At 51.3% G+C, this 115,343-nt stretch carries 108 protein-coding genes, 1 tRNA gene and 1 pseudogene (2 of these 110 only partly in view); 60 read left to right on the plus strand and 50 right to left on the minus strand.

All coding sequences use genetic code 11. The annotated features are described in order from the left end of the window. From OGY67_RS22715 to araD, 5 genes are all read left to right on the plus strand, one after another. Positions 1 to 539: the 3' end of an MFS transporter gene (locus OGY67_RS22715; protein ID WP_128611254.1), read on the plus strand. 781 nt of this gene lie to the left of the window's left edge; the window shows 539 of its 1,320 coding nt (coding positions 782–1,320); the start codon falls outside the window, past its left edge; the stop codon is at positions 537 to 539. Positions 540 to 637: 98 nt separating this feature from the next. Beyond that, positions 638 to 2,140, plus strand: coding sequence for an FGGY-family carbohydrate kinase (locus OGY67_RS22720; RefSeq protein WP_286574555.1), 1,503 nt, complete (start codon positions 638 to 640; stop codon positions 2,138 to 2,140). After that, the gene (ulaD, locus tag OGY67_RS22725; RefSeq protein ID WP_048227376.1) at positions 2,140 to 2,802 is read left to right on the plus strand and encodes a 3-keto-L-gulonate-6-phosphate decarboxylase UlaD; all 663 of its coding nucleotides are present in this window, start codon (positions 2,140 to 2,142) and stop codon (positions 2,800 to 2,802) included. The genes OGY67_RS22720 and ulaD overlap by 1 nt, the downstream gene beginning before the upstream one ends. Beyond that, a complete protein-coding gene (locus tag OGY67_RS22730; protein WP_286574558.1) occupies positions 2,795 to 3,655 on the plus strand; it encodes an L-ribulose-5-phosphate 3-epimerase in 861 nt (286 codons plus the stop codon). Before ulaD ends, OGY67_RS22730 begins: the two co-directional genes overlap by 8 nt. Then, positions 3,649 to 4,347, plus strand: coding sequence for an L-ribulose-5-phosphate 4-epimerase (araD, locus tag OGY67_RS22735; RefSeq protein WP_103284584.1), 699 nt, complete (start codon positions 3,649 to 3,651; stop codon positions 4,345 to 4,347). The genes OGY67_RS22730 and araD overlap by 7 nt, the downstream gene beginning before the upstream one ends. Positions 4,348 to 4,424: 77 nt before the next feature. On the opposite strand, the gene OGY67_RS22740 is transcribed toward araD, so the two are convergent. Then, complete coding sequence (locus OGY67_RS22740) at positions 4,425 to 5,240, minus strand: helix-turn-helix domain-containing protein (RefSeq protein WP_003827350.1); 816 nt, start codon at positions 5,238 to 5,240, stop codon at positions 4,425 to 4,427. A gap of 253 nt (positions 5,241 to 5,493) precedes the next feature. Here OGY67_RS22740 and OGY67_RS22745 point away from each other — a divergent pair, with 253 nt between their 5' ends. Next, positions 5,494 to 6,894, plus strand: a complete 1,401-nt coding sequence (locus tag OGY67_RS22745; protein ID WP_048236996.1) for an MFS transporter — start codon at positions 5,494 to 5,496, stop codon at positions 6,892 to 6,894. 10 nt (positions 6,895 to 6,904) lie between these two features. Then, entirely contained in the window at positions 6,905 to 8,860 is a 1,956-nt protein-coding gene (locus OGY67_RS22750; protein ID WP_267452100.1) for a glycoside hydrolase family 127 protein, read from the plus strand. Between the two features lie 87 nt (positions 8,861 to 8,947). Here OGY67_RS22750 and OGY67_RS22755 read toward each other — a convergent pair whose 3' ends face one another. Further along, on the minus strand, positions 8,948 to 9,688 hold the full coding sequence (locus OGY67_RS22755) for a MipA/OmpV family protein (RefSeq protein ID WP_032945338.1): 741 nt from the start codon (positions 9,686 to 9,688) through the stop codon (positions 8,948 to 8,950). A 121-nt stretch (positions 9,689 to 9,809) separates the two neighbouring features. On the opposite strand from OGY67_RS22755, the gene OGY67_RS22760 reads away from it, so the two are divergent. Further along, positions 9,810 to 10,760 (plus strand): LysR family transcriptional regulator, encoded by a 951-nt coding sequence (locus OGY67_RS22760; protein ID WP_032945340.1) that lies wholly within the window; start codon positions 9,810 to 9,812, stop codon positions 10,758 to 10,760. Between the two features lie 15 nt (positions 10,761 to 10,775). Here the strand turns inward: OGY67_RS22760 and OGY67_RS22765 are convergent, their stop codons facing one another. The 9 genes from OGY67_RS22765 to OGY67_RS22805 form a co-directional block, all read right to left on the minus strand. Further along, complete coding sequence (locus OGY67_RS22765) at positions 10,776 to 11,912, minus strand: HlyD family secretion protein (RefSeq protein WP_003827345.1); 1,137 nt, start codon at positions 11,910 to 11,912, stop codon at positions 10,776 to 10,778. A 5-nt stretch (positions 11,913 to 11,917) separates the two neighbouring features. Beyond that, positions 11,918 to 12,241, minus strand: a complete 324-nt coding sequence (locus tag OGY67_RS22770; RefSeq protein ID WP_003024200.1) for a DUF3302 domain-containing protein — start codon at positions 12,239 to 12,241, stop codon at positions 11,918 to 11,920. A 250-nt stretch (positions 12,242 to 12,491) separates the two neighbouring features. Next, entirely contained in the window at positions 12,492 to 14,030 is a 1,539-nt protein-coding gene (aldB, locus tag OGY67_RS22775; protein WP_286574561.1) for an aldehyde dehydrogenase AldB, read from the minus strand. A 92-nt stretch (positions 14,031 to 14,122) separates the two neighbouring features. After that, positions 14,123 to 15,274 carry an L-threonine dehydrogenase gene (gene yiaY / locus OGY67_RS22780; protein ID WP_057066864.1) on the minus strand — a complete coding sequence of 384 codons (1,152 nt, stop codon included), beginning with the start codon at positions 15,272 to 15,274 and terminating at the stop codon, positions 14,123 to 14,125. A gap of 188 nt (positions 15,275 to 15,462) precedes the next feature. Next, positions 15,463 to 17,307, minus strand: a complete 1,845-nt coding sequence (gene selB / locus OGY67_RS22785) for a selenocysteine-specific translation elongation factor (RefSeq protein ID WP_057066866.1) — start codon at positions 17,305 to 17,307, stop codon at positions 15,463 to 15,465. Further along, on the minus strand, positions 17,304 to 18,695 hold the full coding sequence (selA, locus tag OGY67_RS22790) for an L-seryl-tRNA(Sec) selenium transferase (protein WP_100271769.1): 1,392 nt from the start codon (positions 18,693 to 18,695) through the stop codon (positions 17,304 to 17,306). Before selA ends, selB begins: the two co-directional genes overlap by 4 nt. A 98-nt stretch (positions 18,696 to 18,793) precedes the next feature. Beyond that, positions 18,794 to 19,402 (minus strand): glutathione S-transferase, encoded by a 609-nt coding sequence (locus tag OGY67_RS22795; RefSeq protein ID WP_008786453.1) that lies wholly within the window; start codon positions 19,400 to 19,402, stop codon positions 18,794 to 18,796. A 97-nt stretch (positions 19,403 to 19,499) separates the two neighbouring features. Continuing rightward, positions 19,500 to 20,636, minus strand: coding sequence for an HlyD family secretion protein (locus OGY67_RS22800; protein WP_003827339.1), 1,137 nt, complete (start codon positions 20,634 to 20,636; stop codon positions 19,500 to 19,502). Between the two features lie 2 nt (positions 20,637 to 20,638). Then, positions 20,639 to 21,001, minus strand: coding sequence for a DUF3302 domain-containing protein (locus tag OGY67_RS22805; protein WP_003827338.1), 363 nt, complete (start codon positions 20,999 to 21,001; stop codon positions 20,639 to 20,641). A 531-nt stretch (positions 21,002 to 21,532) separates the two neighbouring features. Between OGY67_RS22805 and mtlA the strand changes: the two genes are divergently transcribed. The 3 genes from mtlA to mtlR all read left to right on the plus strand — a co-directional run bounded on the left by mtlA (position 21,533) and on the right by mtlR (position 25,320). Beyond that, positions 21,533 to 23,446, plus strand: coding sequence for a PTS mannitol transporter subunit IICBA (gene mtlA / locus OGY67_RS22810; RefSeq protein WP_008786455.1), 1,914 nt, complete (start codon positions 21,533 to 21,535; stop codon positions 23,444 to 23,446). A 138-nt stretch (positions 23,447 to 23,584) separates the two neighbouring features. Then, positions 23,585 to 24,733, plus strand: coding sequence for a mannitol-1-phosphate 5-dehydrogenase (mtlD, locus tag OGY67_RS22815; RefSeq protein WP_048227314.1), 1,149 nt, complete (start codon positions 23,585 to 23,587; stop codon positions 24,731 to 24,733). Then, a complete protein-coding gene (gene mtlR / locus OGY67_RS22820; RefSeq protein WP_003024179.1) occupies positions 24,733 to 25,320 on the plus strand; it encodes a mannitol operon repressor MtlR in 588 nt (195 codons plus the stop codon). The genes mtlD and mtlR overlap by 1 nt, the downstream gene beginning before the upstream one ends. A gap of 12 nt (positions 25,321 to 25,332) precedes the next feature. On the opposite strand, the gene OGY67_RS22825 is transcribed toward mtlR, so the two are convergent. Continuing rightward, on the minus strand, positions 25,333 to 25,539 hold the full coding sequence (locus OGY67_RS22825; protein ID WP_032945348.1) for a hypothetical protein: 207 nt from the start codon (positions 25,537 to 25,539) through the stop codon (positions 25,333 to 25,335). Positions 25,540 to 25,831: 292 nt separating this feature from the next. On the opposite strand from OGY67_RS22825, the gene OGY67_RS22830 reads away from it, so the two are divergent. From OGY67_RS22830 to trmL, 7 genes are all read left to right on the plus strand, one after another. Continuing rightward, positions 25,832 to 26,194, plus strand: coding sequence for a YibL family ribosome-associated protein (locus OGY67_RS22830; RefSeq protein WP_048237001.1), 363 nt, complete (start codon positions 25,832 to 25,834; stop codon positions 26,192 to 26,194). 488 nt (positions 26,195 to 26,682) lie between these two features. Next, a complete protein-coding gene (locus OGY67_RS22835) occupies positions 26,683 to 27,324 on the plus strand; it encodes a SadB/YajI family lipoprotein (RefSeq protein ID WP_048237002.1) in 642 nt (213 codons plus the stop codon). A gap of 43 nt (positions 27,325 to 27,367) precedes the next feature. Continuing rightward, the gene (gene sadA, locus OGY67_RS22840; RefSeq protein ID WP_286574562.1) at positions 27,368 to 31,438 is read left to right on the plus strand and encodes a trimeric autotransporter adhesin SadA; all 4,071 of its coding nucleotides are present in this window, start codon (positions 27,368 to 27,370) and stop codon (positions 31,436 to 31,438) included. A 295-nt stretch (positions 31,439 to 31,733) separates the two neighbouring features. Continuing rightward, positions 31,734 to 33,389, plus strand: coding sequence for an L-lactate permease (lldP, locus tag OGY67_RS22845; RefSeq protein WP_048215310.1), 1,656 nt, complete (start codon positions 31,734 to 31,736; stop codon positions 33,387 to 33,389). Continuing rightward, positions 33,386 to 34,162: a transcriptional regulator LldR gene (gene lldR, locus OGY67_RS22850; RefSeq protein WP_003024170.1), complete on the plus strand. Its 777-nt coding sequence runs from the start codon at positions 33,386 to 33,388 to the stop codon at positions 34,160 to 34,162. The genes lldP and lldR overlap by 4 nt, the downstream gene beginning before the upstream one ends. Next, positions 34,159 to 35,349 carry an FMN-dependent L-lactate dehydrogenase LldD gene (gene lldD, locus OGY67_RS22855; RefSeq protein ID WP_286574563.1) on the plus strand — a complete coding sequence of 397 codons (1,191 nt, stop codon included), beginning with the start codon at positions 34,159 to 34,161 and terminating at the stop codon, positions 35,347 to 35,349. Before lldR ends, lldD begins: the two co-directional genes overlap by 4 nt. Before the next feature lie 40 nt (positions 35,350 to 35,389). Next, complete coding sequence (gene trmL, locus OGY67_RS22860) at positions 35,390 to 35,863, plus strand: tRNA (uridine(34)/cytosine(34)/5-carboxymethylaminomethyluridine(34)-2'-O)-methyltransferase TrmL (protein ID WP_048237006.1); 474 nt, start codon at positions 35,390 to 35,392, stop codon at positions 35,861 to 35,863. A gap of 182 nt (positions 35,864 to 36,045) precedes the next feature. Here the strand turns inward: trmL and cysE are convergent, their stop codons facing one another. The 5 genes from cysE to OGY67_RS22885 form a co-directional block, all read right to left on the minus strand. Beyond that, positions 36,046 to 36,867, minus strand: a complete 822-nt coding sequence (gene cysE / locus OGY67_RS22865) for a serine O-acetyltransferase (RefSeq protein WP_003024160.1) — start codon at positions 36,865 to 36,867, stop codon at positions 36,046 to 36,048. A 77-nt stretch (positions 36,868 to 36,944) separates the two neighbouring features. Then, entirely contained in the window at positions 36,945 to 37,964 is a 1,020-nt protein-coding gene (gene gpsA, locus OGY67_RS22870) for an NAD(P)H-dependent glycerol-3-phosphate dehydrogenase (RefSeq protein WP_008786462.1), read from the minus strand. Beyond that, positions 37,964 to 38,431 (minus strand): protein-export chaperone SecB, encoded by a 468-nt coding sequence (secB, locus tag OGY67_RS22875; RefSeq protein ID WP_003024155.1) that lies wholly within the window; start codon positions 38,429 to 38,431, stop codon positions 37,964 to 37,966. The genes gpsA and secB overlap by 1 nt, the downstream gene beginning before the upstream one ends. A gap of 46 nt (positions 38,432 to 38,477) precedes the next feature. Next, positions 38,478 to 38,729, minus strand: coding sequence for a glutaredoxin 3 (gene grxC, locus OGY67_RS22880; protein ID WP_003024152.1), 252 nt, complete (start codon positions 38,727 to 38,729; stop codon positions 38,478 to 38,480). 52 nt (positions 38,730 to 38,781) lie between these two features. Further along, positions 38,782 to 39,213: a rhodanese-like domain-containing protein gene (locus OGY67_RS22885; protein WP_003024148.1), complete on the minus strand. Its 432-nt coding sequence runs from the start codon at positions 39,211 to 39,213 to the stop codon at positions 38,782 to 38,784. Between the two features lie 248 nt (positions 39,214 to 39,461). Here OGY67_RS22885 and gpmM point away from each other — a divergent pair, with 248 nt between their 5' ends. From gpmM to OGY67_RS22900, 3 genes are read left to right on the plus strand one after another with little or no spacing between them, the layout of a single operon-like run. After that, complete coding sequence (gene gpmM, locus OGY67_RS22890) at positions 39,462 to 41,006, plus strand: 2,3-bisphosphoglycerate-independent phosphoglycerate mutase (protein ID WP_234692493.1); 1,545 nt, start codon at positions 39,462 to 39,464, stop codon at positions 41,004 to 41,006. Positions 41,007 to 41,039: 33 nt separating this feature from the next. Further along, on the plus strand, positions 41,040 to 42,299 hold the full coding sequence (envC, locus tag OGY67_RS22895) for a murein hydrolase activator EnvC (RefSeq protein WP_286574628.1): 1,260 nt from the start codon (positions 41,040 to 41,042) through the stop codon (positions 42,297 to 42,299). A gap of 3 nt (positions 42,300 to 42,302) precedes the next feature. Beyond that, complete coding sequence (locus OGY67_RS22900; protein ID WP_286574565.1) at positions 42,303 to 43,238, plus strand: divergent polysaccharide deacetylase family protein; 936 nt, start codon at positions 42,303 to 42,305, stop codon at positions 43,236 to 43,238. Here OGY67_RS22900 and OGY67_RS22905 read toward each other — a convergent pair whose 3' ends face one another. The 3 genes from OGY67_RS22905 to kbl form a co-directional block, all read right to left on the minus strand. Further along, positions 43,239 to 44,276 (minus strand): glycosyltransferase, encoded by a 1,038-nt coding sequence (locus OGY67_RS22905; protein WP_048215306.1) that lies wholly within the window; start codon positions 44,274 to 44,276, stop codon positions 43,239 to 43,241. A 182-nt stretch (positions 44,277 to 44,458) separates the two neighbouring features. Then, positions 44,459 to 45,484 (minus strand): L-threonine 3-dehydrogenase, encoded by a 1,026-nt coding sequence (tdh, locus tag OGY67_RS22910; RefSeq protein WP_003024132.1) that lies wholly within the window; start codon positions 45,482 to 45,484, stop codon positions 44,459 to 44,461. 9 nt (positions 45,485 to 45,493) lie between these two features. Continuing rightward, the gene (gene kbl / locus OGY67_RS22915; RefSeq protein ID WP_286574567.1) at positions 45,494 to 46,690 is read right to left on the minus strand and encodes a glycine C-acetyltransferase; all 1,197 of its coding nucleotides are present in this window, start codon (positions 46,688 to 46,690) and stop codon (positions 45,494 to 45,496) included. A 214-nt stretch (positions 46,691 to 46,904) separates the two neighbouring features. Here kbl and rfaD point away from each other — a divergent pair, with 214 nt between their 5' ends. From rfaD to OGY67_RS22950, 7 genes are read left to right on the plus strand one after another with little or no spacing between them, the layout of a single operon-like run. Further along, positions 46,905 to 47,837, plus strand: coding sequence for an ADP-glyceromanno-heptose 6-epimerase (gene rfaD / locus OGY67_RS22920; RefSeq protein ID WP_003827312.1), 933 nt, complete (start codon positions 46,905 to 46,907; stop codon positions 47,835 to 47,837). Positions 47,838 to 47,839: 2 nt separating this feature from the next. After that, complete coding sequence (gene rfaF, locus OGY67_RS22925; protein WP_071446339.1) at positions 47,840 to 48,886, plus strand: ADP-heptose--LPS heptosyltransferase RfaF; 1,047 nt, start codon at positions 47,840 to 47,842, stop codon at positions 48,884 to 48,886. Positions 48,887 to 48,889: 3 nt separating this feature from the next. Continuing rightward, positions 48,890 to 49,858: a lipopolysaccharide heptosyltransferase RfaC gene (gene rfaC, locus OGY67_RS22930; protein WP_103014674.1), complete on the plus strand. Its 969-nt coding sequence runs from the start codon at positions 48,890 to 48,892 to the stop codon at positions 49,856 to 49,858. 16 nt (positions 49,859 to 49,874) lie between these two features. Further along, a complete protein-coding gene (locus tag OGY67_RS22935; protein ID WP_286574569.1) occupies positions 49,875 to 51,158 on the plus strand; it encodes an O-antigen ligase family protein in 1,284 nt (427 codons plus the stop codon). After that, on the plus strand, positions 51,151 to 52,164 hold the full coding sequence (locus OGY67_RS22940) for a glycosyltransferase family 2 protein (RefSeq protein ID WP_079934344.1): 1,014 nt from the start codon (positions 51,151 to 51,153) through the stop codon (positions 52,162 to 52,164). The genes OGY67_RS22935 and OGY67_RS22940 overlap by 8 nt, the downstream gene beginning before the upstream one ends. 1 nt (position 52,165) lies before the next feature. Then, positions 52,166 to 53,221, plus strand: coding sequence for a lipopolysaccharide core heptosyltransferase RfaQ (gene rfaQ / locus OGY67_RS22945; protein WP_234692491.1), 1,056 nt, complete (start codon positions 52,166 to 52,168; stop codon positions 53,219 to 53,221). After that, positions 53,222 to 54,166, plus strand: coding sequence for a glycosyltransferase family 8 protein (locus OGY67_RS22950; protein WP_234692490.1), 945 nt, complete (start codon positions 53,222 to 53,224; stop codon positions 54,164 to 54,166). It begins immediately after the preceding gene. Between the two features lie 28 nt (positions 54,167 to 54,194). Here the strand turns inward: OGY67_RS22950 and OGY67_RS22955 are convergent, their stop codons facing one another. From OGY67_RS22955 to OGY67_RS22970, 4 genes and pseudogenes are all read right to left on the minus strand, one after another. Beyond that, positions 54,195 to 55,202 carry a glycosyltransferase family 8 protein gene (locus tag OGY67_RS22955; protein WP_136391361.1) on the minus strand — a complete coding sequence of 336 codons (1,008 nt, stop codon included), beginning with the start codon at positions 55,200 to 55,202 and terminating at the stop codon, positions 54,195 to 54,197. Between the two features lie 48 nt (positions 55,203 to 55,250). After that, a complete protein-coding gene (locus tag OGY67_RS22960) occupies positions 55,251 to 56,270 on the minus strand; it encodes a glycosyltransferase family 8 protein (protein WP_137377631.1) in 1,020 nt (339 codons plus the stop codon). Between the two features lie 30 nt (positions 56,271 to 56,300). Further along, the gene (gene rfaP, locus OGY67_RS22965) at positions 56,301 to 57,098 is read right to left on the minus strand and encodes a lipopolysaccharide core heptose(I) kinase RfaP (protein WP_048215298.1); all 798 of its coding nucleotides are present in this window, start codon (positions 57,096 to 57,098) and stop codon (positions 56,301 to 56,303) included. Then, positions 57,091 to 58,215 (minus strand): annotated as a pseudogene (locus tag OGY67_RS22970) (glycosyltransferase family 4 protein). Before OGY67_RS22970 ends, rfaP begins: the two are co-directional and overlap by 8 nt. A 424-nt stretch (positions 58,216 to 58,639) precedes the next feature. Between OGY67_RS22970 and waaA the strand changes: the two are divergent. After that, a complete protein-coding gene (waaA, locus tag OGY67_RS22975; protein ID WP_286574572.1) occupies positions 58,640 to 59,917 on the plus strand; it encodes a lipid IV(A) 3-deoxy-D-manno-octulosonic acid transferase in 1,278 nt (425 codons plus the stop codon). A gap of 8 nt (positions 59,918 to 59,925) precedes the next feature. Then, entirely contained in the window at positions 59,926 to 60,405 is a 480-nt protein-coding gene (gene coaD / locus OGY67_RS22980; RefSeq protein ID WP_003024099.1) for a pantetheine-phosphate adenylyltransferase, read from the plus strand. A 38-nt stretch (positions 60,406 to 60,443) separates the two neighbouring features. Here coaD and mutM read toward each other — a convergent pair whose 3' ends face one another. The 4 genes from mutM to radC form a co-directional block, all read right to left on the minus strand. Further along, on the minus strand, positions 60,444 to 61,253 hold the full coding sequence (gene mutM / locus OGY67_RS22985; RefSeq protein WP_286574574.1) for a bifunctional DNA-formamidopyrimidine glycosylase/DNA-(apurinic or apyrimidinic site) lyase: 810 nt from the start codon (positions 61,251 to 61,253) through the stop codon (positions 60,444 to 60,446). A gap of 98 nt (positions 61,254 to 61,351) precedes the next feature. Continuing rightward, positions 61,352 to 61,519, minus strand: coding sequence for a 50S ribosomal protein L33 (gene rpmG / locus OGY67_RS22990; protein WP_003024094.1), 168 nt, complete (start codon positions 61,517 to 61,519; stop codon positions 61,352 to 61,354). 20 nt (positions 61,520 to 61,539) lie between these two features. Continuing rightward, positions 61,540 to 61,776 (minus strand): 50S ribosomal protein L28, encoded by a 237-nt coding sequence (gene rpmB / locus OGY67_RS22995; protein WP_003024071.1) that lies wholly within the window; start codon positions 61,774 to 61,776, stop codon positions 61,540 to 61,542. A gap of 276 nt (positions 61,777 to 62,052) precedes the next feature. Beyond that, a complete protein-coding gene (gene radC, locus OGY67_RS23000; protein WP_032945377.1) occupies positions 62,053 to 62,718 on the minus strand; it encodes a RadC family protein in 666 nt (221 codons plus the stop codon). 171 nt (positions 62,719 to 62,889) lie between these two features. Between radC and coaBC the strand changes: the two genes are divergently transcribed. The 3 genes from coaBC to slmA all read left to right on the plus strand — a co-directional run bounded on the left by coaBC (position 62,890) and on the right by slmA (position 65,259). Further along, complete coding sequence (gene coaBC, locus OGY67_RS23005) at positions 62,890 to 64,110, plus strand: bifunctional phosphopantothenoylcysteine decarboxylase/phosphopantothenate--cysteine ligase CoaBC (RefSeq protein WP_267440138.1); 1,221 nt, start codon at positions 62,890 to 62,892, stop codon at positions 64,108 to 64,110. Beyond that, positions 64,088 to 64,546 carry a dUTP diphosphatase gene (dut, locus tag OGY67_RS23010; RefSeq protein ID WP_003827259.1) on the plus strand — a complete coding sequence of 153 codons (459 nt, stop codon included), beginning with the start codon at positions 64,088 to 64,090 and terminating at the stop codon, positions 64,544 to 64,546. The genes coaBC and dut overlap by 23 nt, the downstream gene beginning before the upstream one ends. 116 nt (positions 64,547 to 64,662) lie before the next feature. After that, on the plus strand, positions 64,663 to 65,259 hold the full coding sequence (slmA, locus tag OGY67_RS23015) for a nucleoid occlusion factor SlmA (protein ID WP_003827257.1): 597 nt from the start codon (positions 64,663 to 64,665) through the stop codon (positions 65,257 to 65,259). Between the two features lie 66 nt (positions 65,260 to 65,325). On the opposite strand, the gene pyrE is transcribed toward slmA, so the two are convergent. Further along, the gene (pyrE, locus tag OGY67_RS23020) at positions 65,326 to 65,967 is read right to left on the minus strand and encodes an orotate phosphoribosyltransferase (protein WP_003837602.1); all 642 of its coding nucleotides are present in this window, start codon (positions 65,965 to 65,967) and stop codon (positions 65,326 to 65,328) included. A gap of 65 nt (positions 65,968 to 66,032) precedes the next feature. Beyond that, entirely contained in the window at positions 66,033 to 66,749 is a 717-nt protein-coding gene (rph, locus tag OGY67_RS23025; RefSeq protein ID WP_003024054.1) for a ribonuclease PH, read from the minus strand. 125 nt (positions 66,750 to 66,874) lie between these two features. Between rph and OGY67_RS23030 the strand changes: the two genes are divergently transcribed. Both OGY67_RS23030 and OGY67_RS23035 read left to right on the plus strand, forming a co-directional pair. Then, positions 66,875 to 67,738 (plus strand): YicC/YloC family endoribonuclease, encoded by an 864-nt coding sequence (locus OGY67_RS23030; RefSeq protein WP_003024052.1) that lies wholly within the window; start codon positions 66,875 to 66,877, stop codon positions 67,736 to 67,738. Between the two features lie 258 nt (positions 67,739 to 67,996). Continuing rightward, a complete protein-coding gene (locus tag OGY67_RS23035) occupies positions 67,997 to 68,614 on the plus strand; it encodes a trimeric intracellular cation channel family protein (protein WP_003024049.1) in 618 nt (205 codons plus the stop codon). On the opposite strand, the gene ligB is transcribed toward OGY67_RS23035, so the two are convergent. After that, positions 68,611 to 70,290 (minus strand): NAD-dependent DNA ligase LigB, encoded by a 1,680-nt coding sequence (gene ligB, locus OGY67_RS23040; RefSeq protein ID WP_286574576.1) that lies wholly within the window; start codon positions 70,288 to 70,290, stop codon positions 68,611 to 68,613. The genes OGY67_RS23035 and ligB overlap by 4 nt on opposite strands. Before the next feature lie 261 nt (positions 70,291 to 70,551). Here ligB and gmk point away from each other — a divergent pair, with 261 nt between their 5' ends. From gmk to recG, 5 genes are read left to right on the plus strand one after another with little or no spacing between them, the layout of a single operon-like run. Beyond that, entirely contained in the window at positions 70,552 to 71,175 is a 624-nt protein-coding gene (gmk, locus tag OGY67_RS23045) for a guanylate kinase (protein WP_003024042.1), read from the plus strand. A gap of 54 nt (positions 71,176 to 71,229) precedes the next feature. Beyond that, complete coding sequence (gene rpoZ, locus OGY67_RS23050) at positions 71,230 to 71,505, plus strand: DNA-directed RNA polymerase subunit omega (protein WP_000135058.1); 276 nt, start codon at positions 71,230 to 71,232, stop codon at positions 71,503 to 71,505. An 18-nt stretch (positions 71,506 to 71,523) separates the two neighbouring features. Next, positions 71,524 to 73,638 (plus strand): bifunctional GTP diphosphokinase/guanosine-3',5'-bis pyrophosphate 3'-pyrophosphohydrolase, encoded by a 2,115-nt coding sequence (spoT, locus tag OGY67_RS23055; RefSeq protein WP_003024038.1) that lies wholly within the window; start codon positions 71,524 to 71,526, stop codon positions 73,636 to 73,638. Positions 73,639 to 73,642: 4 nt separating this feature from the next. After that, positions 73,643 to 74,332 (plus strand): tRNA (guanosine(18)-2'-O)-methyltransferase TrmH, encoded by a 690-nt coding sequence (gene trmH, locus OGY67_RS23060; RefSeq protein WP_048237018.1) that lies wholly within the window; start codon positions 73,643 to 73,645, stop codon positions 74,330 to 74,332. 5 nt (positions 74,333 to 74,337) lie between these two features. Further along, a complete protein-coding gene (gene recG / locus OGY67_RS23065) occupies positions 74,338 to 76,419 on the plus strand; it encodes an ATP-dependent DNA helicase RecG (protein ID WP_111464496.1) in 2,082 nt (693 codons plus the stop codon). A 42-nt stretch (positions 76,420 to 76,461) separates the two neighbouring features. Here recG and gltS read toward each other — a convergent pair whose 3' ends face one another. After that, entirely contained in the window at positions 76,462 to 77,667 is a 1,206-nt protein-coding gene (gene gltS / locus OGY67_RS23070; protein WP_003024029.1) for a sodium/glutamate symporter, read from the minus strand. A gap of 225 nt (positions 77,668 to 77,892) precedes the next feature. Between gltS and xanP the strand changes: the two genes are divergently transcribed. Next, a complete protein-coding gene (gene xanP, locus OGY67_RS23075) occupies positions 77,893 to 79,284 on the plus strand; it encodes a xanthine/proton symporter XanP (protein ID WP_003024026.1) in 1,392 nt (463 codons plus the stop codon). 121 nt (positions 79,285 to 79,405) lie between these two features. Continuing rightward, positions 79,406 to 81,115: an AsmA family protein gene (locus OGY67_RS23080; RefSeq protein ID WP_103284561.1), complete on the plus strand. Its 1,710-nt coding sequence runs from the start codon at positions 79,406 to 79,408 to the stop codon at positions 81,113 to 81,115. A gap of 42 nt (positions 81,116 to 81,157) precedes the next feature. On the opposite strand, the gene OGY67_RS23085 is transcribed toward OGY67_RS23080, so the two are convergent. The 9 genes from OGY67_RS23085 to OGY67_RS23125 all read right to left on the minus strand — a co-directional run bounded on the left by OGY67_RS23085 (position 81,158) and on the right by OGY67_RS23125 (position 91,365). Further along, entirely contained in the window at positions 81,158 to 81,835 is a 678-nt protein-coding gene (locus OGY67_RS23085) for a D-lyxose/D-mannose family sugar isomerase (protein ID WP_111464491.1), read from the minus strand. Positions 81,836 to 81,884: 49 nt separating this feature from the next. Beyond that, positions 81,885 to 82,745, minus strand: coding sequence for a ketose-bisphosphate aldolase (locus tag OGY67_RS23090; RefSeq protein WP_003024018.1), 861 nt, complete (start codon positions 82,743 to 82,745; stop codon positions 81,885 to 81,887). Positions 82,746 to 82,825: 80 nt separating this feature from the next. Next, on the minus strand, positions 82,826 to 83,677 hold the full coding sequence (locus OGY67_RS23095) for a class II fructose-bisphosphate aldolase (RefSeq protein WP_032945395.1): 852 nt from the start codon (positions 83,675 to 83,677) through the stop codon (positions 82,826 to 82,828). An 11-nt stretch (positions 83,678 to 83,688) separates the two neighbouring features. Then, positions 83,689 to 84,780 carry a PTS fructose transporter subunit IIC gene (locus OGY67_RS23100; RefSeq protein WP_003827232.1) on the minus strand — a complete coding sequence of 364 codons (1,092 nt, stop codon included), beginning with the start codon at positions 84,778 to 84,780 and terminating at the stop codon, positions 83,689 to 83,691. A gap of 26 nt (positions 84,781 to 84,806) precedes the next feature. Next, positions 84,807 to 85,127: a PTS fructose transporter subunit IIB gene (locus OGY67_RS23105; RefSeq protein WP_003827230.1), complete on the minus strand. Its 321-nt coding sequence runs from the start codon at positions 85,125 to 85,127 to the stop codon at positions 84,807 to 84,809. 19 nt (positions 85,128 to 85,146) lie between these two features. After that, positions 85,147 to 85,617, minus strand: a complete 471-nt coding sequence (locus OGY67_RS23110; protein WP_008786490.1) for a PTS sugar transporter subunit IIA — start codon at positions 85,615 to 85,617, stop codon at positions 85,147 to 85,149. Between the two features lie 26 nt (positions 85,618 to 85,643). Then, a complete protein-coding gene (locus OGY67_RS23115; RefSeq protein WP_286574580.1) occupies positions 85,644 to 87,197 on the minus strand; it encodes a BglG family transcription antiterminator in 1,554 nt (517 codons plus the stop codon). A gap of 456 nt (positions 87,198 to 87,653) precedes the next feature. Then, entirely contained in the window at positions 87,654 to 89,972 is a 2,319-nt protein-coding gene (yicI, locus tag OGY67_RS23120) for an alpha-xylosidase (RefSeq protein ID WP_071444567.1), read from the minus strand. Between the two features lie 10 nt (positions 89,973 to 89,982). Then, a complete protein-coding gene (locus tag OGY67_RS23125) occupies positions 89,983 to 91,365 on the minus strand; it encodes a glycoside-pentoside-hexuronide family transporter (protein WP_103014665.1) in 1,383 nt (460 codons plus the stop codon). Positions 91,366 to 91,655: 290 nt separating this feature from the next. Between OGY67_RS23125 and OGY67_RS23130 the strand changes: the two genes are divergently transcribed. Further along, a tRNA-Sec gene (locus tag OGY67_RS23130) sits at positions 91,656 to 91,750 on the plus strand. Between the two features lie 108 nt (positions 91,751 to 91,858). Then, positions 91,859 to 92,425 carry a DUF6680 family protein gene (locus tag OGY67_RS23135; protein WP_032945404.1) on the plus strand — a complete coding sequence of 189 codons (567 nt, stop codon included), beginning with the start codon at positions 91,859 to 91,861 and terminating at the stop codon, positions 92,423 to 92,425. A gap of 8 nt (positions 92,426 to 92,433) precedes the next feature. Here the strand turns inward: OGY67_RS23135 and OGY67_RS23140 are convergent, their stop codons facing one another. Then, positions 92,434 to 92,628, minus strand: a complete 195-nt coding sequence (locus tag OGY67_RS23140) for a toxin-antitoxin system HicB family antitoxin (RefSeq protein ID WP_008786495.1) — start codon at positions 92,626 to 92,628, stop codon at positions 92,434 to 92,436. Between the two features lie 135 nt (positions 92,629 to 92,763). Here OGY67_RS23140 and OGY67_RS23145 point away from each other — a divergent pair, with 135 nt between their 5' ends. From OGY67_RS23145 to OGY67_RS23155, 3 genes are all read left to right on the plus strand, one after another. Then, entirely contained in the window at positions 92,764 to 93,054 is a 291-nt protein-coding gene (locus OGY67_RS23145; RefSeq protein WP_286574583.1) for a SymE family type I addiction module toxin, read from the plus strand. Between the two features lie 175 nt (positions 93,055 to 93,229). Further along, a complete protein-coding gene (locus OGY67_RS23150; protein WP_008786497.1) occupies positions 93,230 to 93,490 on the plus strand; it encodes a type II toxin-antitoxin system Phd/YefM family antitoxin in 261 nt (86 codons plus the stop codon). A gap of 3 nt (positions 93,491 to 93,493) precedes the next feature. Further along, on the plus strand, positions 93,494 to 93,796 hold the full coding sequence (locus OGY67_RS23155) for a type II toxin-antitoxin system RelE/ParE family toxin (RefSeq protein ID WP_191226641.1): 303 nt from the start codon (positions 93,494 to 93,496) through the stop codon (positions 93,794 to 93,796). A 187-nt stretch (positions 93,797 to 93,983) separates the two neighbouring features. On the opposite strand, the gene misL is transcribed toward OGY67_RS23155, so the two are convergent. After that, positions 93,984 to 96,764 carry an intestinal colonization autotransporter adhesin MisL gene (gene misL, locus OGY67_RS23160; protein ID WP_286574587.1) on the minus strand — a complete coding sequence of 927 codons (2,781 nt, stop codon included), beginning with the start codon at positions 96,762 to 96,764 and terminating at the stop codon, positions 93,984 to 93,986. Positions 96,765 to 96,839: 75 nt separating this feature from the next. Further along, positions 96,840 to 97,457 (minus strand): helix-turn-helix transcriptional regulator, encoded by a 618-nt coding sequence (locus OGY67_RS23165; protein ID WP_032945410.1) that lies wholly within the window; start codon positions 97,455 to 97,457, stop codon positions 96,840 to 96,842. Between the two features lie 577 nt (positions 97,458 to 98,034). Here OGY67_RS23165 and OGY67_RS23170 point away from each other — a divergent pair. From OGY67_RS23170 to OGY67_RS23180, 3 genes are all read left to right on the plus strand, one after another. After that, positions 98,035 to 98,808 (plus strand): winged helix-turn-helix domain-containing protein, encoded by a 774-nt coding sequence (locus tag OGY67_RS23170; RefSeq protein ID WP_286574632.1) that lies wholly within the window; start codon positions 98,035 to 98,037, stop codon positions 98,806 to 98,808. Further along, positions 98,805 to 99,269 (plus strand): YqeJ family protein, encoded by a 465-nt coding sequence (locus OGY67_RS23175; protein ID WP_003827183.1) that lies wholly within the window; start codon positions 98,805 to 98,807, stop codon positions 99,267 to 99,269. The genes OGY67_RS23170 and OGY67_RS23175 overlap by 4 nt, the downstream gene beginning before the upstream one ends. Before the next feature lie 342 nt (positions 99,270 to 99,611). Beyond that, positions 99,612 to 101,108 (plus strand): C69 family dipeptidase, encoded by a 1,497-nt coding sequence (locus OGY67_RS23180; RefSeq protein ID WP_234692477.1) that lies wholly within the window; start codon positions 99,612 to 99,614, stop codon positions 101,106 to 101,108. Between the two features lie 36 nt (positions 101,109 to 101,144). On the opposite strand, the gene OGY67_RS23185 is transcribed toward OGY67_RS23180, so the two are convergent. Continuing rightward, on the minus strand, positions 101,145 to 102,047 hold the full coding sequence (locus OGY67_RS23185; protein WP_071444558.1) for a LysR family transcriptional regulator: 903 nt from the start codon (positions 102,045 to 102,047) through the stop codon (positions 101,145 to 101,147). A gap of 238 nt (positions 102,048 to 102,285) precedes the next feature. Between OGY67_RS23185 and OGY67_RS23190 the strand changes: the two genes are divergently transcribed. Further along, positions 102,286 to 103,293 (plus strand): zinc-binding alcohol dehydrogenase family protein, encoded by a 1,008-nt coding sequence (locus OGY67_RS23190; RefSeq protein WP_286574589.1) that lies wholly within the window; start codon positions 102,286 to 102,288, stop codon positions 103,291 to 103,293. 16 nt (positions 103,294 to 103,309) lie between these two features. Beyond that, a complete protein-coding gene (locus OGY67_RS23195) occupies positions 103,310 to 103,600 on the plus strand; it encodes a putative quinol monooxygenase (protein ID WP_162623446.1) in 291 nt (96 codons plus the stop codon). A gap of 39 nt (positions 103,601 to 103,639) precedes the next feature. On the opposite strand, the gene OGY67_RS23200 is transcribed toward OGY67_RS23195, so the two are convergent. Beyond that, positions 103,640 to 104,416 carry an SDR family NAD(P)-dependent oxidoreductase gene (locus OGY67_RS23200; protein ID WP_186412842.1) on the minus strand — a complete coding sequence of 259 codons (777 nt, stop codon included), beginning with the start codon at positions 104,414 to 104,416 and terminating at the stop codon, positions 103,640 to 103,642. A gap of 146 nt (positions 104,417 to 104,562) precedes the next feature. Here OGY67_RS23200 and OGY67_RS23205 point away from each other — a divergent pair, with 146 nt between their 5' ends. Together OGY67_RS23205 and OGY67_RS23210 are read left to right on the plus strand one after the other, a co-directional pair. Continuing rightward, positions 104,563 to 105,507 (plus strand): LysR substrate-binding domain-containing protein, encoded by a 945-nt coding sequence (locus OGY67_RS23205; RefSeq protein ID WP_286574592.1) that lies wholly within the window; start codon positions 104,563 to 104,565, stop codon positions 105,505 to 105,507. A gap of 25 nt (positions 105,508 to 105,532) precedes the next feature. Next, entirely contained in the window at positions 105,533 to 106,435 is a 903-nt protein-coding gene (locus OGY67_RS23210) for a carboxylate/amino acid/amine transporter (RefSeq protein ID WP_003827166.1), read from the plus strand. Between the two features lie 28 nt (positions 106,436 to 106,463). Here the strand turns inward: OGY67_RS23210 and nlpA are convergent, their stop codons facing one another. The 3 genes from nlpA to OGY67_RS23225 all read right to left on the minus strand — a co-directional run bounded on the left by nlpA (position 106,464) and on the right by OGY67_RS23225 (position 108,974). Beyond that, positions 106,464 to 107,282: a lipoprotein NlpA gene (nlpA, locus tag OGY67_RS23215; protein WP_212024641.1), complete on the minus strand. Its 819-nt coding sequence runs from the start codon at positions 107,280 to 107,282 to the stop codon at positions 106,464 to 106,466. A 123-nt stretch (positions 107,283 to 107,405) separates the two neighbouring features. Then, positions 107,406 to 108,332, minus strand: coding sequence for an Rpn family recombination-promoting nuclease/putative transposase (locus tag OGY67_RS23220; RefSeq protein ID WP_286574595.1), 927 nt, complete (start codon positions 108,330 to 108,332; stop codon positions 107,406 to 107,408). Between the two features lie 225 nt (positions 108,333 to 108,557). Then, positions 108,558 to 108,974, minus strand: a complete 417-nt coding sequence (locus OGY67_RS23225) for a GNAT family N-acetyltransferase (protein ID WP_079934369.1) — start codon at positions 108,972 to 108,974, stop codon at positions 108,558 to 108,560. Between the two features lie 130 nt (positions 108,975 to 109,104). Between OGY67_RS23225 and OGY67_RS23230 the strand changes: the two genes are divergently transcribed. After that, positions 109,105 to 109,398 carry a YicS family protein gene (locus OGY67_RS23230; protein ID WP_003827149.1) on the plus strand — a complete coding sequence of 98 codons (294 nt, stop codon included), beginning with the start codon at positions 109,105 to 109,107 and terminating at the stop codon, positions 109,396 to 109,398. Between the two features lie 37 nt (positions 109,399 to 109,435). Here OGY67_RS23230 and OGY67_RS23235 read toward each other — a convergent pair whose 3' ends face one another. Then, a complete protein-coding gene (locus tag OGY67_RS23235) occupies positions 109,436 to 110,383 on the minus strand; it encodes a LacI family DNA-binding transcriptional regulator (RefSeq protein WP_032941556.1) in 948 nt (315 codons plus the stop codon). Positions 110,384 to 110,675: 292 nt separating this feature from the next. Here OGY67_RS23235 and OGY67_RS23240 point away from each other — a divergent pair, with 292 nt between their 5' ends. The 5 genes from OGY67_RS23240 to OGY67_RS23260 form a co-directional block, all read left to right on the plus strand. Continuing rightward, positions 110,676 to 110,990, plus strand: coding sequence for a PTS sugar transporter subunit IIB (locus OGY67_RS23240; RefSeq protein WP_008786511.1), 315 nt, complete (start codon positions 110,676 to 110,678; stop codon positions 110,988 to 110,990). A 12-nt stretch (positions 110,991 to 111,002) separates the two neighbouring features. Next, positions 111,003 to 112,334, plus strand: coding sequence for a PTS cellobiose transporter subunit IIC (locus OGY67_RS23245; RefSeq protein ID WP_008786512.1), 1,332 nt, complete (start codon positions 111,003 to 111,005; stop codon positions 112,332 to 112,334). Positions 112,335 to 112,354: 20 nt separating this feature from the next. Continuing rightward, positions 112,355 to 113,737: a 6-phospho-beta-glucosidase GmuD gene (gene gmuD, locus OGY67_RS23250; RefSeq protein WP_125363069.1), complete on the plus strand. Its 1,383-nt coding sequence runs from the start codon at positions 112,355 to 112,357 to the stop codon at positions 113,735 to 113,737. A 12-nt stretch (positions 113,738 to 113,749) separates the two neighbouring features. Next, a complete protein-coding gene (locus OGY67_RS23255) occupies positions 113,750 to 114,052 on the plus strand; it encodes a PTS lactose/cellobiose transporter subunit IIA (RefSeq protein WP_008786514.1) in 303 nt (100 codons plus the stop codon). 205 nt (positions 114,053 to 114,257) lie between these two features. Next, on the plus strand, positions 114,258 to 115,343 hold the 5' portion of the coding sequence (locus OGY67_RS23260; protein WP_008786515.1) for a carbohydrate porin. 294 nt of this gene lie beyond the right edge of the window; only the first 1,086 of its 1,380 coding nucleotides appear in the window; the start codon lies at positions 114,258 to 114,260; its stop codon lies beyond the right edge, outside the window.

A 115,343-nucleotide genomic window follows, 5' to 3' on the forward strand; every position in this document is an offset into this window, starting at 1 on the left:
CCCTGTGGCTGCCGACCATCCTCAAAGAGTTGACTCACAGCAGCATGGGACAGGTCGGCATGCTCGCCATTCTGCCATACGTCGGCGCAATTGCCGGGATGTTCCTGTTCTCTTCACTCTCTGACCGCACCGGTAAACGCAAGTTGTTCGTCTGCCTGCCGCTGATTGGCTTTGCCCTGTGCATGTTCCTCTCTGTGGCGCTGAAAAATAACGTCTGGCTGGCTTATGCCGCGCTGGTCGGCTGCGGATTCTTCCTGCAATCGGCTGCGGGCGTGTTCTGGACTATTCCAGCGCGTTTGTTCAGTGCGGAAATGGCCGGTGGCGCACGTGGGGTCATCAACGCTCTCGGCAACCTCGGTGGTTTCTGTGGCCCTTACGCAGTCGGCGTTCTCATCACCCTGTACAGCAAAGATGCGGGCGTTTATTGCCTGGCAATTTCACTGGCTCTGGCCGCGCTGATGGCCCTGTTGCTGCCAGCGAAATGCGATGCAGGTGCCGCGCCGCTAAAGACGCTGAATCCACATAAACGTACAGCTTAAAACAATGCCCGGTGGCGCTTCGCTTACCGGGCCTACAGGTAACAACCGTCCCAGGCTGGATAAGCGCAGCGCCATCCGGCAAAAATGAGATAACAAAGATGAGTGAGAAAGCGACCTTCTGGCTGGGTATTGATTGTGGCGGTACATATCTGAAAGCGGGTTTGTATGATGCCAAAGGTCATGAGCAGGGAATTAACCGGCAATCGCTGCAGACAATATCGCCATTACCAGGTTACGCCGAACGCGATATGCACCAACTGTGGCAACAGTGCGTCGCGACCATCGCCGGGCTGTTAAAGCGCACAGGCGTGTGCGGTGAGCAAATCAAAGGCGTCGGTATATCCGCTCAGGGCAAAGGTCTGTTCCTTCTCGATAAACAAGATAAGCCACTAGGCAATGCCATTCTCTCTTCTGACCGACGCGCGATGGAAATCGTTCAGCGCTGGCAGCAGGATGGGATACCTGAGCAGCTCTACCCGATCACCCGCCAGACATTGTGGACCGGTCATCCGGCATCGCTCCTGCGCTGGGTGAAAGAGAACACCCCCCAGCGCTACGCGCAAATTGGTAGCGTCATGATGGGTCATGACTACCTGCGCTGGTGCTTAACCGGCACCAAAGGCTGTGAAGAGAGCAATATCTCCGAGTCGAACCTCTACAACATGACCACGGGTCAGTACGACCCGAGGCTGACTCAGTGGCTGGGCATCAGTGAAATCGACAATGCCCTGCCCCCCATCGTTGGTTCAGCAGAAATATGCGGGGAAATCACCGCTCAGACAGCCGCCATAACCGGTCTGGCGGCGGGTACCCCCGTCGTCGGCGGACTGTTTGATGTGGTTTCCACCGCACTCTGCGCCGGTATCGAAGATGAACGCACCCTCAACGCGGTGATGGGTACCTGGGCCGTCACCAGCGGGATCGCTCACGGCCTGCGCGACCACGAGCCCTATCCCTATGTCTATGGTCGCTATGTAAATGACGGGCAGTACATCGTTCATGAAGCCAGTCCGACCTCTTCAGGCAATCTGGAATGGTTTACCGCCCAGTGGGGCGAACTCTCTTTTGATGAGATTAATCAGGCCGTTGCCAGCTTACCGAAAGCCGGTAGCGAGCTTTTCTTTCTGCCCTTTTTATACGGCAGTAACGCCGGACTGGAGATGACCAGCGGCTTTTATGGCATGCAGGCTATACACACTCGTGCCCACTTATTACAGGCCATCTACGAAGGCGTGGTTTTCAGCCACATGACCCATCTGAACCGCATGCGCGAACGTTTTACGCAGGCACATACCCTGCGCGTCACCGGAGGTCCAGCGCACTCCGACATCTGGATGCAAATGCTGGCGGACGTCAGCGGTTTACGTATCGAATTGCCACAGATTGAAGAGACCGGCTGCTTTGGCGCTGCGCTCGCCGCCCGCGTAGGCACTGGCGTTTATCACAATTTCAGTGACGCGCAGCGCAGCTTACAGCACCCGGTTCGCACACTGCTGCCAGACGCTACGGCGCATGCGAGCTACCAGCGTAAATACCGCCAATACCAGAATTTAATTACCGCACTACAGGGCTATCACGCCCGCATTAAGGAGCACGAATGATGAGTCGACCATTACTGCAACTGGCGCTCGACCACACCAACCTGCAGGCGGCCCAACACGATGTCGCACTGCTACAAGAGAGCGTTGATATCGTTGAGGCAGGGACGATTCTCTGCTTAACCGAAGGCCTGGCTGCCGTGAAAGCGCTGCGTACCCAGTGTCCAAATAAAATCATCGTTGCCGACTGGAAGGTAGCCGATGCGGGCGAAACCCTCGCACAGCAAGCGTTTGGCGCTGGCGCAAACTGGATGACTATCATCTGCGCTGCCCCACTGGCGACGGTAGAGAAAGGCCATGGCGTCGCGCAGTCCTGCGGCGGCGAAATTCAGATGGAACTGTTCGGCAACTGGACGCTGGATGATGCCCGTGACTGGTATCGCGTTGGGGTTCGCCAGGCAATTTACCATCGTGGCCGCGATGCTCAGGCCAGCGGACAACAATGGGGAGAAGCTGATCTGGCGCGCATGAAAGCGCTTTCCGATATCGGTCTGGAGTTGTCGATTACCGGCGGGATTACGCCCGCCGACCTGCCGCTGTTTCGCGATATCAACGTCAAAGCCTTTATCGCCGGACGCGCGCTGGCTGGGGCGCAAAACCCAACGCAGGTTGCCGCTGAATTCCATACGCAAATCGATGCTATCTGGGGAGCACAGTATGCGTAATCATCCGTTAGGTATCTATGAAAAAGCGCTGGCGAAAGACCTCTCCTGGCCGGAGCGTCTGGTGCTGGCGAAAAGCTGTGGTTTTGATTTCGTCGAGATGTCGGTGGATGAAACCGATGAACGCCTGTCGCGTCTCGACTGGAGCCCTGCTCAGCGTGCATCGCTGGTGAGCGCAATGTTAGAAAACGGCGTGGCAATCCCCTCAATGTGCCTGTCCGCCCACCGCCGTTTTCCGTTTGGCAGCCGCGATGAATCAGTCCGTGTTCGGGCACGCGACATCATGACCAAAGCCATTCGTCTGGCGCGCGATCTCGGTATTCGCACTATTCAACTGGCAGGTTACGACGTCTATTACGAGGAACATGACGAAGGTACGCAGCAGCGCTTTGCCGAAGGGCTGGCATGGGCAGTCGAGCAAGCCGCCGCCGCGCAGGTCATGCTGGCGGTAGAAATCATGGATACCGCTTTTATGAACTCAATTAGCAAGTGGAAAAAGTGGGATGAAATGCTGTCATCACCGTGGTTCACCGTCTACCCGGATGTGGGCAACCTCAGCGCATGGGGAAATGACGTCACTGCCGAACTGACGCTGGGCATCGACCGTATCGCCGCTATCCATCTGAAAGACACACTGCCAGTAACCGAAACCCATCCGGGCCAGTTTCGCGATGTACCCTTTGGCGAAGGGTGCGTGGACTTTGTTGGTATCTTCAAAACGCTGCATGAGCTGAACTATCGCGGGTCGTTTCTGATTGAAATGTGGACTGAAAAAGCAAAAGAGCCGGTACTGGAAATTATCCAGGCACGACGCTGGATAGAAGCACGTATGCAGGAAGGAGGATTTTCATGTTAGAACAACTGAAAGCCGATGTGCTGGCGGCCAATCTGGCGCTTCCGGCTCATGGTTTAGTCACCTTTACCTGGGGTAACGTCAGCGCTGTGGATGAAACGCGTAAGCTGATGGTGATTAAGCCGTCCGGCGTGGAATATGACGTGATGACCGCCGACGATATGGTGGTGGTGGATATTGCCAGCGGCAACGTGGTTGAAGGCAGTAAAAAACCCTCCTCAGACACGCCAACCCATCTGGCGCTGTACCGCCGCTACCCTGAGATCGGTGGGATCGTCCATACTCACTCACGCCACGCGACGATCTGGTCGCAGGCGGGTCTTGATCTCCCGGCATGGGGCACCACGCATGCCGATTATTTCTATGGTTCTATTCCGTGTACCCGGCTGATGACCGTTGAGGAAATCAATGGTGAATATGAATATCAAACCGGTGAAGTGATCATTCAGACCTTTGAGCAACGCGATCTCAATCCGCTGCAGGTTCCGGCAGTGTTAGTGCATTCACACGGTCCGTTTGCCTGGGGTAAAGATGCCGCAGATGCCGTACATAACGCAGTGGTACTCGAAGAATGCGCCTACATGGGGCTTTTCTCGCGCCAGTTAGCTCCGCAGTTGCCGGATATGCAGCCTGAGTTGCTGGATAAACACTATCTGCGTAAACACGGTGTGAATGCGTATTACGGGCAAAATTAACGTCCGGCGGCGCTGTGCTTGCACTGGTCTGTCATTTTGTAGGCCGGGTAAGCATAGCGCCACCCGGCGATCCTCATTTACGCCGAATTAATATGCTCTTTGCAGTAGCGCCGTTTCCACGCCGCAGGCGTCAGGCTGGTATGTTTACGAAAGATTTTGCGAAAGTAACCCACATCATTAAACCCACATTTAATCGCCACTTCGGTAAGCGACAGCGAGTCACTGATCAACAGCTTTTCTGCCGCCCTTACCCGCTGGCGATGCAATGCTTCAGTTAGCGTTAGTCGGAAAGCGCTCCGGAATACGCGCCCCAGATAATCCGCATTGCAATGCAGCTCTTTCGCCAGAGTTGAGGCACTAATCGGCAGGTGGAACTGGGTGTGGATTATTTGTTGCGCTTTCCATGCCAGCGCATTACCGGGGCTATCTGCGGGTTGCTCGCTAGCCGCCGCGGAGATTTGCTGCAAAATCAGCAGTAGGATCAGTTCCAGCGCAACGCTGCGATGAATATTTTCCTGCTCGCGTAAGAACTGGCGAAACAGCGAAATAATATATTGTGGCTCGCTAACCCGGGCATGCTGAGGAATCGCAAGCAACGGTTCTGTAAGTGAAGCATCGTTTTCTGCTGTCACCTCAAAGTGTAGCCAGTAAAATTTCAAATCAGCCGGAAACTGTCCCACACCAATATGCGAACGCTGCGGCCATAACAGCAAACTTTCTCCAGCATTCACGCAAAAAACGGTCTGACCTTCGCGAATCGTTAATGTCCCTTTTTCGACAAAGATGATTTCCCAGGATTGCAATTGCCGCGCCGGATGGCTTCCCACACCTCGGGAAATAAATAGCCCACCATTTTGCACTTTAATCGGAAGAGACATGGATAATTCGAGCATATATATTCAAATTCCCGCTTTTTTGCATTATTTAAACTGCTCTTTATTATTGATTATTCACGATAAACTTGCTTTTCGCTGGATCGAAATCACATTTTTATAATGAAGTCGGAATTGTCATCTTTTTATACTTTTCTCTTCCCTTGTTGACCCAAACATTTCGTGCAGAATAAATAACGTACTTTGCAAATTACAAACAAATAACCCGCAACGTAGCGGGATACTTTCTGAACATCCTCTCCGGGAGTTATTTATGACTTCGGCTCCGATTACGACATCTGATTTGGCACAGCGTGCCCAGGACGACAAATTATCCCTGCGTGAAAAAATAGGTTATGGGTTAGGCGATGCAGGCGGGACGGTAATTACCTGTCTGATCATGAACTTCCTGACATTTTTCTACACCGATGTCTTCGGGTTAACGCCCGCGCTGGTCGGCACATTGTTTATTGCCCTGCGTGTATTTGATGCCATTTCCGATCCGATAATGGGCATACTTGCCGACCGCACGCAAAGCCGCTGGGGGCGTTTTCGCCCATGGCAGCTGTGGGTGGCAATTCCCATTGGCATCATTGGCGTACTCACGTTTACCGTCCCTGACGCCAGCATGAGCGTAAAAATCGCCTGGGCATTCGGCACCTATCTACTGCTCTCTGTCGGCTATACCGCCATCAACGTACCGTATTGTGCGCTGATCAACACCATGACGACCCGCCATAACGAGGTGATCGCCTGTCAGTCCTGGCGCTTTGTGCTGTGCGGCGTGGCGGGATTCCTTGTCTCCGTTGGTCTGCCGTGGATGGTGGATATTCTGGGTCAGGGCAATGTCGCGCAGGGTTATCAGTTCGGCGTGGGCATCCTGTGCGCCATCGCTGTGGTGATGTTCCTGTGCTGCTTCTTCTGGGTTCGCGAGCGTGTGCCGCTGGCGATGATGGGGAAATTTACCCTGCGTGAACACATTGGTGGGCTACGCAAAAATGACCAGTTGCTGCTAATGCTGGTGATGTCTTTCCTGCTGATTAACGTCTTCAATATTCGTGGCGGCGGGTACATGTATTTCATTACCTACGTGCTGGAAGGCAGTACCGCTTACACGTCGCTGTTTTTCACCATGGTGACCTTTGCGTCCATCATCGGTTCAGTGGTTGTCAGCCCGCTGACCCGCCGTATAGATACCGTCAAACTCTATTACTACACCAACCTGGTGCTGGCAGCCCTGGCAGTGATGATGTGGTTCCTGCCGACCGGCCCGGCTTATCAAACATTATGGCTGGCGGTTATTCTCGGCAACGGCATTATTCTGGGCTTTACGCTGCCTCTGCACTTCTCGCTGATGGCCTTTGCCGACGATTACGGCGAGTGGAAAACCGGCGTGCGTTCTTCCGGCATGAATTTCGCCTTCAACCTGTTTTTCATCAAGCTGGCCTGGGCCTCAAGCGCGGGGATCATCAGCCTGTTATTTATTTTTGTCGCCTATCAGCCAGGCGCTGGTAACCAAACCGCCAGTTCGCTGCAAGGAATTACCGCGATGGAGACGCTACTTCCCGCGCTGTTCCACCTGCTGTTGGCGCTGTCTATCCGCATCTGCAAACTCAATAATCCGATGATGTCGCGCATTGCCACCGATCTGCGTCAGCGTCATGTACAGCCTTAAGGAGCACGAAATGAACGTACTGGAAGTCGACCTGCATAAGCTCACCGTCAGCGATCCGTTCCTCGGACAATACCAACAGTTGGTCCGTGATGTAGTGATCCCCTACCAGTGGGATGCGCTGAATGACCGCATTGCAGAGGCGGAACCAAGTCATGCGATAGAGAACTTTCGTATCGCCGCAGGACTGCAGGATGGCGAATTTTACGGCATGGTTTTTCAGGATAGCGACGTAGCGAAATGGCTGGAGGCAGTCGCCTGGTCCCTGTGCCAGAAACCTGATGCGGAACTTGAGAAAACCGCAGATGAGGTCATCGAGTTGGTGGCCGCTGCGCAGTGTGAAGACGGCTATCTCAATACATACTTTACAGTGAAAGCCCCGGATGAACGCTGGACTAACCTCGCCGAGTGTCATGAGTTGTACTGTGCAGGTCATTTGATCGAAGCAGGCGTCGCGTTCTTTCAGGCGACGGGAAAACGTCGTCTTTTAGATGTAGTGTGCCGTCTGGCAGACCACATCGATAACGTTTTCGGGCTTGGTGATAATCAACTGCGCGGCTATCCGGGACACCCGGAAATTGAGCTGGCGTTAATGCGCTTATACGAAGTGACCCAACAACCACGCTATATGGCGCTGGTAAATTACTTTGTGGAACAGCGCGGCGCGCAACCCCATTTCTATGACGAAGAGTACGAAAAGCGCGGCCAAACCTCTTACTGGCATACTTACGGCCCGGCATGGATGGTGAAGGATAAACCCTATAGCCAGGCTCATCAGCCCATTTCAGAACAGCAAACGGCGATCGGTCATGCAGTACGTTTTGTTTATCTGATGACCGGCGTGGCGCATCTGGCACGCTTGAGTCAGGACGAAGGCAAGCGTCAGGATTGCCTGCGTCTGTGGAAAAACATGGCCCAGCGTCAGTTGTACATTACCGGCGGGATCGGTTCACAAAGCAGCGGCGAGGCGTTTAGCAGCGATTACGATCTGCCTAACGACTCCGTGTATGCGGAAAGCTGCGCCTCAATCGGTCTAATGATGTTCGCCCGCAGAATGCTGGAGATGGAGGCCGACAGCCAGTATGCCGACGTGATGGAGCGCGCCCTGTATAACACCGTATTGGGCGGGATGGCGCTCGATGGCAAGCACTTCTTCTATGTGAACCCGCTGGAAGTGCATCCTAACTCATTAAAATTCAATCATATTTATGACCACGTGAAACCCGTTCGTCAGCGCTGGTTTGGCTGCGCCTGTTGCCCGCCGAATATCGCCCGCGTACTCACCTCTATTGGTCATTACATCTACACACCACGTCAGGACGCGCTGTATATCAATATGTACGTGGGCAATAGCATGGAAGTCCCCGTGGCGGATGGCTCGCTCAAGCTGCGCATTAGCGGGGATTATCCATGGCATGAGCAGGTGAAAATCGCCATCGAATCACCGCAGTCGATATATCACACCCTGGCCCTGCGCCTGCCAGACTGGTGCACCGCACCGCAGGTTTTACTGAATGGTCAGCCAGTTGAGCAGGATATTCGTAAAGGATATTTGCACATCAGCCGAACCTGGCAGGAAGGCGATACGCTCAGTCTGACCCTGCCAATGCCGGTGCGTCGGGTATACGGAAATCCATTAGTGCGTCATGTCGCCGGTAAGGTCGCCATTCAGCGTGGACCGCTGGTGTATTGCCTGGAGCAGGCCGATAACGGTGAGGAATTGCATAACCTGTGGTTGCCAAAAGAGAGTGAGTTCAGAGTATTCGAGGGTAAGGGATTGTTCAGCCATAAAATGTTAATTCAGGCTGAAGGCGTGAAGCAAAGTACTGCCGATGCAGCACAACAATCGTTGTGGCACTACGATGTTTCCCCAGCTTCGCGCCAGGCGCATACGTTGACGTTTATTCCGTGGTTTAGCTGGGCGAACCGTGGTGAAGGCGAAATGCGTATCTGGATAAACGAGCAGTAATAATAAGGCGGATGGCGGCGGTTAGCCCCCATCCGTCAATGTCTCATGAAAAGATTGCCCTCCTCCCTGAGGACAAACGGGTGAGAATCAGAAACGCCAGGTCAGACCGGACATAAAGGTGAAGCTGTCATCACGATCAACCATCGGACTATTTTTAATGTCATCCGGCAGTGCGCTATAGTTGGCGCTTGCCAGCAGCGTCAGGTTAGTGGTTAATGCGTATTTAGCGGACAGGCCAACATACGGTGTCCAGCTATCGCCTGGGGAATAGCTTGATAAGCCACTACGACGGGACTCATTACCCGAAATGCCGTAGTAGTATTCATTGAATTTTTCGTCATAGTAGAGCACGCCAATTGATGGCGTCAGCGTCAGCTTGCCCATCGGCATTGGACGGAACAGTGAAACTTCCCCGACCCAGCCATTACTGTTGTCCAGCACATCCGCAGCAGCGGAGACTTTCACGCTACCCCATCTTTCATGGTGATACCACGCGGCACCCGCCATTGCAGTTGCGTCACGCTTATCCAGCGTTTTCATCGCGTGATCGTCATTGTCGCCGGGATCAAACTCAAGCGGCATATAAGAGGCAGTAATACTAAATTCATTACTTTCACTCTTAGACAAAATATAACCTAGCGTTGTTTGCCTAAAATAAAATGATTCACTTTCATAACTGACAAGCGGTACTGCGTGAACATTATCATTATACCCGCGATAAGGTGATTCATTATATACAGCGCCAGCGCCAATAGAAAATTCTGCGGCAGTTGCACTCGCCATAAAAGAAAAGGCGAGCAGCGCCACAATATTGTGTTTAATTAACATGCCAACATTCCATTTTAAAATAAGCTACAAAGCGGGTGCATAATAATGCTTACAATTTCATCGGTGCAAGGTTCATATTTATATAGTAATATATATAAAATTATATATATTGGGCTTGGCGATGAATAAATTACAACTTAAACACCGGGAACTGAAGATTATTTCGGTAATTGCTGCCAGTGAAAATATCAGCCATGCCGCTACTGTTCTCGGCATTGCTCAGGCCAATGTAAGTAAGTATCTTGCTGATTTTGAATCAAAAGTTGGGCTAAAGGTATTTGACCGCACCACCCGACAACTGACCCTCACGCCGTTTGGTATAGCGTTACTTCCTTACATCAATGACATGTTAGACAGAAATGATCAGTTAAATAATTTCATTGCTGATTATAAGCACGAGAAACGTGGAAAAGTAACGGTATATGCACCAACCGGAATTATTGCTTACTTATCGCAACATGTTATTGCAAAAATTATGGATATTGGCGATATCAGTCTGGTGCTAAAAACCTATAACCTGGATCGCAAAGCATTTTATGAAGGCGTCGACTTTCCTGACGATTGTGATATTTTACTTTCCTATGCTCATCCTAAAGATGAATCACTGGTCGCCAGTTTTATCACTAAATATGCGGTTATTGCTTTTGCCAGTCAGGAATATCTCACAAAGCATCCCATTAGCAGTCCTGATGAATTAGTCAACCACTCCTGTATTCTAATTGATTCTATGATGATTGATGATGCCAACATTTGGCGATTCAATTCCGCTGAAGACAAAAAGATGCGTGACTATCGCGTTACGGGAAATTACATCTGCGACAATACACAATCCGCACTGGCGCTGGCGCGTAACCATTTGGGGATTGTTTTTGCGCCAAATGAAAGTGTGCAAAAAGATTGTCGTTCCGAGATGCTGGTCCCGTGTTTCTCAGAACAACATGAATGGTGGCTGGATTTAGTGGCGATTTTCCGCAAGCGTGAATACCAGCCCTGGCGAGTGCAGTATATTCTCGATGCAATGCTCGCGGAGATACGTCAGCAACTTGCTCAGGCGATACGACAGCCTGAGTAAGCGAAATAGCCTGCGCTAGTGGTCGAGGTACAGGTAATGCACCCAACTGGTCATCCGCAGCAACACCTTGCGCATGACCGACACATGTTCGAAGTGGTCAGAGTAAACGGCGACCTGGGCGTAGATCCCATCAGGTAATGCGTTCACATCCGCATTATCGTTCAGCTCAATCGTGGCGATTACCCCTTCCGAACCAGGCGTAGAGTTTAAAGATTGCAGTGCCCCGTTCGACTGGTATGTACCACCCGGTACTGCCGGACTAATAGCTGCCAGTTTACCGCTAAACACCTTACCCGGCAGGGCATTAAACACCACTTCCGCTTCATCGCCTGGCTCCAGTCGCAACAACGAGTTTTGACGGAACTGGGCGATAATTTGTCGTTTCTGATCCGGGATGAATACCATGACCGGGCGCATCGGCAGTGCGGCGGCATAGGTTCCTGGGCGCATCAGCACCTGAGTGACGTAACCATCGCTGGGCGCGCGAACCACGGTCTGGTCCAGGTTGAACTCTGCTTCCGCTAGCTGTGCTTTCAGGCTGGCAATTTGCGAATTCTCACCTAGTACCAGGCTGTCCAACTGGCTCTGAATTTGCTGTTGTTCTGCAACGGAGGATTTCACCGAAGCTTCCTGCGCCAGGTAGTTTTGGCGCGCCGCGTCGATATCGCGTTCAGAAAAAGGATTCACCTTCGCCTGACTCCCCTGCGCATAGCGCTGGTAATCTTTTGCCAGTTTGTCACGCGTGGCCTTTGCCCGCTGCGTGTTGGCTTTCATTTCGTCTAACTGCGCAACCAGAGCCTGCTCTTTATGCTGTGCGGTAACAATATCAGCCTTCAGGCGATCGACCCGCGCCTGATAACGCCCTGGATTAAGCTTAAACAGAACCTCGCCTTTTTTGATTAGCGTATTCTTCTTATCCGTCACTTCTGTCACTACACCCGTTACCTGCGGCACCACGGGAATAGAAATTACCGCTTTTTGTGCCTTAAATGTATACGGATGGTTATAATTCATCAGTAATATAAGTCCGCAAACAATGAATATACCGCCTAATGCCGCGGTAGGAACTGTCCATTTATTTACAGGAATTTTAAAAATTTTAAATATTGACCATGCACACGCCACATAGGTCAGAACAATCAGTAAATCCATCGATATTACTCCGCCGGAGAGGTCTTGGCCTCACCCAGTTTCTTTTCCAGATCCGCAACCCTTGCCTGAAGCTGGATCAGGGAAGAATCCGCGCTCTGCATGCCCCACCCGCGTTCCGGGCGATAAAGCGTTGCCCAGATCCATAAAAAAGGCCAAATAACATGTAAGGTAAACAAACTAACCCAACCCGCAACATGTATTGCGTCGGCATGAGGATGGTTACGTTTCTTTGCAATTAGATAGGGAATATCATGCAGAATAATAATCCCGTAAAAAATGACCAGGAATACAAAAATAAGCACTCCTAATGCAAAATAATTAAGGAACATATTTGCCTCAGGGATTTAAATTAAGGAATTCGGATGCAATTTGATTTAAACAATAGAGTTGATAATAGTATTGGAATGACCAGATTGGATGCAATTATCTTATTTATATAACGATATATGGGTTTCTATATACCCGTCGTCTTTCGATCTGCTTCTTTGTTGGCTGCGTTCGTTCACCCCAGCCACTTACCTGAGGACATAACTTGATGCCCGGTACGCTAAACGCGACCGGGCAGTAGGTGACGTGAAATTAAAACAGCCCCAGTGGTTTATCAGAGTAGCTCACTAACAGGCATTTGGTTTGCTGATAATGCTCAAGCATCATCTTATGCGTCTCGCGCCCGATACCCGACTGCTTGTAGCCGCCGAACGCCGCATGTGCCGGGTAAGCATGGTAACAGTTGGTCCAAACTCGCCCCGCCTGAATCCCACGCCCCATTTTGTAAGCCAGATTTCCGTTACGACTCCAGACGCCAGCGCCAAGTCCATATTGAGTGTCATTAGCGATTTCCAGCGCTTCCTCCATAGTTTTGAAGGTCGTGACGGCCAGCACCGGTCCGAAGATCTCCTCCTGGAAAACCCGCATGTTGTTCTTACCAAACAGAATAGTCGGTTCGAGGTAGTACCCCTCTTTTAACTCGCCATCCAGCTGCTTGCGCCGCCCGCCGGTGAGAACATCTGCCCCTTCTTTTTTACCAATGTCGATGTAATTCAGAATGGTTTCCAGTTGACCATGCGACACCTGCGCGCCCATTTGCGTCACGCTGTCTAACGGGTTGCCGCTACGGATACTTTCCACCCGACGTATGGCTCTTTCCATAAAACGTTCGTAAATGGATTCTTGTACCAGCGCCCGACTCGGGCAGGTACATACTTCGCCCTGGTTGAAGGCAAACAATGCAAAACCTTCCAGCGCTTTGTCAAAGAACGCATCTTCTTCATCCATCACGTCCGCGAAGAAGATATTGGGGGATTTCCCGCCCAGCTCCAGCGTGACAGGGATAATGTTCTGCGTGGCGTACTGCATGATCTGCTGCCCAACTTCCGTTGAGCCGGTAAACGCCACTTTTGCAATGCGTTTTGACGTCGCCAGATACTCACCGATTTCCCCTCCCGCGCCGTTTACCACGTTCACCACGCCTGGCGGGAGCAGATCGCCGACAACTTCCATCAGCAACAACACGGACAGCGGCGTCAGGCGCGCAGGTTTAAGCACGACACAGTTACCGGCAGCCAGGGCGGGCGCCATCTTCCAACTGGCCATCAACAGCGGGAAGTTCCACGGGATAATTTGCCCCACCACGCCAAGAGGTTCATGGAAGTGATACGCCACGGTATCGCTATCAACTTCGCTTATTCCCCCTTCCTGTGCACGAATACAGGACGCGAAATAGCGGAAATGGTCAATCGCCAGCGGCACATCTGCCGCGCTGGTTTCACGGATGGGTTTACCGTTATCCCAGGTTTCAGCCGTCGCCAGCAGCTCCAGATTTTGCTCCATACGATCGGCAATTTTGAACAAAATCGCCGCCCTGTCCTGCACGGAAGTCTGCGCCCATTTATCTTTTGCTTTGTGTGCGGCATCCAGTGCCAAATCGATGTCCTTTTTGCCGGAAGAGGCCACTTCGCACAGTAATTGCCCGGTTACCGGCGTCAGGTTTTGGTAATACTCACCGTCCACCGGTGCGACCCAGTCACCGCCGATAAAGTTATCGTATTGGGCTTTTAACTTCAGAGGGTAACCATACTCGCCGGGATAAATACGCGTTGAAGGGGGGTTATTGGTCATGACCGTCTCCTTGCTGTAGGGGTACTACAAGGGTAGACGGGACTGGCGAATTATTCGCCAGCCTTTTACTGCTTTACGACAGGTATCACGAATTACATGGCAGCACGATAAATCGCCATGATTTCTTCATGTGTCGCCTGAATCGGGTTAGTGAAACCACAGGCATCTTTCAGGGCATTAGTCGCCAGAACGGCAAAATCTTCTTCTTTCACGTTCAGCTCACGCAGCCCAGCCGGAATATTCACTTTCTGCGCCAGTTCGCGGATCGCCGCGATGCAGGCTTCTGCCCCTTGCTCTTCGCTCAGACCAGCAACGTTCACACCCATTGCCGAGGCGCAATCGCGCAGGCGGGCGGCAGCAACTTTGCTATTAAATACCTGTACGTGCGGCAGCAGTACGGCATTACATACTCCGTGTGGCAGATCGTAGAAGCCACCCAGCTGGTGCGCCATCGCATGCACGTAGCCAAGAGAGGCATTATTAAAGGCCATGCCTGCGAGGAACTGCGCATAGGCCATGGCTTCACGCGCCTGAGCATTGCTGCCCTCTTCCACGGCGACCGGCAGGTTTTCCGCAATCATGGTGACAGCTTTAAGCGCGCACGCATCGGTAATGGGGGTCGCAGCAATAGAAACATAGGCTTCGATAGCGTGAGTCAGCGCATCCATACCGGTAGCCGCCGTCAGAGACTTCGGCATACCGACCATCAGCGAGGAGTCATTGACGGACAGCAGCGGTGTAACATGCTTATCCACAATCGCCATTTTAATGTGGCGTACTTCATCAGTGATGATGCAGAAGCGGGTCATTTCAGATGCCGTACCCGCCGTGGTGTTGATGGCGATCATCGGCAGCTGCGGTTTTGCAGAGCGGTCTACGCCTTCGTAGTCACGAATATCGCCACCATTAGCCGCCACCAGCGCAATGCCCTTCGCACAATCATGAGGAGAGCCGCCGCCGAGAGAAATAACGCTATCACAGTCATTTTCTTTCAGCATTTTCAGGCCAGCGGCAACGTTACTGGTCGTGGGGTTAGGATGCGTACCATCGTAAATTACGCTGGAAATATCATGTTCCTGTAGCGCTTTTTGAATATCGCCAGCCATACCTAATTTCGTCAGCATGGCATCCGTAACAATCAGCGTACGGCGAAAACCATATTCCGCCATTGTATTCATTGCGTCTTTTAATGCGTCAGCGCCGATTACATTCACGGAAGGAATAAAAAATGTTGAAGCAGCCATTGTACGATCCTTAATTACTCTAAAGAGGTAGGAAGCATACGAGTGAAATTTCCAACAAAATATGATCGTGGTTGTTATTTTAATAACACTTACAATTAAAAAGCACATTAGGTTCATAATCTAATGTGCTTATTTCAATCAACATCTATTTTGTATTAATTCATTTAATCCATGAATTAATTGTTTCATTATTTTTCAGGGAACAGCAACGCATCGCGTAATAAATGATCATTTCCCCGACGGCGAGTAAAACCAATGCGGTCAAAATATTCCAGAATTTGGATAGCCAATTTGCGCCCAACGTTAAGCCTGTCGCGAAAATCGGCGGCACATGTCGATCCCCTTTCCTGATCCAGTTCGCGGATCATATTGGCAAAGGCCACAATCCGATCGTTACGGTAATAACGATCTTTCACGATCGCGGTAATGATGCCTTGCTGTGCCGCTTGTCGTAACGCCACACGCATCATCTGTTCATCCGTTCCCGTCTGTTTTGCCAAATCGCGCACCCACCACGGCTCATCGCCAAAAAGCGGTTCTACTTTTTGCCAGATTGCCAACTGCTCATCGCTGAAACCCGCCTTATGTTCCGGCAAATGCAACCAGCCATGATGGCTATGGATCGCGCCACTCTCGCGCATCTTTTCAATTAGCAGCAATACCAGCGCTTCGTCTTCCATCGGCAAAGCCATACGGCGCAGGCGCTCGCGCCCGGGCCCTGGTTCATCACGGTGCTGCTCATGGTAGGTCGCCAGCGTATCGAGAACTTTCCGCTGCCAGCGCGCGGCAACGGGGGCATTCAACAGGCTGTATCCCGCCTGAATAAATCCATGTTGCTCAATCAACGGACGCATACCATTGCCATTGAGCTGACGCGCCCAGGCAAAGTCAGGAATATTCACCGCCCCACGCGCCAGGTGCAGCGCCAGAGCGTCACCGTCAGTCTGCGCGTTTTCCAGCGCCGACAGCCACTGTAAATATTCCGGCTTACGCTTTCCGCGTCGCGGCGGATTAAGCGTCACAACACGTGCACCTGCCAGCGTTGTCCGGGCAGAAATATCACGCAGCACCAGACGGTCGTTATCAGCAAGCCAGAGTGGTGTATCAAACACCAGTTCCGCCAGCGTTCCTTCAAGCAGAGAGATGCGCCCGGTGACATGGCTGGCCGCGTGGTGAATATGCAACGGTTGCCACTGCATCAGCGGCACGGCATGTTCTAAAGAAACAATCACGCGGGTAAAAGCCTCTGGCGGCGCATCGGAAAGCAGCCAGTCGCCGCGGTTTAGTTCTTCTTTTTGCGCATCGCCGGCAATATTCAGCGCAATACGTTGTCCCGCTTGCGCGCGGTCGGTGGCCTGGTTTTGTGCATGCAAGCTACGTACGCGCATCGGTTTGTTGACGCCCGTGAGCCACAGCGTGTCACCGACATTCACTTCACCGCTGAGCGCCGTCCCGGTTACCACCAGTCCTGCGCCTTTGACCGTAAAGGCGCGGTCAATCGCCAGGCGGAAGCTGTGATCGCGGGCATGCTCGCGCGACGTTAATTGCAACAAATGGTCACGCAGTTCCTCGATGCCACGGCCTTCACTGGCCGCAGTGACGAAAAGCACCGACTCCGCGAAACCATAATTCCCCAGCGTAGCCTGAATCTCCGCACGCACCTCTTCAATTCTTGCTTCGTCTACGCGGTCGGCTTTCGTGAGTGCCACGGTGATCTGCGGATTGCCCGTCAGCTGCAGAATTTGCAAATGCTCACGGGTTTGCGCCATTACGCCATCATCACACGCCACCACCAGTAACGCGTGATCGATGCCGCCGACCCCCGCCAACATGTTGGACAGAAACTTTTCGTGTCCAGGAACGTCGATAAACCCCAGCACCCGCCCATCCGGCTGCGGCCAGTAGGCATAGCCGAGATCGATGGTCATGCCGCGCTTTTTTTCTTCCGGCAGACGGTCGGCATTCACACCGGTAATCGCCTGTAATAACGTTGTTTTTCCGTGGTCAACGTGTCCGGCGGTTGCAATAATCATTTCAGCATCATCTCCATAAACCGGGTCTCGTCTTCAAGGCAGCGCAGATCCAGCCATAAGCGGCCATCATAAATTCGCCCAATAACCGGCACGGGCAGCGTACGCCAACGGGCTGCCAACGCTTCAAGGCGGCTCCCGCGCCCGTCATGTGGGGTAAAGGTTAGCGCCGCGCTGGGCAGCCTATCAACAGGTAGTGAGCCGCTGCCAATCTGCGACAGGCAAGGCATCACATTCAGGGCGAACTCATCACCATAATGCTCTGCAAGCTGTGCCTGTAATTGCTGTGCCTGCGCGTGGATCGCTTCTTGTGAGCGGGTGAGCTGGCGCAACGTCGGCAACTTCTCCGCCAGTGCTTCCGGGTGCAGATAGAGCCGTAGCGTCGCTTCCAGCGCAGCCAGTGTCATTTTATCTGCCCGTAATGCGCGTTTCAGCGGATGGCTCTGCAAACGAGCGATCATCTCTTTTTTACCGACAATTATCCCAGCCTGCGGCCCGCCCAGCAGTTTATCGCCGGAGAAACTCACCAGACTGACGCCAGCGGCAATCAGTTGCTGCGGCATCGGCTCCTGCGGCAAACCATACTGGCTGAGATCGACCAGCGAACCACTGCCCAGATCCGCCACCACCGGTACATCCAGCTCCTGGCCAATTACGGCCAGCTCCGCCTCATCCACCGACTTTGTGAAGCCTTCAATGCTGTAATTACTGGTATGCACTTTCATCAGCAGACCGGTGTTTTCATTCACCGCCTGGCGGTAATCTTTCGCATGGGTCCGGTTGGTGGTCCCCACCTCACGCAAAATGCATCCGGCCTGACACATGACGTCCGGAATACGAAACGCGCCGCCAATTTCCACCAGCTCGCCGCGAGAAACAACCACCTCTTTGCCGTTCGCCGTGGCGGCCAGCATCAGCAGAACAGCTGCCGCATTGTTATTGACGATACAGGCGTCTTCCGCCCCCGTCAGACGGCAGAGTAAATCCGCCAGGGCCCGATCCCGATGTCCCCGCCCGGCATCATCCAGACTATATTCCAGCGTCACCGGCGTGCGCATCGCCTGTACCACCGCTTCAATTGCTTCTTCGGCCTGCGACGCGCGCCCAAGGTTGGTATGCAGCACCGTTCCGGTCAGGTTAATCACCGGGCGTAGCGCGCTTTGCGATTCTCGTTCAAGCCGGGCGCTGGCTTCTTGCGCCCAGTCCTCACACCATTCCGGGAGCGCGTGCGTGTCGCGAATAGCTTCTCTGGCTTCATCGAGCATGTGACGCAGCAGGTCAACCACCCGGGTATGGCCGTGAGATTCACGTAAGGCTGGGAAGGCGCTATCGCGCAATAAACGATCGATAGCAGGAAGCTGGCTGTAGAGTGAACGCATGTCGGTTGTCATGAAAGGGCCTGGCTGTTGGTGGCCCTCTCCACCGTGGAGAGGGATATCGATATAGGAAGGATTGTACCGTGACTTTGCTCAGGCGGACATAATACGCATCAAGCCTTTGGCGGTTCTGTACGGGCAAAACTCTCGCGTTGAAAGAGCGTTTCCACCAGTTTGACCAGACGGGGTCGGTCAACACACCAGCCGGGCGCAACCCGACGGAAATTGAGATAACCGACGGCGCAGGCAATCGCAATGGTTGCCAGGTTAACCGTATCCGTTTTCAGCGTACCATCCGCCAGATAGCCTTCCAGCACATCCAGACTACGGGTGATCTTCTCACGCTGACGTAATAATTCAGTTTCTGACTGCTGCGCGGCAGGGCGAGCCTGTTCGCGCACCGAAACTAAACCGGCATCCATAATGCCGTCTGCCAACGCTTCCAACTGGCGTACCTTCAGCGCAGCCAGCGGATCACGCGGCAGCATGGCTGGTGCAATATCCAGTAGCTCTATATATTCCGCGATGATAGGAGAATCAAACCAATACTCGCCCGCATCGGTGACCAACGCGGGTACTTTACCTAACGGGTTATAGCGCGCCACGCCGCTATCCGCGTTATAGGGGAGTTCATTCACAAATTCGAAGGTGATGCCCTTTTCCAGTAACAGAATAGAAATTTTACGCACAAAAGGGCTGGTATAGCTGCCAATGAGTTTCATGCCGGGTCCTTTTTACCAACAAAAAAGCGGTGCCCAACGATAGTGGGACACCGCTTAGTATGGCTCAGGTCACTGAAAATGGCAGGTGATGGCAGTCTCAATGATCCAAATAAAGGTAATGCATCCAACTGGTCATGCGCAGCAGTACTTTACGCATTACCGACACGTGGGCGAAATGGTCGGAATAGACTGCAACCTGAGCATAGATACCGTCCGGCAGCGCATCCACATCGGCATTCGGATCCAGCTCAATCGTGGCCAGCACGCCATCGGTACCCGGCACCACCGTTAAGGACTGTAATGCGCCCTGCGCCTGATAAGAACCGCCCGGAACGACCGGAAGAATACTGGTCAGCTTGCCGGTGAAAACCTGTCCAGGCAGCGCATTAAACACCACTTCCGCTTCATCGCCCGGCTTAAGGCGCAGCAGCGAGTTCTGGCGGAATTGCGCCACGATTTGCCGTTTTTGTTCAGGAATAAACACCATTACCGGACGCAAAGGTAATGCTGCTGCGTAAGTCCCCGGACGAATTAAAATCTGCGTGGCATAACCGTTGCTGGGGGCACGAACTACCGTCTGTTCAAGATTGTATTTAGCCTCGGCAAGCTGGGCACGTAGGGACGCAACCTGAGATTGCTCACCGTTGACCATACTGTCTAATTGGCTCTGTATCTGCGTCTGTTCTGCAACAGAGCCTTTGACCAGCGCATCCTGTGCCAGATAGTTTTGCCGGGCGTTATCGATATCGCTTTCAGAGAACGGGTTAACCTTCGCCTGACTGCCTTTCAAATAGCGTTGATAATCTTTATACAGACGGTCACGTTCAGCAGATACACGGGTGGTATTGGCGACCGCTTCCGACAACTGTGCTTTCAGGTTGTCGATGTTGTGCGTAGCGGTAACCAGATCAGCCTGCAGCCTGTCGACACGCGCCTGATACCGTACCGGATCGAGCTTAAACAGCACATCGCCTTTTTTAATTAGCTGATTATTTTTATCCGTTACCTCACTAACAATTCCTGTGACTTGCGGAGTGACCGGAATTGAAATAACCGCTTTTTGCGCCGTAAAGGTATATGGGTGGTTATAGTTCATTAATAAAATCAATCCCGCAACAATGAACACCCCACCTAATGCAGCGGTAGCAAGCGTCCATTGGTTTACCGGAATACGGAATATTTTAAAGATGGCCCAGGCAAAGGCCACATAGGTCAGGACTATCAACAAATCCATGATTAAATCTCCGGAAAGGTGGAGTTATCGGTTTTTTTCTCCCCATCCAGTCTTTTTTCCAACTGGGTGATTCGCGCTGCCAGCGCGGCAATCTCAGGGTCTGACTCCTTTCCGGTCGGTGTGATGTGTGACTGCATTCCCCATCCCTTTTCAGGCTGGTAGAGCGTGGCCCAGATCCACAGGAACGGCCAAATAACATGAAGAGTGAACAAGCTCACCCATCCTGCAGTATGGATGGCATCGGCATGGGGATGGTTACGTTTTTTAGCCATGTTATAGGGAATATCGTGAATGGCGATGATTCCGTAAAACAGAACCAGAAAAACGAAGATCAGCACGCCCAACGCGAAATAATTTAGAAACATACCTGCCTCGAATTCACGCTAATTAGAGTTTTTTTATGCCGGCAGCCGTATGCACCCTGGCTGATGTTTTGAACATAACTGGAGTTAAGGGTTTTTGCCATACCACAAAATAAATATTTTTTCTGGTGAGAAGTTGCTTTGTTTTGCAATAAAAAATGTCGGGGGTAGAACCTGCCGCAGATCACATCTGAAAAATTTCAGATGAAAATACTTTGCGATTCACATCACAAAAATCCAACAAACAAGGAAAGAAAAAATGTGAATCACTTCACATTTAATCCTCATTTTCAGCGAATTATTGCACTGCGATGTTTTTTTGTACCGGTATTTTGTGATGAAAATCACATTAACTAACGCCATACACCCTATATTTACGTGACGAATGTCACATAAAAGGCCGTCGACTGGACAGTTGAACGATTCAGTGCCAGATTTCGCAGTATCTACAGGGTCCGGCTACCTCCTGCCGCTACATTAACAAACCTCGGGCTTTCAGCCTGCGTGATAGCAAACATAAGAAGGGGTGTTTTTATGTCATCCGATATTAAGATCAAGGTGCAAAGCTTTGGTCGATTCCTCAGCAACATGGTGATGCCAAATATCGGCGCGTTTATCGCGTGGGGTATTATCACCGCATTATTCATTCCGACAGGGTGGTTGCCGAACGAAACGCTGGCGAAGCTGGTCGGCCCGATGATCACCTATCTGCTGCCGCTACTGATCGGTTATACCGGTGGTAAACTGGTTGGCGGCGAGCGTGGCGGCGTAGTTGGTGCAATCACCACCATGGGCGTTATCGTCGGCGCGGACATGCCAATGTTCCTCGGCGCGATGATTGCAGGTCCACTGGGCGGCTGGGCGATCAAACACTTCGACAACTGGGTAGACGGTAAGATCAAATCCGGTTTTGAGATGCTGGTGAATAACTTCTCCGCTGGCATCATCGGTATGATCCTCGCCATTCTGGCATTCCTTGGCATTGGTCCATTGGTTGAAGCACTGTCCAAAATTCTGGCGGCAGGCGTTAACTTCATGGTTGTCCATGACATGCTGCCACTGGCATCGATTTTCGTTGAACCGGCGAAAATCCTGTTCCTCAACAACGCCATTAACCACGGTATTTTCTCACCGCTGGGTATTCAGCAGTCCCATGAGATGGGCAAATCCATCTTCTTCCTGATTGAAGCAAACCCGGGTCCGGGTATGGGCGTCCTGCTGGCGTACATGTTCTTCGGTCGCGGCAGCGCTAAGCAATCTGCAGGCGGCGCGGCTATCATCCACTTCCTGGGTGGTATCCACGAAATTTACTTCCCGTACGTGCTGATGAACCCGCGCCTGATCCTGGCCGTTATTCTCGGCGGTATGACTGGCGTATTTACCCTGACTATCCTGAACGGCGGTCTGGTTTCTCCGGCGTCTCCGGGTTCTATCCTGGCCGTGCTGGCAATGACACCGAAGGGAGCTTACTTCGCTAACATCGCTGCTATCTGTGCGGCTATGGCAGTCTCCTTTGTGGTCTCAGCCATTCTGCTGAAAACCAGCAAAGTGAAAGAAGATGATGACATTGATGCCGCAACCCGTCGTATGCACGACATGAAAGCGGAATCCAAAGGCGCATCCCCGCTGGCGGCTGGCGACGTCACCAACGACCTGAGCCATGTGCGTAAAATCATCGTTGCCTGCGATGCCGGTATGGGTTCCAGCGCTATGGGTGCGGGCGTACTGCGTAAGAAAGTACAGGATGCAGGGCTGTCTCAGATTTCCGTCACTAACAGCGCGATTAATAATCTGCCGCCGGATGTGGATCTGGTCATTACCCACCGTGACCTGACCGAACGCGCGATGCGCCAGGTGCCTCAGGCACAGCACATTTCGCTGACCAACTTCCTCGACAGCGGTCTGTACTCCAACCTGACCGAACGTCTGGTCGCTGCGCAGCGCCACAACGTGAACGAGGAGAAAGTTCGCGACCACCTGAAAGACAGCTTTGAAGAGGGTGATACCCACCTGTTCAAACTGGGTGCGGAGAACATCTTCCTTGGCCGTAAAGCGGCTAACAAAGAAGAAGCGATTCGCTTTGCTGGTGAGCAACTGGTGAAAGGTGGTTACGTTGAGCCAGAATACGTCGAGGCGATGCTGGACCGCGAAAAACTGACCCCGACTTACCTGGGTGAGTCCATCGCAGTACCGCACGGTACGGTTGAAGCCAAAGACCGCGTGCTGAAAACCGGTGTGGTGTTCTGCCAGTACCCGGAAGGCGTTCGCTTCGGTGAAGAAGAAGACGATATTGCCCGTCTGGTTATTGGTATCGCAGCGCGTAACAACGAGCACATCCAAGTGATTACCAGCCTGACCAACGCTCTGGATGATGAATCCGTAATCGAACGTCTGGCCCATACCACCAGCGTGGATGAAGTTCTGGAACTGCTGGCAGGTCGTAAGTAAGCGTTATTGCCCGGTGGCGCTCACGCTTACCGGGCCTACAAAATCCTCTCCCTTGTGGAGAGGGTTAGGTTGAGGGGAAATCAATGCAGTCCCTCACCCCAGCCCTCTTGGGTAAAAACATTAATGAAGGTTAATACTATGAAAGCATTACATTTTGGCGCAGGTAATATCGGTCGTGGCTTTATCGGCAAACTGCTGGCGGACGCGGGGATACAGCTGACGTTCGCGGATGTAAATCAGGTCGTGCTCGATGCCCTGAATGCCCGTCATAGCTATCAGGTTCATGTCGTGGGTGAAAACGAGCAGATTGATACCGTCTCTGGCGTCAACGCCGTGAGCAGCATCGGCGATGATGTTGTTGAACTGATTGCCCACGTAGATTTAGTCACTACCGCCGTCGGTCCGGTCGTGCTTGAGCGTATCGCTCCGGCCATCGCCAAAGGGCTGGTTAAACGCAAGGCGCAGGGCATCGCTACTCCGCTAAATATCATCGCCTGTGAAAACATGGTGCGCGGAACGACCCAGTTGAAAGGCCATGTAATGAACGCGTTAGCAGATGAAGATAAAGCCTGGGTTGAAGAACATGTTGGCTTTGTCGATTCTGCCGTGGACCGCATTGTTCCGCCTTCGGCTTCAGCAACCAACGATCCGCTGGAAGTTACCGTCGAAACCTTCAGTGAGTGGATTGTCGACAAAACACAGTTCAAAGGTGAACTGCCAAATATCCCAGGAATGGAATTAACTGATAACCTGATGGCATTTGTCGAACGTAAACTCTTCACGCTGAACACCGGGCATGCTATAACCGCGTACCTCGGAAAATTGACCGGTCATCAGACCATCCGTGACGCGATTCTCGACGAGAAAATCCGCGCAGTGGTAAAAGGTGCGATGGAAGAGAGCGGCGCGGTACTGATCAAACGCTATGGCTTTGATGCAGCAAAACATGCGGCATACATTCAGAAAATCCTCGGTCGTTTTGAAAACCCGTATCTGAAAGATGACGTTGAGCGCGTAGGTCGTCAGCCGCTGCGTAAGCTGAGCGCAGGCGACCGCCTGATTAAACCGCTGCTGGGTACGCTGGAGTATGGTTTGCCGCATGCGAATCTGGTTACCGGTATTGCGGCAGCGATGCACTATCGCAGCGAAGAAGATCCGCAGGCACAGGAACTGGCCGCGCTGATTGACGAAAAAGGTCCACAGGCCGCGCTGGCGCAAGTTTCCGGGCTGGATGCCAATAGTGATGTCGTGCTTGAGGCTGTTAACGCGTATAACGCAAAGAAATGATGCAGGACCTGGCGCAGGATATCCTGCGCCTGAATAATAGATTGTCAGATATGCAGGCAATAATGGAACAAACGCAGGCCTTTGAAAATCGTGTGCTTGAGCGTCTGAATGCTGGCAAAACCGTACGCAGCTTCCTCATCACCGCCGTAGAACTGCTCACCGAGGCGGTGAATATCCTTGTGCTTCAGGTATTTCGCAAAGACGACTATGCGGTGAAATACGCCGTAGAACCGCTGCTCGATGGCGATGGTCCGTTGGGCGATCTTTCTGTTCGTCTGAAGTTAATCTACGGCCTGGGCGTACTCAGTCGCCCGGAGTACGAAGATGCGGAGCTGCTGATGGCGCTGCGGGAGGAGCTGAATCACGACGGCAATGAATACGCATTCACCGACGACGAAATTCTTGGACCGTTTGGTGAACTTCACTGCGTGACGGCACTCCCGCCGCCACCCCAGTTTGATACCTCAGACTCTGGTTTGCATGCCATGCAGATCCAGCGTTACCAGCAGATGGTACGATCCACCATGGTCCTTTCCCTGACCGAGCTGATTTCTAAAATCAGCTTAAAAAAAGCCTTTCAAAAATAAGACGATGTTTGCTTATTTCTCTTCCTGCTGCGGTCGATACAGCTGCCGATAGTACGCCAGACGTTGCAGATACAGCTGCGCGTTTTCCTGCGGTATTTCTGAAGGGACAACGTTGCGCGGCGGTGTTTTATTCAAATATTCGCGAAAAGCCTGGCTTGAAGCCATAAAATCGACAGTTTTATCAATCAGGATTGAAACGTTCTCACCTATTTTCGCCATAATCTTCCCTCCTCCATGTATTAACCGCGCTCAGCCTGTGCGGTTGATCATTTAAGTTTAGGATCAGTTGGGTGTTTATATTGAGGAAAACGTGCTTCACCACGAACACGCCAATAAAAAGCACCACGGCCGATCTTATCGCTTAAAATTCCTTGTTAATCAATGCAGTAACATTATCATTAGCTAATTAATACTTACGGTATTTGATTATTTATCTTCGAGCAGTTGTGAATAATCCCGCTCTGCGCGCATACTATAGGGCATTCATCCTATTTTTATCAGAAGCTATCCTATGAAAGAAGTCGAAAAAAACGAAATTAAACGCCTGAGCGATCGTCTGGACGCTATTCGCCACCAGCAGGCAGACCTGTCCCTGGTTGAAGCCGCCGACAAATACGCGGAGCTGGAAAAAGAGAAAGAAACTCTGGAAGCCGAGATCGCACGCCTGCGTGAAGTTCACAGCCAGAAGCTGAGCAAAGAAGCGCAAAAGCTGACAAAACTTCCGTTCCGTCGGGCCATCACCAAAAAAGAGCAGGCTGACATGGGCAAACTGAAGAAAAGCGTGCGCGGCCTGATCGTCGTCCACCCGATGACCGAGCTTGGCCGTGAAATGGGCCTGAAAGAGATGACTGGCTTTGCGAAGAACGAGTTCTAAACACTCTCGTATCACAGGCTCTCAAGACACCCGTCGTACAGCGGGTGTCTTGAGAGCATCGGGCTATATTCCGAATTTTTCCCCATAAATATTTACACCGCTTATATACAAGTTCATTTTTAACGGCCCTCCCTGCTTTTCATGAAAATAAATTACTCCACCATGTCCATTTGTATTTATACAATGAATTTTTTCTTCCACTTTTCTCATGACCCGCAGAATATAATTGACCCACAAAATTAAATAACATTATCATCTATAAAATAATTCCCCATACATAAATATTATGATTATATTTTTATAAGGCATTGCCATGGGTAATTGATAAAAATTATCGAGCACTGGCTCAATCCTATAAAAGCAATGAATGTGTTCATTATAACCATGCATTAACGGGTTATTGATAATACTCGCAGGATGATGAGTTAGCTGTATAAATAATAGGTTAACTATTTATACTACATTAGTAATTAATAAGGATATTTTATATGCACAAAAATGGAAAATTTATTCCCCTGATTGTTTTGGGATTCACATTCTTGTTATCTGGTTGTGATTACTTTGCAGATAAACACCTTGTCGAAGAACTAAAAAAACAGCAAAAAGAACAAGAAGCAAAGATAGACCTTTTAGAAAAACAACAAACTACGCTTATCCAGGCGACCCAAAAGGTCGCCGAAGTCGTTGGCCGCATTGAACGTAAACAACGACTATTCGACTACACAGAACTGGACCCATCACAAACGCACTATTTTATTATTAACAACGGCAATATTGGATTAGCCGGGCGTATTTTATCTATTGAGCCAATAGATGATGGAAGTGTTATTCATCTTGATTTGGTTAACTTACTCAGCGTTCCCGTATCAAACCTGGCGTTTAATATGACGTGGGGTACGAAAAAACCTTCCGAGGCAAAAGATCTACCTCGCTGGCGACAACTCCTGCTCAACACGCAAATGGATTCGACAATCGAACTCTTACCGGGAGCATGGACCAATGTCACGCTGACATTAAAAGGCGTATCGCCCAATAATCTTAAGTATCTAAAAATAGGCATTAACATGAAGAATGTTATTTTCGAAAGCACACAACCTATTAACGATACAAAAAAGAAGCCCAAAAAATAATAGCTATTGATACAACTATTTTAGAAAAGGAAAGCATTTATCCATGAACAGAATATTTAAAGTCCTCTGGAATGCCGCTACGGGAACATTTATTGTCACCAGCGAAACCGCAAAAAGCCGCGGGAAAAAAAACGGCCGTAGAAAGCTGGCGGTTTCCGCACTCATCGGTCTTAGCAGTATTATGGTTTCTGCGGATGTATTGGCCAATGCAGGTAAAGATACTGGCGACGGCGTTACTCCAACGGGTACCCAGACAGGAGGAACAGGGTGGATTGCAATTGGTACCGATGCCACAGCCAATACTTACACCAACGTTGATGGCGCAAGCGCCGCAATGGGTTATCACGCCTCCGCGATGGGGAAATGGAGTACCGCTATTGGTTCATACAGTGATTCATCCGGTGACTCTTCCCTAGCGCTCGGCGTAAAAGCAAGCTCAACCGGCAACCGTGCCATTGCGATGGGTGCCTCATCTTCAGCCGCGGGAAGTTATTCAATGGCAATGGGTGTTAATGCCAATTCGAGCGGTGAAAAATCGGTTGCATTAGGTAATAAAGCCACTGCGAGCGGAGCTACATCCGTTGCATTAGGCAATCAATCCACTGCGAGCGGCGACGACAGCACTGCATTTGGTAATGGCGCAAAAGCGATAGGCACCAACTCAGTTGCTCTTGGCGCAGGCTCTACCGCCCAGGAAGACAATTCCGTCGCCGTGGGTAACAGCACCACGCAGCGGCAGATCACCTACGTTGCTAAAGGCGACATCAATTCCAGCAGTACAGATGCAGTCACAGGTGCGCAAATTTATTCTTTAAGTCAATCCGTCGCCGACCGACTCGGCGGAGGAGCTTCCGTTAATTCTGATGGTACAGTAAATGCGCCCCTCTACGAGGTAGGCACAGGCATCTACATTAACGTAGGCAGTGCGTTAAGCGCACTTAACACTTCTATCACGAATACAGAGGCCTCTGTCGCAGGGTTAGCCGATGACGCGTTGTTGTGGGATGACAGCGCAAGCGCATTCAGCGCTAACCACAGTGGAAGCGACAGCAAAATCACCAATCTGGCGGCAGGCACCCTGGCCGCGGACAGCACCGATGCCGTTAACGGCTCCCAGTTGTTTGATACAAATGAGAAAGTGGATCAGAATACTGCTGATATCACTACCAATACCGACAGCATCAACCAAAACACTGCCGATATTACCGCCAATACCGACAGCATTAACCAGAACACAACCGATATCGCCGCTAATACGACCAGCATTAACCAGAACACCACTGATATCGCCACCAATACCACCAATATCAATAACCTGAGCGACTCTGTTACCACGCTCACCGATGATGCCCTGCTGTGGGATGCTGACTCTGGTGCATTCAGCGCTAACCACTCGGGAAGCGCCAGCAAGATCACCAATCTGGCGGCAGGCACCCTGGCCGCGGACAGTACCGATGCCGTTAACGGCTCCCAGTTGTTTGCCACCAACGAAAATGTGTCTCAGAACACCACTGATATCGCCACCAACACCACCAATATCAACAACCTGAGCGACTCAGTTACCACGCTCACCGATGATGCCCTGTTGTGGGATGCAGCCTCTGGCGCTTTCAACGCTAACCGCAACGGAAGCGCCAGCAAAATCATTAATGTCGCCGCCGGCGACCTTTCTGAAGACAGTACAGACACGGTGAACGGCTCACAGCTGTATGAAACCAACCAGAAGGTAGATCAAAACACATCAGATATTGCAGATATCAATACGACGATCACCAACCTTAGCACTGATGCACTGAGCTGGGATGAAACAACGAGTTCGTTCTCTGCCAGCCACGGAAGTAGTACGGCAAACAAAATCACCAACGTTGCTGCCGGGGACCTTTCTGAGAGCAGTACCGACGCGGTTAACGGCTCGCAGTTGTTCGAAACCAATGAAAAAGTGGATCAGAACACGACCGATATCGCCGCCAATACCACCAACATCACTCAGAACAGCACCGCGATTGAGAACCTGAATACTTCTGTCTCCGACATTAATACGTCCATTACCGGCCTCACTGATAACGCTCTGTTATGGGACGAAGACATCGGAGCTTTCAGCGCAAACCACGGTGGAAGTACCAGTAAAATCACCAATGTCGCCGCCGGGGAGCTTTCTGAGGACAGTACCGACGCGGTAAACGGCTCACAGTTGTATGAAACCAACCAGAAGGTAGATCAAAACACCTCTGCTATCGCGGATATCAATACGTCCATCACCAACCTTGGTACCGATGCACTGAGCTGGGATGACGAAGAGGGTGCGTTCAGCGCCAGCCACGGTACCAGCGGTACCAATAAGATAACCAATGTAGCAGCAGGTGAAATCGCCAGTGACAGTACTGACGCCGTTAATGGCTCTCAGCTCTATGAAACTAACATGCTGATTTCTCAGTACAACGAATCTATTAGCCAAATAACCGGCGATACCAGCGAAACCTATATCACGGAAAATGGTACCGGCGTGAAATACATCCGCACGAATGATAGCGGGCTTGAAGGCCAGGATGCATACGCAACGGGTGACGGCGCAACAGCAGTGGGTTACAACGCCGTCGCATCCGGTGCTTCGAGTCTGGCTCTTGGAGAGAACAGCAGCAGCAGCATTGAGGGCAGCATCGCCTTGGGCAGTGGCTCCAGCTCTAACCGCGCTATTACAACCGGTACACAAGCAACGAGCGTAACAAGCGATGGCGTCGTCATTGGTTACGATACAACAGACAGAGAGTTGCTGGGCGCGTTGTCATTGGGGACGGATGGAGAAAGCTATCGTCAAATTACCAACGTTGCGGACGGCTCTGAAGCGCAAGATGCAGTAACAGTTCGTCAGTTACAAAATGCTATCGCCGCCGTTTCCACGACGCCGACACAATACTTCCATGCCAACTCGGATGAGGAAGATTCCCTGGCGGTGGGTGAAAACGCGATTGCTGTTGGTGCTACAACCATCGTCAATGGCGATTCAGGAGTCGGTATTGGCTATGGCGCAGTCGTGGATCAATCTGCCTTCAACGGCATTGCCATTGGTTCAAGCGCACAGGTAAATCACGCCAACAGTATCGCGCTCGGCAGCAATTCACAAACCACCGTCGGCGCACAAAGCAGCTATACCGCTTACAACATGGATACGCCACAAACGTCGGTGGGCGAAGTTTCTGTAGGCAGTGAAGATGGCCAGCGGCAGATCACCAATGTTGCAGCAGGAAGCGCAGACACCGATGCCGTAAACGTTGGTCAATTGAAAGTCACCGACAGCCACGTTGCCGCAAATACCGAAAGCATCAATAACCTGAATACGCAGGTGAGTAGCCTTGATACCCGTGTCACCAATATCGAAAATTCTGTCGGCGATATTGTCACTACGGGGAGCACCAAGTACTTCAAGACCAACACCGATGGCGTAGATGCAAATGCCCAAGGTACGGACAGCGTCGCGATAGGTTCCGGATCTATTGCGGCTGCTGAAAACAGCGTGGCGTTAGGTACAAATTCAGTCGCAGATGAAGCGAATACGGTGTCTGTCGGTTCTTCTACTCAACAACGTCGTATTACCAATGTTGCCGCAGGGGTGAACAATACTGACGCGGTTAATGTGGCGCAACTGAAAGCCTCAGAAGCAGGTTCCGTTCGTTATGAAACCAATACCGATGGCTCGGTTAACTACAGTGTGCTCAACCTGGGAGACGGGAGTGGCGGTACCACTCGGATCGGCAATGTTTCAGCGGCGGTGAACGATACGGATGCGGTGAACTATGCGCAATTGAAACGCAGCGTAGAAGAAGCAAACACCTATACCGATCAAAAAATGGGTGAAATGAACAGTAAAATCAAAGGAGTAGAAAACAAGATGAGCGGCGGTATTGCCTCAGCAATGGCCATGGCTGGTCTTCCACAAGCTTACGCACCGGGAGCCAACATGACCTCGATTGCTGGGGGTACGTTTAATGGTGAAAGTGCCGTCGCCATTGGTGTCTCCATGGTAAGTGAAAGCGGGGGCTGGGTGTATAAATTGCAAGGAACCAGCAACAGCCAGGGCGATTACTCTGCAGCCATTGGTGCTGGCTTCCAGTGGTAATGAAGTAACAATACTCCCGACATCAAAGGCAATGGCATCATGCCATTGCCTTTTCACTTCTCTTTGTTGCCCTCACCCCTCAATTGGCCCTACCAATTTTAGCCAGATCATACCAACACCTCACATTTCATTAAAATGTGAGTACAATACCGTTGCCAATAAATAACATTTGATTAACCATTCATTGTCATTACCCCTACACAACAATATTGGCAGGGCCACTTTTACACATAGTGTGACGAAGATTTGAGCAAAGACTCATTCCATTATGTCGGCGGCCCCCAGGAGACCTGCAATGAATCTCTGGCAACAGAACTACGACCCGGCCGGTAATATCTGGCTTTCCAGCCTGATCGCATCGCTCCCTATCCTGTTTTTTTTCTTCGCCCTGATTAAGCTCAAGCTGAAAGGCTATGTTGCGGCGTCGTGGACGGTGGTGATTGCTCTGGCAGTCGCCCTGCTGTTTTACAAAATGCCGGTCGATCACGCGCTGGCATCCGTAGTGTACGGTTTCTTCTATGGTCTGTGGCCAATTGCCTGGATCATTATCGCCGCGGTATTCGTCTATAAAATCTCGGTGAAGACCGGACAGTTCGACATTATCCGATCATCGATACTCTCGATTACCCCAGACCAGCGTCTGCAAATGCTGATTGTCGGTTTCTCCTTTGGGGCATTCCTCGAAGGAGCGGCAGGCTTCGGTGCTCCGGTAGCGATTACCGCCGCACTGCTGGTTGGTCTTGGCTTTAACCCGCTGTATGCGGCAGGTTTGTGCCTGATCGTAAATACCGCGCCGGTCGCTTTTGGCGCAATGGGCATTCCGATTCTGGTTGCCGGTCAGGTTACCGGACTGGACAGCTTCGAGATTGGCCAGATGGTAGGTCGTCAACTGCCGTTCCTGACCATTATCGTGCTGTTCTGGATTATGGCGATTATGGATGGCTGGCGTGGTGTCAAAGAAACCTGGCCTGCGGTGATGGTCGCTGGCGGCTCGTTTGCTATCGCACAGTACCTCAGCTCTAACTTTATCGGGCCGGAACTGCCGGACATCATCTCTTCTCTGGTCTCACTGGTGTGTCTGACGCTGTTCCTGAAACGCTGGCAGCCGGTACGTATCTTCCGTTTTGGCGATATGGGCGCTTCGCAGGTCGATATGGATCTGTCGCGCACCCGCTACACCGCTGGGCAGGTGGTACGCGCCTGGTCACCGTTCCTGTTCCTGACAGCTACCGTCACACTGTGGAGCATACCGCCGTTTAAAGCGCTGTTTGCGCCAGGCGGCGCGATGTACCACTGGGTGGTCAACATTCCGGTTCCGTTCCTCGACAAGCTGGTTGCCCGTATGCCGCCGGTCGTACACGAAGCCACAGCCTACGCGGCGGTGTACAAATTTGACTGGTTCTCCGCGACCGGTACTGCGATTCTGTTTGCCGCCCTGCTGTCTATCGTCTGGCTGAAGATGAAGCCATCTGCTGCGCTGCAGACCTTTGGTAGCACGCTGAAAGATCTGGCGCTGCCTATCTACTCCATCGGGATGGTGCTGGCGTTCGCGTTTATCTCTAACTACTCCGGGCTTTCATCCACCCTGGCACTGGCCCTGGCACATACCGGCAGCGCATTTACCTTCTTCTCGCCGTTCCTTGGCTGGCTGGGGGTATTCCTGACCGGGTCCGACACCTCATCAAACGCATTGTTCGCCGCCCTGCAGGCCACGGCCGCTCAGCAAATCGGCGTTTCTGATGTGCTGATGGTGGCCGCAAATACCACCGGCGGCGTGACCGGCAAGATGATCTCTCCACAATCTATCGCTATCGCCTGTGCGGCAGTGGGATTAGTGGGGAAAGAGTCTGATCTGTTCCGCTTTACCGTGAAGCACAGTCTGATTTTCACCTGCATGGTGGGTGTGATTACCACGCTGCAGGCCTATGTCTTAACCTGGATGATTCCATGATAGTGATGCCCAGACGCCTGTCAGACGAAGTCGCATCTCGTGTGCGGGCGCTGATTGAAGAACAACAGCTGGAGGCGGGCATGAAGTTGCCCGCTGAGCGCCAACTGGCCGTACAGCTCGGCGTATCGCGCAACTCGCTGCGCGAGGCGCTGGCGAAACTGGTGAGCGAAGGCGTGTTGATTAGCCGTCGTGGCGGCGGGACGTTTATCCGCTGGCAGCATGAGGCATGGTCTGAACAAAACATCGTTCAGCCGCTGAAAACTCTACTGGCAGACGACCCTGATTACAGTTTCGATATTCTGGAAGCCCGCCACGCCATCGAAGCCAGCACCGCCTGGCATGCAGCTATGCGTGCCACTGCTGCCGACAAAGAGAAGATCAGACTCTGTTTCGAGGCCACACAAAGCGAAGATCCAGATCTCGCCTCGCAGGCAGACGTTCGCTTTCATCTCGCCATTGCGGAGGCCTCGCACAACGTGGTGCTGTTACAGACCATGCGCGGTTTCTTCGACGTATTGCAGTCTTCGGTGAAACAGAGCCGCCAGCGAATGTACCTTGTGCCGCCCGTATTTTCGCAACTGACGGCGCAGCATCAGGCCGTCCTGGATGCGATTGTTGCCGGAGATGCCGACGGAGCGCGTAAAGCAATGATGGCGCACCTCAGTTTTGTCCACACCACGATTAAACGATTTGATGAAGATCAGGCCCGCCAGGCGCGTATCACCCGCCTGCCCGGTGACCCTGGTGAGAATAGCAGGGAGAACAACACATGATTATTTCAGCAGCCAGCGACTATCGCGCCGCAGCCCAGCGCATCCTACCCCCCTTCTTGTTCCACTATATAGACGGAGGGGCGTATGCAGAGCACACTCTGCGCCGTAACGTGGCAGACCTGTCAGAGGTGGCGCTGCGCCAGCGCGTGCTGAAGAATATGTCCGACCTGAGCCTGGAGACAAAGCTGTTCAACGAAACGCTCTCCATGCCGGTGGCCCTTGCACCTGTCGGTCTGTGCGGCATGTACGCGCGCCGGGGCGAAGTTCAGGCCGCCGCCGCCGCTGATGCCAAAGGCATTCCGTTTACGCTTTCCACGGTATCCGTATGTCCGATTGAAGAAGTCGCCCCAACCATCAAACGTCCGATGTGGTTCCAGTTATATGTTCTGCGCGATCGTGGCTTTATGCGCAACGCGCTGGAACGCGCCAAAGCGGCGGGCTGCTCTACGCTGGTCTTTACCGTCGATATGCCAACCCCTGGCGCACGCTACCGTGACGCCCATTCCGGGATGAGCGGCCCAAATGCCGCACTACGCCGCTACTGGCAGGCAGTCACCCATCCACAGTGGGCATGGGACGTTGGCCTGAACGGTCGCCCACATGATTTAGGTAATATCTCGACTTATCTTGGTAAACCTACCGGTCTTGAGGATTACATCGGCTGGCTGGCGAATAACTTCGATCCGTCGATTTCCTGGAAAGACCTCGAGTGGATCCGCGAATTCTGGGATGGCCCGATGGTGATCAAAGGGATCCTCGATCCCGAAGATGCCCGAGACGCCGTACGCTTTGGCGCGGATGGTATTGTTGTCTCTAACCACGGTGGCCGCCAGTTAGACGGCGTGCTGTCTTCAGCTCGCGCGTTACCCGCTATTGCCGATGCGGTAAAAGGCGATATCACCATTCTGGCAGACAGTGGGATCCGCAACGGTCTGGACGTCGTACGTATGATTGCGCTGGGCGCGGATAGTGTTCTGCTGGGACGTGCTTATCTGTACGCGCTGGCAACCCACGGTCAGGCCGGGGTGGCGAATCTACTAACTCTGATCGAGAAAGAGATGAAGGTGGCAATGACCCTGACCGGGGCGAAATCGATTAGCGAAATCAGCCGTGATTCGCTGGTACAGGAACTGGGTAAACAGGTGGCTGACTATCCGATGCAGCCCAAACGTGGAAATGCGGCGTAAACGTTAATTTGCTATGCTGCCCCGTACTTAAGGGGGCAGCATGCTAAACATCGTTTTATTCGAACCAGAAATCCCGCCAAATACCGGCAATATTATCCGTCTTTGCGCCAACACCGGCTTTCGTCTGCATATTATTGAGCCAATGGGCTTTACCTGGGACGACAAGCGCCTGCGTCGCGCGGGGCTGGATTACCATGAATTTACCGCTGTGCTACGCCACCCTGATTACGCCGCCTTCGTCGCCGCAGAAAATCCGCAACGTCTGTTTGCCCTGACCACCAAAGGTACTCCAGCGCATAGCGCGGTAAGCTATCAGGATGGGGATTATCTGATGTTTGGCCCGGAAACTCGCGGTCTGCCAGCCAGCATCCTCGACGCGCTACCTGCCGAACAAAAAATTCGTATTCCGATGATGCCGGACAGTCGCAGCATGAACCTGTCGAATGCGGTGTCGGTGGTGGTGTATGAGGCCTGGCGCCAGTTAGGTTATCCCGGCGCGATATTGCGTAGTTGATTTTTGTCGGATGGTGGCTGACGCCTTATCCGACCTACGAAAGAATTTACCGTTATTTTTCGAGCGTTATCGGCGCAGTCAGGTTGGACACGGACTGCGCTTGCCGACCTGCGCGTATACGTAGTACGTGAGGATGGCGAGCACAGCCCGGGTTCAAGATGACAAGTAAGATAGCTCGGAAATCAGATTCCATCGCCGTATTCGAACGTATGATGTATCCCATTGAAATGCTGATCCATATCCATGGACGGCTTATCGCTGTCTGGCTTACCGACGATGCGTGCCGGAACGCCTGCGGCGGTGGTATGCGGCGGTACGGGCTGTAGCACGACCGAACCTGCGCCAATCTTTGCGCCGCGTCCGACTTCAATGTTGCCGAGAATTTTTGCGCCCGCGCCAATCATCACCCCTTCACGAATTTTTGGATGACGATCACCGCCGGCTTTACCGGTCCCGCCAAGCGTAACGGATTGCAAAATAGAGACATCGTTTTCAATTACGGCGGTTTCACCCACCACAATACCGGTGGCGTGATCGAGCATAATCCCACGGCCAATTTTTGCCGCCGGATGAATGTCTACCTGGAAGGTAACGGACACCTGATTTTGCAGGAAGATCGCCAGCGCCTGACGCCCCTGATGCCACAGCCAGTGACCGATACGGTAGGCCTGAAGCGCATGAAAGCCCTTCAGATACAGCAGTGGAGTGGAATATTTATCGACAGCCGGGTCACGCGTGCGTACTGCCTGAATATCGCAGGCCGCTGAGGCAATCATTTCAGGATCGGCCGCGTAGGCCTCTTCTACGACTTCGCGAATCGCAATGGCGGGCATGATTGGAGAAGCGAGTTTATTCGCCAGCATATAGCTTAGCGCACTGCCGAGATTTTCATGCTTGAGCAGCGTTGCGTGGTAAAAACTGGCCAGCATTGGCTCACATTCCGCCAGTGCCCGGGCTTCCGCTTTAATGTTTTTCCAGACGATATCCAGTTCTTCACACGGCATTGCGTACTCCAGAAGGTAGCAAAACGACCGATCCGTTCTTCGCGGATCGGGTCGTTATATTCAACAGTTCCTTACAGCTAGTGGCGACTCAGCTCGTCCTTGCGTGCACGGCCTAATAACGTCAATGCTGCCTCGCGCGCGTTTTTTCCGCAATACAATACTTGATAAATTTCCTCGGTTATTGGCATCTCAACACCAAAACGGTGCGCCAATTCACGAACTTCTTTCGTATTGCGATAGCCTTCAACCACTTGGCCAATCTTGTCCTGCGCACCCTGCACGTCCATCCCCTGGCCGAGCATCATGCCAAAACGACGGTTGCGCGACTGGTTGTCGGTACAGGTCAGCACCAGATCGCCTAAACCCGCCATCCCCATAAAGGTGGCAGGATCGGCCCCCAGCGCCGCACCAAGACGAGACATTTCGGTCAGCCCACGGGTGATCAATGCGGTTCGTGCATTCGCGCCAAAACCGATGCCGTCAGACATCCCCGCACCAATGGCAATGACGTTTTTCACCGCGCCGCCAAGCTGCACGCCAATGAAATCCGGGTTGCTATAAACGCGGAAGCTTTTGCCGCAGTGCAGCAACTGCTGGAGATCGTCAGCAAAAGTGTCGTCCGTCGAGGCCAGAGAAATCGCCGTCGGCATGCCCGCAGCCAGCTCTTTGGCGAAAGTCGGGCCGGAAATAACCGCCAGTGGAATTGAGTCCCCCAGCGCTTCACGCGCGACGTCCTGCAGCAGACGCCCTGTTTCCGCTTCCAGACCTTTTGTCGCCCAGACCAGTCGTGCGTCAGGACGCATCAATGGTTTGATGTTACGCAGCACTTCGCCAAAGACGTGGCTCGGCACCACCACCAGAATATTACGACTGGCGGCCAGTGCAGTGGCTAAATCACTTTCCAGGCGCAGCGTGTCGGGAAAAGGCACATCAGGAAGGAACGCGACGTTGCAGCGATCGTGCTCGAGAGTCGCGATATGTTTAGGATCATGGCCCCACAGGACAACCTGATGGCCATTTCTTGCCAGGGTGATGGCAAGAGCGGTGCCGTACGAGCCGGCACCAATCACAGTCATTGAAGCATTACTTTGGTTCATCAGGCATCCTGATGTTCTTCAGTACCTTCGCCAGCCTGCTGCTGTAAATAGTTCATGAACAGCGCATCAAAGTTGACCGGCGCAAGGTTCAGTTGCGGGAACGTACCGCGTGAAACCAGGCTGGTGATGCATTCGCGGGCATACGGGAACAGAATGTTCGGGCAGTATGCGCCCAGGCAATGCGCCATCTGAGTCCCTTCAATACCACTGATGGAGAAAATACCGCCCTGCTGAACTTCGCACAGGAACGCAGTTTCTTCACCCAGGGAAGCCGTTACGGTGACACGCAGCACTACTTCATACACGTCATCTGCCAGTTGGGTAGATGCGGTATCAAGATCCAGTTTAACCTCTGGCTGCCAATCTTTCTGGAAAACATGCGGTGCATTTGGCGCTTCGAAAGACACATCCTTGGTATAAATACGTTGGATCTGGAAAGCCATTTCAGTGTTATTTTGTTCTGACATGTTGAGAAAACCCTTTAGTGTTGTCCTTTAAATACTTCGGTACGCCTTAACGCAGCAGCGGATCCAGTCCACCACGCGCATCCAACGCATACAAGTCGTCACAACCACCAATGTGCTGTGCATCAATAAAAATCTGCGGAACCGTAGTACGGCCACTGCGCTTGATCATTTCTTCACGCTTCACGGCATCGCCGTCAATCGGAAGCTCCTGGAAACTCACACCCTTGCTGTTCAGGAGCGCCTTTGCGCGATGGCAAAACGGGCAGGTTGCTTTGGTATAGATCTCAATATTGGCCATGACTTATCTCCAGTGTTCTTTTTACCCTGCGGCATGAAAGAAGACGGGTAAATTACTTGCCGCGAACCAGTGGCAGATTCTCACCACTCCAGCCCGCTACGCCATCTTTCAGTACAGACACCTGCTCAAAACCGGCTTTGATCAGCGCAGTCGCTGAATCCTGGCATTGCATGCCTGAGCCATCAACCACAATAACAGGTTTGTTTTTGTGTTTTTCCAGTTCGCCAAAGTTGTTGGCTTTGATTTCGCTCGGCAGCAGGTTCGTGGAGCCAGCGATATGACCTTTGCGGAAGTCGTCGCGCTGACGTAAATCCACGACAACGGCGTCTTCTTTATTGATGAGACGTGTGGCTTCTCCGCGCGTAATCACCTTCACTTTGGAAGTCAGGCTCTTAAACGTGGTAAATAATACAGCCGCCAGTAACGCAATCCAGGCGATACTCAATACAGGGTGGCGACTAACAAATTGCATAATTTCTTGCATGGGGGGTAACAACTCCCGACTCAGTGATTAAAAAAACCAAGAAAGGAGTATACCTGCGCGTTGACGCAAATACAGCCAGAGCGTGCATTGGATTGCATTTTTGCGGGGCGCTACGGAAAAAAAAACCTAAAACCACGCCCTCTGCGGCGCGCTCTGGTCGATTATTTGATCTTCCGGGGCTACTTTATCGATTCAGCTGTAGTAAAATTACGCAATTATTTTTATCTATTAAGTGTGAGGTTGTCGCAATGTCGGTTTCTAAAAAACCTATGGTACTGGTGATTCTGGATGGCTATGGCTATCGCGAAGACAGCCAGGATAACGCCATCTTTAATGCCAAAACCCCGGTAATGGATGCCCTGTGGGCAAAACGTCCGCATACCCTGATTGATGCGTCTGGCCTGGAAGTTGGCCTGCCCGATCGCCAGATGGGCAACTCCGAAGTCGGTCACGTCAACCTGGGCGCGGGCCGCATCGTGTATCAGGACCTGACCCGTCTGGATGTAGAAATTAAAGAGCGTACTTTCTTCGCTAACCCGGTGCTGACCAATGCGGTCGACCAGGCAAAAAATAGCGGCAAAGCGGTTCACATCATGGGTCTGCTCTCTGCGGGCGGTGTTCACAGCCACGAAGATCACATCATGGCGATGGTAGAACTGGCTGCTGAACGCGGCGCGGAAAAAATCTATCTGCACGCTTTCCTTGATGGCCGCGATACCCCGCCGCGCAGCGCTGAACATTCACTGCAGAAATTCGAAGAGAAATTTGCCGCACTGGGCAAAGGCCGCGTAGCGTCCATCATCGGTCGTTACTACGCGATGGACCGCGACAACCGTTGGGATCGCGTTGAACAGGCTTATGACCTGATGACGTTGGCCAAAGGCGAGTTCCAGTTCGCTACGGCGGTTGAAGGCCTGCAGGCTGCTTATGCCCGCGACGAAAACGACGAATTCGTGAAAGCGACCGTGATCCGTGCTGAAGGCCAGGCTGAAGCCGCCATGGAAGACGGCGATACGCTGATTTTCATGAACTTCCGTGCTGACCGCGCGCGTGAAATCACTCGTGCGTTTGTTAATGCTGATTTCGACGGCTTCGCCCGTAAGAAAGTCGTTAACCTCAACTTTGTGATGCTGACCGAATACGCGGCCGACATCAAAACTGCGGTTGCTTACCCACCAGCGTCTCTGGCTAACACCCTTGGCGAGTGGATGGCGAAAAACGACAAAACGCAGCTGCGTATTTCCGAAACCGAAAAATATGCGCACGTGACCTTCTTCTTCAATGGCGGCGTAGAAGAGCCGTTCAAAGGCGAAGATCGCATCCTGATCAACTCGCCGAAAGTGGCGACCTACGATCTGCAGCCGGAAATGAGCTCTGCTGAGCTGACCGAAAAACTGGTTGCGGCGATTGAGAGCGGAAAATACGACACCATCATTTGTAACTACCCGAACGGCGACATGGTTGGTCATACCGGAGTGATGGAAGCAGCGGTTAAAGCGGTTGAAGCGCTGGATCACTGCGTTGAACAGGTCGCGAAAGCGGTTGAATCCGTTGGCGGCCAGTTGCTGATCACCGCAGACCACGGTAACGCAGAGCAGATGCGCGATCCGTCCACCGGTCAGGCGCACACTGCGCACACCAACCTGCCCGTTCCGCTGATTTATGTCGGTGGCAAGAACGTTAAAGCAGTCGAAGGCGGCAAACTTTCTGATATCGCCCCGACGATGCTGACGCTGATGGGTATGGAAATCCCGCAAGAGATGACTGGTAAGCCGCTGTTCATCGTGGAATAATCCCTCCCCATGAGGGGAAAGGCGATTAATACCATCACTCGGGCCGTGAAACCACGTAAGTTTTCAGTCAGGCCCTTGTTCTACGCCAGCGCGCTTAGCGCTGGCGTATTGCTGTGCGCCTTTTCCGCCCACGCGGACGAACGCGACCAGCTCAAATCTATTCAGGCTGATATCGCGGCAAAAGAACGCGCGGTACGCCAACAGCAACAACAACGCGCCACCCTCCTCGCTCAGCTTAAAGCTCAGGAACAAGCCATCGCCGTTGCCGCAAGGCAGTTGCGCGAAACGCAAAACTCACTGGCACAGCTGAATGCGCAAATCGCAGAGATGAACGCAGCACTCGCGAAGCTGGAAAAACAGCGGGCCGCGCAAGAACGCAGCCTGGCAGCCCAACTCGACGCAGCTTTTCGCCAGGGCGAACACACCGGCATTCAGCTCATTCTTAGCGGTGAAGAAAGCCAGCGTGGGCAACGCCTGCAGGCCTATTTCGGCTATCTGAACCAGGCGCGACAGGAAACCATCGCGCAGCTGAAACAAACCCGCGAAGAGGTCGACTCGCAAAAAGCCGAGCTGGAAGATAAGCAGAGCGAGCAGCAGACGCTACTGTACGAACAGCGCGCTCAGCAGGCTAAGCTGGAACAGGCACGTAACGAACGTCAAAAAACGCTTTCGAGTCTGGAATCATCGATTCAACAGGGTCAACAGCAACTGGGCGAAATGCGCGCCAACGAATCCCGTCTGCGCAACAGCATTGCCCGTGCCGAAGCCGCAGCCAAAGCGCGTGCGGAACGTGAAGCACGCGAGGCGCAGGCCGTGCGCGATAAGCAACAGGATGCGTCACGAAAAGGCTCAACCTATAAACCGACCGAAAGTGAAAAATCACTGATGTCGCGTACCGGCGGTTTGGGCTCGCCACGCGGTCAGGCATTCTGGCCCGTTCGTGGTCCAACGTTACATCGTTATGGCGAAAAGCTGCAGGGTGAGCTACGTTGGAAGGGGATGGTTATTGGTGCATCCGAGGGCACCGAAGTTAAAGCCATTGCCGATGGTCGTGTCATTCTGGCGGACTGGCTGCAGGGCTATGGCCTGGTGGTCGTCGTTGAACACGGTAAAGGCGATATGAGCCTGTACGGTTATAACCAGAGCGCACTGGTCAGCGTCGGTACGCAGGTTCGCGCCGGGCAGCCTATAGCACTTGTGGGTAGCAGCGGCGGTCAGGGCAGGCCGGCACTCTATTTCGAAATTCGTCGCCAGGGTCAGGCGGTCAATCCACAGCCGTGGTTGGGAAGATAAGTTTTGCCACAACATTTTCGTCGTCTACTACTCTCTCTCGCCAGTCTGCTGGCCTTCGCAACACCTGTATTTGCTGGCAAACTCGCCATCGTCATTGATGATTTCGGCTATCGCCCACACACTGAAAACCAGGTACTGGCGATGCCTTCTACCATCTCCGTTGCCGTTCTGCCTAACGCCCCACATGCGCGCGAAATGGCAATCAAAGCGCATAACAGCGGGCATGAAGTCTTAATCCATCTGCCAATGGCGCCGCTGAGCAAGCAGCCGTTAGAGAAAGACACGTTACGCCCTGAAATGAGCAGCGAAGAGATTGAGAGGATCATTCGCGACGCGGTAAGCAAAGTACCGAATGCGGTCGGTCTGAACAACCATATGGGCAGCGCGATGACATCCAGTCTTTTCGGCATGCAGAAGGTGATGCAGGCGCTGGAACGCTACGACCTCTACTTCCTGGACAGCATGACCATCGGTAACAGCCAGGCAATGCGCGCAGCGTCAGGCACCGGTGTGAAGGTCATCAAACGCAAAGTCTTCCTGGATGACACACAAAACGAAGCCGATATTCGCCGTCAGTTTAATCGTGCCGTCGAGCTTGCGCGCCGCAACGGTTCCGCAATCGCCATTGGCCACCCTCACCCGTCTACGGTTCGCGTCCTGCAGCAGATGCTGTATAGCCTGCCAGCCGACATCACGCTGGTTCGCCCAAGCAGCTTGCTCAATGAACCACAGGTGGATACCTCCAGACCAAACCTCACGCCACCGAAGAACGGTACGCCAGATGCTCCGCGTAATCCTTTCCGCGGGGTGAAATTATGCAAACCGAAACAGCCGTTAGAGCCGGTGTACGCCAGCCGCTTCTTCAGCGTGCTCGGCGAAAGCATCACCCAAAGCACGCTGGTGCAGTATATGCGCCTGCAGTGGCAGGGCTGGCAATAATCAGTCTTTACTATCCAGCGTTAAATGGGCCAGGCGGCGCGGCGTCAATGATTTATCGCGCCACTGGCTAAAACGGATAGCCCACAACAGCACCTGATAACCCAGCTTAACGCTGCAGATATTACTCACCATACGCTTGAACATACCCGATACAAATACTTCAGCAATCATGCGCTGGCGGATTTTCTCGTCCGGCTCTTTACGTATGCAATGACAAACGCGTAGCGCTTCGTAAATCACCTGCTGTTTGAATTCCGGGTAAATTGGAATGCGTCCGGCGTAGTCGTGATTCATCTTATCCAGCAGACGGGTAATTTTGATGTAGTGGCGCTGGTAAGCGAGGTTTTTCAGCCCGGTGCGCGGCAGACGGCTAACAGATGCGCCGTGCAGGAAGTATTTGTACAGCGGGACTTCCGTGTAACGCGCGCGCTTCGCATTAAACATAAACTCCGTTGTCCAGATAATATCCTGGTGGTGCAGGCCAGACAGGAAGGTCAGCCCCGCGTCGCGGATAGTCTGATGACGATAAACGCCCATCCAGACAACGTGCCGCCAACGGCGGCTGGCTAACGCTTTGCGTAACCAGTCTGGCCCGGTCATCACGCCGGTAGAACGAATACGATCGGTAGGAATGGATGCCCAGGTGTGGCCCGTCTCAGCAATACACCAGTCAGCGTTGCACTGCGCAACATCCAGGTTGTCTTTCAGCGCCATATTCATCAGCGTTTCATACATTTCCGGGTAGGCAATATCATCGCCGTCTACGTACGCGATGTACTCCCCCCTGGCAACTTTCATACCGGTATTGCGCGCCGCAGAAACGCCCCCATTGCGCTGGTGCAGCAGATGAACGTGCGGATAACGATCCGCATAAGACTGAGCAAGCTCCGCAGAGTTATCCGTAGAGCCATCATTAACAATAATGATCTCCAGGTTCTTCCAGGTTTGCGCAATCAGTGAATCCATACACGCAATGAACGGCTCACCCGTGTTGTAAAGCGGCATAATGACGCTCAGGAGACCAGGGGTATAGGTCATATCAAATCCTGCCAAACAGTAGAGTTATCGGCACTTTTTAGCATATTAAGCGGTAGATTTTCAGAAAAAAATATTAATTCTTTAGCGGAAAATGCGCCGGGCAGGAGGAAGCAAAAAAGCCCCGGACGGTAATGATAATCAACATCCGGGGACAACACACAGAATCCACAGGGTGGATACGGTTAATCCCAGCTCAGGATCACTTTCCCTGACTGGCCTGAACGCATCGCGTCAAAGCCCTGCTGGAATTCATCGATGGAGAATCGATGGGTGATGATCGGCGACAAATCCAGACCAGACTGGATCAGTGCAGCCATTTTGTACCAGGTTTCAAACATCTCACGACCGTAGATACCTTTAATAAACAGCCCCTTAAAGATGACTTTGGTCCAGTCGATGGACATATCAGATGGCGGAATACCCAGCATAGCAATACGGCCACCGTGGTTCATGGTGTCCAACATGGCGCGAAACGCTGGCGGCGCCCCGGACATCTCCAGTCCCACATCAAACCCTTCGGTCATACCCAGTTCAGCCATCACGTCGGTCAGATTCTCTTTCGACACGTTGACCGCGCGGGTGATACCCATTTTGCGCGCCAGCTCAAGGCGATACTCATTAACGTCGGTGATCACCACGTGGCGTGCGCCAACGTGCTTCGCGACCGCTGCCGCCATAATACCGATTGGACCCGCACCGGAAACCAGCACATCTTCCCCAACCAGATCGAACGACAGCGCCGTGTGCACTGCATTACCGAACGGATCGAAGATAGACGCCAGGTCGTCGGAGATATTGTCCGGGATTTTAAATGCGTTAAATGCCGGGATCACCAGGTACTCCGCAAAGCAGCCAGGGCGGTTTACACCGACACCTGTCGTATTGCGGCACAGGTGAGTACGTCCACCACGGCAGTTACGGCAATGCCCGCAGGTGATATGACCTTCGCCTGAAACGCGATCGCCGATTTTAAAGCCTTTAACTTCCTGACCGATGCCAACAACTTCGCCGACATATTCATGCCCAACGACCATCGGTACCGGGATGGTTTTTTGCGACCATTCATCCCAGTTATAAATGTGAACGTCAGTCCCGCAGATGGCTGTTTTACGGATTTTAATCAGCAAATCGTTATGACCGACTTCCGGTTCAGGAACGTCGGTCATCCAAATGCCCTCTTCCGCTTTCAGTTTGGATAACGCTTTCATTTCACATCCTCAGGCAATAACGCCCAGTTGTTTACCAATGCGTGTGAACGCCTCAACAGCACGCGTAATCTGCTCAGGGGTATGCGCCGCAGACATCTGGGTACGGATACGCGCCTGGCCTTTTGGAACCACCGGATAGAAGAATCCGGTAACGTAAATCCCCTCTTTTTGCAGCTCGCGGGCGAATGCCTGCGCCACTACTGCATCACCCAGCATAACCGGGATGATCGCGTGATCCGCACCGGCTAACGTAAAGCCTGCGGCAGACATTTGCTCGCGGAACTGACGTGCATTCGCCCACAGGCGATCGCGCAGGTCGCTGCCAGCTTCAACCATTTCCAGCACTTTAATGGAAGCCGCAACAATCGCCGGTGCCAATGAGTTGGAGAACAAATAAGGACGGGAACGCTGACGCAGCCACTCAACAACTTCTTTGCGCGCTGCGGTGTAACCACCGGATGCGCCGCCGAGTGCTTTACCCAGCGTACCGGTGATGATGTCCACGCGACCCATCACGTCACAGTATTCATGGGAGCCACGACCATTTTCGCCGACAAAACCGACGGCATGGGAATCATCAACCATGACCAGAGCGTCGTATTTATCCGCCAAATCGCAAACGCCTTTCAGGTTAGCGATTACCCCATCCATAGAGAACACGCCATCAGTGGCGATCAGGATATGACGAGCGCCCGCTTCACGCGCTTCTTTCAGGCGAGCTTCCAGTTCCACCATATCGTTGTTGGCGTAACGGAAACGTTTTGCTTTACACAGACGCACGCCATCAATGATAGAAGCGTGGTTCAGGGCATCGGAAATAATTGCGTCTTCTGCGCCCAGCAGCGTTTCAAACAGGCCGCCGTTGGCGTCGAAGCAGGAAGAGTAAAGGATGGCATCTTCCATACCGAGGAATGCCGCCAGTTTTTGCTCCAGTTGTTTATGGCTGTCCTGGGTACCGCAAATAAAGCGAACCGAAGCCATACCAAATCCGTGAGAATCCATACCCGCTTTTGCCACAGCAATCAGTTCCGGATGGTTAGCCAACCCCAGATAGTTGTTCGCACAAAAGTTAATAACGTGGCTTCCATCCGCCACGGTAATATCCGCCTGCTGGGCAGATGTAATAATGCGTTCTTCTTTAAACAATCCTTCCGCACGTGCGGTTTCGAGATCGTTCGTTAACTGTTTGTAAAAATCCCCACGCATTTCAATTCTCCAGACTGGGCAAATTTCAGCACATATTACCCAAAGCTATACGTTGATACGAGATGACGCATCATCACTTCTTCAAAATGAAGCATAAATCACGTGTACCCGCACGGCTTATCGGTGAATGGCTGAAGCCTAAGCCATGTAGTGATATGATAGAAGTATTCGTGTCTGAGATTGTCTCTGACTCCATAATTCGAAGGTTACATTTATGATCATCGTTACCGGCGGCGCGGGCTTTATCGGCAGCAACATCGTTAAGTCCCTGAATGATAAAGGCATCACCGACATCCTGGTGGTGGACAACCTGAAAGACGGCACCAAGTTTGTTAACCTGGTGGATCTGAATATTGCTGACTACATGGACAAGGAAGACTTCCTGATCCAGATTATGGCCGGGGAAGATTTCGGCGATATCGAAGCGATTTTCCACGAAGGCGCATGCTCTTCCACCACCGAGTGGGACGGCAAGTATATGATGGACAACAACTATCAATACTCCAAAGAGCTACTGCACTACTGCCTGGAGCGTGAAATCCCGTTCCTGTACGCGTCCTCTGCCGCCACCTACGGCGGTCGCACTTCTGATTTCATCGAATCCCGTGAATATGAGAAACCGCTGAACGTCTACGGCTACTCAAAATTCCTGTTCGACGAGTACGTGCGTCAGATCCTGCCAGAAGCCAATTCGCAGATTGTTGGCTTCCGCTATTTCAACGTCTACGGACCGCGTGAAGGCCACAAAGGCAGCATGGCAAGCGTTGCTTTCCACCTCAACACCCAGCTTAACAATGGCGAAACGCCAAAACTGTTTGAAGGCAGTGAAAACTTCAAACGTGATTTCGTTTACGTAGGCGACGTGGCTGCGGTAAACCTGTGGTTCCTGGAAAACGGGGTTTCCGGCATCTTTAACCTCGGTACAGGTCGTGCGGAATCTTTCCAGGCCGTTGCCGATGCTACGCTGGCGTACCACAAAAAAGGCAGCATTGAGTACATTCCATTCCCGGAAAAACTGAAAGGCCGCTACCAGGCATTTACCCAGGCAGATCTGACGAACCTGCGCGCAGCGGGCTATGACAAGCCGTTTAAAACCGTCGCCGAAGGCGTCACGGAATATATGGCTTGGCTGAACCGCGACGCGTAAGTATGAAAATTTTGGTGGTTGGCCCGTCTTGGGTGGGCGACATGATGATGTCGCAAAGTCTCTATCGCACGCTCAAGGCGCGCTATCCCCAGGCGATAATCGACGTGATGGCACCTGCGTGGTGCCGTCCGTTATTGTCGCGCATGCCAGAAGTCAACGAAGCTATCGCCATGCCGTTGGGGCACGGCGCGCTGGAGATCGGCGAGCGCCGTAAACTCGGCCACAGTCTGCGTGAGAAGCGCTATGACCGCGCTTATGTGCTGCCTAACTCGTTTAAATCCGCTCTGGTGCCATTCTTTGCGGGTATTCCCCATCGTACCGGTTGGCGTGGCGAGATGCGCTACGGTCTGCTAAACGATGCGCGCGTACTGGATAAAGACGCATGGCCACTGATGGTCGAGCGCTATGTGGCTCTGGCTTATGATAAAGGCGTGATGCTGACGGCCAAAGATTTGCCGCAGCCTCTGCTATGGCCACAGTTGCAGGTCAGCGAGGGTGAAAAATCGCTAACCTGTAGCCAGTTCTCCCTTTCAGCCGAACGCCCCATCATCGGTTTTTGCCCAGGTGCGGAATTTGGTCCAGCGAAACGCTGGCCACATTACCACTACGCAGAGTTGGCGAAGCAGTTGATCGATGAAGGCCATCAGATTGTGCTGTTTGGCTCAGCAAAAGACCATGAAGCTGGCAATGAGATCCTGGCAACGCTGAGCACTGAACAGCAAGCCTGGTGCCGTAATCTGGCGGGCGAAACACAGCTGGAACAGGCCGTCATTCTGCTCGCCGCCTGCAAAGCGGTCGTCACCAACGATTCTGGATTAATGCACGTGGCCGCAGCACTGAACCGTCCACTGGTCGCATTGTATGGTCCAAGCAGCCCGGACTTTACGCCCCCGCTTTCCCACAAGGCACGTGTCATTCGCCTGATTACGGGGTATCACAAAGTGCGTAAGGGCGATGCGGCAGAAGGCTATCACCAGAGCCTGATTGACATCACGCCGCAGCGCGTGCTGGAAGAACTCAACGACCTGTTGTTACAAGAGGAAGCCTGACGGATGCGGGTTCTGATCGTTAAAACGTCGTCTATGGGCGATGTGCTGCATACGTTGCCCGCATTAACCGATGCGCAGCAGGCTATTCCGGGTATTCAATTTGATTGGGTGGTGGAAGAAGGGTTCGCTCAAATCCCCTCCTGGCATTCAGCTGTTGACCGGGTTATTCCAGTAGCGATCCGTCGCTGGCGTAAAGCCTGGTTTTCAGCGCCGATTAAAGCCGAGCGTAAAGCGTTTCACGATGCGGTGCGTTTACAGCATTATGACGCAATAATCGATGCTCAGGGTTTAGTTAAGAGCGCCGCGTTGGTGACACGTCTGGCACGTGGCATCAAGCATGGTATGGACTGGAGCACAGCCCGCGAACCGCTGGCGAGTCTGTTTTATAATCGCAAACATCACATAGCCAAACAGCAGCACGCGGTAGAACGTACGCGTGAATTGTTCGCCAAAAGTCTGGGGTATGCTAAACCGCAGTTGCAGGGTGATTACGCGATTGCGCAGCATTTTATGAATGAACATAAGGCTGATGCAGGCCAGTATGCTGTATTTCTGCACGCCACGACACGTGATGATAAGCACTGGCCAGAAGCCAACTGGCGGGAGCTTATTGGCCTGTTAAATAATACCGGCATCCGTATTAAACTGCCCTGGGGTGCTCCTCATGAAGAAGAGCGCGCCAAAAGGCTGGCAGAAGGGTTTCCCTACGTTGATGTCCTGCCGCGAATGAGTCTGGAAGATGTGGCTCGCATTCTGGCGGGGGCAAAGTTTGTGGTGTCGGTTGATACAGGATTGAGCCATTTAACCGCCGCACTGGATCGCCCCAATATTACGTTGTATGGTCCAACAGACCCCGGACTGATTGGGGGATATGGGAAGAATCAATACACACAGCAAAGCCATTCCGGAAAATTGCAGGACCTGGATGCTAACTTAGTCAACATATCGCTAGTTGATAATAATTTGCTTTAACTTTAAGAGATGAACCATGCTTCGCCAACACATGTTTTCTCGCTTTATTTATAGTATAAAAAATAATCCATTCGATTTTATATACTTCTTATTTTACGCTGGGATCCTGGCAACGCTTGCGATGGTGTTGGTCAATCCAGATGAAGCGCTGAAGGTATTTATTTTCTCCACGGCGCTATCTCTACCGCTTATAGGAAAAAATATAAAACATGTGTGCAGTAACAAACAAAACCTGGTTTTACCTGTTATGTTGTTGCTCTTCGGTTTACTCCAGATTATTTGGGTAGAAATATTCAAACAGCCAGGCTCTGCTTTTACCGGAGCCTATAGGTCATACCAGAACGGTGGCAAAGTGATGATTTTTGCCGCACTGGTTATGACCGCTTTGGCATCGCGAGAGCCATGTGCCAACACAACTCGCATCACCAGTATCTGGACAATTCTTACAGCAATAGGTCTGTATCTTTTCGCAGGCTACGAGGTCGCCAGGGCACCAGATATTATGACCTACCGTGTTGCGCTGGGCTTTGAACACCAAACCGGCACAGCCTACGCTCTGACGCTAATTGCATTATTAGCCTCTCAGGCCATTATTAATCTGCGTCTAAAACACACCGTTGCACTCTATCTGTTACATTTTTTGATATCGCTGGCAGTCATCATCACAACGCAAACTCGAGCCGCTATTTTGGTATACCCGATCCTGAGTGTCGGCCTATTCCTGATGTACTATCGTCACAACCGCACCATGCTATTAAGGGCACTGCTGGGTTTTGTAATACTGGTGGGGGCTGCTGCAATCCCCTTAAAACCAGTCATTGAAAGCCGCTATCAGAACTTCCTGGTTGATCTGCACTCTTATAATCAAAACAATAGTAATACTTCTATCGGCGCGAGACTGGCGATGCAACGGGCAGGTATTGAAGCCGGGAAAGTGCACCACTGGGGACAGTCACTCGAACAACGCGGAGCAGAAATTCAGCGACTTGCGGTGCAGGACACCTCGCTGCAAGGGGCACTGGTCTTCATTGATGTCCACCTGCATAACGAAATGGTTGATACCTTCTCACTAAAAGGCATCCCTGGTGTTGTTGTGCTACTCTTGCTCTATACTGCCATGTTTTTAATAGCTTACTGGCAACGTAGTCCTCTGTTGTCCGTCGTCTCAGGCGCTATCGCAGTCTATGGCTTGAGTGATTTATTATTATATGCCAAAGGTGAAGCCCTGAGCAGCGTGCTGGCGTTATGTGTAGCAGCAGTACTGAGCTCGAATCCAACAAGAGAACGATGCCATGGTTAACGCTTCCGGTTATTTACTGAGCATTATTATACCTACATACAACAACGCTGAACTCATCACAGCGACGTTGGCGTCTATACATCAGAGCATCACAGATGATGTGGAGGTAATAATTGTTAATGATGGCTCTACGGATTTAACCGAAGAGCGTATAAATGCGTTTTACCGCGAAAAAGATTGTCATAACGTTAAGTATATAAGTCAAAAAAATCAGGGTGTTGCAATCACCCGTAATGTTGGGCTTGCTCATGCGACAGGGAAATATATTGGCTTTGTAGACAGTGATGATATTGTCTGCCAGAATTATTTTACAATTCTCCTGCCTAAGTTAAGAGACGAAAAATATGACATCATCGAATTTAACTTAACTCGAGATATAAACAATTTGTATAAGAACGCGCCGAAAATGGAAAACAACATTACCCAGCGCGAAATAATCTTATCAGATGACAATTACGCCCCTCTATTACCAACATTCAAGGCAGGGCAATGGCATCTGATGACAAAAATCTTTCACCGCAATATCATTGGTAGCGATAAGTTCGAGGAACATCGCCGCTACGAAGACATGATTTTTTGCCCATTCCAGTATTTTAAATGCCATAAGATTCTAAAAATCGAGAATAAGTTATATTACTACCGAGTAAACGATAAAAGTATTACCGAGAACATTATTGATAGTGACGCTGACAGCATCTTCTTTGCTATGCGAAAAATGTATAACTATATTAATGAAAATAGATCCAAGCGTACTGTTGCGACATTTATGATTATCAATTGCTTTCTCGAAGGACGTAAACTGTTACGCAAGAAAAAAGGCTATTATCGCTATAGCGAGAGTATGCTAAATGACATTCAGAATGCACTTGCATGCTGCGATACGAAAATCGTTAAGAAGAAAATAATTCTGAAGATGAAATATCCCCATATCGATCGTTCTATTTCTGAAACAAGATATAAGATAATATCTGCTTGCAAAAGCTTATTCTTGCGAAAGGGATTTTAACATGTTTGAAAAAGTTGACCGGATTCTTATTTGCAAGCTCAAGTTTTATGGGGATGTTCTGCTAACTACGCCTGTCATTGCCAGCATTCGGGCACGTTATCCACAAGCGGAGATCGATCTGTTGCTCTATAAAGATACCAAAGCAATCTTAGCCGCCCATAAAGATATCAATAATTTTTATCTGATTGAGAAAAAGCAAGGCCTGCTGTCAACAGTGAAAAATTACCTTTCAGTACGTAAACAACTGAAGAAAAATCACTACGACCTGATCGTTAACCTCACCGAACAATGGCCGATCGGCGCTCTTATAGCGTCTTTGCGTTGCCCTTCAATTGCTTTTGAGCGCGAAAAAGATCAGTGGAACCGACTTTTTACGCGAGTAACGCCATCCATTGGAACACATATTGTTGAACAAAATTTATCTATTCTAAAAGGTATCGGGTTTAGCGAAACAGAACTGAAGAAAGAGATGTCTCTTTGTTATCGCCCTGACGACTATCAACATTTAGTTACCCTACTCCCGGAATTGCCTTCACAAAAATATGTCGTTATTCAACCCACTGCCAGACAAGAGTTTAAATGCTGGGACGATGAAAAATTCGCGCATGTTATAGACCACCTTCATCGGCGTGGTCTGCATGTTTATCTTACCTGTGGGCCAGCGCTAAGTGAGCAGCAGCAGGTTCAGCGCATTGCTGAACTGTGTCAATCTTCCCCTGATCTGACGCTGGCAGGTAAAACCACCTTTTTACAGTTGGCTGCATTGATCGATCATGCCGTTCTGTACATTGGCGTCGATTCTGCTCCTATGCATATGGCAGCGGCGCTAAAGACACCGCAGGTCTGCCTGTTTGGCGCCACCAATTATCAACAGTGGAAGCCATGGTCGGATAAAGCTTTATTGATTTGGGCTGGCGATTATCATCCGATGCCTTCTCGAGATAAACTCGACAGATCTAAAAAATATCTAACATGGATACCGGAGCAAGCTGTGATTGACGCTATCGATAAGGTACTTCATGATAGTGACAATATAAAAGGTAATGAGAAAGCATAAATGGACAGCAAAAAAAACGTTATTAACATTGCTTACTGTACAGATGCCAATTATCTGGAATATGTAGCAGTGTCCATTATGTCTGTCATAATGAACAACCCGGGGCAGGATCTGTCATTCTTCGTCTTTGTCTATGACGTTACAGATGAAGAAATCAATAAACTACGTTCTACCAGTGATAAAATTCAGGTTATCAATATCGATAAGGAAGAGATTGAAAAGTATAACAATGACTTTGCAATCAAACACCTGAACCGTTCAATCTATATGCGATTAGCGGTCCCACGACTGCTTAGGGATAAGGTAGAGTCTTTTATCTATTTAGATGCAGACACACTGTGCTTCGACAGCATTCATGAAATTAATAACATTGACATTAGTGAAGTTATTTGTGCCGTCAGTCATGATTCGTTTGATAATAGTAGCAACAAAAATGCGAAACGATTAAATTTAACGACAGATTTTTATTTCAACTCCGGATTTATGTATATTAATATCAAAAAATGGACTGAACACAATATTGAAATAAAAGCTAACCAAATATTGTTCGATCGGGTCAAAAATCTCCCTTATCCGGATCAAGATGCTCTGAACATTGCTATTAATGGCAATGTTAAATTTATTGATAACAAATGGAATTTTTTATTTAACTGGTTTACTGAACAACAGAAAGAGACCTTCTTTTTTCAAAAAGATACTCTACCACGTATTATCCATTTCACCGGTGGAAGGAAACCCTGGTATAAAGAACACACTGGGCTTTCACAGCAACTTTATCTTTTCTACCATCATTTCACGCCATGGCGAAATACTGAACTACGGTCTTATGCTCCACGTATGAGGCCTACTGATTATCGTGTTTACTCACGTCAGGAAGCCCAAAAGGGAAATTACTATGCCTCTCTCAAATGGTATATGAAATACCTTAAGACTAAATTACGTTAATAAAAAACTCCCTTACGGGAGTTTTTTATTATTTTTTTAATTTTTCACGCAAATAACCAATATAACTGATTACTGAGGCGAAATACTTCCCTTGTAACCTTTCATGGCGTGACTTCTTTTTGTACTGTTTTGGCGTTCTGGCAGGTAGCAGTGGAACTGTCGCCCACGGAGAAGCCTTCCAGGCTTCAACAAAGTACTGTGCTGAAGGATAGTTAGCCCATGAATTCCAGGGTTTAGTTACACCAACATAATGAATAAGAATAGTGTCATTGGTGATGTATTCTTTATATCGAGAAGTGTCTTTACTCTTTAACTCTTGTTTAATGCCATATATTGCATCGTAGATTCTAGGTAGAAAAATGGTTTTCCCTAAAAACATAATATTCAAAACATCCTGATCAAGAAACGCAAATTTCTTGGTTTTGTCCAACAGAATAGAAAATGCTTTAGCGAAAAACTGTTGTTCCTTCCACTTCTTTAAATTAGCAAAAATAACACCAGCATTAAAATATTGCTCAACAAATTCCGGAACGTTAAGTCGAGTGGCAGCATATGAACGACTGTCATCAATATCTTGAATAACTGCAGCCACATGATGCTCAAACTGAATTTTTGTTAATTCAATCAACGACCCTTTACATACCACATCGGCATCTATATATAATAAATTATCAATTTTTTCACTAAGATACTCAAATGCAATAAACCTAAAATAGGTCGCATAAGACCACGCATTCCCGCATGGCAAAACCTTTAATCCTTCAGCATTCATCACATAAACAGTTATATTCGTTGAATACTGCTTTGCTAATATTTCTAATTTTTGCTGATAGTCTGAGTCAATATAATCAGTAAAAAGATGAAAATGAATATTGATATCTTGATTATGTAGTAAAACGGACGACATCGAAACCGCCGCGCCAAACATAAAGTTCTGATCAACCCCCCAGGCGATATTGAGCTGTGGTTTTTGTTCTTTTGGAGCACCAAAGAACTCAATGGTATCCTTGATAGACTGATGACAATCAAAATTCATGTACTACACCTTTTCAATATGCTATCTGACAATTATATGCACAACTAACTAGTGTGACCGTGCGTTATGTAGCTTATTTTTTATATACATTACATGACTAAGCACCGAACGGATATATTTACGTTGTGCCCTTTCATGCCGTGACTTGCGTTTATATAGTTTTGCCGTATTTGCATTTAATAAAGATTTTTCCGCCCATGCTGATTTTTTATAGGCATCTATAAAAAACTTGGCTACCGGGTATTTGGCCCATGAATGCCATGGCTTAGTAACACCGACATAGTGTATTAATACCGTATTATCGGTTATGAAATTCTGATATAGTTTATCATTCTTATTTTTTAATTCCTGATCTACACCATAAATACAGTTAAAATCTCTTCTCAGGAAAATAACATTACCGACAAACAAGATGTTCAGCACATCCTGATCAAAATAAAGAAGCTCTTTTTGACGTTTGTCTAAAATGGAAAATGCTTTAGTCAACAACTGCTGTTCACGCCACACTTCGAGATTGGCAAATACCACGCCAGAGTTAAAGTAACCGTTACTCAGTTCAGGAATGCCGAGCCTGTTGCCGGATTTAATACGCACATCATCGATATCATTGATGACAGCCGCATATTCCCCACAGAAATTAATCTCCGTAAGCTCTTGCAATGAACCTTTACAGATAACATCGGCATCAAGATACAGTACAGAGCTTAGCTCCGTACTTAAATATTCAAATGCAAGATAACGATAGTACATCGCATAAGTCCATGATTTCGTACTCGGTAGTTCACGAAATACCGCGTTATCGAACACAAGAACCGTCACAGTCGTACTATACATTTGGGTCAGGCGTTTTACACTCTCCAGATAATCGTCATCTATATAGTCTGTTGCTATATAAAAGTGAATATCAATATCAGGGTTATTCACTAATACTGAGGTCATTGAAATGCCAGAGCCAAATAAAAAATTACGGTCGACACCATACGCAACACTTAGTTTTTTACTCTTCTCATGCGTAGAGCTGTCTATGACGTGTTTTTGAATAACTAGCTTCTGGAAATCAATGTTCATAATAAAATGGCCTCAAACTTTATATGTGATTTATAGCGCTTTTCTTATTGTTCTTCGTCTTATTTTTTGCGCTTTTGTGACAGCCTGTTCAAACAACCTGACTTCCTGACGAAAGATTTCACGAAGTGGCATCGAAAAATAGACACGTAAAAAACGGTAGATATCTCTGGACGTCAGACCGATCTCAAGTGAAGAGAAGTAGAGTCCGATCAAGTCCTTGTCTCGCCAGCGGCGCGGTACATGTTGACGAATTTGTGCACGATGCAGATCGATTACGGAAAGTTTGATATCCGCAATATTTTCTGGCATCGGTTGTTGGAGCAAAAAATGGCAAATATAGCAATCCCGATGATTTACTCCACCCCGATGCATTTTACCCACCATTTCTGCCACACGGGTAATAATGGTCCGTTTTAATACAAAATCAGGACGCTCAACTCCCCACCCGGCACAAAAATCTTCAAGGCTGATGGCGGGAGAAAGGTCCTCAGTGATGATAAACGAGGTTCGCTCTAACGGATTCAGACCTTTTTGACCAAATGCAACCCCTGTCATAGTATCAACATTCAGTTCTTTTAAGCGGTGAATCGCCAGCCACTCACGGTCGGCACCCAGTACAGGCATACGCAGAGATATAAGGTTCTTCACCACTTCTTTAAGCGTGGTTCCATGATGATATTTAAGAAAATAACCCTTTCCCATCATCTCAAAACGTAGGGTACGCCGTGTTTCCAGAGCGCGAAAAACCTCACCATCCAGCTTAGTGACTTCAGTAAACGGGTCTTTTCCTTGCCACTGCGTGGCAAATGGTTCTTTTAATTCAATCATTCTTAGGACCTAAAATGATATCTGCAGCTTTATCTGCCAGGCTGTAGAGATCTTCTGTATCAGCAAAATGCCGCGCGTTCCCGGCCCAACGACTTCTCTGCTCATTATTTTGCAGCGCATCGAAAAGTGCTGTATTCAGATTTTCCTGCTCAAAAGGTTCAGGAATCACCACCCCACATTGTGCGGCGTTGATATAACCCGCATAGCCGCAAACTTCGGTAGTTAATACCGGTAGCCCGGCAACTACAGCTTCTAGTAAGACAATACCGGCAGCTTCCTGTACAGCGGGGTGAAGTAATAAATCAGCAGCAGACATCAATTCTGCGACATCGTCTCGCCCCGAGAAGAACTGCACTTGTTCTTCAACCCCCAATTGACGAGCCTGAGCGCGATAGCGATCGGCCTTATCCTGACCAACAACCATCAATCGCGTGCGGTGGCGGATGACATCAGGCAAAGAAGCCAACGCCTGTAATGTTCTTGGCACGCCTTTGCGTTTGAAATCGGAACCTACCTGTAAGAGTAAGTACTGATCGAGACCAATACCGTTTTTTTCTCTGACAACCTGCCGGCTGTTTTCAGGTTGTTGGCTGTACTTTCGGTCAGGATAGATTCCTGGTGGCAGGATACAAAAACGCTGGCTCTCAGTTTGGTAATGATGTTTGAAGTCACCAATTTGCTTATCGGTTAACATCAAAAGCGTAGTGCCGGCACCCCGCTGAAATACAGCTTGTTCAAATGCAGAATAGTGTCGGTACCTGCTAGTCAATTTGTAGAAAAAGCCTTTCTCGCGGGCGACCTTTTCTGCATAGCAAACGTCCGCAGCGTAATACACATCCAACCCAGGCATTTTATTAAAACCAACGACACGATCGACGGGATGTTGAGTTAAATAATTCTGAACTCACTGATAATATTGCTCGTTTTTCCCATGATTCGTTCTGGATGTGACGGGGACGAGTATAATCTCCAGCCCTTTCGGACGCTCGCCCTGCCATGACTGGGTAAATACCTGAACATGATGGCCACGAGAAGCAACCGTCAGCGCTACCCGCAAGAAATCACGTTGTAACCCACCATAGGGAAAATACTTGTACAAACAAAAAGCAATATTCATGCATTAATATCCGCATCGCGTCGCCAGGCATGTCAGGTTTGAAGCATCAGAATCGTGTAATCCTTGCCTAAAGCATCCAAAGATGACTTTCTGTGCTTTCGAAACGTTTCTGCCCGCTAGCTACCTGAAATTGCGCAGTAGTATATCATTTATTATCACGCATTCCGAAATGAATATTTTTTGAACAAAATACAAAATAAACCATGAAAAACATACAGATAAAAAAGACACCAGTTCATCAGAAAACGCACACCGCACAAGAGGTTAAGACATATAAATGCGGCCATGTGCATTTTTGAAATAGCCATCAGCGAAATCGGTCCCTCACCAATTCCATCGTTTTGATACAACCTGGATAAAAATGATGGTAAAGCCATAGTTAAATACATAGAATCCCCAGCACATTCATAAGTCAGCTACTATTATGCTCGAATTGCTTTACACCGCCCTTTTCTACCTTATTCAGCCTTTGATCTGGATACGGCTTTGGGTGCGCGGACGTAAGGCTCCGGCCTACCGTAAACGCTGGGGCGAACGCTACGGCTTTTATCGCCGCCCGCTAAAACCTGGCGGCATCATGCTTCATTCGGTTTCTGTGGGCGAAACGCTGGCTGCAATCCCATTAGTTCGCGCTCTGCGACATCGTTATCCCGACTTGCCGATCACGGTAACCACCATGACGCCAACCGGTTCCGAGCGCGTACAATCTGCTTTTGGCACTGACGTTCAGCACATTTATTTGCCATACGATTTACCGGATGCCCTGAACCGTTTTCTGAATAAAGTTGACCCCAAACTGGTGTTAGTTATGGAAACCGAGCTGTGGCCAAATCTGATCGCGGCACTCCATAAGCGCCACATTCCTCTGGTCATTGCCAACGCACGTCTTTCTGCTCGTTCAGCCGCTGGTTATGCGAAATTAGGTAAATTTGTTGGCAGACTACTGCGTCGAATTACGTTGATTGCCGCACAAAACGAAGAAGATGGCGCACGTTTTATTACGCTTGGCGCCAGAAGCAATCAAGTCACCGTTACTGGCAGCCTGAAGTTTGATATATCCGTCACACCGCAACTGGCCGCAAAAGCGGTGACATTACGTCGTCAATGGGCGCCTCACCGCCCGGTATGGATTGCAACCAGCACCCACGACGGTGAAGAAAGCATCATCATTGCCGCTCATCAGGCGTTATTAAATCAGTTCCCGAATCTTTTATTGATTCTGGTTCCCAGACATCCTGAACGGTTCCCGGATGCCATTAACCTCGTACGCCAGGCTGGACTAAGCTATACCACTCGTTCTTCGGGTGAAGTTCCATCATCAGGTACTCAGGTTGTGATCGGCGATACTATGGGTGAGCTGATGTTGCTGTATGGCATTGCCGACCTTGCTTTTGTCGGCGGTTCACTGGTTGAACGTGGTGGACACAACCCGCTGGAAGCGGCAGCGCATGCTATTCCGGTGTTGATGGGACCACATACGTTTAATTTTAAAGATATTTGCGCCCGTCTCGAACAGGCAAGCGGATTGATCACCGTCACCGACGCAACTACGCTGGTGAAAGAGGTCTCTTCCTTACTGACCGATGCAGATTATCGTAATTTTTATGGCCGTCACGCAGTTGAAGTTCTGTATCAAAATCAGGGCGCGCTACAGCGTCTGCTGCAACTGCTGGAACCTTACCTGCCACCCAAAACGCATTGAGGCAAGTCATGCAAAAACGGGCGATTTATCCAGGAACCTTTGATCCTATTACTAACGGCCACCTTGATATCGTGACGCGTGCGACAAGCATGTTTGATCACGTGATTCTGGCGATTGCCGCAAGCCCCAGTAAAAAGCCGATGTTTACTCTGGAAGAGCGCGTTGAGCTGGCACAACAGGCAACGGCACATCTTGGCAATGTGGAAGTGCTGGGATTCAGCGATCTGATGGCAAACTTTGCCCGTGATAATCAGGCGAACATTCTGATCCGTGGCCTGCGCGCGGTAGCCGATTTTGAGTATGAAATGCAGCTGGCTCATATGAACCGCCACCTCATGCCACAGCTGGAAAGCGTTTTTCTGATGCCATCTAAAGAGTGGTCATTTATCTCATCGTCACTGGTGAAAGAAGTTGCCCGCCACCAGGGTGACGTGACGCACTTTTTGCCGGAAAACGTCCATCAGGCATTAATGAGTAAACTGAAGTAATGCACCAGGCCGGATGCAACATCCGGCCAGCAATGAAACTATTTCTGACAGCGACGACAATAGAACGTTGTACGCTGGGCGTGTTTTGTCGCAACAATCGGTGCGCCACATGCGCGGCAAGGTTCACCTTCTCTCCCATAGACCTGCAGCTCCTGGGCAAAATAGCCAGGCTTACCATCACTTTGCAGAAAGTCCTTCAGCGTCGTCCCACCCTGCTCGATAGAACGCAGCAACACCGCCTTGATAACGCGTACCAGCAATTCACACTCATCTTTCGACAGTGATGACGCAAGACGGTCAGGATGAATCCCAGCCGCAAATAGCGACTCGCTGGCGTAGATATTACCCACACCCACCACCAGTTTGTTATCCATCAGCCAGGGTTTAATCGCCGTTTTCTTCTTCGCACATTTCTGCTGTAGATAATTGGCGTTGAAATCATCGCTCAGCGGCTCAGGGCCAAGATGAGCGAGGACATTATGTCCTTCCAGTTCTTTAGTCCACAGCCAGGCGCCAAAGCGGCGGGGATCGGTATAACGCAGAACTTTGCCGTTGCTCATCACTAAGTCAACGTGGTCGTGCTTGTCTGCCGGAAGCTCTTCAGGAAGGATACGCAAGCTACCCGACATCCCCAGATGAATGATTATCCAGCCATCCGCCAGTTCTAGCAGCAGGTATTTCGCGCGCCGCTGTACGCTGAGGACAGGTTGATCACTCAGACGATAGATTTCCTCAGATACTGGCCAACGCAAACGACCGTTACGCACCGTCGCGTGCATAATCGTTGCCCCCACCAGATGCGGCTCAATACCACGGCGGCTGGTTTCGACTTCAGGTAATTCAGGCATAGTATCTCCGGCGGTATGTCAGGTCTCATTAATATGGGGACGGCCAGAAAACAAAAAACCCCGCCGAGGCAGGGTTTTTCTTTACATCAAAACGAAAATTATTTGATTTTCGCTTCTTTGTATAAAACGTGCTGACGAACAACTGGATCGAACTTTTTCAGTTCCAGTTTTTCCGGCTTAGTACGTTTGTTCTTCGTAGTGGTATAGAAGTGACCAGTACCAGCAGAAGAAACCAGCTTGATTTTCTCACGAATACCTTTAGCCATGATTTATTTCCTCTTAGTACTTAGTACTTTTCGCCACGGGCACGCAGTTCAGACAGAACTGTTTCGATGCCTTTCTTATCAATAACACGCATACCTTTAGCAGATACACGCAGGGTGACAAAACGCTTCTCGCTCTCAACCCAAAAACGGTGAGAGTGCAGGTTAGGCAGGAAACGGCGTTTAGTCGCGTTCAGTGCGTGGGAACGGTTGTTACCGGTCACCGGACGCTTGCCAGTAACTTGGCAGACTCGGGACATGTCTATTCTCCAAAAATCAAATTAGCTCGAGCTTCGTATGGGGTATTGGCGCCTCGTCAGGCTTCTCAGCCCGGTTATCGCAGTTCAATACACTTAATCTTTCAATGTTGCCTCGTCATTGGACGCAACAAGAATGATTTTGCGTATTTGCGAACTCTCGATTGCCAGGCCCAAATGCCAAACCCGAGATTCTCAAAGGTGGCGTAGTATACGCTGAGTCAGCGATGTGCTCAAGTCCCGAACAGACAAAGATCCCGATGGATCGCGTAAAGTGCGTTAAATCCAACCGCGTTCCGCAAAAGAAACGTACTCTCCGCGCCCAATGACCAGATGATCAAGCACCCGGATATCCATGAACTGACAGCATTTCACAACACGCTCGGTGATGAGTTTATCTGCTTTACTCGGCTCTGCACACCCCGAAGGGTGATTATGCGCAAGGATCACCGCAGAAGCATTCATTTTTATCGCTTCACGGACAATTTCTCTCGGATGTACCTCGACATGGCTAAGCGTACCGGAAAAAAGTTTGCTGTGTTTAATCACGCGATGTTGAGAATCCATAAAGATCACCAGAAAGATCTCGCGTTCCTCTTGCGAAAGCTGGCTTTGCAGAAATTCACGCGCCATTTCCGGACTAAGTAGAGCCCGCTCCTCTATCACTCGCACGTTGTAGTAGCGTCTTGCCAGCTCCGCAATCCCCTTCAACTGTGCGTACTTCGCGATACCGATTCCCTGAACATAGCTAAAATCCATGTAATCAGCAGACAACAGGCCATACAGCGACTCAAAATGCTGAAGCATCTCTTTCGCCAGCGTAAGCACATCTTTACCCTGCATGCCGGTACGTAAAAAAAGAGCCAAAAGCTCAACATCGGTCAGAGAACTGGCCCCCTGCGCCAATAGCTTTTCCCGGGGCATCATACTTCCTGTATTTTCCATGCTTCTCCCTCCTCTCGCGTCCGCATAGTGGCATAACACCGACGGTGATTCGACGCGTTGTTTTCACTTCTTCGTAGCGCCTCGCAAAGTGGAGCACGGTCAAAAGCACGACAAATTGCGGATTGTGATAAAATATCCGCCTTCTGGTGAAACCCAACAGGAAAGATCATGATGAGCCTGGCCGGTAAAAAAATCGTACTTGGCGTCAGTGGCGGTATTGCTGCGTACAAGACCCCTGAGTTGGTGCGTCGTTTACGGGAACGCGGCGCTGACGTCCGCGTGGCGATGACCGAAGCGGCAAAAGCATTTATTACTCCCCTGAGTTTACAGGCGGTTTCAGGTTATCCCGTTTCCGACAGCCTGCTTGACCCCGCAGCCGAAGCCGCGATGGGCCACATTGAGCTGGGGAAATGGGCCGATTTGGTCATCCTGGCACCCGCTACAGCAGACCTGATTGCTCGTGTCGCCGCAGGTATGGCCAACGACCTGGTGTCAACGATTTGTCTGGCAACGCCTGCTCCTGTTGCTGTACTGCCAGCCATGAACCAGCAGATGTATCGCTCTGCCGCGACCCAGCACAATCTGGGTATTCTTGCCTCACGCGGTTTGCTCATTTGGGGTCCTGACAGCGGTAGTCAGGCATGTGGTGATATCGGCCCAGGACGTATGCTGGATCCGTTAACGATTGTGGATATGGCGGCAGAACATTTTTCACCTGTCAACGATCTGCAACATCTCAACATCATGATTACGGCGGGTCCAACGCGTGAACCGCTTGATCCCGTGCGTTATATTTCCAACCACAGTTCCGGGAAGATGGGGTTTGCGATCGCGGCCGCTGCCGCAAAGCGCGGGGCAAACGTCACACTGGTATCGGGTCCGGTTTCGTTATCCACACCACCATTTGTTCAACGGGTTGATGTGATGACCGCGCTGGAAATGGAAGCCGCTGTGCAGTCTACGGTGCAACAACAGCATATTTTTATCGGCTGCGCTGCAGTCGCTGATTATCGCGCTGAAACTGTCGCCCACGAAAAAATAAAAAAACAAGCGACGCAGGGCGATGAATTAACAGTAAAAATGGTCAAAAATCCGGACATTATCGCCGGTGTTGCCGCACTGGATGTTAACCGTCCTTTTGTCGTTGGGTTTGCCGCCGAAACAAATAATGTGGAAGAATATGCCCGGCAAAAACGCATCCGCAAAAACCTTGATGTGATCTGTGCGAACGACGTTTCGCTGTCAACTCAAGGGTTTAACAGCGATAGCAACGCATTACACCTTTTTTGGCAGGATGGAGACAAAGTCTTACCGCTTGAGCGTAAAGAACTCCTGGGCCAATTATTACTCGACGAGATCGTGACCCGTTATGATGAAAAAAATCGACGTTAAGATTCTGGACCCGCGCGTAGGGCAACAATTTCCGCTCCCGACGTACGCCACTTCTGGTTCTGCCGGACTTGACCTGCGTGCTTGTCTTGATGACGCCGTAGAGCTGGCGCCGGGCGCAACAACGCTGGTGCCAACCGGGTTAGCTATCCACATTGCCGATCCTTCTCTGGCAGCGGTAATGCTCCCTCGCTCCGGGCTGGGCCATAAGCACGGTATCGTGCTGGGCAATCTGGTTGGTTTGATTGATTCCGACTACCAGGGCCAACTGATGGTGTCCGTCTGGAACCGTGGTCAGGACAGCTTCACTATTGAGCCGGGCGAACGTATCGCGCAGATGGTATTTGTACCGGTCGTGCAGGCTGAATTTAATCTGGTGGAAGAGTTTGAAGCCACCGATCGTGGCGAAGGTGGCTTCGGCCATTCCGGGCGCAAGTAACCCGCAGAAAAGCATCCCATAGCGTAATAACGCAATAACACACCGCAAACAACAGTTTGCGGTCGCTGTGTGGATGCCTGCCTGGCAAGAGCTTATTTTCAGGGGTATTTTGTAACATGGTAGAAAAGCAAACTGCGAAAAGGAATCGTCGCGAAGAAATACTTCAGTCTCTGGCACTGATGCTTGAGTCCAGCGATGGTAGCCAACGCATCACCACAGCAAAGCTGGCAGCCTCAGTTGGCGTATCCGAAGCGGCATTGTATCGCCATTTCCCCAGCAAGACCCGTATGTTCGATAGCCTGATTGAGTTTATCGAAGATAGTCTGATTACGCGTATCAATCTGATTTTGAAAGATGAAAAAGACACCAACGCGCGTCTGCGTCTGATCGTTCTGCTGATTTTAGGGTTTGGTGAGCGTAATCCAGGCCTGACACGAATTCTGACCGGACACGCGTTGATGTTCGAGCAAGACCGTCTGCAAGGTCGCATTAACCAACTTTTTGAGCGCATTGAAGCGCAGTTGCGCCAGGTTCTGCGAGAAAAAAGAATGCGTGAAGGTGAAGGCTACACCGTGGATGAAACGCTGCTGGCCAGCCAGTTACTGGCTTTCTGCGAAGGTATGCTGTCTCGGTTTGTACGTAGCGAATTTAAATACCGCCCAACGGATGATTTTGACACCCGCTGGCCGTTGGTTGCCGCTCAATTGCAGTAGCGATTTCGTCTTGTCCAGCCTACGGGGTTACGTAGGCCGGATAAGCGCAGCGCCATCCGGCAGTTCTTAAACGCCGTACGCTTCGCGATAGGCCCGTACTGCCACCAGATGCTCCGCCATCTCTGGTTTCTCTTCCAGATACGCAATCAGATCTTTCAGGGTAATGATAGAAATCACCTTGCAGCCATAATCGCGTTCCACTTCCTGAATCGCGGAAATCTCGCCGCGACCGCGTTCCTGACGATCGAGAGAAATCAGTACCCCCGCCAGGGTGGCGCCATTCGCCTGGATAATTTCCATCGACTCACGAATCGCCGTACCTGCGGTGATAACATCATCCACCAGCATCACACGTCCCTCTAGTGCGCTACCGACCAGATTGCCGCCTTCACCGTGGGTCTTCGCCTCTTTACGGTTAAAGCAGTACGGCAAATCTTTATCGTGGTGTTCCGCAAGTGCTACAGCCGTAGTAGTCGCAATCGGAATACCTTTGTAGGCAGGGCCAAACAGCAAATCGAACTCAATACCGGAATCCACCAGCGCTTCGGCATAAAAACGGCCTAACAGTGCCAGGTCGCGCCCGGTATTAAACAGCCCGGCGTTGAAGAAATAGGGGCTTTTGCGCCCGGATTTCAGCGTAAATTCGCCAAACTTTAGTACCTGCTTGCTAAGCGCAAACTCAATAAACTGGCGCTGATACGGTTTCATGGATTCGCTCCTCATCTCACTTTATTACAGACAAAAAAAAGGCGACTCATCAGTCGCCTTTAAAATCAATTTTCTAACGCCGCCTTCTGCGTCGCTACAATGGATTCGATTCCCCCTCGGGCCAATGCCAGTAGGGTGAGAAGTTCTTCATGGCTGAACGGTTCGCCTTCCGCCGTACCCTGAACCTCTATAATGCGACCGTCCTCAGTCATCACTACGTTCATGTCGGTTTCAGCAGCAGAGTCTTCAACGTACTCAAGGTCACAGAGTGCTTCACCGTTCACAATGCCCACGGAAACCGCGGCGACCATCCCTTTCATCGGGTTAGTTTTCAGCTTACCGCTCGCCACCAGCTTGTTCAGCGCATCAGCCAACGCAACGCATGCGCCGGTAATTGATGCGGTGCGCGTACCGCCATCGGCCTGAATAACATCGCAGTCCAGCGTAATTGTGAATTCGCCGAGCGTTTTCAGGTCAACAGCTGCGCGCAGCGCGCGGGCGATCAGACGCTGGATTTCCATGGTACGACCGCCCTGCTTACCTTTTGCCGCTTCACGGGCGTTACGGGTGTGCGTAGCGCGTGGCAGCATGCCATATTCTGCGGTGATCCAGCCCTGGCCCTGACCTTTCAGAAAACGCGGTACGCCTTCATCAATAGAGGCGGTACACAGCACTTTGGTATCACCAAATTCGACCAGCACGGAGCCTTCAGCGTGTTTTGTATAATTACGGGTCAGGGTGACGGGACGCACCTGATTGGCACTACGACCTGCTGGACGCATGATAAAATCTCCGGCTTGAAACGAATGTGGCTGCGCATTATACGGACTTCCGACTGTTATTCCTATCCTGACAAGACGCGGATGGCTATAATCCTCCCATCTCATCTTTAAAAACAGGAACGTCTATGATCCGCAGCATGACCGCCTACGCCCGGCGTGAAATCAAGGGTGAATGGGGTAGCGCCACCTGGGAAATGCGCTCGGTAAACCAGCGTTATCTGGAAACTTATTTTCGCCTGCCGGAGCAGTTCCGTAGTCTCGAACCCGTTGTTCGCGAACGTATTCGCACGCGTCTGACGCGCGGTAAAGTCGAATGTACGCTGCGTTTTGAGCCTGATGCCAGCGCGCAAGGCGAGCTGATTCTGAATGAAAAACTCGCTAAACAGCTCGTTAGCGCTGCTAACTGGGTCAAAATGCAGAGCGATGAAGGTGAAATCAACCCGGTTGATATCCTGCGCTGGCCAGGCGTAATGGCTGCCCAGGAGCAGGATCTGGACGCCATTGCCGCCGAAATCCTCGCCGCGCTTGACGGTACGCTGGATGACTTCATCGTTGCGCGTGAAACCGAAGGTCAGGCGCTGAAGGCGCTGATCGAGCAGCGTCTGGAAGGCGTCAGTGCTGAAGTCACAAAAGTGCGTGCTCATATGCCGGAAATCCTGCAATGGCAGCGCGAGCGTCTGGTAGCCAAACTGGAAGACGCCCAGGTACAGTTGGAGAATAACCGCCTTGAGCAAGAACTGGTGCTGATGGCGCAGCGTATCGATGTGGCAGAAGAATTAGATCGTCTGGAAGCCCACGTCAAAGAAACCTACAACATTCTGAAGAAAAAAGAGGCGGTTGGCCGTCGTCTGGACTTCATGATGCAGGAATTCAACCGTGAGTCGAACACTCTGGCATCGAAGTCTATCAATGCCGAAGTGACGAATTCCGCGATTGAACTGAAGGTACTGATCGAGCAAATGCGCGAGCAGATTCAGAACATCGAGTAAGCAGCCATTCTACGTAGCCCGCCAATAAATGGCGAGGCTACGTATTTTTCCCGACGCTTTGGTACTCCCTTGTTCAATTCGAATTATATTTTCTCATCATTCTTTATTAAAGCTCATAACACAAAGCGCATATCACCACGCATTTTCGGCGAACTCGCATTAGCTGTAGTTATTAAAATCACTTCACCTTAGAAAATCTCAATCGTGACAAGGCGCACAAATCGTTAACCTTAGCCCCCAGCAAATCAGGGGGAATACATGCTGTTACACGTTTTATATTTAATTGGTATTACTGCCGAAGCCATGACCGGTGCGCTTGCGGCTGGGCGTCGTCGTATGGATACATTTGGCGTCATCATCATTGCCACCGCAACGGCCATTGGCGGCGGATCGGTACGCGATATTCTTCTCGGCCACTATCCTCTTGGCTGGGTAAAGCACCCTGAATACGTCATTATCGTGGCGACCGCTGCGGTACTCACCACCATTATTGCTCCCGTCATGCCCTATCTGCGCAAAATATTCCTCGTACTGGATGCGCTGGGCCTGGTGGTCTTTTCTATTATCGGTGCTCAGGTGGCACTGGATATGGGTCATGGACCGATTATCGCCGTGGTCGCTGCGGTCACGACCGGCGTCTTCGGTGGCGTATTACGCGATATGTTCTGCAAACGCATCCCGTTAGTGTTCCAGAAAGAGTTGTATGCTGGCGTATCATTCGCCGCTGCTGTGTTGTACATCGTGCTACAGCATTATGTCTCCAGTCATGATGTAGTGGTTATCTCTACTCTGCTCTTCGGCTTTACCGCCCGATTACTGGCGCTGCGCCTGAAGTTAGGTCTGCCGGTATTTTACTATCGCCACGAAGGCCATTAAGGCATAAAGCCCGCGATCCGCTGAGCAGCTAACCAGTTGCTCAGCGCTGTGACCTCTCGATCCTCCAGCCATTGAATAACCTGCCGTGCCCGCCGTTCTCCCATGAAAGGGAGCTGCCGCCAGCTTTGTTCATCGCGTTCTTTTAATTGCTGCCACGAACCATCCCGGCTGGCATTTAGCGTTGCCTGTGTTAACGGTATTCCCATGGCAATCACCCAGCGCGTGAACGGGAGATCGCGCGACAGGTTGAACTGATGCCACAGCTTCTCCCCTTTGATTACACCAAGTGCAGACTCTAACTGTTCCTGAGTTAACCCAAGCCAGGAAAAGATATGTTCAAAGCGATACACCTGGTTGAGCTCTCGCCATCCCGCCTCGCCGATCCCCTCCAGCCCCAGCACCTCTTTGCCGCCCAGCCAGACCAGTCTGGCAACAAACTGTTCCTGGCACTCCGCTGTAGCATAAAAACAGGTTAATGAATTGAAGCGCCCCTCGGGGGGTATTGGCTTAGTACGCTGAGTGCTGCGCCAGACCACCTCGTCTATACGGGGTATCCCTTGTCCGGCCAGGCTCACCAGAATCTGATCGCCAGGCGCGATATCCCATTCATTCCAGCGTCGGACGGAGCCAATATTGACGCGCTGTACGCGTTTATCATCCAGCATGACGGGAGTCAGCAATGCAACCACCGCAATTTTCCCGCTTTTACCAACGGAGAACTGAATACCCGTTACCTCAGATACCCTCGTCACGGGAGGATATTTCCACGCAGCCAGCCAGTCCCCCTGTCCGGGTAGCCAATACTGTGCCCGTGGTTCTTTTGCCGTTCGTACCACGACACCATCTGTCACAAAAGGTAATGCTGAACTCCACCACCTGGCGCGCGACTTTTCGACGTCATCCGCATTCTTCACGGCCTGAGTATAACGTTGCGTGTAACTAAACCCGGCAGCCGTGAGCTGCTCCAGTCTTTCAGGCATGACCGCCGGACCATCAGGCCAGGCCCAGATAAAAATTGCCAGCGAGCGTAACATTTCCGGATTGCCCTGGCGCATCATTAATCCAGCAACCTTCGAGCGGGCGTTCATTCCCCCTCTCTGCTTCTGAATATGCCCCTCTTGCTGCAAAAATATCTCACCCTGCAACGTACTGTTAGCGAGTTTCCCCTTGGTGGAATGTGGTACGGAAGGGATCTGCAGAACCTTTTGCGTCCAGTCTTCGCCTTTCAGGCCATTACCACGGCTAATCGCCCGTACCAGATTGCCATTGCGATAGACTAACGTCACCGCCACGCCATCCACCTTCGGTTGCACCCAGAGATCGCTGCGAGCGAGCATCCATTGCTGTAGCGCTTGCTTATCAGCAAGTTTTCGAACGCCCGTGTGGGGAACTGAATGCGAGACGGTGCCACTTATTGGGGGCACAGACAGATCTGGTGGGACTTCATCGCCAAAACAGCGCTGCCATTGAATTAGTTGCGCATTGAGCTGGTCATAAACGCCGTCGTCTACGGCACTTTCCCCTTGTTTCCAGTAACTATCATTCCACTGTGTAATCTGCTGCTGTAGTCGTGAAATTTCCTCGTTTGCCCTGGCAGGCGACCAGACGGGGCATACCGCCCACGCAGGTAAATGCCACACCAGTAAAACCAACCCTATGCATTTCCATAATCCCATGCTATCTCCGCTGAACGATACGTTTCCCGGCAGGTATAGCGCGAAGTGAAATAGAAACAGAGCGGCAAAAATTCATCCTGCGAACAGCTTTCCGGACATTTGCATGTATTGCTGCAAATCACCGATAAAACAGGAAACTGGTACGCAAAACGCAATAAACATGCGCAAAAAGTGTGACAAGGGCTACGTCACATAGCGGCTACGTGTATAATAAGCCCGTATGTAGGCTCTCTTTCGACAATCACATACATTAAGATACTCATGGCTCAAGGCACGCTTTATATTGTTTCTGCCCCCAGTGGCGCGGGTAAATCCAGCCTGATTCAGGCTTTATTAAAGACCCAACCGTTGTATGACACCCAGGTTTCTGTTTCGCACACCACGCGCGCACCGCGCCCGGGGGAAGTGCACGGTGAACACTATTTCTTTGTGAACCATGATGAATTCAGAACCATGATTGGCAGAGACGCGTTCCTGGAACACGCGGAGGTTTTCGGTAATTACTACGGCACCTCGCGTGAAACCATTGAGCAAGTATTAGCATCCGGCGTAGACGTCTTTTTAGATATCGACTGGCAAGGTGCGCAGCAAATTCGTGAAAAAATGCCGCATGCGCGCAGTATTTTTATTTTGCCACCGTCTAAGATTGAGCTGGACCGCCGCCTGCGTGGCCGCGGTCAGGATAGCGAAGACGTGATCGCGAAACGTATGGCGCAAGCTGTTGCAGAAATGAGCCATTACGCCGAATATGATTATCTTATTGTGAATGATGATTTCGACACCGCCCTGGGCGATTTGAAAACCATCATTCGCGCCGAACGTCTGCGCATGAGCCGCCAAAAGCAGCGTCATGACGCTTTAATCAGCAAACTGTTGGCAGACTGAACCCACATTCAGTATCATGCCCAGTCATTTCTTCACCTGTGGAGCATTTTAAGTATGGCACGCGTAACTGTTCAGGACGCTGTAGAGAAAATTGGTAACCGTTTTGACCTGGTACTGGTCGCCGCGCGTCGCGCTCGTCAGATGCAGGTAGGCGGAAAGGATCCGCTCGTACCGGAAGAAAACGATAAAACTACCGTTATCGCGCTGCGCGAAATCGAAGAAGGTCTGATCAACAACCAGATCCTCGACGTGCGTGAGCGCCAGGAACAGCAAGAGCAGGAAGCCGCTGAATTACAAGCCGTTACCGCTATTGCTGAAGGTCGTCGTTAATCACAAAGCGGGTCGCCCTTGTATCTGTTTGAAAGCCTGAATCAACTGATTCAAAACTACCTGCCGGAAGACCAGATTAAGCGTCTTCGGCAGGCGTATCTCGTTGCACGTGACGCTCACGAGGGCCAGACACGTTCAAGCGGTGAACCCTATATCACGCACCCGGTAGCGGTAGCCTGCATTCTGGCCGAGATGAAACTCGACTACGAAACGCTGATGGCTGCGCTGCTGCATGACGTGATTGAAGATACCCCAGCCACCTATCAGGACATGGAACAGCTTTTTGGTAAAAGCGTTGCAGAGCTGGTAGAAGGGGTATCGAAACTTGATAAGCTTAAGTTTCGCGATAAGAAAGAGGCGCAAGCTGAAAACTTTCGCAAGATGATTATGGCGATGGTGCAGGATATCCGCGTCATTCTCATCAAACTTGCCGACCGCACCCACAACATGCGCACGCTGGGCTCATTACGCCCGGACAAACGTCGCCGCATCGCCCGTGAAACCCTCGAAATCTATAGTCCGCTGGCACACCGTTTAGGTATTCATCACATTAAAACCGAGCTGGAAGAGCTGGGTTTTGAAGCGCTGTACCCAAACCGCTATCGCGTGATTAAAGAAGTGGTTAAAGCCGCTCGCGGCAACCGCAAAGAGATGATCCAAAAAATCCTCTCGGAAATCGAAGGGCGTTTGCAGGAGGCAGGTATTCCGTGTCGCGTAAGCGGGCGTGAGAAGCATCTGTACTCTATTTACTGCAAAATGGTGCTCAAAGAGCAGCGTTTTCACTCCATCATGGATATCTACGCATTTCGCGTCATCGTTCATGATTCCGATACCTGCTATCGCGTACTCGGCCAGATGCACAGCCTGTACAAACCACGCCCTGGTCGCGTGAAAGACTATATCGCCATTCCGAAAGCGAACGGATATCAGTCTTTGCACACCTCAATGATCGGCCCTCATGGCGTCCCGGTTGAAGTACAGATTCGTACTGAAGACATGGACCAGATGGCAGAGATGGGTGTCGCAGCGCACTGGGCTTACAAAGAGCACGGCGGCGAAAGCAGCACCACTGCGCAAATCCGCGCTCAGCGCTGGATGCAAAGCTTGCTGGAACTGCAGCAGAGCGCCGGTAGCTCGTTTGAATTTATTGAAAGCGTCAAATCTGATCTCTTCCCGGATGAGATTTATGTTTTCACACCGGAAGGGCGAATTGTCGAACTGCCCGCCGGTGCAACGCCTGTCGACTTCGCCTACGCCGTGCATACCGATATCGGTCACGCCTGCGTCGGCGCGCGCGTCGACAGACAGCCTTACCCGCTTTCACAACCGCTCTTTAGCGGCCAGACCGTTGAGATTATCACCGCGCCGGGCGCACGTCCGAATGCCGCGTGGCTAAACTTCGTCGTCAGTTCGAAAGCGCGCGCCAAGATTCGCCAACTGTTGAAAAACCTCAAGCGCGATGATTCCGTCAGTCTGGGTCGTCGACTGCTCAATCATGCCCTGGGCGGTAGCCGTAAACTGGCTGAGATCCCGCCAGAGAGCATCCAGCGTGAGCTTGAGCGTATGAAGCTCGCCACGCTTGACGATCTGCTCGCAGAAATCGGCCTGGGTAACGCCATGAGCGTGGTGGTAGCGAAAAACCTCCAGCAAGGCGAAGCAACAGCGAACGTACCAGCACAATCTGGCCATGGTCATCTGCCGATCAAAGGCGCTGACGGCGTGCTGATCACCTTCGCGAAATGCTGTCGTCCAATTCCAGGCGATCCAATCATTGCCCACGTCAGTCCGGGTAAAGGTCTGGTGATCCACCATGAGTCCTGCCGTAATATTCGTGGCTACCAGAAAGAGCCAGAGAAGTTTATGGCGGTGGAATGGGATAAAGAGACGGAGCAGGAATTCATCACCGAGATTAAGGTGGATATGTTTAACCACCAGGGTGCTCTGGCGAACCTGACGGCGGCAATCAACACGACCACCTCCAATATTCAAAGTTTGAATACGGAAGAGAAAGATGGCCGCGTTTATAGCGCCTTTATTCGCCTGACCGCTCGCGATCGTGTGCACCTGGCGAATATCATGCGCAAAATCCGCGTCATGCCGGACGTGATAAAAGTCACCCGTAACCGAAACTAGCCTTATGAATGAACAGCGCTATGCACGTATCCGCGAGATGCTCGCACGTCGTCAGCCCGATCTGACCGTCTGCATGGAGCAGGTTCACAAACCTCATAACGTTTCTGCGATTATTCGTACTGCAGATGCGGTCGGCGTGCATGAAGTCCACGCCGTCTGGCCGGGTAGCCGTATGCGCACCATGGCCTCTTCTGCTGCAGGCAGCAACAGTTGGGTGCAGGTGAAAACTCACCTTACCATTGGCGATGCGGTCACACATTTAAAAAGCCGGGGCATGCAGGTCCTGGCAACCCATCTGTCAGATAAAGCTGTGGATTTTCGCGAGATTGATTACACGCGCCCCACCTGCATCCTGATGGGCCAGGAGAAAACCGGCATCACTCAGGAAGCATTGAATCTGGCTGATCAGGACATCATCATTCCCATGACTGGCATGGTGCAGTCACTGAACGTTTCTGTCGCCTCCGCGCTGATTCTGTACGAAGCACAGCGCCAGCGGCAAAACGCGGGGATGTACCGACGAGAAAACAGCATGCTGCCACAAGAAGAGCAGCAGCGCTTACTGTTTGAAGGCGGTTATCCGGTGCTGGCGAATGTCGCTAAGCGCAAAGGTCTTCCCTACCCTCACGTAAACACGCAGGGCGAAATTGAAGCCGATGCAACGTGGTGGGCCACTATGCAATCTGCGAGATAAACGCGATGAAAGGCCGTTTACTGGATGCCGTCCCACTCAACTCTCTAACCGGCGTTGGCGCAGCGCAAAGCAGTAAACTGGCGAAAATTGGCCTGCACACCGTGCAGGACCTCCTGCTCCACCTCCCTCTGCGTTACGAAGACCGTACCCATCTGTACCCAATTGGCGAACTGCTGCCGGGTGTCTATGCCACCGTTGAAGGCGAAGTGCTGAACTGCAATATCACCTTCGGCGGCCGCCGGATGATGACCTGTCAAATCAGCGATGGCTCGGGGATTCTCACCATGCGCTTTTTCAACTTCAGCGCAGCGATGAAAAACAGCCTTGCTACCGGGCGTAGGGTACTGGCCTACGGCGAAGCCAAACGCGGGAAATACGGCGCAGAGATGATTCACCCGGAATACCGCGTACAAGGCGATCTCAGCACGCCAGAATTGCAGGAAACACTCACACCAGTATATCCAACCACCGAAGGTGTGAAGCAGGCCACGCTGCGCAAGCTGACCGATCAGGCACTGGATCTGCTCGATACCTGCGCCATTGCCGAACTGCTGCCGCCAGAGCTGTCACAGGGCATGATGAGCCTACCCGAAGCACTGCGCACATTGCACCGCCCCCCACCGTCGCTGCAACTCAGCGATCTGGAAACCGGACAACATCCGGCGCAGCGACGTCTGATTCTCGAAGAACTGCTGGCGCATAATCTCAGCATGCTGGCACTACGCGCCGGGGCACAGCGTTTTCACGCCCAGCCGTTAAGTGCTAACAACGCGCTAAAAGATAAGCTGCTGGCAGCATTGCCGTTCAAACCTACTGGCGCACAGGCCCGCGTTACCGCTGAGATTGAACGCGATATGGCACTGGATGTGCCGATGATGCGCCTGGTGCAGGGTGATGTCGGCTCTGGTAAAACGCTGGTTGCCGCGCTGGCCGCGCTGCGGGCTATCGCACATGGTAAGCAGGTTGCGCTAATGGCTCCTACCGAACTATTGGCTGAACAACATGCAAGTAACTTCCGCAACTGGTTCGCGCCACTGGGCGTTGAAGTGGGCTGGCTGGCGGGCAAGCAGAAAGGTAAAGCGCGTCTGGCGCAACAGGAAGCTATCGCCAGCGGTCAGGTGCAGATGATTGTCGGCACGCACGCGATTTTCCAGGAACAGGTGCAGTTCAGCGGGCTGGCGCTGGTTATCATCGACGAACAGCACCGCTTCGGCGTTCATCAGCGCCTGGCGCTGTGGGAAAAAGGTCAGCAGCAGGGTTTCCATCCACACCAGCTAATCATGACCGCCACGCCGATTCCACGTACCCTGGCGATGACGGCCTATGCTGACCTCGACACGTCGGTCATTGACGAACTCCCTCCGGGGCGTACGCCGGTCACTACGGTCGCCATTCCGGATACCCGCCGCAGCGATATCATTGATCGCGTGCGCAACGCCTGTACCCACGAAGGACGTCAAGCATACTGGGTCTGTACGCTGATTGAAGAGTCTGACTTGTTGGAAGCTCAGGCGGCAGAAGCGACGTGGGAAGAGCTTAAACTGGCGCTGCCAGAACTCAATATTGGCCTGGTACACGGGCGCATGAAGCCCGCCGAGAAGCAGTCGGTAATGGCGGCCTTTAAGCAGGGTGAACTGCATCTGCTGGTTGCCACCACGGTGATTGAAGTGGGCGTGGACGTGCCAAACGCCAGTCTGATGATTATTGAAAACCCGGAACGCTTAGGTCTGGCCCAGTTGCACCAGTTGCGTGGTCGCGTAGGCCGTGGCGCGGTGGCCTCCCACTGCGTTCTGCTCTACAAATCACCGCTGTCTAAAACCGCGCAGAAACGCCTGCAGGTTCTGCGAGACAGCAACGACGGGTTCGTAATTGCGCAAAAAGATTTAGAGATTCGCGGCCCCGGCGAGCTGTTAGGTACTCGCCAGACCGGAACGGCAGAATTCAAGGTCGCAGATTTACTGCGCGATCAGGCGATTATTCCGGAAGCTCAGCGCATCGCCCGCCATATTCACGAACGTTATCCGCAACAGGCCGTGGCACTGATAGAGCGCTGGATGCCGGAAACCGAACGCTACTCCAACGCGTAGTTAATTCATAGCGGCGGCGGACGTTACCCCGCCGCACAGCCGTTATTGCGCGAAAATCGGTAACAGCAGATACAGCTTAATCACCAGCGCGTTGACGATATCGATAAAGAACGCCCCCACCATCGGCACCACCAGAAACGCCATATGGGATGGTCCAAAACGTTCGGTAATCGCCTGCATGTTGGCAATCGCCGTCGGCGTCGCGCCGAGGCCAAAACCGCAGTGTCCGGCAGCCAGCACGGCGGCATCGTAGTTCTTACCCATCATGCGCCAGGTGACGAATATCGCGTACAGCGCCATGAAAATAGTCTGCACAACCAGGATTGCCAGCATCGGCAAGGCCAGTGAAGCCAGTTCCCACAACTTCAGGCTCATCAGCGCCATCGCCAGAAACAGCGACAGACTAACGTTACCCAGTACAGAAACCGCACGTTCGAACACCCGATAAAAGCCCAGTAGCGCCAGACCGTTACTGAGGATCACCCCAACAAACAGCACGCAGACGAAGGTCGGCAATTCCAGCACTGTTCCAACCAGCATTTGCGCAACGATTTTACCCACCGTCAGACAGATAGCGATCAGAGCAATGGTTTCAATCAGCACCAGCGAGGTGATCATGCGCCCAACGTCCGGCTTTTCAAATGCGGTCGGCACGGCCTGATCGTCCGGCATACCGTCTGGCGTGGTGGAGTGTTTGACCAGATAACGTGCCACCGGGCCGCCAATCAGCCCACCCAACACCAGACCAAACGTTGCGCAAGCCATCGCCACTTCAGTCGCATTGGTGAAGCCATAACGTTCAATAAACAGCTTGCTCCACGCGGCCCCGGTTCCGTGTCCACCAGAGAGGGTGATCGAGCCAGCGATCAGACCCATCAGCGGGTCCAGACCCAGCAGGGTCGCCATACCAATACCGATGGCGTTTTGCATCAGCAACAAGCCAACAACCACAATCAGAAAAATACCCACCACGCGGCCACCAGCACGCAGACTGGCGATATTGGCGTTCAGACCGATGGTGGCGAAAAAGGCCAGCATCAGCGGATCGCGCAGGGTCATATCGAAGTTCACTTCCCAACCCATGCTTTTTTTCAGCACCAGCAGCGCAATCGCCACCAGCAATCCGCCTGCAACAGGTTCGGGAATGGTGTATTTTTTCAGGAAGGAAACAGACTGGACGAGCTTACGTCCCAGCAGCAACACAAGGGTTGCCGCAACCAGCGTTGATAACGTATCGAGATAAAACATTTACAGCTCCATTAGTGCGTTTAGCACAATCACGCACGATGCATTCCAGACCGATTTTTAGCTCTTATTGAGTTTTCGGAGTGGATTTTAAGCAGAAAATGATGAAAAGTTATATAAAAATGTTTGTTTATCCGTTTTAAATATTAAGAATACCTGCTAGCAAACGTTTGCTTTTCTGCCCTGGTCAGATAAAATCACCGCTTTTCCACCATGGGATTGCCTCTGATGTCCGTTAACGCCGTAGAGTCAACAAATGCGCAACCGGTTGCGCAGACTCACAACAGTGAACTGATTTACCGTCTTGAAGATCGCCCCCCGTTAGCCCAGACCCTGTTTGCCGCCTGTCAGCATCTGCTGGCCATGTTCGTCGCGGTGATCACCCCTGCTCTGTTAATTTGCCAGGCGCTTGGTTTACCGGCTCAGGATACTCAACACATTATCAGTATGTCGCTGTTCGCCTCCGGCGTGGCTTCTATCATTCAGATCAAAGCCTGGGGACCAGTAGGCTCAGGGCTGCTATCCATTCAGGGCACCAGCTTTAACTTTGTTGCGCCACTGATTATGGGCGGTACGGCGCTAAAAACCGGTGGCGCAGATGTCCCAACCATGATGGCGGCGCTGTTCGGTACGCTGATGCTGGCAAGCTGCACCGAGATGGTTATCTCGCGTGTCCTGCACCTGGCGCGTCGTATTATTACTCCGCTGGTCTCAGGGGTGGTGGTGATGATTATCGGCCTGTCGCTGATTCAGGTAGGTCTGACATCGATTGGCGGTGGCTATGCCGCAATGAGCGACAACACCTTTGGTGCGCCGAAGAATTTACTGTTGGCAGGCGTGGTGCTGGCGCTAATCATCCTGCTTAACCGTCAACGCAACCCGTACCTGCGCGTTGCGTCATTGGTGATTGCGATGGCGGCAGGCTATCTGCTGGCCTGGTTTATGGACATGCTGCCGCAAAATACCGCACCGGTAAGTCAGGACCTGCTGATGGTGCCAACGCCGCTGTATTATGGCCTGGGCATCGACTGGAGTTTACTACTGCCGCTGATGCTGGTCTTTATGATCACGTCACTGGAAACCATCGGCGATATTACGGCCACCTCTGATGTCTCCGAGCAGCCGGTTTCTGGTCCGCTGTATATGAAGCGCCTGAAAGGCGGCGTGCTGGCGAACGGTCTGAACTCGTTTGTTTCCGCCGTGTTCAACACCTTCCCGAACTCCTGTTTTGGCCAGAACAATGGGGTTATTCAGTTAACAGGCGTTGCCAGCCGCTACGTTGGTTTTGTGGTGGCGCTGATGTTGATCGCGCTGGGCCTGTTCCCGGCAGTCAGCGGTTTTGTACAGCATATTCCTGAGCCGGTACTGGGCGGCGCAACGCTGGTGATGTTCGGTACTATCGCAGCATCCGGTGTGCGTATCGTGTCCCGCGAGCCGTTGAACCGCCGCGCGATTCTGATTATCGCGCTGTCGCTGGCCGTTGGTCTGGGTGTTTCCCAGCAGCCGCTGATTCTCCAGTTCGCCCCGGATTGGGTGAAAAACCTGCTCTCTTCCGGTATCGCCGCTGGCGGTATTACCGCAATCGTTCTGAATCTGGTATTCCCGCCAGAAAAGCAATAAGCAAAATGCGGCGTTGGTTCTGAATCAACGCCGCTGTAACGCTCTTTCACCATTCCCGCCTTGAGCATTGCGCCTAAATCGTGCATAACTTGACTATGTGCACTTCGCGGGATGGAAGACCATGAAATTTATTGGAAAGCTGCTTCTTTACGTGCTGATCGCCCTTGCAGTGGCGATTCTCGGCCTTTATTTTCTACTGCAAACCCGCTGGGGGGCAGAACACGTCAGCGCCTGGGTTTCGGAGAACAGCAGCTACCATCTGGCGTTTGATGCCATCGATCACCGGTTTTCCTCCCCTTCCCATATTCTGCTGGAAAACGTCACCTTTGGCCGGGATGGTCAGCCCGCAACGCTGGTCGCTAAAACGGTCGATATTGGGCTGAGTAGCCGCCAAATCACCGACCCGCTGCACGTAGACACCATTTTGTTGCAAAACGGCACACTGAATCTTTCCCAGCAAACCGCACCGCTACCGTTCCAGGCCGATCGCCTGCAAATGCAGGATATGGCGCTTAACAGCCCCGGCAGCGAGTGGAACCTCAGCGCCCAGCGCGTTAACGGCGGCGTCATTCCCTGGAGCCCTGAGGCAGGTAAAATTCTCGGGAGCAAAGCGCAAATTCAGCTCAGCGCCAGTTCGTTGACGCTCAACGATGTTCCAACTACCAACGTCTTGATTGAAGGCAGCATCGACCATGACCGGGTGACGCTAAGCAATATTGGCGCTGACGTGGCGCGTGGGGCATTAACCGGCGTAGCGCAACGCAATGCCGACGGGAGCTGGGTTGTGGAGAATCTGCGCCTGAACGATATCCGGCTGCAAAGCGACAAATCGCTGGCCGACTTTTTTGCCCCGTTAAGCACTATTCCTTCCCTGCAAATTGGTCGTCTGGAAGTGACGGATGCCCGTCTGCAAGGCCCCGACTGGGCGGTGACGGATCTCGATCTGAGCTTGCGCAACATGACCTTCAGCAAGGACGACTGGCAAACTCAGGAAGGCAAACTGTCGATGAATGCCAGCGAGTTTATTTACGGCTCTCTGCACTTCTTCGATCCGATTCTGAACGCCGAGTTCTCACCGCAGGGCATTGCGCTGCGCCAGTTCACCACCCGCTGGGAAGGCGGTATGGTCAGAACATCCGGAAACTGGATGCGCAGCAACAAAGCGCTGGTCCTTGACGATGCCGCGATTGCTGGTCTGGAATACACGCTGCCGGAAAACTGGAAGCAGCTGTGGATGAAACCCCTGCCAGCGTGGCTAAACAGCCTGACGCTGAAGAAATTCAGTGCCAGCCGTAATCTGGTGATAGATATCGACCCCAACTTCCCGTGGCAGCTCACCGCGCTGGACGGCTACGGCGCTAACCTCGGGCTGGTACAGAACAATCAGTGGGGGATCTGGAGCGGTAGCGCCACCCTCAACGCCGCTGCCGCTACCTTTAACCGTACGGATGTGCGTCGTCCTTCTCTGGCGCTAACGGCAAACAGCAGCACCATCAATATCAGCGAACTGAGCGCCTATACGGAAAAAGGACTGCTGGAGGCCACCGCCAGCATTTCGCAGCTACCTCAGCGCCAGACGCAGGTCAGCCTGAACGGGCGCGGCGTGCCAATGACGATCCTGCAACAGTGGGGCTGGCCCGCACTGCCGCTTTCCGGCGATGGCAACATCCAGCTTACCGCCAGCGGCAATATTCAGGCCGATGCGCCGCTCAAGCCAACGGTCAACGGTCAGCTGCATGCGGTGAACGTGGAGAAACAGCAGGTAACGCAAACCATGCAGGCGGGCGTGGTTTCGGGGAGTGAAGTCACTGCACCACCACCTGCACAATGATTTATTGCCCGGTGGCGCTTCGCTTACCGGGCCTACTCACGCTCATAAGCGAATATATTCACTGCACAACAGCCATTTCACGGGCTCGTCTTCTTCAATCGCCGGGAAACGACCGCCAGGTTCCAAAAAGTGGTTGTCATGCTGGTCGTCATTGACCATCGAGATTTCCCAGCCCAGCACAAACGCCTTCTCCGCCCAAAAGCGATGATACAAGCGCGGTGGCAGGCACACTCCTTGTCCCGGTTTCAATACCAGCGTCTCGCCAGCGCTAACGGTACGCCGCTGACCATCCACGCTAACCTCAACAACGCGTCGGGCGTCATACTCATCATCAGGCGTGGCCCACGCCAGTTGCATACATAAATCACCGCCGCCGCGATTAACGATATCTTCCATTTTATGGCGATGAAAATGCCATGGCGTTTGCTGATCCTGCTGAATTTGCAGCATCTTTTCGGCATACGGTTTGGGGTAATCCGCTGACCCCATCAGACCATTGCGCAACGTTAGTAACGTCAGCCCCGTTTGCGCAAAATCTCCGTGCCCGAAGTCGGTAATATCCCAGCCCAACTGGAGATCGCGCACTTCACGCCACAGAGTTTGATCCTGTTGCCGCCAGGCATCAACCGTAAAATACGCGAAATCAGGCAGACAGACCCGAAAAGTCTCAGCGATGGCATGCGCTTTATCGACGGCATAATTAATGTGTGAACGCTTCATTCCACTTTTCCTTGTTGCGAAAGAGGCGGGTCGCCCCGCCTGCATGCCGTTAGTAAAGTGATGCTTTGCCGGTTGAACCGAACAGTTTCATTTTGTGGCGGATCACGTCCCGCGCGGCGCTAATGGCTTCCGGATAGATTACGTTCGGGTCCCACCAGGTTTCTTTCGCCAGGATTTCGCGGACTTTCTGGAAGTAGGCGTATTTCATATCGCTGGAAATGTTGATTTTGCCAACGCCTAGCGTCACGGATTCGGCAATTTCCGCATCCGGGTTCGCGGAACCACCGTGCAGCACCAGCGGAATATCCACACGCCCGGCGATATCGCGCAGGATGTTCATTTGCAGCTCAGGCTGCATCCCTTTCGGGTAGATCCCGTGCGCGGTTCCAATCGCCACCGCCAGCGTGTCTGCACCCGTTCGGGCGATAAAATCCTCAGCCTGAGCAGGATCGGTATAAGTTACTTTCGACACGCCGCCTTCCACTGACGTCCCAGTCTGGCCAATCGTTCCCAACTCCCCTTCCACCGAAACACCTACCGCATGCGCCAGTTTGACCACTTCGCGGGTCAGCGCCACGTTCTCTTCATATGGTAGCAGCGAGCCATCAATCATCACCGAGGTAAACCCACACTGAATCGCCCGCAGGACATGCTCAACCGAAGCGCCATGGTCCAGATGCAGAGTAAAGGGAACCGGGCTACGCAGGGTGATATCACGGACGTAGCTAAAAAACGCATCGCCGACAAAATCATGTTCGCTGGGGTGAATGGAGATAATCGCCGGGGTGTTGGTCGCCTCCGCTTCTTCCACTACTGCGCGTACAAAGCAGCTGTCCGCCACGTTGAATGCGCCGATGGCAAAACCGTGCTGACGGGTAGGTTGCAGTAATTCTTTCATCGAAACTAACATGTTAATTCTCCAGTTTCAGGGTGTAGAAAGCCCTGCCAGTGCGTCATCGCAGAGGCATAGAAGGCGTTACAGAAAATGAATCAGGCTTTGCCGATAGCGCCGCTGGCCTGCAGGTACGGAATAATGGCTTCCTCGCAGGCCTGTTCCATCAGGGCCAGGGCATCAACGAGTTCACCGGATGTGTCGCGACACAGGGTATGCAGTAGCGCAGCCTTTCCGGCTTCGAAAACCGCCGCACCAACGTTTATCTTGGCGACACCAAACGTCGGGCAGCGCTGTAGCTGGTCAAACGGCGTTCCGCTGCCGCCATGCAGCGCCAGCGGCACCGTTGATAACCGGGCTATTTCCTCCAGCCGCTGGAAATCAATAGCAGGAGTGATACCCGGCGCGTACATGCCGTGTGCCGTACCCACCGACACCGCCAGCAAATCGATCCCGGTCTGTTGGATGAAGGGTTCCACGTCGGCGGCCTGGGTCATCAAATCAGCGTTAGCGGCGTGGTCATAACACGGAGCATCGGCCAGATGGCCCAGCTCGCCTTCCACGCACAGAGAAACGCTGGCTGCAAGCTCAACCACCGCCCGGGTCTGGCGAATGTTCTCCTCCAGCGCAAAGGCGGAGGCGTCGATCATTAAGCCGCTGAATCCGGCGCGAAAAGCCTGGCGAATGCGTACAGGATCCTTTCCATGATCCAGCGCCAGCGCGACCGGAACCGAGGCTTCCTCTGCCAGCGTTTTGACCACCGCTGCCGCTATCGGGGCCGGAAAATGCTCCAGATGCCCCTGATACAAATTCAGAATGATGGGCGCACGGTGTTTCTCCGCCACTCGCACTGCTGCGCGGGCGCTTTCCAGGTTCATACAGTTGATGGCCAGCAGCGCGTACTGCTCGCGCCAGGCTTTGGTCACCATGCTTTTCATATCGGCAAACATACGGCCTCCGGTTATTCCAGGGTGAAGGTGATTTCTTCGTCTTTCAGCTTTTGATCGCTGAGTTCGTCAAACTCTTCATCACGCTCGGTTACCGGTTTCTTCCACAGCGACAGCATGACGCCGCAAATCACCGTACCAATCCCCAGCGCCAGGCAAAACAGCAGCGGATGCGTAAAGAGCGGAACCACAAACATGCCGCCGTGCGGTACCGGGCTTTCGACACCCCACACCATAATCAGGCCACCCGCAATCGCCGAGGCCACCACGCAGGAGCCCACAACGCGCAGCAGGTCGCGCGCCGCAATCGGAATAACCCCTTCGGTAATCATGCAGATCCCCATCGGGAATGCGGCCTTCAGCGCCTCACGTTCCGCACGGGTGTACTTGTGACGCGTCAGCAGGAAAGAGAGCGTAATGCCAAATGGAGGGATCATCGAACCAACAAACTTCACCGCTTCCGGACCGTACACGCCGCTGACCAGCATGCCGTCAGCAAACAGCGACATGGTTTTATTCACTGGCCCACCGAAGTCGAATGTCGCCATCGCACCGAGGATAGCGCCCATCAGAAAGCGGGATCCGCCCTGCATGGACTCCAGCAGATGAATCAACGCGTCCTGCAGCCAGGCAATCGGCTTGCCAATCAGCGTCATCATCAACAGGCCGCCGATAACGGTACTCAGTACCGGCAGCACCATGATGGGCATCAACCCCTGCATCGACTGCGGCAAACGGATATAGCGCTTGAGCAGCAGGACGGTATAACCGACCAGAAATCCGCCCAGCATCCCGCCGATAAAACCGGTATGAATTTCTCCGCAGACGAAGCCGACAATCAGGCCCGGCGCGAATCCCGGACGGTCAGCAATGGAGTACGCAATCGCCGCACTAATCAGCGGTACGATTAACCCCATCCCCCAGCCGCCAATCTGGTTGAGCATCCAGGGAATGGTTCCTGTTTTTTCACCGACGTTAGTGCCGCCAAGTATTTGCCCGAGAGCAATACAGATCCCGGCGGCGACAATTAACGGGATCATCCACGAAATTCCCGTTAATAAATGTTTTTTTATTTCCTGAGATAGCGGAATTTTATTTTCACTCATGTGAAACCCCTCCAGAATGAGGATCGCTACTGGTTATTATTAACTAATGATTTTTCGACCTTTTCAAGAAACTGAATGGGCGATTTTATGACGATTTCAGTTTTTACTCGCACAATGCGTTTGTTTGAAAATCGCTCCTCCCCTTTTATTTTTACATCGACAGCAAGAATCACGACATCAGCCGCAGAAATATCTTCTGTCAGCAGTTCGTTTTCTGTGCCAATGGTGCCCTGGGTTTCAACTTTTATATTATGACCAAGCGCTTTGGCACCTTTAATTAACTTCTCACGGGCAATATAGGTGTGCGCAATACCCGCCGTACAGGCGGCAACACAAACAATATTCATAACATGCTCCACATTTTATTTAGCAGACATTGGATTCAGCATATTGGCTAAAAAGCTCAATAATTTTCTGTGGACTACTTTCAACTAATAGTTGTTCAATAATGTCGTCATCTGCCAACGCGCCAGCAACCTGCGAAAGCAGACGAATATGGGTGGTGTTTTGATCTTCAAGACGTACGGCAAACAGAATAATGCAGCGCACGTTGCTGCCGTCCAGGGTTTCCCAGGGAATATCCTGGCGGGTACGCCCAATCGCCAGCGTGGTATTGACCACCGCCGAGGATTTCCCGTGCGGGATCGCAATATGGTTTTCGAAGCCGGTCGAGCCTTCTGACTCACGTTGCCAGACATCCTGAATAAACGTTTCGCGACAGCTAATTGCTCCATCTTTTTGCAGAATATCCGTCAGTTCCTCAATAGCCTCCGTTTTGCTTGTAGCCTTCATGTCCAAAATAACGCGATTTGTATTGAGTATTTTCGTGATGTCCATCAATCATACCTCATGGAGTTCAGACATTAATTTTCAACGACCAGCGACGTCGCCCGATGTAATTTTTCCGTAATAACCGTTTCTGTTACCCGCTTAATATCCGCATCATTGAAGAAGGCAGTGACATACACGACCGGCATGGCAACCGCGGGTAAATTAATCGTCGATACCACCAGTTCAATATCGTCCGTCAGTACAGAGGGCAGGCTGCCTGCCGACACCACGCCGACGATAGTCCAGTCCGGAAAGGCGCGTAGAATACGGCTTTTGAGTAAGTGAGAAGTGCCGATACCCGTTGAACAGACCAGTAGTACGCGTTTACGCGCTATCTGACGCTCCATTGCGGCCTGAAAATGCACGGTTAAATATCCCACTTCATCTTCCGACACGGCCCGCTCGCCCCAACCGCTAAACACCCGATTCACCGCACACTGGGTCAGACACCACACGTCCTGCAACTCGCCTTTGATATCCTCCAGCAGCGGATTACGAATGCGGATCTGGTAGTTCAGTCGGTTAATCAGCGGCTTAATGTGGATCAGCAATCCGTCATACAGCGCCGTGTCCTGGCTAAGATCGCTGTCGACCATCTCGGCGAAGGTGGCAATCAACCGATGGGTAATCAAACGCGCTTCGTCGCTGGAGTGCATATGGCCAATCACACTCACGTCATTATGCTCTTCAATCACCACACCCGAGGAGATAATGTATTGATATATAAACCAGACTTCGTCTTCCGGCAGCGGGTGGGCAATGCGTTTTTCGATATGCTGAATCATGCGACTGGCAATGGAAAATATGTTCTCATCACAGGTAGAGATGCTCTCTTCTTTTCTCGGAAGCGCATTGCCCCGCGTGATGCGGTACATCATGATCAGAATATGGGTAAAGATATTGACGTAATAAGGCTCGCCGAGCGACCAGCACAGGTCGTTCTCCATTTCCTGCAATAACGTCTGGACAAATAAAACGTCTTCTTCGCCAAAGTAATGCACTAACGCTTTATAACTGCCCGGATCCAGGCGTGAATAAATCACGCTGCCGGGTTCATTATGGTTAATCACACCGTTAATCAGCGATGCCATCGCCTGGCGCACACCGCTCTCGCTGCCTTCAATGTGCGTGCCGCTCTGACTACGAATCAACGACAGGCCCAACGGGGTAATCCAGGATTCAATTACTTTCAGATCGTTAACAATCGATGCGCTACTAATGAAATAACGTTCGGATAATTTACTGATCGACGTTTCATGCGGCGTTTCGCTTAATAATTGTGAGGCTATCTTGACTCGCCGTGAATTATTCATCATGCCGTCAGCATCATCACCCTCCGTTCCTAATAACTGGTCCATATATAAAAGGTCTGTAATATTATCAGCACTTAATATCACCCCAGCACCAGCACGTTTATCGATAGTTATTTTCCATTCTGATAACCATGGTTCCAGTAAGCGCAGATCGCGCTGCACAGTTTTCTCTGAAACAGATAAATATTCGGCAATTTTCAGCAGCGTGACATATTCCTTCTTAGACAGAAGAAATTTTAATAATCTGTTTTGTCGCGAGGTAATCATTTGCATTATTTACCCTTATTACATACCAGATTAAATATCTATACCCGTCATACTTCAAGCTGCATGTGCGTTGGCTTTCCTCGCTCACCCCAGTCACGTACTTATGTACATTCAGGGGATTCGCTGCGTCGCCGCCTTCCTGCAACTCGAATTATTTAGGTTATAAAGAAGCATTTATGCTCCACGTGTAATCCGTGATGATAAATATAAGAGGACTACGATGCGCCAACAATACTAAATCGTGTCCTGTATTCCGGACAGAAATAAGACAAAAACGGGAAATAGTGAGATATTTACGGCGCAGATCACATTTTTCGTGGGATTCAGAGTGATATCGCTCGCAAATATGGGGAGATAAAAATTTAATTCAGGATGTTTTGGATTTTCAGATCTGGAATGCTGCTCGCAGCGTGGGCCGGATAAAACGCATTGCATCGCCATCCAGCCCACGTTGAGATTTACTTACAGGGTAATCGTCAGCACATCCGCATCCGGCGTGACAACCGTTCCCCACTCACTGCCCACAGATGAGCCGCCCTTCACGCCGCTAACCTGCGTAATATTACGCAGACACAGCGTCCAGTTACGCGCTTCGCCACTTCCTTGCACGGTGATGGTATTACCCGTGCGCGTCGCCTTCAGCGTGAAGATAACCGAACCGTCAGCCGCCGGGACTTCACAAATCGCCTCCCGACCCTCCTGCAGATGGAACAGCTGGAACGCCGTCCCTTCGTGCCAGGCGTAGTCCGGCTTCTGGTTGTTGCAGCCCAGCGCCAGCAGTGTATTGTCGCGCACATAAACCGGCAGACTCAGGAAGTCATGCTGCTGCTTATGCCAACGGCTGCCCACCACCTCGTCGTTACGCCACAGATGCGTCCAGCGTCCTTCCGGCAGATAGAACTGCACATCACCCGCCTCGCTAAACACCGGCGCAACCATCACGCTATCGCCCAGCATGTACTGGCGGTCGAGATAATCACATGCCGGATCGTCCGGGAACTCCAGCATCATTGCGCGCATCATCGGTGTTCCGAGTTCATTGGCGCGCGCCGCTTCGCGATACAGGTATGGCATCATGCGGCATTTCTGCTCAGTGAAGTAGCGTACCACGTCGCAGGATTCATCATCGTACGCCCATGGCACACGGTAGGATTTACTACCGTGCAGGCGGCTGTGGCTGGAGAGCAGCCCGAACGCACACCAGCGCTTGTAGACGTGCGCCGGGGCGGTATTCTCAAAGCCGCCAATATCGTGACTCCAGAAACCAAAGCCGGACAGACCAATGGACAACCCGCCACGCAGACTTTCGGCCATCGATTCATAGTTGGCGTAGCAGTCGCCGCCCCAGTGCACCGGAAACTGCTGCGCACCCACCGAGGCCGAACGGGCGAACAGCACTGCCTCTTCTTCACCGACGGTCTCTTTCAGCACGTTCCATACCAGTTCGTTGTAGATGTACGCATAATGGTTGTGCATTTTCTGCGGATCGGCACCGTCAAACCACTTAACGTCAGTAGGAATGCGTTCGCCAAAGTCAGTTTTGAAGCAGTCAACGCCGATATCCACCAGACCTTTCAGCTTGTTGGCATACCACTCGCAGGCTTCAGGATTGGTAAAGTCATAAATCGCCAGGCCCGGCTGCCATTTATCCCATTGCCACAGAGAGCCGTCCGGGCGCTTGAGCAGATAACCTTTCTCTTTCAGTTCATTGAACAGCGGGGATTTCTGGCCGATATAGGGGTTTATCCATACGCAGACCTTCAGCCCTTTCTCTTTCAGGCGGCGGATCATACCTTCCGGGTCAGGGAAGGTCACCGGATCCCACTCAAAGTCGCACCACTGGAAGGCTTTCATCCAGAAGCAGTCGAAATGGAAGACGTGCAGCGGCAGATTGCGCTCGGCCATCCCGTCGATAAAACTGTTCACCGTCGCTTCATCGTAATTAGTGGTGAACGATGTAGTCAGCCACAAACCGAATGACCAGGCTGGCGGCAGCGCCGGACGACCGGTAAAGCGGGTATAGCGATCCAGCACCGCTTTCGGCGTAGGGCCGTCAATGACGAAATATTCCAGATACTCGCTTTCAACGCTGAACTGCACTTTTGACACTTTCTCAGAGCCAATTTCAAACGACACGCACTGCGGATGGTTTACCAGCACGCCGTAACCACGGTTGGTGAGATAAAACGGGATGTTCTTGTAAGACTGCTCGGTACTGGTGCCGCCATCGCGGTTCCATGTTTCCACCGTCTGGCCGTTACGTACCAGCGCAGTAAAGCGCTCGCCCAGACCGTACACCGTTTCGCCAACGCCCAGATCCAGGCGTTCAAACATATAGTTTTTCCCGCTGTTGGTGTCCTGCACGTAGCCGTTATTTTTCAGCTGGCTGCCGGTAATACGTTCGCCGTTACGCAGGAAATCCAGCGACCAGAACTCACCTTTAGTGACCCGCACGCTCAAATTTCCGCTTTTCAGTTCGGCAAATTCAGCGGTGTTTTGTATCTCTACGTTGACGTCCCGCAGCACGTTCAGCGGATAGTGCGGACCGTTATCCAACGCACCCTGGAAGTGTTCCATACGCACCCCAACCACGCCTTCCTGCGGCGAGAAAAAGCGCAGGGTGAAGAGTGGAGTATCCAGTTGCCAGGTACGTTCACGCACATCGCGCGGCGCAACGTAGACAATCATCTCGTTACCCTGTTGCTCGACCTCGAATACCTGAATCGGGTGAGTTAAATTCAGGCCAGGCTGCGTCAGCCAGTTTCCGTCGCTAATTTTCATCGTAGGTTCCTTAGTTCTGTAATTCTTTCGTCGAAAAATCCTGCTGATTGCGGTGCGCACCCTGAGCCAGCTGACTCATGATTTCCGTCAGATACGGCGTTTTCAGGGTATAGAAGCGTTTGGCAATCACGGCACTCAACAGGTAACAAATAGCCGGGACAATCGTGAACAATGCGATAATGATGCTAATGGTGGCGCTGTTCTGGGTTTTCGCTGCGGCATCGTAGCCGCCGCCCGCCAGCATCCAGCCGATCATCGCCCCGCCGAGCGCCAGACCCAGCTTGAGCACGAACAGCGTGCCCGCGAAGCTGATCCCCGTCAGACGTTTTCCGTTACACCACTCGCCGTAATCAACGGTGTCGGACATCATCACCCACTGGATTGGCGTCACGAGCTGATGCAGTACGCCAATCACGAAGATGAAGGCGAACATGGTGAGATTTGCGTGCATCGGCACGAAAAACATTGCCAGACTGACGACCGCCAGCAGGGCGTTCGTCCACCAGAAGACGCTGACTTTGCATTTCCAGTCAGTCAGCGGTTTTGCCAGCGCAGAGCCGATAAGATTGCCGACGCAATAGGTGGTGAGGAAGGCGACAAACACTTCCGGGGTACCCAGAATCCAGGTGACGTAATACATCATCGCCCCGCCGCGTACGCAGACGGCCAGTATGTTGAGGATGGTCAGCAGGCCGACGATGCGCCATTGGTCGTTCTGCCAGATGTCGCGCAGGTCTTCACGCATTGAGTTGCTGCTCGGCGGCGCTTCCACACGTTCTTTGGTAGTGAAGAAGCAAAACGCCAGCATCAGGAACGCCACAACCGAGAGCACGGCAATCCCGCCCTGGAAGCCCAACGCTTTATCTTCGCCGCCAATCAGATTCACCAGCGGCATCATCAGCACGGTGGAGAGCATGCCGCCCGCCGTCGCCAGCACAAAGCGCCATGACTGCAGGGAGATACGCTGCGTTGGGTCATTGGTTATCACACCGCCCAGCGCGCAGTAGGGAATATTCACCACGGTATAAAGCAGGGTCAGCAGCGTGTAGGTGATTGCGGCATAAATCATTTTGCCGTGCAGGCTGAGATCCGGCGTGCTGTAGGCGAGCACACAGACCAGACCAAATGGCAGAGCGCCAAACAGCACCCACGGGCGGAATTTCCCCCAGCGCGAACGGGTGCGGTCGGCGAGCAGTCCCATGCAAGGGTCTGAGATAGCATCCAGCGCGCGAGCCAGTAAGAACATCGTGCCGACAAAACCGGCCGGGATACCAAAAATATCGGTATAGAAGAACATCATATATAACATAACGTTATCAAAGATGATGTGGCTGGCGGCATCGCCCATGCCGTAGCCAATCTTCTCTTTAACGGACAAAATCTCACTTTTCATTACGCATCCTTGTTAGCACTTTCACACGCACTGATACCGGTTACAGTTCTTGTAAACCATCCCTGTGAGCGCGGGTATTCCGATATCTCGTTATCAAATTACGATTCTTGTTTTCTGTGATCAGAGTAGCGTCAAAAAATGTGTCTAAGTGTAAGTAATGGATTTTGCGGGGATTTATTTGAAACTGGTCATGGTATGGAGAAACGGAAGTTAAAAAAGTGAGTGAGGGGGTGTGGAAACGTTTGGAAGTAGCTATAATGCGCCCCGCCTCCATGTAGCAATCGAGGCGCGGAAGATCGTCATCTCCGGTGAGGTGGCTGGACTTCAAATCCAGTTGGGGCCGCCAGCGGTCCCGGGCAGGTTCGACTCCTGTGATCTTCCGCCAAAATTCTCATATCATCCCAGCCATTTGCCATATATTCTCAGCATATGCATGCTTTTATAATTCTCGCCCACAATATCTATTTTCATTTATGATTAACGAGAATCCCATATGAGCACTGCCCTTACGATCATGGCCATTGCTGCTACTGTAATTAGCCCATTATTAGCCATTCAGACACAGAAATTTATAGAAAGATATTCTCAGAAAAAATCATTAAAAATTGATATATTCAAACAACTTATGGCTACTCGATCTCAGAACTCTCGACTGTCTAATGAACATGTTCGCGCATTAAATATGATCGACTTAGCATTTTACGGAAAAATAAAAAGAGGAAGAACCAAGAGAAGCGATTCTGAAAGTAAGGTATTATCTTCGTGGAAACTTTACTTTGCACATTTAAATACATCTTACCCTGATAATGATAATGCATCTGGCACCATATGGAACCAAACAAGCAACAATCTTTTTCTAGACTTGCTATCAGAGATAGCGAAAGATATTGGCTATGATTTTGAGCGAGTTCAATTACAAACAGCCATATATTCACCTATTGCCCACGGGGCAATAGAAAACGATAAATTAAAAATTAGACAGGGGTTGGCTGCAATATTCTCAGGAGAAAATGCCCTAAAAATGGAAATTATTAATATTCCCGCAAGACAGGGCAATTAATCTATTCACTATTTATCCTGTGGCTCAATACCTAACCGTTCCAACTCCTTTCTCCCTAAAGTTTTGAGCCAATTCCCCAAACTCATCCCTTCGGCCTTTGCCGCAGCCTCGAACTGCGCCTTTAACTCGGGAGTGATGCGAATCTGGAAAGTTGGTGCTTTTCCGGATTTAGACTGATTTGGATCGCGTTTAGCCGTTGACATGTACGTACCTATAAGAGCAGTATAACACCAACCAGGTACGTACCTTTATATCTGGCGACCTGATTTATAACGCCCTCGCCTGGTATTCGCAGTACCCGGCGAAAGCTAACCTCACCAACTATCAAGGAGTTGATTATGGCTGTTTCGCATTCTACCCCAGACAGCGACCAATCCGGAACCGAGCGTTCGGTAATTGTGGGATACCGCCCGAATGTTTTCGACAAATCCACACCCAAAATTATTCTTTCCGGCAAGTGGCTACGCGAAGCGGGGTTTGATACCGGGCAACAGATTACCGTAAAAGTGATGAATGGCTGTATCGTCCTGATGGTCTATGGCGAGCAGGAGCAACGGTTGCAGGATGAGCTGAAAGAGGCCAATCAGAAGTTAAATAGAATTGAGAGCACGCTGGCGACTCTTCAGTGAATTACGAGTCAACATATAAGTGGCGCTTACATGTTAACCTGGTGCCGGATGGCACTTGCGCTTATCCGGCCTACTTTCACAATACCCTTTGTCTGACCACCCACCTCATAGTGACCCCCAGAAAGATATCGACTATAATGAACGAATCGAACGATTCATGCGAAATGGTGGCAATATGCATACTCTTACGGCAAATGAAGCCAAAACCCAGTTTGGCGATATGCTACTTAAAGCGCAGCGAGAACCTGTGCAAATTAATCGTAACGGTAAACCTGTTGCAGTCGTCGTTTCCATTGAGGACTATGAACAAATGGAAGCCATGAAGCTCCAGTTACTGAAGGCCAAAATTCAGCGTGCTCAAAACGATATTCATTTGGGCAATATTGTTGATGGTGATGCTTTTTTTGATGAGTTGATGGATCAACACAAAGGATAAAAAGTGAGTTACAAACTTACTGGAGAAGCACAGCGCGATATTATTGAAATCCGTGATTACACATCAAGAAATTGGGGCGCTAAACAGTCCAGGGATTATCTTAGAAAATTACGGGGCGTTCTCTCTCAGTTAGCTGAAATGCCAGACATGGGGCATCATCGAATTGATGATTTTGGTGAAGATATTTACAGCTTTCCTTATGTTAGCCATATGATTTACTACAGTGCACAAGACACAAATATTGTTGTACTGGCAGTCTTACACCAAAGCCGAGTACCAACAAAACATCTGGGACAACGTTTGTAGCCCACCACCTTAATGCCGGATGGCGCTTACGCTTATCCGGCCTACGGGCTGCACGCAACAAGTGACAACATTGCGGCTTTTTATTGCAGTTGTTCGGTTTTACCGAACAACTGCAATAAGCATCATATTTCATACGTAATAAAGCCGCCGATCGGTTATTCAGCGGCTTTCTATTACCTGTGATGCATCAGAAGTTATATTTTACGCCGAGCATACCGCGGGTATCGCTGTAGCCTTTATCGCCGACTTGTTGGGCCACGTTACTCCACACATTGAGGCGCGGAGTGATTTGACCTTCAACGCCGACTTTCAGCTCGCCGATATTTTTGGTGCCGCGCATGTCATTGCTCACATCGTCCATCTTCACGCTGGTTGTCTGCGTGTTGTGGATCCAGTTGGCTTCCACAAACGGCTGGAACTCGCGAGATTTACCGTCGTCGATGGCGTTGTGACCGGTGATGTAGGCCTTCACACCCAGACGGGTCATCAGGTTGCCATCAGTGTTGTCCTTCACGCGGGTACCGTTCGCTTCGCGGTGGCTGTCGGCCTGCACGTCCATCCACACCACCTGCGCTTTTGGTTGCAGCCAGTAGCTATTGCGCTCGTTTTCACCCAGCTTGAAGCTATAACCGGCTTCGACCGAAGCGGTTATTCCGCTGGATTTATATTTCTCCGTCGCCTGCTCCTGGCCCATCACTTTGTTATCAAACCAGTTATACAGCGCCCAGGTATCCACGTAGGTGCCGGTCTTGTCGGCGTCATTGGCATACCATGTGCCATACAGCCCCACGCTGTAACCGGTGACCTGACCACGTGAATGGTAGCCGGTCAGGCTGGACTGCGTGCGGTTCTGGCTGTTGGCATAACCTGCCATCGCGCCAAGGTGCCAGCGGTCAAGACCGTCGCTACTCCACTGCGCCAGGTCGCCGCCTAGCTGCATTACATAGCTGTTGCTTTGGGTTTTCAACTGCCCGCTACCGTCTTTGAAGCGGGTATGCGCCCCAACGTTACGCATCCACAGGCTGGTAACTTTCTTCTCGCCTGTCAGCATATCGACGTACTGCGTTTCACCCAGACGATCGTGCAGTCGGGTCATAAACAGCGTGTTTGCCGCATAGTTGTTCGCCAGATAACTGCCTGCTTCCGGACGGTATTGCTGCTCAGTGACAGGAGGCGCAACAGGTTCTTCCGGCTCAGGGATAATCGGGTCTACAGGATCGACCGGGTCTGGATCAATAGGGTCAACCGGGTCCGGATCAACAGGGTCCGGGTCTTCCGGATCCGGCGGAGCAGGAATAAAGCTGGTCAGATACCAGTTACTGCCTTTCTGCACAACGTTATAGTCGTACGCTCCGGCAACAATACGGCCCGCTTTCTCAAAAGTACCGTCAGAATTACCGGCCACTTCGATGATCTCAATACCTTCAATGGTCTGCGCCCCGGTTCCGCCAATGTTATTCACCGCCACAAACGCATTACCCGCAGTGTTGCCGAGCACTTTCAGCTTGTCGGTTTCGGAGGTATCGTCATTCAGGACAGTATTGAAAACCAGTTTGCCGCCGTTCCCGGTAAAATCTTCATTGATGGTAAGCGTCTGCCACGGTTCGCCGTCAGCATGCCCAAAGTTCACCACTGACCCGCCGTTCAGCGTCAGGTCAGTGAGCGTTGAGCTGTTAGTCATGTTCCAGGTCGCGTCGCTCATTTGCAGCGAGATAACGCCCGTCCCGGCAGTGGCGCTGGTGATGTATGACGCCCCGCTCCACAACGAGTTGTCGGTCATGTTGAGCTTAATGGTACTGTTTTGCTGCGGCAGGCTGCTGGTTGCAGCAGTCGCGCCAGCGGCATGAAGATCGCCGTCGATAAGAAAACGCCCGCCAGTAGAACCTTCTACGATGCCGCCCGTTTCGGTGCTGATGGCATAACTTTCGTTGCTGTGATCGCCCGCCATGGTAATGGCGGCACCGCCTGCCAGATTTATCGCCCCGCGTGAAGTCGCATACAGGCCGCGTGGCGCTTTGCTGTATGACGCCGCTTTCGCCGAACTGTTCACGTTGATCGTTGCGTTTTCACCGAGATTCACGGTCGCGTTGGTGGAATAAACCGCATGAGCGCTGACGCCGTTGACCGTAATCGTCGCGTTGTTGCCCAGTTCCGTTTTGGACGATGAGGCGGCATAAATCCCCGTTGAAGAAGCACCCGAAGTCTCAATTGTGGCGTCATTGCCAAGCAGTATCGAGGAACCGTTCTGCCCGGTGCGAAGACCCTCTGAACTGTCACCTGTCGTCACAATGTGTGCCCGGTCGCCGACCACAATTGTATTTTTGGCCTGCGTGGCGTCTTTCATCGCGTTTGCTGTGATACCACGTCCCTGGGAACCGGTGGTTTGAATATACAGATCGTCGCCGACGTAAATGCTGGCCGAGCCCTTCCAACCCTGGCTATAGGAGTTGTAACCTGCGTTAATACCGTCACCATCCTGACCGTCCACATAAATGCTGGTGCGATCCCCGGTGATGATAAAGACCGGGTTATCCGGCGTATTGGCCCCGTGCGTGCGGATACCGTCAACATCTTTACCATTATTGGCGGCATTCTTCGACTGCGTGCGAATCGTCAGGTCGTCCCCAAAAATAACGCCCGGACTACCCGTTGTACTGTTCTGAATAACGGTAACAGAGTGCTCAAAAGCTTCAGCGCCGGGTCCATTAATCGTTAATCCATTGCCATAAACGGGAATCGTGCCCGCACTCCATTGATAAACATAATTCGGCATGGCGCTGGTTTTAGCGAAACTGGCATTTGCCTGCGCTGGAATTATTGCCTGCAATTCCGGGGGCATACTGCTAACCAGTCCGGTGGAGGGTAGACTATCAACGTCAACCCATGCCGCTTGAGCTGAAAATACCATAGAGGTTAATGCGGCTGAAACCGCTATGGCAATACGAGAATAAGATTTGGGATTTGGCATATTAGCCTCCTGCTTTCAGGCGTAGAGCGTCCACCACATCGCAAGGATGTGAAAATAATAAAATTCAAAAATACGTTATAAAATATTCGACAATATTTGATGAATACTATGGCCTAACTTATCTTCAAGCCTGAGCTTGTAGACATATATTTTCTTAATATCGATATTATCTATTTTGGTAATTTGCTGAATACTTTTCCCTGACACAAAACGCTTCAGTAATATCATTTCAGTATAGTTAAGTGAGCGTCCACGTTTGCTGTTAGCGAGATGACCCGTAAAGAGTCGCCTAATTTTCTGATGTTGAACTTCGTCATCATCATCAGAATATATAATCCCTTGTATTTTATTGCTTTTGGACAGCCAGTAGTTGGCTAACGGCGCCAGGTTCCTGTCTGCTATCAACACAATATGCATACCGCTGTAGGCAAGCCGGTCAACCCATTGCGGGTCGGCAAACAGGCGCAGATTCGGGAAAGAAAAGTCCACAAAAATAAACCCACGCGACAAATGGTTTTGATTATTAAGCAGAAGCTTTTCAATAATTCCTTTTTGCAGAAAGCCATTCCCCTCAGGCCAGATCGCAAATGCGGCACGGTGACAGTAACTGGCACGAACCGCAGTATCCGGAAATAATTGACAGGATAATTCACAGCTTATGCAACGAACAGTCTGTGACGGTGATCTCTTCATCAAAAATGACTCCTGTTATTTTTCCATAAATATTTCATTGGTAAATAAATGTGTCAATCCAACACGTAGTACGTTCCTTGTCAGCTAATAACAGTGGCGCTAATAAAATGTAATAAACTCCTGATGCACTAATATGTATGGTCTGTGAGTAATACGATTGCGCTAAGCTTATTTACGCTTTATCTCAGAATAACAACCTATGCATTAGGAATTTTATGCATAAATTTAGATTCCAGGATAAACAGTAAAAAAGCACTATTTGCTAAAAAATAACCTGCGTAAAAGTTACTTACTAATTACGTAATTCTGATAACTCAATCACCCTTGTCATGTTGTGGACAAATATAAAGATAATTCAGATAAAACTGTAATGAATTCTCATTATTTAACCTTAGTTAATTCTCACCTAAGAAATAAGATTGCTAACATATTGTATTTAAAGATGTTTTAATGAATTGATGAAATTCTTATCTTCGTTCATGAACAAAGAGTGAGGCGCATTTTCGATTTGGATGTAAAATTTAAAGGATGCGTTAGCACACGCTGTGATTCGTTTTGGTTACTGAGGGCTGGGCAATTGTACCTTATCAATCAGTTGGTCGAATTTAATCCTGATAGCAAAAGTCTGGTCAATCGTCAGACCGGGCGAGCAATTCAGCTCCAGCTCCCTGCCTCGCTCTGTTTTCTCTATTTAATTACTCACGCAAGTGACATTGTTTCCCAGAACACGTTGATGACAATTGGTTGGGGTGAAAGAAATAATGTGACCACCACCAACACATTTTACCAGGCTATTCTGACGCTACGAAACGCGCTGGCGGACGTGGGGTTGCCTCGTGATACGGTGAAAACTATTTCCCGACGCGGGCTCAGATTAAATGAGAATACGCAAGTAGAGACAATAACGCTTCAACAGAGTGAAGTTTCCCCGCCGCCGGTTATTGAAGAAATCCCCCCCGCAAAGATAATTCCTTCGACACCACAACAAACGACGCAGATACCCTGGTTTGAGGTTTTATTTAGCGCCAGTGTCGTGATTGCCACGTTGATCATCTGGCTGGTGTGGTATCAAACGCGCCCTGTTATGCCGTTTAGTAAATTTGTCCAGACTTCCATGCAGACGCCATCGCGGCAAAATTGCAAAATCTATTACTCACCAAATGAACACGACCAGCAAGGCTATTTCAATCTGATGCAGTTACATCCCTATCTCTGTGAAAACAACAAGCACGTGTTTCTTACCGGTTACAGCAAAGCGGAAAGGATCGTGGCATTTGTCTGTGATAAAGATGCACGGGTGGATGCTAACGCATTTTGTACTACTCATTATTACTGGATGCGCGGGCAATGAAAAAAACACGCCACCTTATAGTGCTCGTGGCCGGGCTGGTTACTGTGCTCGGTTCAGGCGGATGGTTATGGCATTCACGCTATGCCGACAAACCGCTGAATTGCATCGGTAACATGGAATGGAATATTGGCAGCAACCGCTTTACGGGTACGTTATCGTTTCGGATGTACAACAGTGAAGGCCTGGCCACTATTACCGGCAAACTGTACGGGCGTAATACCTCAGACATTAGCAGGAACATCTATTTTAACTACACCCAAAAGCGCGATGCCCGAGTGCTACAGGCGATGCAGGTCGTCAAAACCTTCGCTGACACCGCTGATGAAGCGGATATTAACGACACATTACCTGGATTTTACCGCCAAAGCGGACGAAGCCTGAGCCTGGTCATGGAGGAGTATAAAGGTGCATGGATTTTTGCCAGCTCCAATGTGCCCTCGCTGTATTGCCGCAAAAGGTAGCGTCATATCCGGAAACAAAAAGTACGGCCCCTCAATGAAATTCACATTTTTCATCATTGACTTACGCGACATGGGTCACTGAATCCACACATAACCCATTGCTATTCTTCATCGCGAATCAGGAAACATCCTGAATATCATAATATCCATTGCGTAATAATTAAGCGAAATGGGAGTTATATTTTGCCCAGAAGACTTCAACCTACGGATGGATATTTGGAGAAGACGTGGGCAGGGGCGTTTATCTCTCTCGCGAGCAATGTCTGAGCGTTCAGGCGTTATCGCATTTCAGGAAACGGTGTGTTTCCGGTGTATTTTTGGCGTACATATGAGGGATACGTAATGTTTACTTTTAAAAAGTGCCTGATTGCACTTTCTATAAATTTGGCCGTTGTTTCATCAGGTTTTGCTTGTACGACCCTGCTGGTCGGCAACGAAGCATCAGCGGACGGCTCCATGCTGGTCGTCCGTAGCGCAGACAGCGATGCCCTGAAAGCACAGCATTTTGTCATTCATCCGGCAAAGCAAAATCAGACCGGGGTATACAGCACCAAAGCACATAATGGTGCGAATGATTTTACCTGGCCACTGCCGAAAAACTCTCTGCGTTATACCACTGTCCCAAACTGGAAAACCCAACTGCACGGCGCGACCGGATTTAACGAGCTGGGTGTCGGCGTGAGCGGTACAGAATCCATTTTTGCCTCACCGAAAGCACTGGCCGCCGACCCGTACGTTGAGGATAAAGGGATCACCGAAGACGATATCCCGGATATTCTGCTGTCACAAAGTAAAACCGCACGTGAAGCTGTGGCGCTGTTGGGCCATATCGTTGAGACCGTCGGCGCAGGCGAAGGTTTTGGCGTTGCCGTCGTCGACGATAACGAGATCTGGTACCTAGAAACCGGTAGCGGCCACCAGTGGATGGCGCAGCGTCTGCCGAATAACCAGTATTTTGCCACCGGTAATCAGGGCCGCTTACAGGATTACGATCCTAAAAGTCCGGACATGATGGCGTCAAAAAACCTGATTCAATTTGCGACTGAAAAAGGACTGTACGATCCGGCGAAAGACGGTAAATTCAACTTCTCCAAAGCCTATACCCGTGATGACGAGCGTGACCGCACGTATAACGACCCTCGTGTATGGACCATCCAGAAAGAATTCAATCCTTCCGTAAATCAGGATATGACCAAAGGGCGCGAATTCCCGGTCTTCATGACGCCAGAGAAGAAAATGACGCTGGACGATGTGAAGGCCGTGTTGCGTAGTCACTATGAAGGGACCAGCCATGACCCGTACACCAACGGTCTGAACGGCAAAGAGCCATGGCGTCCGGTCAGCGTTTTCCGTACCTATGAAGCGCACGTCATGCAGGTCCGTCCGTGGTTGCCAAAAGAGATTGGTGAAACGACCTACATTGGCCTGGGCATGGCTGACCTCACCGCCTTCGTTCCGTACTACAGCGGCCTGAAAGCGTATCCGGCTAACTACACGATGGGTACCGATAAAGCGGACGATCAGTCTATCTACTGGAAATATCGTAAATTACAAACGCTGACGATGACCGATTATCCGAAGCTCGCACCAATCGTCAAAAAAGCCTACAAAGCGTGGGAAGACAAAGTGGCGAAGGAGCAAAAAGAGGTCGAAGCAGAGTATCTGAAGATGGCGAAAACCGATAAACCCGCCGCGGATAAGATGCTGAATGACTTCAACCTGCGCATCATGGCCGACGCCGAGAAGCTGACGGAAGATCTGACTAATCAGCTCTTTACCATCCGCACTAAAGACATTCAGTCTGATATTTTCTTTGCGAATGCAACGAAAAAAGACTGAGTAACGACGCGATAGTATTCTGGCGTAAAGCGCTTATTAGCTTTGCGCCAGCATTTCACACCGTGCCTTCACCGCCTCGTGCAGAAGGCGTACCGCGGTTGAAAGCTGCTTCCGATGCGGGCAAATCATATTCAGCGGGACTTTCTCTCCCTGATAATCCGGCATCAGCAGTTGTAATCGACCGTCACGCACATCCTCGCTGACATCCAGCCACGACTTGTACGCCACACCTTCTCCGGCAATCGCCAGGCGCCGGATCACTTCCGCATCGTCACTCATAATGGTGCCGTTAACCTGCACACTGCTGACCTCGCCGTTGCGCGTAAACGTCCAGCGATCGTGCAGGCGGCCGCGTAATACGAAAGTCATGGCGTTGAGCTGTGTTAAATCATCCAGTTTTTGCGGCGCGCCGTTTTGCTTAACCCATTCCGGTGATGCCACCAGCACGCGTCGGTTACCCGGTGCAACCGGCAGCGCAATGTAGGACGCGTCTTCGGTGTTGCCATAGCGAAACGCAACATCGACGGGGTCTTTAAAGACATCCGTTACCTGGTCGGAGAAAAAAATCCGCAGGCGCAGCGCGGGATAGCGGCGTCGAAACGACTGAAAGACCGGTAGCAGCAGGTTACGACCGAGATCGGAAGGCACGGCGATTTGCAGCGTGCCTGACACTTCATCTTCCGGGGTCTGAATTTTTTGCAGCCCGGCATGCATTACATCCAGCATCTGGCGGGCATAGGGTAACCAGACTTCACCTTCTGGCGTCAGGCGCAGGCTGCGCGTGGAGCGAGCGAACAAGCGGATAGCCAACGTAGACTCCAGGCGCTTGATAGCTGAACTGACCTGAGCAGGCTGAACGCCGACTTCGCGCGCAGCATCACTAAAACTATTCAGCGCCGCGGCGCGGACAAATAACGTGAGATCTTCAAGCCGGAACATTTTCACTCCCCGAGTATAAGTCCTGTCGCCATAGGGCTATTTTTCCCGTTCTGTTACCGGTTTACCATCAAATTATATCAACAGATATACCCTAAATAATTCGAGTTGCATGAAGGCAGCAAGAGAGTGAATCTCCAGGAGCATAGCAAACTATGTGACTGGGGTGAGCGAACGTAGCAAACGCACATGCGGCTTGAAGTATGACGGGTATAAACTGATTCCTGTGACCGGAGATAATATGAAAGCCATCGCCATTACCCGCGCCGCGACCGACGGCAATAACATTGAATTTTTACAAGAGATTGACCTGCCCATGCCAGTTGCTACCGGGCACGATCTGCTGGTTGAAGTGAAAGCCATTTCCGTCAACCCCGTTGATACCAAGGTCCGCGAAGGTTTTAACGCTGATGTGCCGCGTGTGCTGGGCTGGGACGCCGTTGGCGTGGTGAAGTCCGTGGGCGAAGCCGTCACCCTGTTCGCACCCGGTGATGAAGTCTGGTACGCCGGAGCGCTCGGCCGCGCTGGCAGTAACAGTGAATTTCAGTTGGTTGATGAACGTATTACCGCGCTGAAGCCAAAAACACTGGATAATGCTTCTGCTGCGGCGCTGCCACTGACAGCTATCACCGCCTGGGAAATGCTGTTCGACCGTCTGGGCGTTGAGGAAAATGGCAATGAAGATGATGTATTATTGATTGTTGGCGCGGCTGGCGGCGTCGGTTCTATTCTGACACAACTGGCCAGTAAGATGACCAAAATGACCGTCATCGGTACCGCATCACGTCCGCAGAGCCAGAAATGGGTACGTGAAGCGGGCGCTCATCATGTGATTGATCACAGCAAGCCGTTGACGGAAGAGCTGGCACGGATAGGCATTAAAGAGGTGACGCACGTTGCCAGCCTGAACAATACCGAGCAGCACTATTCGCAAATTATTGCCGCACTGGCGCCGCAGGGCAAACTGGCGCTGATTGACGATCCTCAATCTCTCGATGCGCGCCCGCTGAAGGCCAAAAGCATTTCGCTGCACTGGGAGTTTATGTTTACCCGTTCGATGTTTACCACCCACGACATCATTGCGCAGCATCAGTTACTGACCCGCGTGGCGCAGCTGATCGACGACAGCACCCTCCGTACCACGCTGGGCGAACATTTTGGCGCGATTACCGCGGCAAATCTGCAAAAAGCCCACACGCAAATTGAAACCGGTCGCTCGGTCGGCAAGATTGTGCTGGAGGGGTTTTAACATGTCTGATTCTGACGTGATTTCAATTATTGCGGTACTGAAAGCCAAACCGGGGAAAATCGACGCACTGAAACAGGCGCTACAAGCTCTGCTGCTGCCCACGCGCCGGGAGCCGGGCAATATTGAATATGCCCTGTTCCAGTTACGCGACACGCCGGATGTGTTCTACGTGCGCGAATCCTGGCGCGGTCAGGCCGGTCTGGATGAGCATATCGCTCTGCCACATTTCCAGGCGTTCATTCTACAAATGAACGATCTGCTAGCCGAACCGCTACGGCTGGATTATCTGACGCCGATTGAGCCTTAATGTCTCGACGCGCCCCCGCAGCTATGCGGGGGATTTACATCAGCCATTGCGTCCGGCCATAACACCGCCATCCACATCCCAGATGGCGCCAGTTACCCATTGCGCTTTGTCTGACAACAGGAAGGCGACGGATTCAGCCACATCACGCGGCGTACCAACCCGACCAATCGGATGGAAGCTGTCAAAGCTACTCATCACACCTTGTACGTCTTCTTTCGGGATAAATCCTTCGTAGATAGGTGTATGCACGACTGCTGGCGAAACGGCATTGACGCGGATCCCATTCGCCCCCAGCTCGATGGCCAGATTTTTAGTTAATGCATGCAGGCCCGCTTTTGCCATTGAGTACGCTGAAGAAGGTGTTGCGCCAATTGCTTGTTGCGCCCACATCGAACCAATATTCACGATGGCACCCTGGATGTTAGCCGCCACCATATTACGCACGACATCGCGGGTGATAAAAAACGTCGCGCGGTTGAGGCTCATGTACAGTTCATAATCTTCAACTTCATGATCAGTGAAAGGTTTTGGGAAGAAAACCCCAGCTGCATTTACTAACAGGTTGATGTCTTTGTGCTCAGCATTCACCGTTGCCATCACCTGCTTAACGCCCACTTCTGACATCAGATCCGCCACAATGACAGAGACGTCACCCAGCTCCGCCAACGCCTGATGGGCCCGTTCCGCTTTCTCGGCACGATTGCCAACCAGCACCACTCGACCACCACCCTGGAGGATCAGTTTTGCGGTTTCAAATCCGATACCACTGGTACCGCCCACCACTAACAGTTTTTTGCCGACAAATAATGTGTTCATCGCTAGCCTCGTTTCAAGTATTCGTTAATGCGCTAACAATGCCACTCCCCTGAGGCGCTGACGAATGAGAAGAAATAGCGAACCGAGAAAGAAAATCTATCTCGATCGCATATACTGAAGATATTCACAAAACGGGAAATGACCTGATGCGCTCGCTTAATCGGCTTAAATGGTTACACGCTTTTGAGGCCACAGCCCGCCACGGCAGTTTTACTGGTGCGGCGCAGGAACTGGGGGTCACTCCGGCTGCCGTTGGGCAACTGGTTCGTGCGCTGGAAGACTGGGTTGGCCACCCGCTGCTGCATCGAACCCGTTCAGGTAAAGAGCGTCTCACGCTGGTCAGCGAAGCACAGGACGCGTTGCGCGAGATAACCCAGGGACTGGATAGTCTGGAATCCGGGCTGAACAAGTTACGCGGTCGGCAAGCACGCTCGGTGGTGATTATCACGGCCTCTCAGGTACTGGTGATGAACTGGCTGATGAGCCGCCTCAATCGCTTCTCACAAGCGCATGAAAACATTGAATTACGCCTGAACGTGACGGAAAAGCTGATGGATGTTGCTCATGGCGAAGCGGATCTGGGCGTACGTTGCGGTAAAGGCGACTGGCCTGGGGTAAATAAAACCTGGCTGATGGATGAAGAAGCGGTTCTGGTTTGTAGCCCACGTATTGTGCCAGTAGATAAAATATCCTGTGGAGAATGGTTGGCCGCACAGAAGCTTATCCATGATGACACTCCCCACCCCGGCGCCAATTTCCCGGGCTGGAATGATGTCCTGACCGCCACCCAGGCACCTGCCGTTCGCGACAGTGGATTGCACATCAACTCTACCTCTGCAGTGATTCTGGCGGCGCTCAGCGGTCAAGGTGTCGCCATTGTGCGTAGGGCATTGGTGCAGCAGTTACTGACAGACGGACAACTGGTTCAGCTTCATCCCAACACCCGCTGGCCTCTGGCGTGGTCTTACTACATTGTTACGCCACAGCACGCGGTAATGCGTCCGGAGGTAAAAGTCTTTAATGACTGGCTGATTGCGGATGTGCTGGCAGAAATCGCAACCATCTCTGCTATGATGCCTGCACACAAATAAAACAAAACAACATGCCGAGGGAAAGATGAGTTCCACCAGAAGAGGGATGATGAACGTCCTGATTGCCGCCGTATTGTGGGGAAGTTCAGGCGTTTGCGCGCAATACATCATGGAGCAAAGCCAGATGTCGTCGCAGTTTCTGACCATGACGCGCCTGATTTTCGCCGGGCTCATTCTGCTGATGCTCTCTTTCGTTCACGGCGACAAAGTGTTCTCCATTATCAAAAACCGCAAAGACGCCATCAGCCTGCTGATTTTTTCCGTGGTTGGGGCGCTCACCGTACAGCTAACCTTTCTGCTGACTATTGAAAAATCCAACGCCGCCACCGCGACGGTGCTGCAATTTTTGTCACCGACCATAATCGTGGCGTGGTTTTCCGTGGTGCGCAAAGCACGACCGGGGATTTTAGTGCTGACTGCGATCTTCACATCGCTTATCGGCACCTTCTTGCTGGTCACCCACGGTAACCCGACGTCGCTGTCTATCTCACCTGCCGCGCTGTTCTGGGGAATTGCCTCGGCGTTTGCCGCCGCGTTCTACACCACCTACCCCTCAACGCTTATCGCGCGCTACGGCACGCTGCCAGTTGTCGGCTGGAGTATGTTAATCGGCGGGATGATCCTGCTGCCGTTTTATGCCGGACAGGGCACTAATTTCGTGGTGAATGGCAGTTTGATTCTGGCGTTTTTCTATCTGGTGGTCATCGGCACGTCGCTGACGTTTAGCCTGTACCTGAAAGGCGCGCAGATGATTGGTGGACCGAAAGCGAGCATTTTAAGCTGCGCGGAACCGTTGAGCAGCGCATTGCTGTCCCTGCTGCTGTTAGGTATTACCTTTACCCTGCCAGACTGGCTGGGCACGCTTTTGATCCTCTCTTCGGTAATACTTATCTCAATGGACTCACGTCGCCGCGCCAGAGCGGTTTAACACCAACCGGCGCGGCAAAAGGTCATGATTACCAGCCCGGAACCGCGCCACCGTTAAAGATAGTTTCTGCCGCCTTCGCCACTTCAAGTGACTGATAAGATTGCAGGAACTCTTTCACATTCTCGGCATCTTTGTTGTCTTCTCGCGCCACCAGAATGTTCACATACGGTGAGTTTTTGTCTTCAATAAATACGCTGTCATGTACCGGGGAAAGCCCGGTTTGCTGGATGTAGGTGGTACTGATAATCGCCACATCCACTTTCTGATCGTCCAGCACACGCGGCAACTGCGCACCTTCCAGTTCCATAATTTTCAGATGCCGAGGATTATCAGTAATATCCAACGCTGTTGGCAGCAGGCCGGTATCCGCTTTCAGCGTAATTAACTTCTCTTTTTGCAGTAGCAACAGCGCCCGGCCCAGATTGGTAGGATCGTTAGGTATCGCAATCGTTGCACCGTCTTTTAGTTCAGCGACAGTTTTGATTTTCTTCGAATAACCAGCCATTGGGAACACAAAGGTATTGCCCACCGCAACCAGCTTATAGTCGTGTGCTTTATTATCTTGTTCAAGGAACGGGCGATGCTGGAAGACGTTGGCATCCAGCTCACCATGATTGGTGGCATCGTTGGGCAGCAGAGAACCGCTAAAACCCACCAGTTCCACCTCCAGACCATATTTTTCTTTAGCGACTTTCTTCGCGACCTCCGCCACATCCTGCTCTGCACCGTTAATTACACCCACTTTGATATGCTTTGCATCGCTGCTCTGTTGATCGCATCCTGCCAGCAATAATCCCGCCAGTAATACCGCCGCCCCGGCCCCGAAATAAGGTATCTTCAGCTTCACGTTTTATCCTTTTGCAATAACCGCCTGATGAGTAATGAAATGACTATAGCGGGAAGGCCGCTGCGGTTTAAAAAACGAAAAAGCATCAGCAAGAAGAAAAAAGCATAATGGGGCTAAGATAAATTAGTCGGAAGATACTGTTAGTTCATCAATTGCAAGCCCGGTAATAATTAGCACCAGTTCACGATCGATCCCCTTCTCAAGCATGGCATGGGCTATCCGCAACGCTTCGTCCTTTTTGCCCTCGCGTTTGCCTTCGAGTTTGCCCTCTAGCAACCCTGTCCTTCGCCCCGACTCACGTAAGCATTCTGCAATCGTCATTAATCTCTCCTTATGCTGGGGAACGCGCAGGGCAACCTCTCGAATAAACGCCTCAAAACGCGGTGCGCTGCCAGACTGCACCAGGTAATTAAATAGCGTTTCTACCTGACTGTCATTAGCGTGTCCCTTAATCAACAGGGCAACCAGTTTATCGACCAGCACCATCAAATCGCGCTCGCGTATATGCTTCTGGACAAGTTCCAGTAGTGCCACTCGCCGGTGCTGCATAATCTCATCATCAGACACCACCGTGATATCGACCAGCGGGAAGGTCGCGCTATAAAGCTGCCGCGCAGTCTCTGGATCGTCAAACTCATCCAGCCAGCACAGCGAAAAAGGGTACGGGCTGGCAACGCCATGGTAAAAAAGTATCGGAACCACCAGCGGCAGCGTTTTGTTGCCAGCATCAAGGTGATTCTGCATCGCGGCAACGGCGTAACGCATCATTCGGAATGCCATATGAGCATCCGGTGAACTCTGGTGTTCAATCAACGCGTAGATATAGCCTTTACCAGTTCTCGTTTTTAGCGACCACAGAACATCGGAATAACTGGCACGCAGGTCTTCCTCAATAAAACTCCCAGGCTCCAGCTTCAGTGTGTTCAGATCGCAAAGTTCACGTAATGGTGCGGGGAGATAGCTATCAAGAAAATCCCGTGCGGTTTCTGGATGGCTTAAGAATTTTTTAAATACCGCATCATGCGGCGTAGAAGTTGTTGGTTTTTTCATGGCGGTCCGTCACCAGAAGAACAAGATGACGGAACCTTACTCGCCAGTCGCACACACAACATCTGGGAATTTTTCTATCTGCGAGGCGGCTTGGCGGATAAATACATACTTTTGCAATGTATTCATTTTCAGGGAATAACGCTCGCAAAAATGCCCGGTAAGCGTGATCACCTCCGGGCAAGTACCTGAATCCTCTTTGGCGGCAGCATCCAGACCTTCCGGTCATCAAAACGTTTTCGACAAATAATGGCGCGCGGAACCGGTTTCCGGGAAGTTATCGAGGGTCATTTGCAGCTGATAGCCGTTTTTCTGATAAAACGGCAGCGCCTGGAAACTCATGGTATCCACCAGCGCATGCAGGCATCCTCTCTCACGCGCCGTCTGTTCTGCGGCCTGCATCAATTTTGTGCCGTAACCACCTTTACGCAGCGAGTCATGCATCCACAGAAAATCAATGCACAGCCATTCGCCTTTGATTTTGCCGATCAGCCCACCCAGAATGTCATTGCGCTCATCGCGCCAGTACACCGCCAGGTCGCCAAAATTGGTGGTTCTCAGAAACTGCCGGTTGTAAGCGCGCAATCCGGCAAGCAGGGCATCTTGATCGTCTTCGGTAATCGTATCTGTAATCTGTATTTGCATCCTATCCTCCTGAAATAACTACAACTTCTGGCTGATTTATTTTTAGACATTAACACAGGGTGATGAGTGAGTCGTATGCCGTCTACACTTACTCTTGAGATGATGCGCATAGACAACAAGGATTATTATCATGAAACGAGTCATTTTTCCGATTATTGCCGTCCTTTTCACGCTACCTGGTCTGGCGCAAGCCGACTCGGCTTATGGCAGTCTGCAGGCTGTACACGAAAAGAATACCGTTATGAAGGATTTGCGTAAGATTTGCACCCCGCAAGGGTCGCCATCTGATGAGGTGTGGGAAAAAACGATTATGGCTGATACGCGTAATCAGCAGCACATCCGCGAAGCCATTCTGGCAATTCAAAGAAACAATCAAAACAACTACTGGGAAGCGCTTGGCAAAGTTGAATGCCCGGATTTATAGGCGTGAAGCGAAATAGCCCCACGCCAGAGGGAAAGCGTTAACGCTGAGGAATAATTAAGTCGCCGCGCAGCACGTACGACCCCAGCACGCTCTGGGTTTTCTCGTTGAGCCAACTGACGATCCGCGCCGCCATGGCGTCCATGGAATATTCAATCGCCGGGATCGTAGGGATTCCCGGCAGATGCAGCGAACCGGCCAGGCTAAAGACCATAATGTCTTGCGGTACTGATTTATTAAACGCCTGCAACTGCGGGATCACCCGCTGTGCCTGCTGTTCATCCGCCACCAGCAGCGCGTTAAAATTCAGCGTGGACGCGTTGTTCAGCAGCTCCTGCAAGGCCACTGACGATGACGTTGCAGCCATAAATACCAGGTTACGGTTAAACGGCAGGAAGTTTTTTTCCAGCGCGTGTTTATAGCCCAACAGCACCTGATCGGAGAAACCCATCCCGTCCGGATGAATTAAAGCAATCTGGCGTCGGTTCTGACTTATCAGGTAGTTACAGGCGGTTTCGGTAGCGAACTCATGATCGAACTGGATGCTGTTGACGTCATCGCCGGAATCCAGACAATCCACCAGAATGACATTCTCCTGATTGATGTTCAGCGGAAAACGCGCGCCAATAATCAGGACGTCATCGCACAAGCCGCAGCTTAATTCATCAAGAGCGCTCATGACTTCCGCTTTGGTATTGGCAAAACGCAGCAGCAGGTGCTTTTGATGCTGGCTAAGATGCTTTTCCAGCGCGTAGAGATAACCCGTGGTCTGATTAATGTTGTCCTGCGCGCATATCACGCCGATACAGCCCGTAGACTGGCTGAGTAGCGACTGCGCAATCACGTTCGGACGATAATTGAGTTCATCCACCGCTTTCAACACGGCGAGGCGGCTGGCCTCTTTTACGCCACGCGATCCGCTCAACACGCGTGACACAGTGGCTTTTGACACGCCAGCCAAACGCGATACATCGTTGATAGTAGACATCATTCTCCCCTGACAGGACCCGCCTGGCCCTTTCCATCCTGAATTTAACATTGGCTCAAATAATCGCCATCCGCAGTATAGCTGTTTCCGTTTTTCATGGAAACCGATTTTCCATTTGGACTCAAAAAGAGATCATCACAGCTAATTTCGTGAGCTAAATCCAAATAATTAGTCTTATAAGAATAAGATCTTGATGGCCGTCACAGTTCTGTTTTCCATGAATGGAAACCGGTTTCCGTATGATATCAAATCAGACTCGCAATAAGTTTTTACATTTAAAGGATGGTTCACTATGTTCAGGATTATGTTGTGTTGTTCGGCAGGGATGTCCACCAGCTTGCTGGTTCGCAAAATGGTTGAAGAGGCAGAGTCTCGCGGATTGCCTGTGAAGATTGAGGCCTACGGCGTTTCCGAATTTGACATTCAGTTTCCAAATTACCAGGTGGTGCTACTCGGCCCCCAGGTAAAGTACATGCTTAATACGCTCTCCGAAAAGGCTGCCACCCAGGGTATACCCGTAAAAGCCATAGATATGATGGATTACGGTATGCAACGCGGTGACAAAGTGCTGGATTATGCTCTGTCGCTGATTGAAGCGACACACTAGAAAGGTGTCATTATGAGTTCGTTATATCAGTCAATGGTTGCCGTCATTGAACAATCCATCACCCCGCTCGCTGGCAAGTTAGGGCAGCAGAAGTATGTGATTGCAATTCGTGACGGTTTTACGGCGGCGCTGCCGTTTATGATCATCGGCTCCTTCATGCTGGTGTTTATTTTTCCGCCGTTCTCTGCCGATACTACCAACAGCTTTGCCCGGGGCTGGCTCGATTTCTCGGCAACTTATCGTGAACAGCTGATGCTGCCGTTTAACCTCAGCATGGGTGTTATGACGTTCTTTATCTCCGTGGGCATTGGTGCCAGCCTGGGCCGTCAGTTTAACCTCGATCCGGTGATGTCTGGCCTGCTGGCCTTTATGGCGTTTTTACTGGTTGCTGCGCCCTATGCCGACGGTAAAATCTCGACGCAGTATCTTTCCGGTCAGGGTATCTTTACCGCCCTCATCACCGCCATTTACTCCACCCGTATATATGCATGGCTGAAGCAGAATAACGTGACAATCCGCCTGCCGAAGGAAGTCCCGACCGGCGTCGCGCGTTCATTCGAGATCCTCATTCCGGTACTGGTGGTGATTGCGACCCTGCATCCGCTGAACCTGTTTATCGAAGCACAAACCGGGATGATCATCCCGCAGGCGATTATGCACCTGCTGGAGCCGCTGGTTTCCGCTTCTGACTCACTGCCCGCTATTCTGCTTTCTGTGCTGTTGTGCCAGATTTTCTGGTTTGCCGGCATTCACGGCTCATTGATCGTAACCGGCATCATGAACCCATTCTGGATGGCGAACCTGTCCGCTAACCAGGCCGCTCTGGCAGCGGGCGCTGCGCTGCCCCATGTCTATCTGCAAGGTTTCTGGGATCACTACCTGCTGATTGGCGGCGTCGGTTCAACTTTACCGCTGGCATTCCTGCTGCTGCGCAGTCGCGTCGCCCATCTGCGTACTATCGGCAAAATGGGAATTGTGCCTAGTTTCTTTAATATCAATGAGCCTATTCTGTTTGGTGCGCCAATCATCATGAACCCGATGTTGTTCATCCCGTTTGTCTGCGTCCCGCTGGTTAACGCCGTGCTGGCCTATAGCGCCACCAAACTCGGCTGGCTGGCACAGGTTGTTTCATTGACGCCGTGGACTACGCCTGCGCCAATCGGTGCTTCCTGGGCCGCAAACTGGGCATTAAGTCCGGTGGTGATGTGCTTTATCTGTATGGCGATGTCAGCGCTGATGTACCTTCCATTCCTGCGTGCTTACGAACGTTCTTTGCTGAAAACCGAAGAGCAAAAAGCACAGGATGCCGTCTCCGTGGCGAACGCTGCCCGTAGCAACTCATAATGAATCAAGGAGTCAGAACAATGAGATACCGTTTTCCTGAAAACTTCTGGTGGGGCAGTGCCTGCTCAGCGCTGCAAACCGAAGGGGATAGCCTGAACGGCGGCAAAAGCCAGACCACGTGGGACGTGTGGTTCGACCGTCAGCCAGGTCGTTTCCATCAGGGAGTTGGCCCGGCAACTACCTCGACCTTTTATCAGCACTGGAAACAGGACATCGCACTGCTCAAACAGCTGAAGCACAACAGCTTCCGTACGTCTCTGAGCTGGTCGCGCCTGATTCCGGACGGTACCGGCGAGGTTAATCCTGAAGCCGTCGAGTTCTATAACAACGTCATCGACGAGCTGCTGGCACAAGGCATTACGCCATTTATCACCCTGTTTCATTTCGACATGCCGATGGTGATGCAGGAGAAAGGTGGCTGGGAAAACCGTGAAGTGGTCGAGGCGTTTGGCCGCTATGCACAAACGTGTTTTACATTGTTCGGCAACCGGGTTAAGCACTGGTTTACCTTTAACGAGCCAATTGTCCCGGTTGAAGGCGGCTATCTGTATGACTTCCATTACCCTAATGTGGTGGATTTCAAACGTGCAGCCACCGTGGCGTATCACACCGTACTGGCGCATTCGACGGCGGTTCGGGCATATCGTGCCGCAAACCATGACGGTGAAATCGGCGTGGTGCTGAATTTAACGCCTTCCTACCCGCGCTCACAAAATCCGGCGGATGTAAAAGCCGCACACTATGCGGATCTGCTGTTTAACCGCAGCTTCCTCGACCCGGTGCTGAAGGGTGAATATCCAGCGGATCTGGTTGGACTGCTGAAAGAGTATGATCAGTTACCAACATGCCAGCCAGGCGACAGCCAGTTAATCGCCGAGGGCAAAATCGACCTGCTCGGCATCAACTACTATCAGCCGCGTCGCGTTAAATGTCGTGATAGCGCCGTCAACCCGGATGCACCGTTTATGCCGGAGTGGCTGTTTGATTATTACGAAATGCCGGGGCGGAAAATGAACCCCTACCGTGGCTGGGAAATTTATGAGCCGGGTATTTACGATATTATTACCAATCTGCGTGATAATTATGGCAACCCGCGCTGTTTTATTTCTGAAAACGGTATGGGTGTCGAGAATGAGCAGCGTTTTATTCAGCAAGAGCAAATCAACGACAGCTACCGTATTGAATTTGTCTCTGATCATCTAAAATGGCTACATAAAGGAATTAGCGAAGGCTGTAATTGTCTTGGCTACCATATGTGGACCTTTATTGATAACTGGTCATGGCTTAACGGTTATAAAAACCGCTACGGTTTTGTTCAGTTAGATTTAGCAACGCAAAAACGTACGGTGAAAAAAAGCGGCGAATGGTTTGCCCAGACCGCCGAAAATAACGGATTCGATTAGGAAGAGAACAACATGATTGCATTAGAAGAAGCAGTAATGGAAATCATCGTCAATGCCGGGCAATCCCGCAGTCTGTGCTTTGAAGCGCTGCATGCCGCGCGCGCCGGCAATATTGACGAGGCAAAAAGCCTGCTTCGTGAGGCTGACGGTTACGCCCGTCAGGCTCATCACATGCAAACCAAATTGATCGAACAGGACGCCGGGGAAGCCCGGCAACCAATGACATTAATTATGGTGCATGCGCAGGACCACTTAATGACGTCGTTATTAGCCCGCGAACTGTCAGAAGAAATTATTCATCTGTATCAGCGTTAATCGTTAATTACACATTCAACAACGGAGAAAGCATTACGATTAAATAAAGCAGCCCTGTACCCGTTATTAAATAGACAAATCAACTTGTTTTGGTGATAGCAAATTAAACCAAGACGGGATGGTTATTATCTTAAAATAAATTAATGCACACGCTTATTCAGAATGCTCTACGCAAACTGAAGGGTAAAGTGTCGATGAGATAACCATGAACATGATAAAAAAACTTCCAGTCACGCTGGCGGTCGTCGCCGCGCTGTGCCCAATTTCTGTCCTCGCACAGGAATTCACACAAGAACAAATCGATGCCATCGTTGCCAAAGCCGTCGATAAAGCGCTGGCTGAGCGTCAGGCTAAAATGGACGCCGCCGTGGCGAAAAAAACCGATGTCATTAACGAGCCGCAAAGCGCGGCGCAATCGCCGGATATGGCTATTCCGTTCGGTGTGAAATTCAGCGGCTATGCGCGTTACGGCGCGCATTTCCAGAGCGGCGATCAGAAATACGTTGGCGTTGATGGCTCCTACAACGGTGCTTCCGCTATCGGTCGCCTGGGTAACGAAGGCAACGGCGGCGAGTTCCAGCTCTCAAAAGCGTTCAAAAGCGATAACGGCGCCATCTGGGACATCAACGTGATGATCGACCACTGGGGCGACGAAGTTAACCTGAAAAAAGCCTACGCGGGCGTCACCAACGTACTGGAATCCAATCCCAACGCCTATATCTGGGCAGGCCGCGACTTCCACCAGCGTCCGCAACAGGGTATCAACGACTACTTCTGGATGAACCACGACGGCCAGGGCGCCGGGGTGAAGAACTTCGACATCGGCGGCGTACAGTTTGATGTCGCCACCGTTGCCGCAGTTGAATCGTGCAGCCCGGAAGTGATGGAAGACGAAGCCAACCCATCGCGTATTACCTGTACCGGCGGTTCCGGTACCGGCGATAAAGGCAACTACGCTGTGACGTCAAAAATTCACAATATGAAAGTGGGCCCGCTGGATCTGGAGATCTACGCCAACTACGGTTTTGACTCCAAAGCCGTCGAGAGCGATGACCGCCTGAAAGCCTGGCAGGGCGCATTCGTGCTGAGCCACACCAACGACAGCGGCGTGAATAAAGTGATTGCCCGTTATTCTGATAACTCCGACAACAGCGTCTATAACAAAACCGACGACCTGACTACGGTTTACGCCAGCTTCGAGGGAAGTCATAAGTTTACCCGCCAGGCGCAGGTGGAATACCTGTTAGCGTTCCATGATTACGACAACAGCACCGATAAGAGCGATAACCGT

This window comes from Citrobacter sp. Cpo015, from assembly GCF_030333035.1.
Classification (GTDB): Bacteria; Pseudomonadota; Gammaproteobacteria; order Enterobacterales; family Enterobacteriaceae; genus Citrobacter; species Citrobacter portucalensis.

What these genes read in the sequence shown, in the direction of transcription:
- OGY67_RS22765 (WP_003827345.1), bottom strand. Translation starts at nt 11,912, where the DNA reads ATGGATTTACTGATTGTTCTGACCTATGTGGCGTGTGCATGGTCAATA.
- OGY67_RS23135 (WP_032945404.1), top strand. Translation starts at nt 91,859, where the DNA reads ATGAGCACTGCCCTTACGATCATGGCCATTGCTGCTACTGTAATTAGC.
- araD (WP_103284584.1), top strand. Translation starts at nt 3,649, where the DNA reads ATGTTAGAACAACTGAAAGCCGATGTGCTGGCGGCCAATCTGGCGCTT.
- OGY67_RS22950 (WP_234692490.1), top strand. Translation starts at nt 53,222, where the DNA reads ATGGACAGCAAAAAAAACGTTATTAACATTGCTTACTGTACAGATGCC.
- selA (WP_100271769.1), bottom strand. Translation starts at nt 18,695, where the DNA reads ATGACAACCGACATGCGTTCACTCTACAGCCAGCTTCCTGCTATCGAT.
- OGY67_RS22750 (WP_267452100.1), top strand. Translation starts at nt 6,905, where the DNA reads ATGAACGTACTGGAAGTCGACCTGCATAAGCTCACCGTCAGCGATCCG.
- OGY67_RS23030 (WP_003024052.1), top strand. Translation starts at nt 66,875, where the DNA reads ATGATCCGCAGCATGACCGCCTACGCCCGGCGTGAAATCAAGGGTGAA.
- rfaP (WP_048215298.1), bottom strand. Translation starts at nt 57,098, where the DNA reads ATGATTGAATTAAAAGAACCATTTGCCACGCAGTGGCAAGGAAAAGAC.
- misL (WP_286574587.1), bottom strand. Translation starts at nt 96,764, where the DNA reads ATGCCAAATCCCAAATCTTATTCTCGTATTGCCATAGCGGTTTCAGCC.
- OGY67_RS22830 (WP_048237001.1), top strand. Translation starts at nt 25,832, where the DNA reads ATGAAAGAAGTCGAAAAAAACGAAATTAAACGCCTGAGCGATCGTCTG.
- sadA (WP_286574562.1), top strand. Translation starts at nt 27,368, where the DNA reads ATGAACAGAATATTTAAAGTCCTCTGGAATGCCGCTACGGGAACATTT.
- radC (WP_032945377.1), bottom strand. Translation starts at nt 62,718, where the DNA reads ATGGAAAATACAGGAAGTATGATGCCCCGGGAAAAGCTATTGGCGCAG.
- gmk (WP_003024042.1), top strand. Translation starts at nt 70,552, where the DNA reads ATGGCTCAAGGCACGCTTTATATTGTTTCTGCCCCCAGTGGCGCGGGT.
- OGY67_RS23080 (WP_103284561.1), top strand. Translation starts at nt 79,406, where the DNA reads ATGAAATTTATTGGAAAGCTGCTTCTTTACGTGCTGATCGCCCTTGCA.
- rpoZ (WP_000135058.1), top strand. Translation starts at nt 71,230, where the DNA reads ATGGCACGCGTAACTGTTCAGGACGCTGTAGAGAAAATTGGTAACCGT.
- yiaY (WP_057066864.1), bottom strand. Translation starts at nt 15,274, where the DNA reads ATGGCTGCTTCAACATTTTTTATTCCTTCCGTGAATGTAATCGGCGCT.
- pyrE (WP_003837602.1), bottom strand. Translation starts at nt 65,967, where the DNA reads ATGAAACCGTATCAGCGCCAGTTTATTGAGTTTGCGCTTAGCAAGCAG.
- OGY67_RS23095 (WP_032945395.1), bottom strand. Translation starts at nt 83,677, where the DNA reads ATGTTTGCCGATATGAAAAGCATGGTGACCAAAGCCTGGCGCGAGCAG.
- OGY67_RS22745 (WP_048236996.1), top strand. Translation starts at nt 5,494, where the DNA reads ATGACTTCGGCTCCGATTACGACATCTGATTTGGCACAGCGTGCCCAG.
- rph (WP_003024054.1), bottom strand. Translation starts at nt 66,749, where the DNA reads ATGCGTCCAGCAGGTCGTAGTGCCAATCAGGTGCGTCCCGTCACCCTG.
- OGY67_RS23180 (WP_234692477.1), top strand. Translation starts at nt 99,612, where the DNA reads ATGTTTACTTTTAAAAAGTGCCTGATTGCACTTTCTATAAATTTGGCC.
- OGY67_RS22940 (WP_079934344.1), top strand. Translation starts at nt 51,151, where the DNA reads ATGGTTAACGCTTCCGGTTATTTACTGAGCATTATTATACCTACATAC.
- OGY67_RS23235 (WP_032941556.1), bottom strand. Translation starts at nt 110,383, where the DNA reads ATGTCTACTATCAACGATGTATCGCGTTTGGCTGGCGTGTCAAAAGCC.
- OGY67_RS23110 (WP_008786490.1), bottom strand. Translation starts at nt 85,617, where the DNA reads ATGGACATCACGAAAATACTCAATACAAATCGCGTTATTTTGGACATG.
- OGY67_RS22795 (WP_008786453.1), bottom strand. Translation starts at nt 19,402, where the DNA reads ATGAAACTCATTGGCAGCTATACCAGCCCTTTTGTGCGTAAAATTTCT.
- mtlD (WP_048227314.1), top strand. Translation starts at nt 23,585, where the DNA reads ATGAAAGCATTACATTTTGGCGCAGGTAATATCGGTCGTGGCTTTATC.
- ulaD (WP_048227376.1), top strand. Translation starts at nt 2,140, where the DNA reads ATGAGTCGACCATTACTGCAACTGGCGCTCGACCACACCAACCTGCAG.
- OGY67_RS22770 (WP_003024200.1), bottom strand. Translation starts at nt 12,241, where the DNA reads ATGTTCCTTAATTATTTTGCATTAGGAGTGCTTATTTTTGTATTCCTG.
- OGY67_RS23185 (WP_071444558.1), bottom strand. Translation starts at nt 102,047, where the DNA reads ATGTTCCGGCTTGAAGATCTCACGTTATTTGTCCGCGCCGCGGCGCTG.
- lldP (WP_048215310.1), top strand. Translation starts at nt 31,734, where the DNA reads ATGAATCTCTGGCAACAGAACTACGACCCGGCCGGTAATATCTGGCTT.
- OGY67_RS22955 (WP_136391361.1), bottom strand. Translation starts at nt 55,202, where the DNA reads ATGAATTTTGATTGTCATCAGTCTATCAAGGATACCATTGAGTTCTTT.
- OGY67_RS23210 (WP_003827166.1), top strand. Translation starts at nt 105,533, where the DNA reads ATGAGTTCCACCAGAAGAGGGATGATGAACGTCCTGATTGCCGCCGTA.
- OGY67_RS22905 (WP_048215306.1), bottom strand. Translation starts at nt 44,276, where the DNA reads ATGACCTATACCCCTGGTCTCCTGAGCGTCATTATGCCGCTTTACAAC.
- OGY67_RS23035 (WP_003024049.1), top strand. Translation starts at nt 67,997, where the DNA reads ATGCTGTTACACGTTTTATATTTAATTGGTATTACTGCCGAAGCCATG.
- trmL (WP_048237006.1), top strand. Translation starts at nt 35,390, where the DNA reads ATGCTAAACATCGTTTTATTCGAACCAGAAATCCCGCCAAATACCGGC.
- rfaQ (WP_234692491.1), top strand. Translation starts at nt 52,166, where the DNA reads ATGTTTGAAAAAGTTGACCGGATTCTTATTTGCAAGCTCAAGTTTTAT.
- OGY67_RS22740 (WP_003827350.1), bottom strand. Translation starts at nt 5,240, where the DNA reads ATGCTCGAATTATCCATGTCTCTTCCGATTAAAGTGCAAAATGGTGGG.
- OGY67_RS22760 (WP_032945340.1), top strand. Translation starts at nt 9,810, where the DNA reads ATGAATAAATTACAACTTAAACACCGGGAACTGAAGATTATTTCGGTA.
- OGY67_RS22800 (WP_003827339.1), bottom strand. Translation starts at nt 20,636, where the DNA reads ATGGATTTGTTGATAGTCCTGACCTATGTGGCCTTTGCCTGGGCCATC.
- dut (WP_003827259.1), top strand. Translation starts at nt 64,088, where the DNA reads ATGATGAAAAAAATCGACGTTAAGATTCTGGACCCGCGCGTAGGGCAA.
- OGY67_RS22805 (WP_003827338.1), bottom strand. Translation starts at nt 21,001, where the DNA reads ATGTTTCTAAATTATTTCGCGTTGGGCGTGCTGATCTTCGTTTTTCTG.
- OGY67_RS22825 (WP_032945348.1), bottom strand. Translation starts at nt 25,539, where the DNA reads ATGGCGAAAATAGGTGAGAACGTTTCAATCCTGATTGATAAAACTGTC.
- OGY67_RS23240 (WP_008786511.1), top strand. Translation starts at nt 110,676, where the DNA reads ATGTTCAGGATTATGTTGTGTTGTTCGGCAGGGATGTCCACCAGCTTG.
- slmA (WP_003827257.1), top strand. Translation starts at nt 64,663, where the DNA reads ATGGTAGAAAAGCAAACTGCGAAAAGGAATCGTCGCGAAGAAATACTT.
- OGY67_RS22885 (WP_003024148.1), bottom strand. Translation starts at nt 39,213, where the DNA reads ATGCAAGAAATTATGCAATTTGTTAGTCGCCACCCTGTATTGAGTATC.
- recG (WP_111464496.1), top strand. Translation starts at nt 74,338, where the DNA reads ATGAAAGGCCGTTTACTGGATGCCGTCCCACTCAACTCTCTAACCGGC.
- OGY67_RS23115 (WP_286574580.1), bottom strand. Translation starts at nt 87,197, where the DNA reads ATGCAAATGATTACCTCGCGACAAAACAGATTATTAAAATTTCTTCTG.
- OGY67_RS22835 (WP_048237002.1), top strand. Translation starts at nt 26,683, where the DNA reads ATGCACAAAAATGGAAAATTTATTCCCCTGATTGTTTTGGGATTCACA.
- gpmM (WP_234692493.1), top strand. Translation starts at nt 39,462, where the DNA reads ATGTCGGTTTCTAAAAAACCTATGGTACTGGTGATTCTGGATGGCTAT.
- OGY67_RS23085 (WP_111464491.1), bottom strand. Translation starts at nt 81,835, where the DNA reads ATGAAGCGTTCACACATTAATTATGCCGTCGATAAAGCGCATGCCATC.
- ligB (WP_286574576.1), bottom strand. Translation starts at nt 70,290, where the DNA reads ATGGGATTATGGAAATGCATAGGGTTGGTTTTACTGGTGTGGCATTTA.
- secB (WP_003024155.1), bottom strand. Translation starts at nt 38,431, where the DNA reads ATGTCAGAACAAAATAACACTGAAATGGCTTTCCAGATCCAACGTATT.
- rpmG (WP_003024094.1), bottom strand. Translation starts at nt 61,519, where the DNA reads ATGGCTAAAGGTATTCGTGAGAAAATCAAGCTGGTTTCTTCTGCTGGT.
- OGY67_RS22730 (WP_286574558.1), top strand. Translation starts at nt 2,795, where the DNA reads ATGCGTAATCATCCGTTAGGTATCTATGAAAAAGCGCTGGCGAAAGAC.
- rfaC (WP_103014674.1), top strand. Translation starts at nt 48,890, where the DNA reads ATGCGGGTTCTGATCGTTAAAACGTCGTCTATGGGCGATGTGCTGCAT.
- waaA (WP_286574572.1), top strand. Translation starts at nt 58,640, where the DNA reads ATGCTCGAATTGCTTTACACCGCCCTTTTCTACCTTATTCAGCCTTTG.
- rfaD (WP_003827312.1), top strand. Translation starts at nt 46,905, where the DNA reads ATGATCATCGTTACCGGCGGCGCGGGCTTTATCGGCAGCAACATCGTT.
- gpsA (WP_008786462.1), bottom strand. Translation starts at nt 37,964, where the DNA reads ATGAACCAAAGTAATGCTTCAATGACTGTGATTGGTGCCGGCTCGTAC.
- kbl (WP_286574567.1), bottom strand. Translation starts at nt 46,690, where the DNA reads ATGCGTGGGGATTTTTACAAACAGTTAACGAACGATCTCGAAACCGCA.
- lldR (WP_003024170.1), top strand. Translation starts at nt 33,386, where the DNA reads ATGATAGTGATGCCCAGACGCCTGTCAGACGAAGTCGCATCTCGTGTG.
- OGY67_RS22960 (WP_137377631.1), bottom strand. Translation starts at nt 56,270, where the DNA reads ATGAACATTGATTTCCAGAAGCTAGTTATTCAAAAACACGTCATAGAC.
- OGY67_RS23245 (WP_008786512.1), top strand. Translation starts at nt 111,003, where the DNA reads ATGAGTTCGTTATATCAGTCAATGGTTGCCGTCATTGAACAATCCATC.
- OGY67_RS23140 (WP_008786495.1), bottom strand. Translation starts at nt 92,628, where the DNA reads ATGTCAACGGCTAAACGCGATCCAAATCAGTCTAAATCCGGAAAAGCA.
- selB (WP_057066866.1), bottom strand. Translation starts at nt 17,307, where the DNA reads ATGATTATTGCAACCGCCGGACACGTTGACCACGGAAAAACAACGTTA.
- grxC (WP_003024152.1), bottom strand. Translation starts at nt 38,729, where the DNA reads ATGGCCAATATTGAGATCTATACCAAAGCAACCTGCCCGTTTTGCCAT.
- mtlR (WP_003024179.1), top strand. Translation starts at nt 24,733, where the DNA reads ATGCAGGACCTGGCGCAGGATATCCTGCGCCTGAATAATAGATTGTCA.
- OGY67_RS23090 (WP_003024018.1), bottom strand. Translation starts at nt 82,745, where the DNA reads ATGTTAGTTTCGATGAAAGAATTACTGCAACCTACCCGTCAGCACGGT.
- tdh (WP_003024132.1), bottom strand. Translation starts at nt 45,484, where the DNA reads ATGAAAGCGTTATCCAAACTGAAAGCGGAAGAGGGCATTTGGATGACC.
- OGY67_RS23220 (WP_286574595.1), bottom strand. Translation starts at nt 108,332, where the DNA reads ATGAAAAAACCAACAACTTCTACGCCGCATGATGCGGTATTTAAAAAA.
- OGY67_RS23225 (WP_079934369.1), bottom strand. Translation starts at nt 108,974, where the DNA reads ATGCAAATACAGATTACAGATACGATTACCGAAGACGATCAAGATGCC.
- OGY67_RS23165 (WP_032945410.1), bottom strand. Translation starts at nt 97,457, where the DNA reads ATGAAGAGATCACCGTCACAGACTGTTCGTTGCATAAGCTGTGAATTA.
- OGY67_RS23150 (WP_008786497.1), top strand. Translation starts at nt 93,230, where the DNA reads ATGCATACTCTTACGGCAAATGAAGCCAAAACCCAGTTTGGCGATATG.
- OGY67_RS23205 (WP_286574592.1), top strand. Translation starts at nt 104,563, where the DNA reads ATGCGCTCGCTTAATCGGCTTAAATGGTTACACGCTTTTGAGGCCACA.
- rfaF (WP_071446339.1), top strand. Translation starts at nt 47,840, where the DNA reads ATGAAAATTTTGGTGGTTGGCCCGTCTTGGGTGGGCGACATGATGATG.
- OGY67_RS23125 (WP_103014665.1), bottom strand. Translation starts at nt 91,365, where the DNA reads ATGAAAAGTGAGATTTTGTCCGTTAAAGAGAAGATTGGCTACGGCATG.
- mutM (WP_286574574.1), bottom strand. Translation starts at nt 61,253, where the DNA reads ATGCCTGAATTACCTGAAGTCGAAACCAGCCGCCGTGGTATTGAGCCG.
- OGY67_RS22755 (WP_032945338.1), bottom strand. Translation starts at nt 9,688, where the DNA reads ATGTTAATTAAACACAATATTGTGGCGCTGCTCGCCTTTTCTTTTATG.
- mtlA (WP_008786455.1), top strand. Translation starts at nt 21,533, where the DNA reads ATGTCATCCGATATTAAGATCAAGGTGCAAAGCTTTGGTCGATTCCTC.
- OGY67_RS23230 (WP_003827149.1), top strand. Translation starts at nt 109,105, where the DNA reads ATGAAACGAGTCATTTTTCCGATTATTGCCGTCCTTTTCACGCTACCT.
- xanP (WP_003024026.1), top strand. Translation starts at nt 77,893, where the DNA reads ATGTCCGTTAACGCCGTAGAGTCAACAAATGCGCAACCGGTTGCGCAG.
- rpmB (WP_003024071.1), bottom strand. Translation starts at nt 61,776, where the DNA reads ATGTCCCGAGTCTGCCAAGTTACTGGCAAGCGTCCGGTGACCGGTAAC.
- gltS (WP_003024029.1), bottom strand. Translation starts at nt 77,667, where the DNA reads ATGTTTTATCTCGATACGTTATCAACGCTGGTTGCGGCAACCCTTGTG.
- OGY67_RS22720 (WP_286574555.1), top strand. Translation starts at nt 638, where the DNA reads ATGAGTGAGAAAGCGACCTTCTGGCTGGGTATTGATTGTGGCGGTACA.
- aldB (WP_286574561.1), bottom strand. Translation starts at nt 14,030, where the DNA reads ATGACCAATAACCCCCCTTCAACGCGTATTTATCCCGGCGAGTATGGT.
- coaD (WP_003024099.1), top strand. Translation starts at nt 59,926, where the DNA reads ATGCAAAAACGGGCGATTTATCCAGGAACCTTTGATCCTATTACTAAC.
- OGY67_RS23105 (WP_003827230.1), bottom strand. Translation starts at nt 85,127, where the DNA reads ATGAATATTGTTTGTGTTGCCGCCTGTACGGCGGGTATTGCGCACACC.
- lldD (WP_286574563.1), top strand. Translation starts at nt 34,159, where the DNA reads ATGATTATTTCAGCAGCCAGCGACTATCGCGCCGCAGCCCAGCGCATC.
- cysE (WP_003024160.1), bottom strand. Translation starts at nt 36,867, where the DNA reads ATGCCGTGTGAAGAACTGGATATCGTCTGGAAAAACATTAAAGCGGAA.
- gmuD (WP_125363069.1), top strand. Translation starts at nt 112,355, where the DNA reads ATGAGATACCGTTTTCCTGAAAACTTCTGGTGGGGCAGTGCCTGCTCA.
- OGY67_RS23100 (WP_003827232.1), bottom strand. Translation starts at nt 84,780, where the DNA reads ATGAGTGAAAATAAAATTCCGCTATCTCAGGAAATAAAAAAACATTTA.
- yicI (WP_071444567.1), bottom strand. Translation starts at nt 89,972, where the DNA reads ATGAAAATTAGCGACGGAAACTGGCTGACGCAGCCTGGCCTGAATTTA.
- coaBC (WP_267440138.1), top strand. Translation starts at nt 62,890, where the DNA reads ATGAGCCTGGCCGGTAAAAAAATCGTACTTGGCGTCAGTGGCGGTATT.
- OGY67_RS23190 (WP_286574589.1), top strand. Translation starts at nt 102,286, where the DNA reads ATGAAAGCCATCGCCATTACCCGCGCCGCGACCGACGGCAATAACATT.
- OGY67_RS23255 (WP_008786514.1), top strand. Translation starts at nt 113,750, where the DNA reads ATGATTGCATTAGAAGAAGCAGTAATGGAAATCATCGTCAATGCCGGG.
- OGY67_RS23145 (WP_286574583.1), top strand. Translation starts at nt 92,764, where the DNA reads ATGGCTGTTTCGCATTCTACCCCAGACAGCGACCAATCCGGAACCGAG.
- OGY67_RS23200 (WP_186412842.1), bottom strand. Translation starts at nt 104,416, where the DNA reads ATGAACACATTATTTGTCGGCAAAAAACTGTTAGTGGTGGGCGGTACC.
- trmH (WP_048237018.1), top strand. Translation starts at nt 73,643, where the DNA reads ATGAATGAACAGCGCTATGCACGTATCCGCGAGATGCTCGCACGTCGT.
- OGY67_RS23175 (WP_003827183.1), top strand. Translation starts at nt 98,805, where the DNA reads ATGAAAAAAACACGCCACCTTATAGTGCTCGTGGCCGGGCTGGTTACT.
- OGY67_RS22935 (WP_286574569.1), top strand. Translation starts at nt 49,875, where the DNA reads ATGCTTCGCCAACACATGTTTTCTCGCTTTATTTATAGTATAAAAAAT.